We start from the raw sequence: 110725 nt of genomic DNA, 5'->3' as shown, positions 1-110725 counted from the left end.
GGCGGTCAAGGAGCTCGACGGCCGGGTCACGTGACGGCGAGCCGCCTGGCGTACTTCTCGTCCCGCCACAGCTCCTTGTCCAGCACCTCCAGCAGGGTCCGCGCCGCGTCGTACACGTCCACGTAGCGGAGGTAGAGCGGCGCCAGCCCGAACCGCAGGATGTCGGGCGCCCGGAAGTCGCCGTGCACGCCCCGGTCGATGAGCGCCCGCATCACCGGATAGCCGTCGGGGTGACGGAAGGCGACGTGGCTGCCGCGCCGCTCGGGGTCGGCGGGCGAGGCCAGCTCCAGCGCGTCGCCGACCAGCCCGGCGAAGAGCTCGCCGAGCGCCACGCTCTTGGCGCGCAGCAGGTGCAGCGGCACCCGCTCCCACACGTCCAGCGCCGCGTCCAGGGCGGCGAACGACAGCACGTGCGGGGTGCTCACCGCGAACCGTCTGATCCCCTGCGCCGGCCGGTAGCCGGCCTCGAACGCGAACGGGTCGGCGTGGCCGTACCAGCCCGACAGCACGTTCACGGCATCGGCCTGGTGGCGCGGGTTCACGTACAGGAACGCGGGCGACCCCGGCCCGCCGTTGAGGTACTTGTACGTGCACCCGACCGCGAAGTCGGCGGCCGACACGTCCACGGGCATGGCGCCGACGCTGTGGCAGACGTCCCAGATCATCAGCGCCCCGGCGGCCTGCACGCGGGCGGTCACCTCGGGCACGTCGTGGCGCTCACTGGTGCGGTAGTCGACCTCCGACAGCAGCACCGCCGCCACGTCGTCGAACCGGCCCTCGGACACGTCGCGCACCTCGTACCCGAGCGACTCCGCCAGCCCCTGGACCATGTAGTGGTCGGTCGGGAAGTTGCGCGCGTCGGAGACGATGACCTTCCTGCCGGGGCGCAGCCGCGCCGCCGCCGAGACCGCCTGGTGGATCGCGATCGAGGTGGTGTTGCCCACCACGACCTGGCCGGGCCCGGCCCCGATGAGGGGCGCGATCCGGTCGCCCAGGGTCAGCGGCTGGTCGTACCAGCCCGCGCTGTTCCAGCCGCCGACGAGCTGACCGCCCCACTCGTCCTCCACCGCCGCGCGGAGCCGTTCGGGGGCGTGGCGCGGCAGCGCGCCGAGCGAGTTGCCCACGAGGTAGATGACGCCTTCGGGGAGCACGAACTCTTCCCTGAACTCCCGCAGCGGGTCCTCGGCGTCCAGGGCGAGGCAGCGGTCGCGATCCAGCAACTGGTCACTCCTTCGGGGGAACGGTAGCGATAACCCGATTTGTACCATTTTGGTACTGCCGGGCATACCAGTTCTGCACCGGGTCGTGTGTTGCCGGGTCCAGCCGCAGCGGCCCGCGCGGGCTGGGTAACTCGCCGACCCCGCCCAGCTCGGCCGTCAGGTCACCGCCCCGGGCCGCGGCCCGGTCGACCAGCGACATGGCGTCCCAGCTCTGCACCGCCACCACCGAGGGGTTCCGGCCGGTCCGCGTCTGCCACTTCGCCACGAACGCGGTGTTCTCCGGGTTCTCCAGCCCCGGCGCGTACAGCCCGACGCTGACGATGCCCTCCGCGTCCGCCCCGACGGCCGCCAGCACGTCCTCGTCCGTGAGGTTCTGGCAGGTCAGCAGGTCGATCCTGGCGTCGTAGCCGAGCTGCCTGAACGCCTTGGCGAAGGCGACCGCCTCGCCCCCCGCGTAGAACGCGTACAGCAGCTCCGCCTCCGCCGGGATCCGCGCCAGGTAGGGCGCCAGGTCCGGCGTTCTGCCGTACGGGGTGAGAACGCGTTCCAGCTTGCCGGCTCCGTACCCCTCCTCGAAGCCGTCCAGGGTCTCGACGCCGGCCGAGTAGTCGGAGGCCATCAGCACGGCGGGGCGGCGGCCGTGGGCCTGGGCGGCGTAGCGGCCCGCGGCGTGCCCGTGGGCGTGGTTGGTGAACGACACCCGGAACACGCCGGGCCCGCCCAGGTCGTCGGCCCCCGCGTTGGCCACCACGACGGGAGTCCGCCCGGCCTCGGCCACCACGGCCTCGGCCACCGGCGAGGCCAGCAGGCCGGTGATCACGTCCACCCGGTCGCGCTCGATGAGCTCCCTGGCGGCCCGCCTGCCCTGCTCGGCGGTGCCGCCGTCGTCGGCGACGACCAGCCTGGCGGGCCTGCCGCCCAGCTCGCCGCCGTGCTCCTCCAGGTAGAGGCGCATGGCGCGTTCCATCTCGTCCCCGAGCGGGGCGTAGACGCCGGTCTGGGAGATGATCGCCCCCACCCGGACCTCGCCGTCCTCGTGCCGCGGCGGCTGCGGCGCGGCGCCGCCGCCGCAGCCTGCCGCCATCAGCACCATCAGCCCGACGACGGGCGGTAACCGCATGGTGAGCTCCCCTCAGCAGCCCAGGAACACCTCGGCGTTGCGGCGCATCAGCTTGGCCCGCGCCCCGTGGGTGAGGAACCCGGCGGTCCTGACCAGCTCGCCCGCGGGCGACTCGCCCAGCGGGTACGGGTAGTCGGAGCCGAGCATGACGTGGTCCTCGCCGAAGGTGTCGACCAGCAGGCGCAGCGCCCGCTCGTCGAAGACGACCGAATCGACGCCGAACCGGCCGAGATAGGCGGACGGCGGCCTTTCCGAGACGCCGACCACGTCCTTCCTGCGGTGCCAGGCGTTCTCCAACCGGCCGAGCCAGAAGGCGAACGACCCGCCGCCGTGGGCGAAGCAGATGCGCAGGGTGTCGGGGACGCGGTCGAACACGCCGCCGAGGATCATCGCCAGGATCGACAGATGGGTCTCGGCAGGCATGCCCACCAGCCACCGCGCCATCCACCGGTCGAGCCGGGGCCCCGACGGCATGTCCCACGGGTGCACGAACACCGGGACGCCCCGGTCGGCGCAGTGGGCCAGGAACCGTACGATCCCGTCGTCGTCCAGGTCGCGGTCGCCGGCGTGGTTGCCGATCTCGACCCCCCGGTGCCCGTTGGCGAGACACCGGTCCAGCTCTTCGCAGGCCAGGTCGGGATCCTGCAGCGGCACCTGGCAGAACGGGATCAGCCGGTCGCCGTCGCAGATCTCCAGCGCCAGGTCGTTGAAGATCCTGGCGATCCGCACGCCCTCGGCGGGCGGCCGGTCGTAACCGAAGAACACCGGCGTCGGCGAGACCACCTGCCGGTCCACCCCGTCGGCGTCCATCGACTCCAGGCGCACCCGGGGGTCCCAGCACTCGTGGCGGATCCGGCGGAACTCCGCGCCGCCGACGAGGATGACCGCCTCGCGCTCGGACTCCACCCGCAGGCTGGGCGCCCCCGGCCAGCCCAGGTCGGGCCAGCCCCTGGGCACGTAGTGGGTGTGGACGTCAGTGACCATTCAGCCCTTGCCCGGATGGAGCGCGCCGCAGCCCGCGCAGGTGCGCGCCTTCTCGTCGGCGTAGAACGCGTTGAACACCGGCGGCAGGTCGGCGACGATGTCGCGTACCTGCAGCTCGACCTCGTGGACCAGCGAGCCGCACTGCTCGCAGTACCACTGGAACCTCTCCAGCGTGCCCTCCGGCCGGATCCTCTCCACCACCAGCCCGACCGACCCCTCCTCGGGCCGCTGCGGGGAGTGCGGCATGGACGGGGGCAGCAGCCACATCTGCCCCTCCCTGATGTGCACGGTCTCCGGCCCCCTGTCGGTGATCACGTTGACGTGCATGTTGCCGCGGACCTGGTAGAAGAGCTCCTCGTACGGGTCGACGTGGTAGTCGGTGCGGGAGTTGGGCCCGCCGACCACCATGACGATGAAGTCCTCGGCGCCCTCGAAGACCACCTTGTTGCCGACCGGGGGCTTGAGCAGGTGGGCGTGCTCGTCGATCCACTTCGTGAAGTCGATCGGAGGGATCATGATCTCTCCAGGGGGTGATAGGCGACGGCCTGCATCTCGATCAGCAGGTGCGGGTGCGGGAGCTGGTGGACGGCCACGGTGGTGCGGGTGGGCCCCTCCTCGTCGAAGAACTCGGCGTAGACCTCGTTGTAGCCCTTGTAGTCGTTCATGTTCACCAGGTAGGCGGTGATCTGGACGAGGTCGGCCAGCGAGCCGCCCGCGGCTTTGAGTATGTCGCCGACGTTCTCGATGACGGCTCTGGTCTGGGCGCGGATGTCGAGGTCGGTGACGCCCAGCTCGTCGGCCTCGGCGCCGACGAAGGTGTTGTCCGGCCTTCTGGAGCTGGTGCCCGAGACGTACAGGAAGTCGCCGGCCCGGCGCACGTGCGGGAACCGGCCGCGCGGCGTCGCCTTGCCCTCGACCCGCAGCGCCCGGCCGCGATCGCGTGTCACGGGGAGAACACCGCCCGGACGGAGCCCAGCCCGTCGACGTGGGCCTCGAACGCGTCGCCCGGCTCGGCCGGGACCACCGGCCCGAGCGCCCCGGTCAGCACCACGTCACCGGCGCGGAGCGGGAAGGCGGTGCGGCCCAGCGCGCCGGCGAGCCACACGGCGGCGTTGAGCGGGTGGCCCATGCAGGCCTCGCCCGAGCCGGTGGAGACCTCCGCGTCCGCGCGGGTCATCCGCATCCCGGCCGACCGCAGGTCGGAGCCCATCAGCGAGGTGGGCGTGTTGCCGAGCACGAAGGCGCCGGCGGAGGCGTTGTCGGCGATGGTGTCAGGGAGCGTGATGTCCCAGTCGGCGATGCGGGAGTCGGCGATCTCGATGGCCGGCAGCACGAAGTCGACCGCCCTGATCACCTCGGCCACCGTGAACGGCCCGCCCACCAGGTCGGCGCCCATCACGAAGGCGATCTCCGCCTCGACCTTGGGCTGCAGGAAACGCGTGATGGGGATAGGCAGCCCATCGGAATACGACATATCCGCAAAAAGCATGCCGTAGTCCGGCTGGTCGATGCCGAGCTTCTCCCGCAACGGCACGTTCGTCATGCCGATCTTGCGGCCGACCAGCCGTCGCCCCTCGTCCAGGGCCCGCCGGGTGTTGATCTCCTGGACGGCGTACGCCTCCTGCGCGGTGCCGACCAGGTCGCGCACCGGCTCGCACGATTTACCCGACCGCGCGGCCTCCGCCAACCGGTCGGCCGCGTGGCTTCGCCCGTCGACCGCCTGCGACCATTCATCGTGCATCGGGTCACTCCCGCTCGATCGTGATCGTGTCTCTTAGCATCGTCTCTCGCCGCGCCGACGCGCGCCATGCCGCTCACGCTTCCCCGGCCGGGACCTGTCCTGAGGGTCATCTTCCCGTAGCCGTCGCCTGCGGACATCATGGTCCGGTGGCGCGCACGTGGGAATTATGGGGAAACGTCATTATTGCTGGTACTTTTGCCCTTCCCCTCGCCGCTCTGGCCGTCGTGCTGCTGTCGCGCCGCCGGGCCCGCCGCGGGCACCCCGCGCCCCTGCGCACCGCCCTCGCCGACGTCGGGATCGCGGCCGGCACCGCGCCCTGGATCTGGATGATCCTCACCCCGGGAACCGGCCAGGAGGGCGTCAACCTGATCCCGTTCGCCGACCTCGCCGCGGTGGTCCGATCGCCGTGGGAGACGGCGTTCGTGCAGGTCGGAGGCAACCTGCTGGTGTTCGCCGCGCTCGGCGCGCTGCTCCCGGTGCGCACCGCCAGGATGGCCTCGCCGGCCCGCGTGGCGGCCGTCGCGGGGGCCGCCTCGCTGCTCGTGGAGACCCTGCAGTACGTCCTGCGGCTCGGCCGGTTCTCGTCCGTGGACGACGTGCTGATCAACACGGCCGGTGCGGTGGCGGCGGCGCTGATTACTCGCCGCTGGTGGGCGAGAGCGGTAACGGGCGAACCGGTTCGGGGATAACGGCTGCACAAAAACCGGCCGATGTCACCACACAGGCACACACCGCGCAAAAAGAGACTCGCGACCAACCTCCGTATCTGTGCGATCGTGGACAAGACGGGGCAAGTTCTCTGGAGACGCCAAACCCGGTTGGTGACAGAGGGTGATCTAACTGTGTCTGAATCCCCGGTACCCCAAGAACCTCCTATCTATCGCCAGATCGCCGACGCACTCCGCGACCGGATCCACTCCGGCGACCTGCGCGACGGGGACCGGCTACCAGGCGAGAACACGCTCATGACCGAGTACGCGATCGCCCGGGCCACGGCCAGGCAGGCGCTCGCGGTTCTGATCAACGAAGGTCTGGCGGTGCCGAAGCGAGGCTCGGGGGTCTACGTGCGACTGTTCAAACCCATACGCAGGCACGGATCCCGCCGCCTGGCGCGCGAACAATGGGGGCAGGGACGATCGATCTGGGACGCCGACACCCGCGGCCGCCCCTTCACCGTCGACCAGGTCGAGGTGGCCCGCGAACAGGCCCCCGACGAGGTGGCGAACGTGCTCGGCGGCCCCGACGTCTGGGTCCGCAGGCGCCGCTACCTGGTCGACGCCAGGCCCGTGCAGCTGGCCACCTCCTACTTCCCCGCGCGGCTCGTGGAGGGCAGCCCGATCACCGAGGCCGACACCGGGCCAGGAGGCGTCTACGCCAGGCTGCGCGACCTCGAACTCCCCCCGGCCCACTTCACCGAGGAGGTCCGCGCCCGCATGCCCAGCCCTCGCGAGAGCGCCCTGCTCGGCCTGCCGGCCGGCACCCCCGTCATCGTCGTCGACCGCACCGCCTACGCCGCCGCCGGAATGCCCGTGGAGGTCAACGAGATGGTCCTGGACGCCGCGGCATACGTACTCCAGTACGACTTCGACGCCTGAATCAAGGGCGGATGTCAAGCGATAGGTTGACCTGTCCCCCACGATCATTGCGTTCTCTAGAGAAGTGGCGCACGCTCGAAGCGGATGGAACCTCGGCCAGGGGCTCTTGGAAGGGCGGTGTGGATGACCTTTGATCGGCATCTCGCCGAAATCGCCCGGGAGTACCCGCAGTGGACCATCTGGCGAAGCGATGCCGGCCGCTGGTGGGCCACGCGCCACCACCCGATCAGCGCCGAGCAGCGCGACGCCGGCTGTGCGATGACCATCGACGCGGACGACCCGGAAGACCTGCGCGAGCAGCTCCGGGACCAGGAGAGACGAGCCGGCGAGCCCGAGCGGCGCGCCGGCCCGGCACCTCCGTGAGCGGCGGGCGCCTCACCCGCCGCCACCACGATCCGCCCGGTGCCGGGTCCTGCGTCTCGGCGGCCCCGGCACCGGGCCACCAAGAGGGGGCACGCGTGGAAGCCTCCGACCCGATCGGGGGCGGAGGCTTCCACCCGCTACTTGCGCAGCTCCAGACGTCCCAGGTTGACGTCCGTGTCGTCCACCGACCGCTCCTCCCGCGGCTCCTCGTCCTCGACGATGACCCGCACGTCGTCCTGCTCCTGCCCGCTCGGGAGCTCCTGCTGCGCGGCCGGCGGCGCGATCGCCTCCGGCACCAGCGGGCCCGCCCCCGCCTCCTTGCGCATCAGGTCGCTGAGCACCGAGTTGACCTCGTTCAGCCTGCGGACCACCTCGTTGTGGGTGTTGCTCAGGTACTCCACGCGGCGGCCGGCGTGCTCGTCGAGCGAGGCCACCCGCTGCTGCGCCGCCGCCAGTGACGCCTCGGCCTCCGCGCGGGCGGCCTCCACCGTCCGCTCCGCCTCGGCCCGCGCCCCTGCCATGGTCTGCTCCGCCTCGGCCGTCGCGGACGCGACCATCCGCTCGGACTCCTCCCGGGCCGCGGTGACCGTGCGCTCGGCCTCGGCCTGCGCCTCGCGCACCCGGGTCTCCGCCTCGGCGCGCGCCGACGAGCGGGCCTCCTCGGCGTCGGCCCCGGCCTGTGCCAGCATGCGCTCGGCCGCCTCGGTGGCCTCGGCGACCCGCCGCTCCGCCTCCGCCTGCGCGGAGGTGAGCATCTTGTCGGCGGTCTCACGGGCCGAGGTCAGCAGCCGGTCGGACTCGGTCTTCGCGGACTCGCGCAGGGCGCTGCTCTCGGCCTCGGCCTCCTCCCGCATGGCCGTGGCCTCTTCGTGGCCGAGCTTGAGAATCTGCTCCAGCCGGGTGCTCGGGTTGAAGTTCTGGGGCACCTCGGCGATCTGCCGCCTGGCCTCCGCGAGCTCGACCCGGCTCTGCTCGGCCTGGTCGATCGCCCGTGCCAGCCGCTCCTCCAGGTCCCTGATCTGGTTGCCGGTCCTGGCCATGTAGTCGTGCACCTGGCGGCGGTTGTAGCCGCGCATGGCCACTTCGAAGGTGTCGTCCTGCATGAGGTCGGGGATGCTGTCGTGCCGTTGTGTCATGGGGATTACCTAATTCGCGTGAGGCGGGGGATAACTGCGGATTGTGAGGGTGTGACGACGAGACGTCAGTAATCGACTTTCCTGCCAACTGCCCATACCCGCAACCGGAATGCCAGAGCCGGGCAGGAAACGGCGGGAATTACGATGGGTCAGATGTACATCGCTGCATTGGACGACGGGGCGGCCCCGGAGATCCACCCGGACGCGTACGTCGCCCCTGGCGCCGTCGTGGTCGGCAGGGTCTCGATCGGCCGGGCGTCGAGCATCTGGTACGGCTCCGTTCTCAGGGCGGACAGTGAGCGCATCGAGATCGGTGAGGAGTGCAACGTCCAGGACCTGTGCTGCCTGCACGCCGACCCCGGCGAGCCGGCCATCCTGGAGCCCCGGGTGAGCCTGGGGCACAAGGCCATGGTCCACGGCGCCCACGTCGAGTCCGGCGCGCTGATCGGCATCGGCGCGATCGTGCTGGGAGGGGCCCACGTGGGAGCCGGCACGCTCGTCGCGGCGGGCGCGCTGATCGGGCCCGGCAAGAAGATCCCGGCCGGCGTGCTGGTGGCGGGGGTGCCGGGGAAGATCGTACGCGAGCTGACCGACGACGACCGGGCGTCCTTCGCCCGCACGCCCGACACCTACATGGCGGCGGCGCTCAGGCATCGGCGGGCGTCACCACTTTGATCAGCACCTCGTCCGAGACCGACGCGGTGTTCAGCGGGTCGGCGTAATCGGGCAGCTCCGGCCGGAGGAACCGCACGTAGTCGACGGTCATCTTCAGGTCGGGCTGCCCCTTCACCTGCTTGGCGTTGCCCTTGACGTGGTCCTTCTTGAGCGCGTAGTAGCTGTCCCAGTCGGTGTACGCGACCATGCCCCACTGCAGCACCTCGGGGAACTCGGTCGGCCAGCGGTCGGCCACCTTCCACTCGCCGCCCTCCTCCTTGTAGAGCGCGGCGCACACCCTGCCCACCCGGGCCAGCACTAACTCCGTCCAGCCGCTCTTGACGGCTGTCTCCTTGGGCTTGGAGCTGCCGTCCCTGGTGTACTTCGACTCCAGCCGGCCGGTCCTGTCGGTCGTGCCTGTGGTGATCGACACCCAGTTGGCGTTGTCGTACGAGTCCGGCACCCGGGCCATCAGGCCGCCGAGCGAGAACTTGCGCCTGGGCTTGCCGCCGCTCTTGCCCTCGACCTTCACCCTGGCGTGCATGACGATGTCGCCGGCCAGGTCCTGGTAGACGAACGGGCCGCGGAAGCCGTCGAACCAGGCGGAGGTCTTGGGCTCCAGGTACATGGCGCCCTTGGCGGTCTTGCCGACGTCCATCTTGGCGAGCCGGTCGACGTCCTTCTCCTTCTCGCTGAGCTTGAGCCACATCGACAGGTCCTTGGCGGACGCGAACTCGGTGGAGGCGCCGCCCACCTCGCCGCCCGGCGTGGGGGGCTGGGCCTTCTCCAGCGTGAGCACGCCTGGCCCCTCCAGCGGCGGCTGGGCCGCCGTGATCGTCCCGCACCCGCTCACCACACCCACGACCGCCATCATGCCCGCCAGTCTCGCCCTCATAGCGGACATTCTGCCGTGTACTGCCAACCTTCGGTTACGGACGGACTACTACGATGGCCGCCGTGCGCCCCTGGAATGCGTTCACCGCCGCGGAGGCGGAGATCCGCGCGATGGTCGACGACCCGCGCTGGCAGGGGCTGCCCGGCGACACCCGCGCGCACGCGATCGCCGCCAGGACGCTGGTGACCCGCGACGGCGACCGGTGGCTGTTCGGCGCGCACGCGCGCTGGCACCTGCACGACCCGGCCGACGGCCGCTGGCACCCCGCGCCGCCGCCCCGGCGCATCCGCGCCCGGCAGGTGGGCCACTCCCCGGCCGCGCTGCCTACGAAGATCATCCCCGGCGGTCCCGACTTCGCCGCAGAGCCGGGCTCCACGCAGGCCTTCGTCGGCCCCGACGTGCCGCCGAAGCTGTGCGAGCGCGTCAACGACCTGCTGCGGGCCAACTGCCGCAGGAGCGAGCTCGACTATCCTCTCGCCGCCTTCGACGACGTCTTCGCCTCCGACGTGCCCAGCACGGTGGCGGCCATCTGGGGCACGATCATGTGGTGCGCGTACGCGCCGGCCTTCGACGGCAACGAACGGCTGATCACCATGTTCGGCCAGTTCCTGCGCCGGTCGCTGCCGGGCGACGAGTGGGTGCGCTGGCTGCCGGCGCCGCCGCTGGCGGGCCTGGTCGCGTTGGTGGGCGAGCGGCTGCGGGCCGGCCACCCGCGCACCGCGCTGCGCCTGGCCGCGCTGATCGCCGACACGGCTCACATCCTGCTGTCCGACACCCGGTTCAGGCCGCGCGCGCTGGCGCTGCTCACGATGGTGGAGCCCGAGCTGCGGAAGCCGGGCCTGGACGACGACGCGGCCGCGCGCGGCGACCAGGAGCTGCGCCGGGCCTGGCTGCGCCGCTGCCCGCCGCGGCTGGCCCGGGCGGTGATGGTGGAGACCGACCCGGAGGCCCACCTGTCCCACACGGTCTACGACCTCGTCGAGGCGCTGGCCTTCACGACCGACCCGCCGCGGGCCGCCGCCGCCTATCTGGCGGACCTGTCCGACTCCAAGGGGCTGCTGCCGCCCCGGCTCGACCACCGGCTCCGTCACGCGTACGAGGAGCTGCTGCGGGCGGGCCTGACGAGCACGTCGGCGGGCGAGCGGACCGAGCCGGAGGGTTTTCCCGTGCGGCCCGCCGGAGGCTTTTCCGGTCAATACCGGAACCCCGATAAGGAGTCGTTCACCGGCCCGATGACCGGCTCCGGCCCGCTTCCCGGGCGGGGCGGTTCCGTTACGGGAACGGGGGGCGTTCCGGGGCCCAATAAGCCGAGTACAGGTCACATTTCGGAAACGGCTCCGGAGAACACCGGCACGCGGCGGCTCCGGCTGCCGGGAGCCGGTCCGCCCGACCTGCGGGGCGGGTTCACGCACGTGCGCGACGAGGCCGGCACCGGCATGATGCCGCCCGACCGTGCCAGTACGGCCGCGGTGCTGGGAGCCGCGTACGCGGTGGGGCTGGCCTGGCATCGGGTGTCCGGGGCGCGGGTGCCGGAGCGGGGGTTCGCGGGGTCGGCCGCGCTGGTGCGCCGCCTGGTCCTGGAGCGCGACGACCCCATGAGTCACACGTAAACCACTAATGCCGCTATTTCACCCTAACTCCGCCTATATCGTTCTAACACTTAAGATCACGCGTTATTAGCTGAATTGTGATCTCTACCCGGGGAAATGATCCCCTTGGGGCCTCATCGGCGACGAAAGGAATGACTCCGATGGGCCATGTCGCCGGAAGGGCCCGCGCCGTAACCTCGGAGAGGGTGTGGGCTGCGGAAGGAAGGACGACGCGGTGGGGCACGAAAACTTGGACACTCGGGTCCATGACCGTGTCGCGTTGGACGAGATTGCGCTCTACGCCGAGGTGCTCACCGCCGTCGCTGTCAGCGAGCGGCGGCTGACCTTGGACGAGCTCGACGACGCGCTCGGATTGCGGACTTCGGCGAGTCGCTGAAGACGATCACATGACTTGGTCCCGGACTCCCCCAGGGGTCCGGGACATGTCATGTACGGGGTGGCTCACGATGACTAGTCCTCCCGAGGGGCGGCCCTCCTACGAACGGACGAGTCGCGCGATCGCGGCCGAGGCCTCCTTGACCTTCGCGTCGGCCTCCGGGCCACCGGTGGCGATGGCGTCGGCGACGCAGTGGGAGATGTGCTCCTCCAGCAGCCCCAGCGCCACCGCCTGCAACGCCCGCGTCGCGGCCGAGACCTGGGTGAGGACGTCGATGCAGTAGGCGTCGTCGTCGACCATGCGCTGCAGGCCCCTGATCTGCCCTTCGATGCGCCTGAGCCGCGTCAGATAGGCCTGCTTGTCTCCGCTGTACCCATGCATACATCTAAGGTACCCGCTCCGGGTATCACTCAGCGGAGCCCTGCGAACAGCTTCTCCCACTGCTCGCCCACCTCGTCGGCGGCGTGGCGGATGGCCGTGTCGAGCGCCCCGGCGGCCAGCGAGCGCCGCCTGCGCTCGTCGCCGATGAGCGCCAGCATCGCCCCGGCGAACGCCTGCTCGTCGGCCTCAGGCACCAGCACGCCGTTGTAACCGGTGGCCACGAACTCGGCGGGCCCGTGGCTGCCCTCGAACGCCACCACGGGCACCCCGCACCCCATCGCCTCCAGCACGGTCATGCCGAGGTCGGCGGTGTGGGAGGTGTTGGCCACGATCGACGCCTTGGCGAACTCGCCGGTCAGGTCGGGGGTGGTGCCCATGAAGTAGACGTGGTTGTGCAGGCCCAGCTCGTCGACCAGCGCGCGCAGCCGCCGCTCCTCGGGGCCGCTCCCGTACAGCCTGAGCCGCCAGTCGGGACGCTCGGCGGAGACGACGGCGAAGGCGCGGATCAGCCTGTCGTACGACTTGGCGGCCACCCAGCGCCCGCCCGCCGCCACGATGCGGTTGTCCATCCGCGAGCGGGGCCACGGCGAGCCGGGCAGCGCGTCGGGGATGGCGTGCACGTGCGGCCCGGAGTCGAGCAGCCTGGCCCACTCCTCGCGGGCCGGCTCGGTGGCCGCGACGACGGCGTCCAGGCGCGGGTAGAGCTTCTTGACCGGGCCGGGCACCGCCGGCCTGCCCCACTCGCGGGCGATGCGCAGGATCTCGCGCGGGGCGTGCCGCGCGGCCTGGACACTCAGCCCCGGCCTGGCGGTGACGAGAACGTCACTTCTGAGTGAGCGCAGCATCCGCCACAGCGCCACCTCCGTGCGCACCTGCCCCTGCGGGAACAGGCGCCGGACGCCTGGCCTGACGTCGATCACCGAGCGCATGGTCACGCCCGCGGCGACCGGGAAGAACGGCTTCTCCTTCTGCCTCCTGAGGCTGATCACCTCGACCTCGTGCCGCTGGGCCAGCGCGCCCGCGAGGTTGAGCGCCGAGCGCACGTCTCCTCGCATCGCGTACGCGGAGGAGAGCAGGAAGGTGACCTTCACCCGCCCACCTCGATGCGCAGCTCGTCGTCGGCGGTGTAGGAGGGCTTGATGGGCACGCCGTCGATGCGGGCCGAGGGGTAGTGCAGGCGGCGCCGCTTGCCGTCGACGTCGTCGAGCCAGCCGCCCAGCCGCAACGGCTCGCCGACCCCGTCCACCTCCAGCGACGGCTCCCACGTACCCGAGGCCTCGGGGTCGGCGGCGAGCACGTCGACCAGCGAGACCGCAGCGTGGAAGCGCACGCCCTGGACGGTGGCGTTGGCCGACACGCGCGCGCCCGTCTGCCTGCGCTGCAGCGCCAGCATGGCCTCGTGACGGGAGTCGTCGTCCTCCAGGCCGGTGTAGGCGAGCAGGCCGGTCACCTCGAAGCGGCCCTCCCTGAACCAGACCGCCCGCACCTCCGCCACGGGCGCGGCGTCGTCGATCTTCAGCGCCAGATAGCCGTTGCGGGTGCGGTAGGAGCGGTAGGCGAGCGTGCGCTTGCACAGCGCGTACGCGTCGAGATGGTCGAGCGAGAAGCCTGGGTCGATGCTGCGCAGCCTGTTGCGTTTGCCCTGGTGGCGCAGGTAGGCGTCCCAGCGCCCGGCGGTGAGCAGCAGCGGGGCCAGCGACACGGCGACGGTGGCCTCACGCGCGACGGCGCCGGGCGTGCCGAGCGTCACCTCCCGCTCCACGCCGCTGGTGCGGTGGCGCAGCACCAGCTCGGTGCCGCTCTTCAGCGGCTCCTCCATGGCGAGCCGGAGGGAGAGGACGTCGGCAAGGGTGACTTCGGAGTCTGTCACGACAACGCTCATCACGAGCCCCCCTCCCCGTCGAATAGAGCCATGCGACGTTGAGGTTACCGTGATTTACCCGTTATGTGGATGCCGGATTTCCGGCGATCACCCCCTTTGACCGGCGAAACTCCTCCACAGACACCTGTGGAGGAGTTTCACTTTCCGGGTCAGACAGGGGTCTTCACGGATTTGATCAGGAGCTGCGCGACGTCCACGACCTCCAGCGACTCCTTGGCCTCGCCGCTGTTCTTCTTCTCATTGATCGCATCGCCCAGCATCACCATGCAGAACGGGCACGCGGTGGAAACCGTGTCCGGATCCGTGGTCAGCGCCTCGTCCACCCGTTCGGTGTTGATGCGCTTGCCGATCCGCTCCTCCATCCACATCCGCGCCCCGCCCGCGCCGCAGCAGAAACCGCGGTCCTTGTGCCGGTGCATCTCCTGCGTCTGCACCCCCGGCACCTTGGACATGATGTCGCGGGGCTGGGAGTAGACCTTGTTGTGCCGGCCCAGGAAGCACGGGTCGTGGTAGGTGATCTTCTCCTCGATCGGCGTGATCGGGGTCAGCCTGCCCTCGTCGACCAGCTTGGCCAGCAGCTGGGTGTGGTGCACGACCTCGAACATGCCGCCCAGCTGCGGATACTCATTCGCCAGCGTGTTGAAGCAGTGCGGGCAGGTGGCCACGATCTTCTTGACCCCGGCCTCGTTCAGCGTCTCGATGTTCTGCTGGGCGAGCATGTTGAACAGGTACTCCATGCCCAGCCGGCGGGCCGGGTCACCGGTGCACGCCTCCATCGGGCCGAGCACCGCGAACTTCACCCCGGCGATGTGCAGCAGCTCCGCCACCGCCTTGGTGGTCTTCTTCGCCCGGTCCTCCAGCGCGCCGGCGCAGCCCACCCAGAACAGGTACTCGGCGTCCTCGGGCATCTTCTCGTCGACCAGCTCGACCTCGAAGTCCAGCTCGGCGATCCAGTCGGCCCGCTTCATCTCCGACATGCCCCACGGGTTGCCCTTGTTCTCCAGGTTCTTCACCATCACCCCCGCCTCCGACGGGAACGACGACTCCACCATCACCTGGTAACGACGCATGTCGATGATGTGGTCGATGTGCTCGATGTCGACCGGGCACTGCTCCACACACGCGCCGCAGTTCGTGCACGACCACAGCACGTCCGGGTGGATCACCCCGTCCTCACCCACCAGCGGCTTGTTCAGCAGCGCCAGCACGTCGGTGTCCTCGTGTCCGTTGCCCCCGTTGGCCGCCGCCATCAGGTACGGGGCGACCGCGAAGGCGTGGTCACGCTGGTCCAGGATGAGCATCTTCGGCGACAGCGGCTTGTCGGTGTTCCACGCCGGGCACTGCGACTGGCAACGGCCGCACTCGGTGCAGGAGTAGAAGTCCAGGAACCCCTTCCACGTGGTGTCACCGATCTTGCCCCGGCCCAGCCGCTCCGGATCCAGGTCCTCGTCCTCGAAGTCGACCGGCTTGCCGTCCACGCGCATCTCCGGCACCGCGCCCATGCCATCGGGGCGGCGCGAGAACAACACGTTCAGCGGCGCGGTGAAGATGTGCAGGTGCTTGGAGTGCACCACGATGATCAGGAACACCAGCATGAAGCCGATGTGCAGGAGCAGCGCGATCTCCTCCAGCAGCCCACTGGCCGGCAGCACCTGGCCCAGCGGGATCGACACGAACGCGCCCGAGGAGTACGGCAGGTTGCCGTTGGCCGCGGCCGCGCCCCTGGCCAGGAACAGCGTCCAGATGATGTTGAAGATCATGAATAGCACCAGCCACGCGCCGCCCAGGTGCGAGCCGGAGAAACGCGACTTGCGGCCCAGCGTCTTCGGCGAGTTCTTCACCCGGATGACCGCGAAGGCGACCAGGCCCAGCAGACATGCCACCGCGATGAAGTCCTGCAAGAACCCCAGCACCGGCCACTGCCCGATCAACGGGATGTGGAAGTTCGGCCGGCCGGTGACCGCCCCCTGGATGATCGCGCCGTACGCCTCGATGTAGACGGTCAGCAAGATGAAGAACGCCCACATGACGAAGAAGTGCGCCACACCCGACGGCGTCCATTTGAGCAGCTTCTTCTGGCCGAGCACCTCCACCAGCTGCGTCTTGATCTCCGCGCCGGCGTTGTCCTTGGCGTACTGGATGCGCTCGGGGGCCGGCGGGCCCACCGTGGCGAGCTTGAACAGGAACAGAGCCCTGCGGCCCGCGACGGCCACCGCCACGACGGTCATCACGAGCCCGATGATGGCTACCCAGAGCACGGGTCCTCCCACAACGACGTTGTTTGTCAGCGTACGGTCACCCCGCTGACCTGGCCCCGCCGGGATCCTACCCGCGAGTAACTTCCTGGAGGTAACCGGGTTTCACCTTATGGTGAGGATCAGCTCCAGAACAATGCTCTACAGTGTGAGATAGCGCTGAATCGTCGGCGCCAGCAGCTCCACCAGCTCCTCGGGCTCGGCGCTCGCCATGGGCTCCAGCCGCAGCACGTGGCGGGCCACGATCACCCCGAACATCTGCGAGAAGGCGGCCTCGATCCGGAGATGGGGGATCCCGAGGTGGTCGGCCACCCGGTAGAGCAGGGCGTTGGTGATGAACTCGCGGAACAGCACGCGCGACTGCTCGTGGGTCATGGCCGAACGGACCAGCGCGATCATCGGCTCACGGGTCTCGGGATCGCCGGTCACCGTGAGCATCATGGTAACCAGCCGCCTCCCGAGCTCTTCACGGGGGCCGTCGAGCAGCACCGAGACCACCAGGTCAGGCGTGATCGGCAGCCGCATGGCCGCCGCGAACATGCCTTCCTTGGTGTCGAAGTAGTGGTGGACCAGCGCCGGGTCGACCTTCGCCTCCCTGGCGATGCCGCGCACCGTGGCCTTGTCGAAGCCCTTCTCGGCGAACACCTTCCGGGCCGCCGCGAGGATCTCCCCGCGCGTGTCGGCCGAGCCGGGACGCCGCCCCGGACGTCTCTTGATGGTGCTCACCGGCCAACCGCCAGGTAGACCCGCATCGGCACCGACACCACGTTCTCCGGGAACTCACGGCGCAACTCCGCCCGCTGCAGCTCCACCAGCGCGTCGGCCTCGGCTTCCGGCATCGCCGCCATGTACGAGTGAGAACGCAGGTCGAGCAGGAAGTCTTCGATCGCGACCAGGCGGGTCCACGGGATCCAGCGCTCCTCCACCACCTCGAACGCGGCCGCGATCGGCGGCACCGACCACTCCTCCGCGGCCGGCCCCCAGTAGGTGGGGCACGCCCCGGCCAGCCGCTCCTCGTGGGCGGCCAGCCACTCGGCCTGGGCCGCGTGCGCGAAGTTCCAGCAGGCGGCGATGGCCCCGCCCGGCCGCAACACCCGCCTGGCCTCCTCGATCGAGGTCGCGGGGTCGAGCCAGTGCCAGGACTGGCCGTACGTCACCAGATCGGCGGAGCGCCCGGTCAGCGGCAGCGCGTTGCCGTCGGCCCGCACCGCGGCCACCCCCGCCGTGCCCTTGGCCCGCAGCCGGGCGAGCATCTCCGCGCCCGGATCGACCGCGGCGACCCGGGCGCCGCGGGCGCGCAGGGCGTGCGCGAGCTTCCCGGTGCCGGCCCCCACGTCGACCACCGTGGCGCCGTCGAGCGGCACGCCGGACACCTCCGCCAGCGCGTCGTAGAGCTCGTCGGGATAGCCGGGCCGGCCGGCGTCGTAGGCGTCGGCCACCCGCTCGAACGCCAGGCCGAGCTCGCGGCTCGGCCCCGTGCGCAGGCGCTCATGGGTCATCGCGAGGCTGCCAGGTAGAGCCGGGCGAAGGCGAGCGCCTCGGCCAGGTCGTCGATGCGCTCGGAGCGGCTGGCCGCCTTGCGGGTGTTGATCTCCAGGACGACCAGGCCGTCGTAGCCGTTGCGGGCCAGGCGCTCCAGCATGGGCGCGCACGGCTGGTTGCCCCTGCCCGGCACCAGGTGCTCGTCCTTGTTGGTGACCCCCATGCCGTCGGCCAGGTGGAGGTGCGCCAGCCGGTCGCCGAGCTTGGTGGCCATGTCCATGGCGTCGGAGCCGGACACGGCGGTGTGCGACAGGTCGAGCGTGACGTGCGGGAAGTCGTAGTCGGTCGGGTTCCAGTCGGGAGAGTAGGGCACCACGTCGTTGCCGCGGGCCCTGAGCGGGAACATGTTCTCAACCGCGAAGATCACGTCGGTCTCGTCGCGCATGCGGGCCAGCCCGACCTCGAACTCGCGGGCGTAGTCGCGCTGCCAGCGGAACGGAGGATGCACGACGACGGCCGAGGCGCCGAGCCGCTCGGCCGCCTTCTGCGCGCGGACCAGCTTGGCCCACGGGTCGCGCCCCCACACCCGCTGGGTGACGAGCAGGCAGGGCGCGTGGATGGCGAGGACGGGCACCTCGTAATGGTCGGAGAGCCGCTCGATCACGTCGATGTCCTGGCTCACCGGGTCGGCGCCGACCATGATCTCGACACCGTCGTAGCCCAGCCGGGCAGCCAGCTCGAACGCATCAGGCGTGCGTTCCGGATATACCGAAGCGGTGGACAATGCGATCTTCGCATTGGGCACGCGGATGACATCAGCCACGTTGCCAGCCTAAGCCGGATGTCCCGTGCTGGCGCGCCACCCCGTACGGTTGTCGCATGCCCAGGACGGTCCGAGGCGCGATCCCGAGCCCCAACATCTGGAACACACCGCAGGTGTACGAGCTGGAGAACCGCGCGGTCGACCCCGACGACACCGCCGGCGCGGCGATGCGGAAACTGCGGCCGTGGCAGGGCGCGACCGTGCTCGACATCGGCTGCGGCACCGGCTACCACCTGCCGGGCTACGCCGCCGAGGCGGCCCGGGTGATCGGCGTCGAGCCGCACCGCGACCTGGCCGCCGCGGCCCGCCGCCGGTGCGCCGCGCTCCCGTCCGTCGAGGTGCGCGAAGCCGCCGCCCAGGACCTGCCGCTGCCGGACGCCTCGGTCGACGTCGCGATCGCGCGCTGGGCGTACTTCTTCGGGCCCGGCTGCGAGCCGGGCCTGCGCGAGCTGTCCCGGGTCGTACGGCGCGGCGGCGCGGCCTTCGTCCTCGACCTCGACGCCACCGGGGGCGCGTTCGGCCGGTGGTTCCAGCGCACGGTCCCCGCCTACTCCGCGCCGAAGGTGGAGGCGTTCTGGGACCGCCAGGGCTGGCAGCGGCGGCGGCTCGACCTGCGCATGGTCTTCGAGCGGCGGGCCGATCTGGAGGCGGTGCTGCGCATCGAGTTCGCCCCCGAGGTGGCCGAGCAGGCCATCGCCGAGACGCCTGGCCTGGAGCTGGCCTATCCCAACGTGCTCCGCTGGCGCTACTTCTGAGCGCTTGACCTTGACGCCGGTGTCAACGTTTACCTTGAGCGCATGCGCATCGGAGAGCTGGCCCGGCGGACCGGGGTGAGCACCCGCTCGCTCCGCTACTACGAGCAGCACGGGCTGTTGCGCGCCCACAGGAGCGCCAACGGCTACCGCCACTACGCGGAGGCGGACGTCCGGCTCGTGTCGGAGATCCGCGCACTGCTGTCGGTGGGGTTCACGCTGGAGGACACCCGCCCGTTCGTCGACTGCCTGCGCTCGGGCCACGACAGCGGCGGGTCCTGCCCCGAGTCGATGGCCGTCTACCAGCGCAAGCTCGCCGAGATCGACGACGAGATCCGGCTGCTGCTGACCCGCCGCGCGGAGGTCGCCGCGCAACTCGCCGGATCGTGCGAAGGCTGCTTCTTCAGAGGAGACACATGATCACGCTCACCACGGACAACTTCGACGAGCAGGTGCTCGGCGCGGGCAAGCCGGTGCTCGTCGACTTCTGGGCCGAATGGTGCCCGCCCTGCAAGATGATCGCCCCCGTGCTGGAGGAGATCGAGGCCGAGCACGGGCTGACCATCGGCAAGCTCGACACCGACCACCACCCCGAGATCCAGGCCCGCTACGGCGTCATGAGCCTGCCCACGCTGCTGCTGTTCGAGGACGGCCGGCCGGTCAGGCAGATCGTCGGCGCCCGGCCCAAGCGCATGCTCGTCAAGGAGCTGGGCCTGGCGTAGCACCGGCTTGTCGGTCCGGCCCGCTAGCCTGCTCGCCATGGCCAAGACTGCGCAGAAGCCCGGATACCGCTGCGCCGAGTGCGGCTGGCGCACCCCCAAGTGGGTCGGCCGGTGCGGCGAGTGCCAGGCGTGGGGCACCGTCGACGAGGAGGGCGGCCGCGCCGGCGCGCACGTCGTCCAGGCCGGCGCCACCACCGCCCCGGCGATGCCGATCGGCCAGGTCAAGGCCGAGATCGCCGCCGCCCGCACCACCGGCGTCGGCGAGCTCGACCGGGTGCTCGGCGGCGGCCTGGTGCCGGGCGCGGTCGTGCTGCTTGCCGGCGAGCCCGGCATCGGCAAGTCGACGCTGCTGCTGGAGGCCGCCGCCCGCATCGCCGAGCGCGAGACCGTCCTCTACGTCACCGGCGAGGAGTCGGCCGCCCAGGTCCGGCTCCGCGCCGACCGCATCGGCGCCATCCGCGACCGCCTCTACCTGGCGGCCGAGACCGAGCTGTCGGCGCTGGTCGCCCACGTGGAGAAGATCCAGCCCCGCATGCTCGTGGTCGACTCGGTGCAGACCGTCGGCTCCGCCCAGGCCACCGGCGTCCCCGGCGGCGTCACCCAGGTCCGCGAGGTCGCGGCCAACCTCGTGCGGCTGGCCAAGGAGCGCGACATGTCGACCGTCCTGGTCGGCCACGTCACCAAGGAAGGCTCCATCGCCGGCCCGCGCACCCTCGAACACCTCGTCGACGTGGTGCTCAACTTCGAGGGCGACCGCCACTCCCGGCTCCGCATGGTCCGCGCGATCAAGAACAGGTTCGGCCCCACCGACGAGGTCGGCTGCTTCGACCTCCACGAGCGCGGCATCGAGGGCATCACCGACCCCAGCGGCCTGTTCGTCTCCCGCCGCTCCGACCCCGTCCCCGGCACCTGCGTGACCGTCACGGTCGAGGGCACCCGCCCCCTGCCCGCCGAGGTCCAGGCCCTGGTGGCGCGCACCGAGGCCCAGCAGCCGCGGCGCACCTCCTCCGGCCTCGACACCTACCGCGTCCAGATGGTCCTCGCCGTGCTGGAGCGCCGGCTCAACGCCCGGCTGGGCGGCTGCGACGTCTTCACCGCGACCGTGGGCGGCATCAAGCTCAGCGACCCGGCCGTCGACCTGTCGGTCATGCTCGCCGTCGCCAGCGCCGCGGGCGACAAGCCCCTCCCGGCGGGCCTGGTCGCGCTCGGCGAGGTCGGCCTCGCGGGCGAGCTCCGCCCCGTCAAGGACGTCCGCCGCCGCCTCACCGAAGCCGCCCGCCTCGGCTTCAAACGCGGCCTGGTCCCCGTCGGCTCCCTCGACGAGGGCACCCGCAAGCCCAACGGCCAGCGTTCCCTCGTCCCGGTCGGCCCGGTCGCCTTCGCCCCCGGCTTCGAGGTCGTCGAGGCGGAGAACGTCTGGGACGCCCTCACCCACGTGACCTGACCCGTACCTCTGAGGACCTGAGGGGGCGCTAGCCTCCCAGGGCCGACTTGACCGCCGCCGTGACCAGGTCGCGCACCGGCCGCGGCGCGTCCAGGAGCGCCGTCAGGTCACCGCCGCGGCCCTCCAGCAGCCCCGCGCCGATGTTGGAGAACGTCGACATCGTGTGCCCCACCTGATACGGCTCCAGCCCGGCCAGCGACGCCCGCGTCTCGCCCAGCGGAGCCGGCCGGTACTCGACGGGCCGGCCGAGCGTCTCGGCCAGCGCCTCGGCGAGCTCCCGCCCGCCGACCGCCTCCACGCCCTCCAGCTCGTACGTGCGGCCCGCGTGCCGCCGCGGCGTCCCCGACGCCCCCGACGTCAGGTCCGCCTGCGCCTCGGCCGCCACCCGCACGGCCACGGCGGCCAGGTCGTCGCGTGCGACGGCCGACAGCCGCCCGTCGCCGAGCGGCGCGGCGAACACCCCGCTCGCCGCCGCCGCGGCGGCCCCGGCCACGGCCAGCCCGGCCGGGATCTCGGCGTACAGGCCGTTGCGCAGGACGGTGACGTCGAAGGGCGCCTCGGCCAGCCGCGCCTCGGTCCAGCGGTGCGCGAGCGCGATCGTGAGCCGCTCCCCCGAGCCGGCCAGGCTGGTGTAGATCACGTGCCGGACTCCGGCGGCGGTGGCCGCCCGCACCACGGCGCCGTGGCGGGCCAGCACGACGTCGTCCTCGGCGTACCCCGCCGAGACGAACACCAGCACGTCCACGCCCGCGAAGGCCGGCTCCAGCGTTTCCGGCCGGTCGAAGTCGGCGAGCCGGACCACCGCGCCGTCGCCGGAACTGCTGGCCCCGACTGTCACCGGCCCGTCCACGGCCCGCAGCCCGGCGAGGATCGCACCGCCGAGTTTCCCCGACACGCCGGTGACGAGAATCATGAGACCACTCCTGTTGTTGAGGTGCGCGAAAAGGTGAATGACGCCCAGCATGGGGCGTCCGGGCGCCGACTTTAAGGAGGCACTTTCATGTCAGCCGCGAACACGGAGGTAACCCCCCAGGCCCCCGGGCCGTGCGGGGATGACGACTGCGGCATCCGGGATGTGCTCGACCGTCTCGGCGACAAATGGACGGTGCTGGTGATAGTGGAGCTGGCCAAAGGCGTGCGGCGGTTCAGGGAGCTGCAACGGGCGATCCCCGGCATCTCGCAGCGGATGCTGACGTTGACGACACGGCGGCTGTGCCGGGACGGGCTGGTGGAGCGGACGGCGTACCCCACGATCCCGCCGCAGGTCGAGTACCGGCTGACGCCGGTCGGCCGGAGCCTGGCCGAGACGGTCGAGCGGCTGGCCGACTGGTCGAGGGAGCACAGGGACACCATGGCGGCGGCCCGGGAGCGGTGGGATGCCGCCGGCCGTTGAACCCGGACCCGGGTGACTCGCTACCGTGGTATGACCCGCCCAAAGGCGGAGGAGAGAGTGAGACGGCGCGGCTAAGCTGGGCTTGACTATTTCGACACGGGGGTCAGGTGCCAAACGACAGGAGTCTTGACGACCGCCGTCGCGAAGCCCTGGCCGCGGTGGCCCCGGGCACACCACTGCGCGACGGTCTGGAGCGGATCCTGCGCGGGCAGACCGGCGGCCTGCTCGTGCTCGGCTACAACAAGATGGTCGAGCGCCTCTGCAGCGGCGGCTTCCATCTCGACGTCGACTTCTCCGCCACCAGGCTGCGCGAGCTGGCCAAGATGGACGGGGCGATCGTCATCAGCGACGACCACAAGATCGTGCGCGCCGCCGTCCACCTGGTTCCCGACCCCACCATCCCCACCGACGAGTCCGGCACCCGCCACCGCACCGCCCAGCGCGTGGCCAAGGAGACGGGCCTGCCGATCATCGCTATCAGCAAGTCCATGCGGATCATCGCCCTCTACCTCGACGGCATCCGCTACGTGCTCGAAGAGTCGGCCGCGATCATGTCCAAGGCCAACCAGGCCCTGGCCACCCTGGAGCGCTACAAGCACCGCCTCGACGAGGTCTCCGGCACGCTCTCCGCCCTGGAGATCGAGGATCTGGTCACCGTGCGCGACGTGGCGGCCGTGGCGCAGCGGCTGGAGATGGTCCGGCGCATCTCCGACGAGATCAAGGGATACGTGGTCGAGCTCGGCACCGACGGCAGGCTGCTGTCCCTGCAGCTCGACGAGCTGGTCTCCGGCGTCGACTCCGAGCGGGAGCTGGTGGTGCGCGACTACCTGCCGGCCCCGTCGAGCCGCCGCCAGCGCCGCCTGTCCGACGCCCTGCACGATCTCGACGCGCTGTCCGGCAACGAGCTGCTCGACCTGACGGTGGTCGCCGGCCTGCTGGGCCACAACGGCGGCGACAAGCTCGACAGCCCGGTCAGCCCGCGCGGGTTCCGCCTGCTGGCCAAGGTGCCCCGGCTGCCCGCCACCGTGGTCGACCGCCTGGTCAACCACTTCGGCAGCCTGCAGAAGCTCCTGGCGGCCAGCATCGACGACCTCCAGGCCGTGGGCGGCGTCGGCGAGTCCAGGGCCCGCAGTGTCCGCGAGGGGCTCTCCCGCCTCGCGGAGTCCTCGATCCTGGAGCGCTACGTCTGACCAGACGCCCCCGTACGCCTCTGAGACGCCCTGTGAGCGGCGACGGGCTCAGCGGAGATGGAAGACGCCCTTCGGGCTCTTGTGCTCGCCCAGGCGCGCCACCACCACGTACGTGCCGGGAAGGGCGGCGGGCGGGTCGGCGCGGCAGCTCCCGCTGGAGCGGCGGCGGTTCCAGTCGAGGGTGCGGACGTAGGGCACGCCGCGCTGCAGCTCGCGCGTCTCCGTCCCCGGGCCGCTGACGCAGTCGGCGGTGGACCAGATGCGGTCCTCGCCCGAGGTGATGCGGATCTCCAGCGCCCGCGGGCCGACGTCGGCTTTGCACATCACCGGCCCGGTGTTGACCACGGTGACGATGAAGTGCGGGCGCGCGCCGCTCGCGTAGATCTCCTGCTTGCCCTGGAGGTGGAGCACGAGGTCCTTGTCGTCGCAGGGCTCGCCCGCGCGCCTGGCGCGCGGGGTCTTGCTCGGGCTGGGCGTCGGTGACGGGCTGGCGGTGCCCATGGCCAGCGTGCGCAGCCCCGCCAGCAGCGGGTCCGTGACCGGGGCGGGGCTGGGGGAGACCTGGGCGTCGGACCGCTTCTCCGGGCCGCCCGAACTGGAGCAGGCCCACGCCACCACGGCAACGACCACGAGCACTCCGATGAGCAGGCTCATGCGCCGCCGCCAGTAGACGTCGCCCCCGATTCCCGAGTCTCCGCGCATGGTTTCCGGATCCATGCCGCCAGGATGGGTAACCATCCGGTGACGCGTCGTGACGACACGCCGGACCTTGCCATCTCGTCATACGCTGGACTGCGTGATCGAGCCGAAACTCCTACACCTTCCCATTCTGGAGTGGTACGAAAACAACGCCCGGGACCTCCCCTGGCGCACCCCTGACCGGACCCCGTGGGGAGTGCTCGTCAGCGAGATCATGCTGCAGCAGACGCCGGTGGCCCGGGTGCTGCCCGTCTGGCACGAGTGGATGGCCCGCTGGCCCACTCCCAAGGCGCTGGCCGCGGAGCCCTCCGGCGAGGCCGTGCGCGCCTGGGGGCGGCTCGGCTACCCGCGCCGGGCGCTGCGCCTGCACGCGTGCGCCACGGCCATCACCGAGCGGCACGGCGGCGAGGTCCCTTCCGACCACGCGACGCTGCTCGCCCTGCCGGGGATCGGCGAGTACACCGCCGCCGCGGTCGCCGGCTTCGCGTTCGGCGGCCGGCACGCGATCCTGGACACCAACGTGCGACGGGTGTTCGCGCGGGCGGTACGGGCCGAGGAGTATCCCCCGACGGCCACCTCCGCCGCCGAACGCCGCCTCGCGGAGGCGCTCCTGCCCGAGCTGGGCGCGCCCCGCTGGGGAGTGGCGGTGATGGAGCTGGGGGCGCTCGTCTGCACCGCCCGCGCCCCCCGGTGCGAGGGCTGCCCGATCGCGCGGGTGTGCGCGTGGCGGCTGGCCGGCAAGCCGCCGCACGCGGGTCCCGCCCGCAAGGGTCAGACGTACGCGGGCACCGACCGCCAGTGCCGCGGGCGCCTGCTCGCGGTCCTGCGCGCCGCCCACGGGCCGGTGCCGAAGGCGGCGCTGGACGCGGTCTGGGAGGACGCCGTGCAGCGCGAGCGGGCGCTCGACGGCCTCGTCGCGGACGGCCTGGCCCAGGTCCTGGAGGACGGCACGTACTGCCTCTAGCCAGGAACGACGATCTGCCTCTGGGCAGGAACGACGATCGCGTATGAATCCGCGACAGCTGAGCATGGGCCGTCGCGGGCCTTCCTCCTACGGTTGACGATCAGTGAGTCCTTCGGGGAGGGAAAGAAGTGTCACAACGGATTCTGGTGACGGCGGCGACCGGCACGGTCGGGCGCCACATGACGGCGCGGCTGGCGGAGGACGGGGCCGAGGTGCGGGCACTGTCCCGGACCCCGGCGGGCTTTCCGCCGGGCGTCCAGCCCCTGCGCGGCGACCTGTCGGCGCCCGGTTCGCTGGCCCCGGCGGTCGACGGCGTCGACGCCGTGTTCCTGATCTGGCCGTTCGCCTCGGTGGACGGGCTGGAGGCGGTGCTGGCGCTGATGGCGGGGCACGCCCGCAAGCTGGTCTACCTGTCCTCGGCCACGGTGCGCGAGCACGAGCGGCAGGCCGAGGGCCTGATCGAACGGTCCGGTCTGGAGTGGACGGTCCTGCGCCCGCACGCCTTCGCGGCGAACGCGTCGCGCTGGGCCGGGCAGATCCGCGCCGGGGACGTGGTGCGCGAGCCGTACGGCCGGGCCGCCATGTCGCTCGTCCACGAACAGGACATCGCCGCGGTCGCGGTCGCGGCGCTGCTCCAGGAGGGGCATGAGGGCGCCGTCCACGAGCTGACCGGGCCGGAGTCGCTGCCCCAGGCCGAGCAGGTGCGCGTCATCGGCGAGGCGGTCGGCCGGCCCGTGCGGTGGGAGGAGGCGCCGCCCGAGGAGGCCCGGCAGCGGATGCTCGCCCGCGGCTGGCCGCCCCACGTGGCCGACGACGTCCTGCGCGCCCAGGCCGCGATGACCGCCGGCCCTGCGCCGGTCACCACCACGGTCGAAAAGGTCACCGGCACTCCGGCCCGCACCTTCCGCTCCTGGGCCGAGGCCCACACCCACCTGTTCCGACCCACGCCCTGAGGCTGGCCACCGGGCCCAGGGCACCCACACCTTCCACTCCTAGGCCGAGGCCCACACGCACCTGCCGTGAGGCGGGCCACCGGCCCCAGGGCACCCTCCTGGGCCGACGCCCACACGCACCTGCCGTGTAGCCGGCCACCGGGCCCAGGGCGCCCTCCTGGGCTGACGCCCACGCGCACCCGTACTGAGGGCGGTCACCGGGCCCAGGGCAGGGGCATGCTGCGGGTGCCTTCCGGTACGAGGTCGCAGGCGTCCGGGGTGTCGAGCCCGTCCGGGTTGTAGACCTGGACGCCCGCGGGGGCGGCCACGATCGCCGCGAAGCCGTGCCGCTCGTCGGCGAACAACCGGCGCAGCGCGCCGGCGGGCAGCACCATGGTGTCGCCCGCCGCGACCTCGACCCGTTCGCCGCCGAGCTGGACGGTGCAGCGGCCCGCCAGCCAGGTCCACACCGACTCGGTGTCGAAGGCGTGCAGCGGGCCCGCCGTGCCGGGCTTGGCGTCCACGCGCCACACGGCCTGGCGGGACTCGCCCTGGGTGGGTGAGGCGAGCGTGGTCATGGTCCCGTTGGGCGTCTCGATCCTGCGTGCCCGCGCGTCGCGGATGACGGTCATGGCAGGTGCTCCTCTAAGATAGACAACGTCATTGTCTAGATAGTGAACCAGGTTGTCTATCGTGTCAAGCACACCCCCGGGGTTCGAACTCCCGCTCCGCCTCTTCCTGGCCTTCCGGGTGCTCATCGACGAGCTCCACGCCGAGCTGGGCCGTCAGGGGCATCCGGACATCCGGCCCATGCACGGCTTCGTCATGCAGGCCATCGGGCCCGACGGCACGACCGCGGTCGACCTGGGCCGCACGCTCGGCGTCACCAAGCAGGCCGCGGGCAAGACCGTCGAGGCACTGGAACGCATCGGCTACGTCGAACGCACCCGCGACCCCGCCGACACCCGGCGCAAGATCGTCCGTCTGACCCCGTACGGCATGGACGCCCTCGCCCGCTCGGCCGCGATCTTCGACGACCTGCGCGCCCGCTGGGCCGCCGAGCTGGGCGAGGACCGGCTGCGGGCGCTGGAGGCCGACCTCCGCAAAGTGACCCCCGCCAACCTGTGGCGCCTCGACATCCCGGGCTGGTTCGGCGCCCCGTGAGGCGCCGAACCAGTCCCCCGGGTCAGGCGGCGAGCTGGAGACCCAGGCTGGTGAGGCTGGTGCGGGCCCAGTCGAGCTCCTGGGCCAGGAGCGAGACCAGGGCGCCGGGGCCCTTGGCGCGGCCCGGGACCACCAGGTTGTGGGTCTCGACCTCGATGTGGGCGCTGCCGCTCACCGCGCCGGAGAGCATCGCCGTCAGGGTGTCGTGCAGGACGCCGCCGGTGTTGGGCGACCCGCCGGTGTGGTGGTGCACGTGGCCGAGCTTGACCACGGGGGCGCCGGTCTTGGCCAGGCCGCGCAGCGCCTCACCGGTCTCCTCGGCGCCGCGGGCCAGGTGGCACGCGTCGAGGCAGACGCCCAGGTGGTCGGAGTCGATGCCGCGCACCCGCTCCAGCGCCTGCTCCGTGGTCTCCAGCACGCAGCCGGGCCACGGCTCGAAACCGACCCTGACCGTCTTGCCGGTGATGCTGTGGAGGCCGCGCAGCTCGCGGGCGAGCCGCTCCAGCCGCCGGGTGGCGATCGCCTGCAGGTCGGCCGGCCAGTCGCGGCGCCAGCCGATCGGGATGGTGGAGATGCTGCCCGACTGGATGTCGTCCGGCAGCAGGAACGCGAGGATCTTGGCCAGCGCCATCGTGTAGCGGTAGCGCTCGGGCTTGGCCCAGTCGGGGCCGGGCGCCTCCTGGTTGCGACCGCCGGTGCCGTTGAGGCTGACGACCTCCAGGCCGCGCTCTTCGAGGGAGCGGCGCAGGCGGACGAGCTCTATGCGGTCGGCGGTCAGATGGTCGGCGACGGCGGGCGAGAGCCACAGGCCGACCCCCATCCGCTCCACGCCGAGCCGCTTGCGCACCGGCACGGCGTAGCGGGTGAGATGGGCGATCAGGTTCTCCAGATCCTCCGCGGGGTGCACGCCTGCGTTGTAGGCGAGGTGAACGAGCGTTCCGTCATCGTGACGCAGGCGCATCGGTTTCCTCCACGACTCTCACTGGTTTCCCCCTCGCCCGCTGGTGCCACTCCGAGCATGTCGGCCCGCGGCGGCGTGCGCGTCAGCCCTGGGTTGATCTCTTGCTACTCCCAGGGGAGCAGTCCCGACCGTAGAGACACGCTCTTGCGGATCACTTGGACAGGACTTGGCGAAGCTCTACACAGAGTAGTACTACTTGTCGTGGCGGGGCCACTCGGCCTTCAACGATTCGGCAACGTTTCCCGTCACCACATGCGAAAACCCCCGTGCGCCGGAGCGCACGGGGGTTTTCGTGAACTGGGTCAGCTCTGGATGGAACCGGCGATCGCCGCCGCGGAGTCGGGCACCTGAGTGGCGTCCTCTCCCGCGAACAGGAACCTGGCGTCGTCGCCCTCACCCTCGATGGTCACCTTCACGACCTGCCCCGGACGGAGCTCGCCGTAGAGGATCTTCTCCGACAGCGAGTCTTCCAGCTCGCGCTGGATCGTACGGCGCAGCGGCCGGGCGCCCATGACCGGGTCGTAGCCGCGGTCGGCCAGCAGCTGCCTGGCCTCGGGCGAGACGTCGAGCCCCATGTCGCGGTCCTTCAGCCGCTCGGCCACCTGCGCGAGCATCAGATCGACGATCTTGATGATCTCGTTGGGCGTGAGCTGGTGGAAGACCACGATGTCGTCGACACGGTTGAGGAACTCGGGCCGGAAGTGCTGCTTGAGCTCTTCCTGGACCTTGGCCTTCATCCGGTCGTAGTTGGAGTCGGCGTCGTTGGACTTCGCGAACCCGACCCCGATGCCCTTGGAGATGTCGCGGGTGCCGAGGTTGGTGGTCATGATGATGACCGTGTTCTTGAAGTCGACCACCCGGCCCTGGGCGTCGGTCAGGCGACCGTCTTCCAGGATCTGCAGCAGCGAGTTGAAGATGTCGGGGTGGGCCTTCTCGATCTCGTCGAACAGGACCACGGAGAACGGCTTGCGCCGCACCTTCTCGGTGAGCTGGCCGCCCTCCTCGTAGCCGACGTAGCCGGGAGGCGAGCCGAACAGCCGCGAGACGGTGTGCTTCTCCATGAACTCCGACATGTCCAGGCTGATCAGCGCGTCCTCGTCGCCGAAGAGGAACTCCGCCAGAGCCTTGGACAGCTCGGTCTTACCGACACCGGACGGACCCGCGAAGATGAACGAGCCGCCGGGACGCCGCGGGTCCTTCAGACCGGCGCGGGTGCGCCGGATGGACCGCGACAGGCCCTTGATGGCGTCGTCCTGCCCGATGATCCGCTTGTGGAGCTCGTCCTCCATGCGGAGCAGGCGCTGCGACTCCTCCTCGGTCAGCTTGAAGACCGGGATGCCGGTGGCGGTGGCCAGGACCTCGGCGATGAGCTCCTCGGTGACCTCGGCCACGACGTCCATGTCGCCGGCCTTCCACTCCTTCTCGCGCCGCTCGCGCTTGAGCTGGAGCTGCTTCTCCTGGTCGCGGAGGGCAGCCGCCTTCTCGAAGTCCTGCGCGTCGATCGCGGACTCCTTGTCGCGGCGGACGTTGGCGATCTTCTCGTCGTACTCGCGCAGGTCCGGCGGCGCGGTCATGCGGCGGATGCGCATGCGCGAGCCGGCCTCGTCGATGAGGTCGATCGCCTTGTCGGGAAGGTAGCGGTCGCTGATGTAGCGGTCGGCCAGCTGCGCGGCGGCCACCAGCGCGCCGTCGGTGATCGACACGCGGTGGTGGGCCTCGTAGCGGTCGCGCAGACCCTTGAGGATCTCGATCGTGTGGCTGAGCGAGGGCTCGGCCACCTGGATCGGCTGGAACCGGCGCTCCAGCGCGGCGTCCTTCTCGAGGTACTTGCGGTACTCGTCGAGAGTCGTGGCACCGATGGTCTGCAGCTCGCCGCGGGCCAGCATCGGCTTGAGGATGCTGGCGGCGTCGATCGCGCCCTCGGCGGCGCCCGCACCCACGAGCGTGTGGAGCTCGTCGATGAACAGGATGATGTCGCCGCGCGTGCGGATTTCCTTGAGCACCTTCTTCAGGCGCTCTTCGAAGTCGCCGCGGTAGCGGGAGCCGGCGACCAGGGCGCCGAGGTCAAGCGTGTAGAGCTGCTTGTCCTTCAGCGTCTCGGGCACCTCGCCCCTGACGATCTTCTGCGACAGGCCCTCGACGACGGCGGTCTTGCCGACGCCGGGCTCGCCGATGAGAACGGGGTTGTTCTTGGTCCTCCGGGAGAGGACCTGCATGACCCGCTCGATCTCCTTCTCACGGCCGATGACCGGATCCAGCTTGCCCTCGCGGGCGGCCTGGGTCAGGTTGCGGCCGAACTGGTCGAGCACCAGGGACGTCGACGGGGCCGACTCCTGGGGGCCGCCGGCGGCGGCCGGCTCCTTGCCCTGGTAACCGTGGAGCAGCTGGATCACCTGCTGCCGCACCCGGTTGAGATCAGCTCCAAGCTTGACCAGCACCTGGGCGGCCACACCCTCACCCTCGCGGATGAGACCGAGCAGGATGTGCTCGGTGCCGATGTAGTTGTGACCCAGCTGCAAAGCCTCACGGAGCGACAGCTCGAGGACCTTCTTGGCCCGCGGGGTGAAGGGAATGTGCCCCGACGGAGCCGACTGGCCCTGGCCGATGATCTCCTCGACCTGCTGACGCACGCCCTCAAGGCTGATGCCGAGGCTCTCCAGAGCCTTGGCGGCCACGCCCTCACCTTCGTGGATCAAACCAAGAAGAATGTGCTCAGTGCCGATGTAGTTGTGGTTGAGCATCCTGGCCTCTTCTTGGGCCAGGACGACAACACGCCTTGCTCGGTCGGTGAACCTCTCGAACATCTCGTCGCTCCTCACAGAGCGGTCAGTCAGGCCGGTAAATCCGGTCCCGTCATCCCGCATGCTAGCCCTGGCTCGGCGAACCGTGCCCTCTGCCGCTGACGCGCTCTATAGCAGAGAGCGTTCCCCGAGAGCAGGGCGTTCACCCTCCATCCAACTATGGTTCGGGGGTGACGTGTTCCCGATACGCCGCAAGCGAACGATGTTTGGGACGCATGGGTACTGCGGCTCTTATTCGCCGCCGGCGGCGGTGGCAGATCACACGGATCGGCGATGGGGACGCCTGACGGGCCGGCCCTTGGGTCGGGTCGTCGCCCGTCATCATGCCCATGCATCCTGAGACGCCGGGTCCGTATCTCTTACACCCTGCCATCGTATGTGGCGATGCAAACGCGGGCCAAGCGGATGTGCATCGCATCACCCAGAGCGAAATCCGCCGCCTGATCAGTCTGGTCAGCGACGTTACCAGTCCGGCGTGATCGCCAAGGCCCGGAGGGACGGAACGGTAGGTGGCCTACCCGACGCGGGAAGTGCGCGCAATGCGCGGCAGCGGCCCCTTCAGAGAAGCCGTACAACAGAGATGGGGCCCCAGATCGCCCGAAAGCGCTGGAGCCCCGTCATCCCCGACAAAACCGCCAAAACACGCGCCCGGCGGTTCGATGCGAAGACCCAAATGCCCATATTTCGGGCGAATCGAAGATCGACAGAACAGAAAGTGTCCACGATCTGAGATTCGCCCTGAACGATCATGCGCTTATGGCGACCGCCGGGGTCCTTAGGCGAGCGGCATAAGCGCATGGTCAGCCGACGGCTCCCTTAGTGGGCCGCCTCGTACTTCTCGACGACGGTGGAGGCGATCCGGCCTCGCTCACTGACGGGCAGACCGTGGGCCTTGGCCCACTGCCTGATCTCGGCGCTCTTCTCGCGGCTCATCGCCCGCTGACCGCCGCGGCCTCGACGGCGCGTGGTGACCGCCCCTGCCCTGCGAGCGTGCTGCACGAAAGGCGTGAGAGCGTCCCTCAGCTTCTTGGCGTTAACGTCGCTGAGGTCAATCTCATAGGAAGCGCCGTCAATAGCGAAGCTGACCGTCTCATTGGCCTCGCCCCCATCGAGGTCATCGATGAGAATCTCCTGGATCTGCTTGGCCATCTACGCAATCCTTTCCGGAGCATTGTTTCATTCGCTCGACCAAACATATACCCGGAAAGACGTTAAGACAATTCAGCTCAGCGACGATTCCGCTGAGTCGCTGATCAGTTGCTCTTCTCGGCCTGATCCTGCCGGTTTGGCCGCCTCCCAGGGCCCTCGGCGCGCACCAACTTCACCACCCCAAAGATGAAGGCGCCCCCCACGACGAGCGGCGGGATGAGCGCCGACAAAACCTCTGTCACAACTTCCATTCGTCCTCGCCTCCACAGCGGACGGGGGGTTTCCTGGCCTTTTATGCACGGGCGGTGCGGCGGGCACGGGCTTGACCGCCCCGGGTGTCGCCCTGTCGACGACCTTCGCACCGCAGACCATAGCGGCACACAGATGCCCATAGCCTGGCAGGGGCATCAACATCCGGCAACCCGGACGTCTCATAGCCTAATGCCAGTCTCTCCAGGTGCCTTACCGGATCTACCCCAAGTTTCCTGAAAAGCGGCGCCCAGGCTTCCCAGCTCAGGAATGATCTTTAACGACGAGGGTTCCGGCCAGCTTGTCATGGGGCCCACGCTGCAGCGGCTTGTCGATCAGGATGAGCAGGCCCACCGCGAACACGTACATTCCGGCCAGCAGATTGAGCACCGGAATGCCCATCACGATGGCCGGGGCCGGATAGCCGAGGACCCGTTTCAACCGGTCACGCGCCCCCAGCCGGGCCGGCTCCACCCGAATGCGCATGATCGCCTTGCCGAACGTGCGCCCGCCTCGTGAAAGCGTGACCCAGTCGTAGACCGTATAACCCAGCCCGGCCAACACCCATGCGAACACGCCCGGCAAACGGCCCCCGAAGAGCTCCAGCACCCCGACAGTCCGGAAGATACCCCACAGCGCGATGAACAGAATGTAATAGAACACCCCGAAGACGAGCGCTTCAATGAGCCGGGCGGCCAGCCGTTCCCACCATTCCGCGGGCACCGGATCGGCCCGCGGCGTCGTGGCCATAACCCTCACCTCGCCCCATCGGTGTCCCGACCGTTCCCATTCTGGTACGGAGCACACACGCGAAAACAGGGACCGGTGGATCACCGATCCCTGTTTTCCGAGCCGTACAGGCTACTTGATCTTCACCACGACGGTGCCGGCGAACTTGTCGGCGAACGTCTGCTGCAGAGGCTTGTCCCACAGCTGCGAGGCGGCGTTGAGCATGACCGCGATCGCGCCGAGGAAGGCACCGACGAGCGGGAGGATCCCGAGCGCATAGCCGCCCCACGTGCCGCCGGCCCGCTTCAGGGCCATGTTGCCCGGCAGGCCGCCGGGCGGCATGGCGCCGCCCACGGGGACGACCTTGATCCCCATCACCATCTTGCCGACCGTCTGACCGTTCATCTTGGTCATGAAGTAGTCGTAGGCGACGTAGAGGCCGACCAGCAGGATCCACTGGATGAGACCGATCAGGAACGAGCTGAAGAAGCCCGTCGTGACACCCGTCACCGAGTTGTAGCTGGCCACGAAGAAGATGCCCAGCACCAGCGAGATGAGGAAATAGACGACGCCGAAGATGCAGCCGTCGATGAGACGGGCCACCAGCCGCTGCCACCACTCCGCCAGCGGCGCGGGGGCACCCGGAGGCTGCACGCCGACCGGCTGGCCGTAGCCCGGCTGCCCGTAGGCGGGCTGACCGTACTGCTGGCCGTACTGGGGCTGCTGACCGTAGCCGGGCTGGCCGTACTGCTGCTGGCCATACTGCGCCTGCTGACCGTAGCCGGGCTGGCCGTACTGCTGCCCTGACTGCGGCTGCTGACCGTAACCCTGCTGGCCGTAGGCCTGCTGACCGTAGCCGGACTGGGAATCGGGCTGCTGGCCGTAACCGGACTGGGAGGGGGCCTGCTGACCGTAGCCCTGCTGACCGTAGCCCTGCTGACCGTAAGCCTGCTGACCCGAGGAGGGCTGCTGGCCGTAGCCCTGCTGACCCGAGGAGGGCTGCTGGCCGTAGCCCTGCTGACCCGAGGAGGGCTGCTGGCCGTACTGGGGCTGACCGTACTGGGGCTGCTGGCCGTAGTCGGGTTGCGAGGGAGCCTGCTGGCCGTACTGGGGCTGCTGGCCGTAGTCAGGCTGGGAAGGGGCCTGCTGGCCGTACTGGGGCTGGCCGTAGTCGGGTTGCGAGGGAGCCTGCTGACCGTACTGAGGCTGCTGACCGTAACCCTGCTGGCCGTAGTCGGGCTGCTGGCCGTACTGGGGCTGGCCGTAGCCCGGCTGGGACGCGCCCTGCTGGCCGTAGCCCTGCTGACCCGGCTGACCGTACTGCTGCTGCTGCCCGTACGGGGGCTGCTGGCCGTACTGGCCCTGGCCGTAGGGGTCGTCGGCCCTGTAGCCCACGACCGTCGCGTCGGGATCCTCCCCATGGGGGTGTCCCGGGTTGTGCCCGTATCCCGGATGATTCTCGCTGGATTCATCCTGCGGATACGGCGGCTGTCCGGTGCTCACCGTGTCACCTCGCTTCGCGTGCGCATGTGGCACGTGTCAGGGCACATGCCTGTCCTGGACAACGTATCGACATGGGTATCAACAATCACCTTTTCTGTCAGTCAAGATCCGCATCACCCGAGGTCAGGTGGAGCAACATCCGTGTGTTCCCCAGGGTGTTGGGCTTGACGTGTTCCAGGTCCAGGAACTCGGCCACGCCCTCGTCGTACGAGGCCAGGAGTTCGGCGTAGACCTCGGGCGAGACCGGGGTGCCTTTGATCACCCGGAATCCGTGTCTCGCGAAGAAGTCGACCTCGAAAGTGAGGCAGAAAACACGCTGCAGGCCGAGTTCTTTGGCCGTGTCGATGAGGGCCGTGACGATGCGGTGGCCGATGGCCAGCCCGCGCGCCTCCGGGTGGACCGCCACGGTGCGGATCTCCGCCAGGTCCTCCCAGAGGACGTGCAGCGCCCCGCAGCCGACGACCTTGCCGTCGCGCTCGGCGACCCAGAACTCCTGCACGTCCTCGTACAGGGTGACCGTGGCCTTCTCCAGCAGCCGGGGGCCGGGGCCTCCATAGGTGTCGACCAGGAATTTGATGGCCTTGACGTCCGGCGTCCGGGCACGCCGGACCAGGACCTGCGTGTCGGGAAGGGGACGTTCGGCGACCTGCTCCATGACCCTCCAGCCTACAGTTTGTGATTACGGCTCACCCCTAACCCCGGACTTGCGCCCATCTTGTAACGTCTCGTGGCTGTACGAGCACCTGTGGCGTTGGAGGTTTCCTACCGTTCCATGCCTGGTCCAAGCAGGCACAAAGAGGACATGAAGTCTTTGCCGTACCGTGCTTTACGAGACCACCTTGTGACCCCCCGGTTGTGAAATCTCTACAGAGTCTGTAGTTCCGGTTGAGCAGGAACCCTCGGTGCATTAGTGTCCAGCGTCGATGTCCCCGCGCATGTGGCGCGGAGACGCGCCCAATCCCCGCAAGGGGAGCCGGGGACCCGCCGGCGGCGTTCGAGCGGCGCCGCCAGGGGTGAGTCCGAGCACCTCGCTCGGTAGGGCCGGTCCGAGCCCGAACCCGTCAGCTAACCCGGTCGGCGCGCTACGGAAGGAGCTCGATTGGTGAAGCGCACGCGCGACCGCAGGGGGAGTTCCGCGGGCGAGCGCGCCCGCCCTCCGGAACGGGCCGGCTACGGCCGCAGGCTGGGCATCGTGGCCGCCACCCTCGCCGCGCTGCTCGTCGCCGCTCCCGCGGGGACCGTCGCCGCCGACCCCAAGCCCTCGCTCAAGGAGCTCTCCGAGCAGGTCGAGGAGATGCACCTGGAGATCGAGACCCTCACCGAGCAGTACAACGGGCAGCGCGAGAAGCTCAAGACGGCCAAGAAGGCCGTGGAGAACGCCAAGAAGAGGCTCGCCGCCAGCGAGGCCGACCTGGCCACGAAGAAGACCAGGGCGTCGCAGCTGGTCGAGGCCGAATACATGTCGGGCGGCCTCAGCCGGGTGCTCGCCTTCACCACCGGCGGCGACCCCGAGAGCTACCTCGACCGCGCGGCCACCACCTACGCCCTGCGGCAGCAGCAGAGCGAGGAGGTCCTCAAGCTGACCAAGGCGATGGACGCGGCCGAGCGGGCCAGGACCGGCGCCCAGACCCGCATCGACGAGGTCAACAAGATCGTCAAGGACCTCGGCGCCAAGCGCGACCGGATCTCCAAGCTCGTCACCAAGGTCGAGAGCCGGTTGTTCCAGCGCGCGCTCGGCGAGGCCGGCCGCCCCGGCACCAGGGCCGTCAAGGTGACCCTGCCCATCCCCGGCGACGGCAAGGCGGCCCAGGCCGCCCGCTGGGCCCTCACCCAGCAGCTCAAGCCGTACGTCTGGGGCGCGGAAGGCCCCAACGGCTACGACTGCTCGGGGCTGGTCATGGCCGCCTACCAGCGCGTCGGCATCTCGCTGCCGCACTACACCGGCGACCAGTGGACCGCGGGCAGGCACATCGCGCGCGAGGAGCTGCGCCCCGGCGACCTGGTCTTCTTCTACAGCGACCTGCACCACGTGGGCATCTACCTCGGCGGCGGCATGATGGTGCACGCGCCGCGCACGGGCGACGTCGTACGCATCGCCTCACTCGACCGGCGCCCCTACGCCGGAGCGGTGCGCATCGCCGACTGACGGCTAGATCAGCTGGCGGCGCGCGGCCCAGGCCACGGCTTCGATGGCCGTGGCCACCCCGATCCGGTCGCAGATGCCCCTCAGTCTTCGGCGCACCGTGCGGCCGCTGCAATCAAGGCGCCTCCCCACTCGGTCTACTGTGACGCCCTTGGCCAGCTCCGCCAGCAACGCCAGATCTGCATGGCTCAGTTCAACATTTTCACTGAGCACATCCATCGGGAGCCCTCCCCCCCAACAGCACTACTCGGTGACGTCCTGGCACGAGCGAAAGGCTGCTCGCCCCGACTACGTAAACGCATCCGGCAAAGGCCGTCAAGCGTAAGATCTGCCCTACTTGACCATAGCCATTGACATGATCCGTCCTACGTGAAGTACTCGGCGTATGTCGGCACATTTCCAAGCGCAATGATCGATCACAAGGACTCTGACAGCGCGCCGCCGTCCACGCTGAGCCCCAGCGACATGCTGGGTTTCGATCCGTACGATTATGCGTTCCTGCGCGAGCCGTATTCCCGATACCGGAAGCTGCGCGAGAGCGGGCCGCTCTTCCGGACGCGCGGCGGGCTGCTCGTCGCCACCTCCCACGAGCTCTGCTCGGCCCTGTTGCGCGACCCTCGTTTCGGTCACGGCCCCACCCCCGCGCCCGCCGGGCCGGACGAACCGGTCCGTTCGTTCCTCATGATGGACCCGCCGGACCACACCCGGATGCGCGGACTCGTCAGCAAGGCCTTCACGCCCGGCATGGTGCGGCGGCTGCGCCCGCGCATCGAGACGATCACCGCCGACCTGATCGCCGCGCTGCCCGACGAGGCCGACCTGGTCCGCGACTTCGCCTACCCGCTGCCCGTCATGGTGATCAGCGAGATGCTGGGCGTGCCGGCGGAGGACCACGAGCGCTTCCGCGGCTGGAGCGAGACCCTGGCGCGCAGCCTCGACCCGATCGTCACCGACGAGCTGACCGAGCGCTCACAACGCCACCGGCGCGAGTTCCACGACTACTTCCAGGGTCTCATCGCGCTGCGGCGGGAACGGCCGGCCGACGACCTGCTCAGCGCGCTCGTCCAGGTCGAGGAGCTGACCGAGCGCGAGCTGCTGGCCACGTGCGTGCTGCTGCTGGTGGCCGGTCACGAGACGACCGTCAACCTCATCGCCAACGGCGTGCTCAACCTGGTCAGGCACGGCGTGCTGGGGCGGGCGGCCGAGCGGCCCAGGGAGGTCGTGGAGGAGGTCCTCAGGTATGACCCGCCGGTCCAGCTCACGGCCCGTGTCGCGCTGGAGGACGCCGAGCTGGGCGGCGTCCGGGTGCCGGCGGGCACGTCGACGCTGGCGCTGGTCGGCGCGGCCAACCGCGACCCGGCGGCCTTCCCCGACCCGGACCGGTTCGACGTGGGGCGGGCGCCTGGCAGGCATCTGGCGTTCGGTCTGGGGGTGCACTTCTGCCTGGGTGCGCCGCTGGCCCGGCTGGAAGGCGAGGTGGCGCTGGCCGCGCTGGCCGGGGCCGCGCCGGGGCTGGAGCTGGCCGACGCGGATCCGCCGTACAAGGAGAACCTGGTGCTGCGCGGCCTGGCCCGGCTGCCCGTCAGGCTCAACCGCCCGCGCCTGTAGCGCGGGCGGGCTGGCTCGGCGCGGTCAGCGGGTGGGCTTGACCAGGGGGAAGAGAATGGTCTCGCGGATGTTGCGGCCCGTGAAGGCCATGATCATCCGGTCGATGCCGGCGCCCATGCCGCCCGTCGGGGGCATGCCGTACTCCAGGGCCTGCAGGAAGTCCTCGTCGAGCTGCATGGCCTCCAGGTCGCCGCCGGCGGCGAGCAGGGACTGCTCCTCCAGGCGGCGGCGCTGGTCGATCGGGTCGATGAGCTCGGAGTAGGCGGTGCCGAGCTCGGTGCCGAACCCGATGAGGTCCCACTTCTCGGTCAGCAGCGGGTTGTCGCGGTGGACGCGGGCCAGCGGGGACGTCTCCAGCGGATAGTCCATGACGAACGTGGGCTGGACGAGGGTGTGTTCGACCAGCTCCTCGAACAGCTCCTGGACCAGTTTGCCCTGGCCCCACTTCGGGTCCCAGTGCACGTCGTGCTTGTCGGCCAGGCCGCGGACGCGCTCCAGCGGGGTCTCGGTGGTGACCTCCTCGCCCACCGCGGCGGACACCAGGTCGTAGAGCTTGGCCCGCGGCCACTCGGGCAGCCCGAGGTCGACCTCGACGCCGTCGTGGACGACCACGGTGGTGTCGAGCGCGGCGACCACGGCCTTCTGGTACATGCGCTGGGTGAGGTCGGCCATGTCGTGGTAGTCGAGGTAGGTGCCGTAGGCCTCGACCATGGTGAACTCGGGGTTGTGGGTGGAGTCGGCGCCTTCGTTGCGGAAGTTGCGGTTGACCTCGAAGACCTTCTCGACGCCGCCCACCACGAGCCGCTTGAGGTAGAGCTCGATCGCGATGCGGAGGTAGAGCTCCATGTCGTAGGCGTTGATGTGGGTCGCGAAGGGCCGGGCCGCCGCGCCGCCGTGGATCGGCTGCAGCATCGGCGTCTCGACCTCGAGGTAGCCCTCCTCGTGCCAGAAGTCGCGCACCGCGCGCACGGTCGCGCTGCGGACGCGGGCCATCTTGCGCGCCTCGTCGTTGACGATGAGGTCGACGTAGCGCTGGCGGACCCGGGCCTCGGGGTCGGTCAGGCCGAGGTGCTTCTCGGGCAGCGGGCGCAGGCACTTGGACGTGATCTGCCAGCGGTCGGCGAGGATGGACAGCTCGCCGCGCCGCGAGGTGATCACCTCGCCCTCGACGCCGACGTGGTCGCCCAGGTCGACGTCGTGCTTCCAGGACGCGAGCGACTCCTCCCCCACCTTGTCGAGCGAGATCATGACCTGGAGGTCGCCGCTGCCGTCGCGCAGGGTGGCGAAGCAGAGCTTGCCGCCGACGCGGTTGAGCATGACGCGCCCGGCCACGCCGACCCGGTCGCCGGTGGCGGTGTCGGGCTCCAGGCCCTGGTATTTCGCCCTGACCTCCGCGTTGGTGGTCGTGCGGGGGAAACTCACCGGGTAAGGGTCGACGCCTTCGGCGCGAAGGCGGTCGAGCTTCTCCCTCCGGATGCGCATCTGCTCGGGAAGTTCGTCGCTCACATCACCAAAGGGTAGGGGATACGGCCACGTGCAAGGTCTCGTCGGTCCCCTGCAGGGGGCCTGCAAGCACGCTCGGTTACCCATGTGTCACGGGCTCGAAGGGGGGATCCGGCAGCGGGCCGGTCCAAGGGAGGGCTCGGGGAGAGACCATGTTCAGGAAGATCGCCACCGGCCTGCTCGCCGTCGCCGCCACCGGAGCCGTCGCCCTGTCGATGCCCGCCGCCGCGAGCGCCGCCACCGCCGACGGGCACTCCTGGGGCCCGGTCTACGCCAAGCACCACCTCGCCAAGGCCCAGGGCTGGATCGGCGTGGAGTGGGACGAGCACCAGACGTCCAACACGGTCCACCTCCGCGGCCGGCTCCACGACCTCGACCAGCGCACCTACGGGCAGGGCGGCAAGTGCGCCTACGTGAAGTTCCAGGCGGCCGGCTTCGACCACGGGTGGGACGCGGTCCACGCCAGGAAGTTCTGCGGCTACCCGGGCTCCAAGAAGTTCCGGTTCGACGTGGACGACGTCGCGGCGGTGCGGGTGAAGGTCTGCCAGATCCACCCGCACCAGCAGTGGGTCAGCAAGTGCGGCCACTGGGAGTACCTGTACGCCGCCGAGTCCGAGTGAGTTTCCTCCAGCCGCAAGCGGCCCCCTACCCGAGCGGGGGGCCGCTTGCTCATGTGTCAGCTGGTGTTGCGGTGGTAGATGAGCCGCAGGCCGATCAGCGTGAGCCACGGCTCGTGCACGTCGATGGAGCGCGACTCGCCGACGACCAGGCCGGCGTGGCTGCCGGTGGCGACCACGGTCACGTCGTCGGGGTCGTCGGCCAGCTCGGCGGCCATCCGCTCGACGATGCCGTCGACCTGGCCGGCGAAGCCGTAGATGATGCCCGCCTGAAGCGCTTCGACGGTGTTCTTGGCGATGACGGAGCGGGGCCTGATCAGCTCCACCTTGTGGAGCTGGGCGCCGGCGGCGGCCAGGGCGTCGACGGAGATCTCGATGCCGGGAGCGGTGACGGCGCCGATGTACTCGCCCTTGGCCGACACCGCGTCGAACGAGGTGGCGGTGCCGAAGTCGACGATGACGCACGGGCCGCCGTACTGGTCGATGGCGGCCAGCGCGTTGACGATGCGGTCGCTGCCGACCTCCTTGGGGTTGTCCATCCGTACGGGCACGCCGGTGCGGACGCCGGGCTCGACCACGACGGCGGTGACGTCGCCGTAGTAGCGGCGGCACATCTCGCGCATCTCGTTGAGCACGCTGGGCACGGTCGAGCAGATCGCGATGCCGCCGATGTCGGCGCCCTTCAGCAGGGGTGACTGGCCGAGCAGGCCCTGCAGGACGACCGCGATCTCGTCGGCGGTGCGGCGGGCGTCGGTGGCCAGCCGCCAGTGCTCGATGACGTCCTCGCCCTCGAAGAGCCCGAGCACCGTGTGCGTGTTGCCGACGTCGATCGTGAGCAGCATGTGTTACCCCCGTAGATCCAGTGCGACGTCCAGGGCCGGCGCCGAGTGGGTAAGGGCGCCTACCGCAAGGTAGTCCACGCCAGTCTCCGCCACGTCACGGGCCGATTCCAAGGTCAATCCCCCGCTGGCTTCGAGGGCAACCGCCTTGTTGGCGCGATTTTTCACAATTTGGACGGCCTGGGTGGTTTGTTCCACGGTGAAGTTGTCCAGCAGGATCAGGTCCGCCCCCTCGGCCAGCGCCTCCTCCAGCTCCGCGAGGCTGTCGACCTCGACCTCGATCGGCAGGTCCGGATACCGTTCGCGCACCGCGCGGAACGCCGGCGCCACCCCTCCGGCGGCCACCACGTGGTTGTCCTTGATCAGGGCCGCGTCGGACAGCGACATCCGGTGGTTGACGCCGCCGCCGCAGCGCACCGCGTACTTCTCCAGCGCCCGCAGCCCCGGCAGCGTCTTGCGGCTGTCGCGCACCCGCGCCCGGGTGCCGCCGATCGCCTCGGCCCACCGGCCGGTCAGCGTGGCGATGCCGGACAGGTGCGTGACCAGGTTCAGCGCCGTGCGCTCGGCCGTCAGCAGGGCCCTGGTCGGGCCCTCCACCGTCATCAGCACCTCGCCGCGGCGGACGCGCTCGCCGTCCTCGGTCTTCCTCTCGGTACGGGTCGCGCCCAGCCGCAGGAACACCGCCTCGGCCAGGGCGAGGCCGGCCACGACGCCGTCGGCGCGGGCCACCATGTCGCCGGACGAGAGCTGGCCGGCCGGGATCGTGGCGATGCTGGTGACGTCGCCGGCCGCCGACAGGTCCTCGGCCAGCGCCCGGTCGATCACCGCGTCGGCGTCGGCGGGGTCGAGCCCGGCGTCGGCCAGCTCCCGGGCCAGCCTCGGCGGCATCGCGTCGCCGTGCGGGGTGTAGGTCATCTGCAGGCCCTCCTCGGTCAGGGTCACGTCCAGGTGGCCGAGCCACTCGTGGTCGTCGCGCTCGGGGCGGTCCTCCCGCCAGTGGGAGCCGCGCGTCTCCAGCCGCGCCGCGGCCGTGCCCGCGAGCACGGTGGCGACGGTGAGCAGGTTGGTGGTCTCCCACGACTCGGTGCACGGCGGCACCTCGACGGGCGTCCAGCGGGCGTCGCGCAGCGCCCTGGCCGTGGCCGTCAGGGATCCGCGGTTGCGCAGCACCCCGGCGCCGGCGCTCATGTGGTGCTGGATCCGGCCGCGCGCCCGCGGGTCGATCAGCCCGGCCGGGGCGGCGGACTGCTCCGGCCCGCCCGGCCGGGGCCTGGCGCGGTGCACGTCCTCGGCGATCCGCTCGGCGAACACCAGCCCTTCGAGCAGCGAGTTGGAGGCCAGCCGGTTGGCGCCGTGCACGCCGGTGCAGGCGACCTCGCCGCACGCGTACAGGCCCTCGATGGACGTGCGGCCGTACAGGTCCGTACGGACGCCGCCGCTGGCGTAGTGGGCGGCCGGGGAGACCGGGATGAGCTGGGTGACCGGGTCGATGCCGTGGGCGCGGCAGACGGCCTCGATGGTGGGGAACCTGGTCCGCCACTTGTCCGGCCCGAAGTGGCGGCCGTCGAGGAAGACGTGGTCGCGCCCGGTCTCCCGCATCACCCGCATGATCGCCTTGGCCACCACGTCGCGCGGCGCCAGATCGGCCAGCTCGTGCACGCCGGTCATGAACCTGTCGCCCTCGTGGTCGACCAGGAACGCGCCCTCTCCCCTGACCGCCTCGGAGATCAGCGGCTGCTGCCCGGTCGAGTCCTCGCCCAGCCACAGCACGGTCGGGTGGAACTGGACGAACTCCAGGTCGCGCACCACCGCGCCGGCCCGCAGCGCCAGCGCCACCCCGTCGCCCGTGGACACGACCGGGTTGGTGGTGGCCGCGTAGACCTGGCCCATCCCACCGGTGGCGAGCACGACCGCGCGGGCCCGCACCGCGCCCACGCCGTCGCGCGCGCCCTCGCCCATGACGTGCAGGGTGACGCCGGTGGCCCGGCCCGCGGCGTCCTTCAGCAGATCGAGGACGAGCGCGTGCTCGATCACCTCGATGCCGCTCGCGCGTACCGCCTCGACCAGCGCCCGCTGCACCTCCGCGCCGGTGGCGTCGCCGCCCGCGTGCACGATGCGGTCGCGCCGGTGACCGCCCTCGCGGGTGAGCTGGAGCCGGCCGTCGGGGGTGCGGTCGAAGCGGGCGCCGCGGTCCATCAGCCGCCGCAGCGCCCCCGGCCCCTCGGTGACCAGCGTGCGCACGGCCCGCGTGTCGCACAGCCCGACCCCGGCCAGCAGCGTGTCGTTGAGATGCTCGTCCGGGCTGTCGCCGGGGTCGAGGACGGCGGCTATGCCGCCCTGCGCCCATCGGGTGGAGCCGGAGGAGAGCACGTCCTTGGTGACGACCAGGACCCGCTCGGCCGGGGCCAGCTCGGCGTGGCGCAGCGCCACGGTGAGCCCGGCGATCCCGGATCCGACGACGACCAGGTCCGCCTCGGCGGTCCAGCCCGGATCGGGCGCCGCCAGCCGCAGGGGGATCGCCGGTGCACTCATGGGCCCTCCTCAATCGGGGCTATTTCGTCAATATGACGATAACGCCTGACCGAGTATGCGCGCGCCCCGGGGGCCGCTACCGGCCCAGCCGCACCACCATGTTGTCGATCAGCCTGGTCGCGCCGACCTTCGCGGCCACCGCGAGAACCGCTTCTCCCTCGTACGGGTCGGAGACCTCCGTGAACGTGGCCGGATCCACCAGCACCAGGTAGTCGAGCTCCAGCTCCGGCGGGGCCTCGGCGAGCACCTTCGAGGCCGCGGCGCGGACCCGGGCCGGGGTCGGCTCCCCCGCTCCGGCGCGCAGGGCGCGCGACAGCGCCAGCGCCACCCGGCGCTCGCCGGCCGACAGGTAGCGGTTGCGGCTCGACAGGGCCAGGCCGTCGGGCTCCCTGACGGTCGGCGCGCCGACGACCTCCACGGGCACGTCCAGGTCGGCGACCATGCGGCGGATCATGGACAGCTGCTGGGCGTCCTTCTGCCCGAACACCGCGACGTCCGGCCGCACCAGGTTGAACAGCTTGAGCACCACGGTCAGCATGCCGTCGAAGTGGCCCGGCCTGGAGGCGCCCTCGACGATCCGCCCCATCTCGCCCGCGCACACGCTCACCTGGCGGTCGGGGAGGTACATGTCGCCCGCCGCCGGGGCGAACACCACGTCCACGCCCTCCTCGCGGCACGCCGCCAGGTCGGCGTCGAAGGTGCGCGGGTAGCGGGAGTAGTCCTCCCCGGGCCCGAACTGCAGCGGGTTGACGAAGACGCTGACGACGACCTGGTCGGCGCGGTCGCGGGCCAGCCTGATGAGCGAGCGGTGCCCTTCGTGCAGGGCTCCCATGGTGGGGACGAGGGCGAGGGTGCCGCCACCGCGAGCCTTGATCAGATCGGTGCGGTTCCTGGCGAGGATGAAGTCCATGCGCTGCCTCCGAGAACGGATCCATGCCCGTGGGTCACGGTCAGGTCCATATGTTGCCACCCAGCGCGTCGAGGAGCCGCTCCGCCTCCTCCGGTTTCAGCAGCCCGGCCGCCAGCGCCCGGTCGGCCGTGAGCCTGGCCAGCGCCACGTAGGCGTCGGCCGCCTCGGGGGCGGCCAGGATCAGCGCGTCGACGTGCTTGCGCACGGTGCCGGCGTCGCCGCGCACGACCGGCCCGGTCAGGGCCGACAGGCCGAGCCTGAGCACGTTGTCGAGCGCGGCGCCGAGCAGCGGCCCGAGCATCCGGCCCGGGTGGTCGACGCCGATGCGGCCGAGCAGTTCCTCCGACTCGGCGATGAGCGTCACCATGTGGTTGGAGGCGTTGGCCAGGGCCGCGTGGTAGAGCGGGCGGTCGGCGTCGGCGATCCACACCGGCTCCCCGCCCATCTCGATGACCAGGGCCTCGGCGATCGGCCGCAGCGGCTCGGGGGCGGTGACGCCGAAGGAGCAGCCGGTGATGCGGTTGAGGTCGTCGTCGCGGCCGGTGAAGGTCATCACCGGGTGCAGCGCCAGCGGCAGCGCGCCCTTGCGGGCGGCCGGGTCGAGCACGGACAGGCCGTACGCGCCGCTGCAGTGGACGAGGATCTTGCCGTGCAGGTCGGCGCCGGTGGCGGCCAGGCCGCCCACGAGGTCTGGCAGCGCGTCGTCGGGCACGGTGAGCAGGATGAGCTGGGCCGCCGCCACCACCTGGTCGGGCCGCACCGGCTCGACCCCGAGCCTGGCCGCGGCCCAACGCTGGGAGGCGTCGGAGACGCCGCTCGCGGCGACGACGCGATGGCCGGCCTGCGCCAGCGCGGAGCCGAGCGCGGAGCCGACCTTGCCCGCTCCCAGCACGCCGACGGCCAGGCGGGCCGGGCGATCGGCTGCCTCCATGACGTACACCCCCGGTCGACCTGATGGCACTGCCGACCAGGGTAACCGGCGCACCGGCAAGAAGAGATGACCGGGGTTTTGCTGCATGTTGCGTTACCGACAAAAGGGACAAGGGCAGGTGAACCGGTGCACCCCCTGTCGGATGAGATGAGGAGAGGGGTTCACCGCTGGGAGCGGGCGCCGAGTCCAACGAGACCCGACGCCCGCACTGTGTCAGGGGCCTCTTGGGCGGTGCGCATGGCCGCCACGCCGACTGGCGGTCATGGCGGGGCCCGGATCCGGTCCGGGCCCCGTGTCCATCGTGAGATAGTCCAGACATGTGGCTCACCTGGCGCGCCGCCACTCAGCGCGCGCTGTACGGCGAGGGCGGCTTCTACCTTCGCGAACGCCCGTCCGGCCACTTCCGCACCTCGGTCGTCGCGTCACCGGCGTTCGCCGAGGCGGTGCTGACCCTGCTGCGCGAGGTCGACGCCGAGCTCGGCGCCCCCGCCGGGATCGACCTCGTCGACGTCGGCGCGGGCGAAGGCGTGCTGGTCCGCCACGTGCTCGCCATGGCCGGCCGCGGGCTGCGGGCCAGGCTGCGGGTCACGGCCGTCGACCTGTCCCCCCGGCCGGACGATCTTCCCGAGGAGATCGGGTGGTCCGCCCGGATCCCGTCCGGCGTGCGCGGCCTGGTGATCGCGAACGAGTGGCTCGACAACGTCCCGCTGGACGTCGCCGAGCAGACCGCAGACGGGCCGCGGCTGGTCCTGGTCGACACCGAGACCGGCGAGGAGCGGCTGGGCGGCGAGCCGCCGGCGGCCGATCTGGAGTGGCTGAAACGGTGGTGGCCGCTGTCGTGCGTCGGCACGAGAGCCGAGATCGGCCGCACCCGCGACGCGGCCTGGGCGGCGGTCCTGGCGCGGCTCGACCAGGGGCGGGCCGTCGCCGTCGATTATGCACACCCTGTGGATAACCGGCCGCGCTGCGGCACGCTCACCGGATATCGCGACGGCGCGGTCGTATCCCCGATCCCCGACGGGACCTGCGACATCACCGCGCACGTCGCGCTCGACGCGTGCGCCGAGGCCGGGCGGCGGGCGGGCGCGATATCCACAGCCTTGTCCACACAGCGTGCCGCGCTGCGCGAGCTGGGCGTCACCGGCGCCCGCCCCTCCCTCGACCTGGCCCGCACCGACCCTCCGGGCTATCTCCGGGCGCTCGCCCGGGCCTCCGAGGAGGCCGAGCTGATCGATCCGGCGGGCCTGGGCGGGTTCGGCTGGCTCTGCCAGCGCCGGTGACCCGGCGTCAGCGCGTGCTCAGCTCCAGGCCCTGCAGCCCTCGGATGATGTAGCCCGGCTTCCACTCCGGCTCTCTGACGAGCTCCAGCGCCGGCGCCCGGTCGAGCAGCGCGCCGAACGACTCGACCATCTCGATCCTGGCCAGCGGCGCGCCCAGGCAGTAGTGGATGCCCAGGCCGAACGAGATGTGCGGGTTGTCCTTGCGGCCCGCGTCGAACCGGTCGGGGTCGTCGAACACCTCGGGGTCGCGGTTGGCCGAGCCGAACAGCAGCGCCACCTCGGCCCCGCGCGGGATCCGCACGCCGCCGACCTCGATGTCCTCCAGGACCCAGCGCTCGAACATCTGCGCCGGGGTGTCCCAGCGCAGCACCTCCTCGATCGCCGTGGGCAGCAGCGAGCGGTCCGCGCGGAGCCGGGCCAGCTCGTCCGGGTTCCTGAACAGCGCCCACCAGCCGTTGCCGGTGGCGTTCACGGTGGCCTCGTGACCGGCGTTGAGCAGCAGCACGCAGGTGCCGATCAGCTCGTCCTCGGTCAGCTCGGGGATCCCCGCCAGCGCGCTGATCAGGTCGTCGCCCGGCTTCCCCGCCCGCTCGCGGGCCAGCCCTCTCAGGTACTCGGCGAACTCGTCCGCCGCCCTGACCGCGGTGTGCTGCATCTCCTCACTCGGGTTGAGCTCGTACATCAGGCAGATGTCCGAGGACCAGGGCCGCAGCAGGTGACGGTCCCGCTCGGGGATGCCCAGCATCTCCGCGATGACCGTCACCGGCAGCGGCTCGGCGACCTCCGCGATCAGATCTCCGCCGCCCTTCTCCACGTACGCGTCCACGAGCCCCTCGGCGATGGCCCGCACGCGCGGCCGCAGCGACTCGACCATGCGCGGGGTGAACGCCTTGGACACCAGGCGGCGCAGCCGGGTGTGCACCGGCGGCTCGACGTCGAGCATGCCGGCGCGGACCACCCGCCAGAACGGCTCCTGGAACTCCGGCTCCGGTGGCCTGCCGAACTCCTCGTCCGTGGCCACGTGCAGATAGGAACGGCCGAGCCTGCGGTCACGCAGCAGCTCGTCCACATCCGCGTGGCGGGCGATCAGCCACTGGTCGGCGGGTTCGAAGTAGCTGACCGGGGCCTCCCGCCTCAGCTCGGCGTAGACGTCGTAGGGATGGGCCACGAAATCCGGATTCCAGGGATCAAAGCGCACTATTGCATAGTAGGAGCTTCCTCCACCTGCTTGTTCTTCCTGCTCCGCACCCGGATGTTGAGCAGCTCGACGACGACCGAGAACGCCATCGCGAAGTAGATGTAGCCCTTCGGGATGTGCTGGTCGAGACCCTCGGCCACGAGCATCACCCCGATCAGCACCAGGAACGCCAGCGCCAGCATCTTGATGCTCGGATGCGCGTCGACGAACCGGCTGATCGGCCCGGAGGCGAACAGCATCACCGCAACCGCCACGACCACGGCCGCGATCATCACGCCGAGCTCATTGACCATGCCCACGGCGGTGATCACCGAGTCGAGCGAGAACACGATGTCGAGCAGCATGATCTGCACGATGACCGACGTGAACGAGACGACGGCCGCCGACTTGCCGTCCTTGCTGGGCCCGTCCATCGTGTGGCTGATCTCGGTGACGCTCTTGGCCAGCAGGAACAGCCCGCCCAGCAGCAGGATGAGATCTCGTCCCGATATCTCATGACCGAGCACCTCGAACAGCGGCGCGGTGAGCCGGACCACCCACGACAGCGCCAGCAGCAGGAGCAGCCGCATCACCAGCGCCGCGGCCAGGCCCAGCACCCGCGCCCGGTCGCGCTGCTCGGGGGGCAGCTTCCCTGCCAGGATGGAGATGAAGATGATGTTGTCGATGCCCAGGACGATCTCCAGGGTCACCAGGGTGAGGAACCCTATCCAGATCTCCGGGTTGGACACCCAGTCAAGCATCGCCGCCTACTTTCGGTGGGGGAACGTACCACCGCCCAACGAGCAGAACTCCGGAGAAGTTCGCGATCCGGATGAATCATCGGTTATAGTCCGGCACGTAGGTCATGAGTGCCAGCGCCAAGCCCCGGCTCGCTGGCCGGCAACCCTCGCGTCCGCGGCGGGGTGCCCCGGGTGAAGACCTGGTCCGCCACGAAGGGTGGCGGGCAAGCGCGGGCTCCGTGGCTGCTCCTGGGGTCCGATGACGCCCGAGGAGGCATGCCGTGTCCACTTTGACGATCTTCGACGCCGCCCGCACCGCTCCCGAGAAGCACCCGGAGCCCTGTCCGACGCGCGCGATCCCCGCCGTGCTCGGCGCCGACCTGCGGGTCCCGGTCAAGGGCGGCAGGCTCGCCGGGTACGCCAACCTCGACTACGCCGCCAGCGCCCCCTGTCTGGAGCAGGTCAGCGCCGCCGTCGCCGCCGCGCTCCCGGCCTACTCCAGCGTGCACCGCGGCGCCGGGTACGCCTCCCAGCTCACCACCGCCCGCTACGAGCAGGCCCGCCACACCGTACGGGCCTTCGTCGGCGCCCGCACGGACGACGCGGTGGTCTTCACCCGCAACACCACCGACGCCACCAACCTGCTCGCCCGCTGCCTGCCAGAAGGCACCACCGTGGTCGTCTTCGACACCGAGCACCACGCCTCACTGCTGCCGTGGCAGCGGGTGGTCCGGCTGGCGCCGCCGGCCTTCCCCGGCGAGGCCGTGCGCGCCGCCGACGACACCCTGGCCGGGATCGACGGCCCCAAGCTCCTGGTCGTGACGGCCGCCTCGAACGTCACCGGCGAGCTCTGGCCCGTCGCCGCGCTGGCCCACATCGCGCACCGGCACGGCGCGCGCATCCTGGTGGACGCCGCCCAGCTCGTCCCCCACCGGCCGCTCAACCTGACCGCGCTCGACCTGGACTACGTGGCCTTCTCCGGGCACAAGCTGTACGCGCCGTTCGGGGCGGGGGCGCTGGTCGGCCGCGGTGACTGGCTGGCCGCCGGCGACCCGTACCTGAAGGGCGGCGGCGCGGTGCGCGCCGTCGGCGAGGACGGGGCCGACTGGCACGACGACCCCGAGCCGCGGCACGAGGCGGGCACCCCGAACGTGCTGGGCGCCATCGCGCTGGCCGCCGCCTGCGACGCGCTCACCGCCACCGGCTGGACCCCGCTCGTCCGCGAGGAGGAGCGGCTGCTCGCGCGGCTGCGTGCCGGCCTCGCCGCCATCGACGGGGTACGGGAACTCTCGCTGTGGGGGCCCGGCCACCCGCGCGTCGGCATCGTGTCCTTCACCGTCGACGGCCACCCGGCGCGCGAGGTCGCCGAGACGCTGTCGGCCGAGCACGGGATCGGGGTGCGGGACGGCAAGTTCTGCGCCCACCCGTTCGTCCGGCACCTGCTCGGCACGCAGGACGGCGGCTGCGCGGACGGCACCGCCTCGGCCGTGCGCGCCTCGATCGGCATCGGCACGACCGAAGAGCATGTCGACCGTCTTCTCGCCGCGCTGCGCGACCTGGCCGGTCGCTGAGCGGCCCGCTCAGCGACCGTAACTCCTACGGCTTGCGTGGGTTGGGCCGGGTCGGCTCGTCGCCGAGCAGGCGGTCGACGTCACGCATGTCGCGGTCGTCCAAGCCGCTCGCGCCGCTCCCCTGCGGGGGCACGTCGCGCTGCGGTTCCTCCATCACCGTGGGCCGGGTGGGCGCGTTGTCGAGCCCGCCCGGCACCGGCTCGTAGGCGGGCTCGGTCGCGGCGGCCCGCCGGGAGCGACGCCTGTGCACCGCGTGGATGATCCCGTCGAGGCCGACGCGCCCACCGCCCAGCGCGATCAGCAGCAGGCAGGCCACGCCCAGGGCCGCCACCAGCTCCCAGCCGCCCTCCGTGACGAACACCCCGCCGGCCGCGTGCACGAAGACCAGCGCCCCGATCATGTCGATCAGCAGCAGCGCCGCCGAGATCCGGACCGCCAGCCCCAGGATCAGCAGCACCCCGCAGACCACCTCGACGATCGTCGCGAAGGCGGCCGACGCCTGAGGCAGCGGCACGCCCATCTCGGTGAACCCGGCGCTGATGGCCCCCAGACCCGCTGTCCATTTCTGCAGCCCGTGCGCCACGAAGATGACGCCGATCACCACCCTGGCGATCAGGGCAGCCACATCAAAGATGACCCTCTTCATCGTCTTGTTCCCCCGTTCCAGACAATCCTCCCCCGCCATGGCCTGGTGATGCGCGTGCTTGCCGTACCTTGACCTCGGACGACGGACCCCGGCACACCCGTTCCTTGACCTGGTATCCGGTGAGAGCATGGGCCGTATGACGGAACGCGTGGTGGGAATCGGCGCAGGGGCGAAGGAACTGGCCACCGAGGACATGATCCTCAACATCGGCCCCCAGCACCCCTCGACGCACGGCGTGCTCCGCCTCCGCCTGACGCTCGACGGCGAACGCATCGCCACCGCCGAGCCGATCGTCGGCTACATGCACCGGGGCGCGGAGAAGCTGTTCGAGGTGCGCGACTACCGGCAGATCATCATGCTGGCCAACCGCCACGACTGGCTGTCGGCGTTCGCCAACGAGCTCGGCGTGGTGCTCGCCGCCGAACGCATGCTCGGCATGGAGCCGCCCGTCCGCGCCGTGTGGGCCCGCACGCTGCTGGCCGAGCTCAACCGGGTGCTCAACCACCTGATGTTCCTCGGCTCCTACCCCCTGGAGATGGGCGCCATGACGCCCATCTTCTACGCCTTCGACGAGCGCGAGCGCATCCAGGCCGTCATGGAGGAGATCTCCGGCGGGCGGATGCACTACATGTTCAACCGCGTCGGCGGCCTGAAGGAGGATCTCCCGTACGGGTGGCTCGACCGGGTCTCACAGACCGTCGCCGAGGTCCGCGCGAAGATCCCCGACATCGAGAACCTCATACTCAACAACGAGATCTTCCTCGCCCGCACCAGAGGCGTCGGCGTGCTCACCCGCGAGCAGATCATGCAGTACGGGGTCAGCGGCCCCATCGCCAGGGCCTCCGGCGTCGACGTCGACCTGCGCCGCGACCAGCCCTACCTCGCCTACCCCGAGCTGCCCGTCAGGGTCGTCACCCGCACCGCCGGCGACTGCCACGCACGCTTCGAGGTGCTGCTGGAGCAAGTCAAGGTCTCGCTCGACCTCGCCGACGCGTGCGTCGACCGGCTCCGCTCACTGCCGCGGGGGCCGATCAACCAGCGGCTGCCCAAGGTGCTCAAGGTGCCGGAGGGCCACACCTACGCCTGGACGGAGAACCCTCTCGGCATCAACGGCTACTACCTGGTCTCCAAGGGCGACAAGACCCCGTGGCGGCTCAAGCTCCGCTCCGCCTCCTACGGCAACATCCAGGTGCTGCGCGAGATGCTGCCCGGCCACCTGGTCTCTGACATGGTGGCCATCCTCGGCTCGATGTTCTTCGTAGTGGGCGACATCGACAAGTGACCGGCTCCTACTCGGGCCGGTCACCCTCGTGGTCCTCGGGGATGCGGCAGGCGTGCTCGAGGAAGAGGGCGGCGCAGACGAGGACCACGCAGGCCAGCAGCGAGCCGCCGGACACGAAGAACTCGCTCCGCGGCGTCACCTTCTCCAGCTCCGTCGCCGTGTGCAGGACGAAGCCGCCGAACAGGCCCGCGAACCCCGCCCCGCCGTATGCGGACGCCTTGGCCAGCGCGACCAGCCGGGCCACCGCGAGCGGCTCCACCGGTTTGGTGCCGGGCCGGCGGGCGATCCTGGCCCGGGTCATCCACCCGGCGTAGGCCTCGCCGATGGCCAGCAGCAGCACCGTCGGGATCGCGGTCCACGGCACCAGCGGCATTTGGGAGTAGAACTGCTGGACGGTCAGCCATGTCAGCAGCGCGACGACGACGAAGACGACGGCCAGCAGGCCGGGACGGGTCGGTCTCAATCGGGCCTCTGCAGCTTCAGGTCCTCACGGAGTCGCGCGCCCCGCTGGTCGAGGCCCGCCAGCAGGTCGGCGACCCGGCCCTTGCCCGGCAGCTCCGCGTCGGGGTCGGCCTGCGCCCACGGCAGCAGCACGAACGCCCGCTCGTGCGCCATGGGGTGCGGCAGCGTCAGCTCCGGGTCGTCGCTGACGATGTCGCCCACCACGATCAGGTCGATGTCGAGCGTGCGCGGCCCCCACCGCTCCTGGCGGACGCGGCCGAAGGCGTCTTCGGTGCTCTGCGCCCGCTCCAGCAGGGTGTGCGGTTCGAGAGTCGTCTCCGCCACCACCACCGCGTTCAGGTAGGGCCGCTGGCCCCCTGGGCCGCCCACCGGATCGGTCTCGTAGACCGGCGAGGCCGCCACGAACTCCAGACCCGGCGCGTCGAACAGCGCGTCCACGGCGCCCTGCAGCGTCTGGAAACGTCTGCCCAGGTTGCTCCCGAGCGCTAGCACGGTCTTCATCGGCGCCTCCGTTGGATCGTCACCACCACGTCGCCGAACGGCAGGGGGATCGGCGCGGCGGGTTTGTGCACGCTCACCTCCACGGACTCGACGAGCTCCCTATCCAGGCAGACCTCCGCCAGCCGCTGGGCGAGCGTCTCGATCAGCGCGACCGGCTCGCCCTCGACCACCTTCACCAGCGCCTGCGCCAGCTCACCGTAGTCGACGGTCAGGGCCAGGTCGTCGCCCGCGGCCGCGGGCGCGGTGTCGAGGAAGAGCGTGACGTCCACGACGAACTCCTGGCCGAGCTCCCGCTCGGCCGCCAGCACGCCGTGTCTCCCGCGGGCCCGCAGGCCCTTCAGCGCGATCCGGTCAGTGCTCAAGCTCGCCTTCCTCCTCCTCGTCGTCGTCGCTCTGCAGCACCGGCGACCCGTGGTGCATCCACAGCCGCCAGCCCTGAGGGGTGCGGATGTAGACGTTGCTGGCCACCACCTTGCCGGCCGCGAAGCTGGACTCGCCCTCCTCGCCCGCCGTGAGGATGTTCTCCACGCAGGTCAGCACCGCCACGTCGTCGCGGAGCACGGTGGTGTTGACGTCGGTGAGCACGAACTGGATGTAGGTCGTGTTGGCCATGATCAACGCCCACGACCGCAGCACCTCCGACCGGCCCGCCAGGAGGGTCCAGCCCGGGTGGACGCAGCTGACCTTGCCGTCGACGCCGTCCTCGGCCCAGATCTCGGTCATCCGATCGAGGTCGGCGTCTTCTATCGCGGTATAGAACTCCTGGTTGATGGTCTCGATCGCGGCGGTGTCGACGCTCATGTGTCAGCTCCGGCTCTCTTCCATGCTGCTGCCACGCGCACGGCATCGGCATTCGGACCTACGGTGTGCACCCGGACGCACCAGGCGCCGTCACGGGCGGCGAGCGCCGTCACCGCCAGCGTGGCGTCGTCGTTGCGGTCGAACGGGCGCGGCGTGCCGTCGGCGTCGGCGAGCAACCGCCCCAGGAACCTCTTGCGGGACGCCCCGATCAGCAGCGGGTAGCCCAGCTCGGTCAGGCGCGGGATCGCCGCCAGCAGCGCCCAGTTGTGGGTGGCGTTCTTGGCGAAGCCGAGCCCGGGGTCGAGCACGATCTGCTCGCGGGAGACCCCCTCGGCGAGCACCAGCTCCACCCGTTTGGCCAGCTCCTCGCAGACCTCGGTCACGACGTCCTCGTAGACCGCGCGGCTCTGCATGTCTTCGCTGTGGCCGCGCCAGTGCATCACCACGTAGGGCACACCGGCGGCGGCCACCACGCGCGGCATCTGCGGGTCGGCCAGGCCGCCGCTCACGTCGTTGACCAGGACCGCCCCGGCCTCGACCGCGGCCTTGGCCACCTCGGCCCGCATCGTGTCGACGCTGACCTGGACGCCCTCCGCGGCCAGCGCGCCGATCACGGGCACCACCCGGGCGAGCTCCTCGTCGAGCGATACCCTGGAGGCGCCCGGCCGGGTGGACTCGCCACCCACGTCGACGATGTCGGCGCCCTGGGCGACCAGCTCGAACCCGTGGCGGATGGCCGCCGCCTCGTCGAACCACAGGCCGCCGTCGGAGAACGAGTCAGGGGTCACGTTGACCACGCCCATGACCAGGCACCGGTCGGCGTCGTCAAGCCCCGGCACTCTCGTCATGTGCCCAAGCCTAGGCGCTCGCTCATACCCGGCGATATCGCGGGTGCCCCGTTGTGGATAACGATCCCTTCGCGCTTGGAACGCGCGCGGATCTCACGCGGCGCCGCCAGCCGTCAGCGCCCCAGGATCAGCGCCATCGCCTCGGCGCGCGTCTTGTCACTGGTACGGAAATCGCCGCGGACGGCCGAGGTGACCGTCTTCGCGCCGGGCTTGCGTACACCACGCATCGTCATGCACAGGTGTTCGGCCTCGACCACCACGATCACGCCGCGCGGCTCCAGCACCCGCATGATGCCGTCGGCGATCTGCGAGGTCATCCGCTCCTGCACCTGCGGCCGGCGCGCGTAGACGTCGACCAGCCTGGCCAGTTTGGACAGGCCGGTCACCTGGCCGTGCTCGTTGGGGATGTAGCCGACGTGCGCCAGGCCGTAGAACGGGACGAGGTGGTGCTCGCAGGTCGAGTAGACCTCGATGTCCTTGACCAGGATCATCTCGTCGTGGTCGACGTCGAAGACCTTGTTGAGCACGTCCTCGGGGGTCAGCCCGAGGCCCGAGAACTGCTCCGCGTAGGCGCGGGCCACCCGGGCGGGCGTCTCGAGAAGGCCGTCGCGGTCGGGATCCTCGCCGATGGCGTAGAGGATCTCGCGGACGGCCTTCTCAATCCGTCCGAAATCTACTTCGTGCGCTTTCACGCAGTGTCTCCGGAAGGCAGTGCGCCCTGATGGCCCTGTCCGAGCGAGCCGTTGCCGTACTGCTCCTTGGGGGTCAGGATGGGCGGCCGGTCGGACGGGAGCCGCTTGCCGTAGCCCGCGTAGGACGGACGGTGCTCTTTGACGACCACCGGAGAGAAGATCTCCAGCACCATGTCGCGGGAGAGGGTCTCCTTCTCCATGAGTTCGAGCACCAGGTTGTCGAGCACGTCGCGGTACTCGACCAGAATGTCCCACGCCTGGTCATGAGCCGTCTCGATCATCCGGCGGACCTCTTCGTCGATCGTGGAGGCGATCTTCTCGGAGTAGTCGCGCTCGTGGCCCATCTCACGGCCGAGGAACACCTCGGCCTGGCCGCTGCCGAACTTGCGGGCGCCCAGGGCCTCGCTCATGCCGTACTCGGTCACCATGCGGCGGGCGACGGCGGTGGCCTTCTCGATGTCGTTGGAGGCGCCGGTGGTGGGCTCGTGGAAGACGAGCTCCTCCGCCGCGCGGCCGCCCAGCAGCATCGCGAGCTGGTCCATCATCTCCGACCGGGTGGCCAGGAACTTGTCTTCCATCGGCAGCGTCATCGTGTAGCCCAGCGCCCGGCCCCGGGACAAAATCGTGATCTTGTGGACCGGGTCGGAGTTCGGCAGCGCGTGCGCCACCAGCGCGTGACCGCCCTCGTGGTAGGCGATCATCTTCTTTTCCTTGTCGGACATGACGCGGGTCTTGCGCTCGGGCCCGGCCATGACCCGGTCGATCGACTCCTCCAGCATGTCCATCGTGATCAGCTTCTCGTCGGCGCGCGCGGTGAGCAGCGCGGCCTCGTTGATCACGTTGGCCAGGTCGGCGCCGGTGAACCCGGGGGTCCGGCGCGCGATGACGTCGAGGTCGACGTCGGGCGCGAACGGCTTGCCGCGGCCGTGGACCTTGAGGATGCCCTTGCGGCCCTCCAGGTCGGGACGGTCGACGGTGACCTGACGGTCGAAGCGGCCGGGACGCAGCAGGGCCGGGTCGAGGATGTCGGGCCGGTTGGTCGCGGCGATGAGGATCACGCCGCCCTTGACGTCGAAGCCGTCCATCTCGACGAGCAGCTGGTTGAGCGTCTGCTCGCGCTCGTCGTGACCGCCGCCCAGGCCGGCGCCGCGGTGGCGGCCGACGGCGTCGATCTCGTCGATGAAGATGATCGCCGGGGCGTTGGCCTTGGCCTGCTCGAACAGGTCGCGCACCCGGGAGGCGCCGACGCCGACGAACATCTCGACGAAGTCGGAACCGGAGATCGAGTAGAACGGCACGCCCGCCTCACCCGCGACCGCGCGGGCGAGCAGGGTCTTGCCGGTGCCGGGCGGGCCGTAGAGCAGGACGCCCTTGGGGATCTTCGCGCCGATCGCCTGGAACTTGGCCGGGGCCTGGAGGAAGTCCTTGATCTCGTGGAGTTCCTCGATGGCCTCGTCGGCGCCCGCGACGTCGGCGAAGGTGGTCTTGGGAGTGTCTTTGGTGATCAGCTTGGCCTTGGACTTGCCGAAGTTCATCACCCGGCTGCCGCCGCCCTGCATCTGGTTCATGATGAACAGGAAGAGCAGCACGATGATGACGATCGGCAGGAAGCTCACCAGGATGCTGAGCAGGATGTTCTCCTGCGGCACCTCGGTGGTGAAGCTGTCGGTCTTGCCGGCCTGCACCTGCGCCTGCAGGTCGTCGGTCAGCTTGGCGCCGTAGCCGGTGACCCAGTCGGACTGGATCATCTTGGTGGGCTGGTCGCCGGGCCTGACCGTGATGCCGTTCTTGAGCGTCAGCTCGATCCGCTGGTCCTTGTCAATGATCTTCGCGTTGCTGACGTTGCCGGTGCGAATCTGCTCGAGGACCGTGGACGTGTCGGCCTGCTTGAAGTTGCCCCCGCCGCTCCACAATTGGGTGACGAGCAGGAGCAGCACGACGATGCCCAGGATCCACAGCAGTGGCCCACGTGTAAATCGCTTGAGATCCATCCGATGCGGAACCCCTGGCGGGCCCGTCCCTTCCCTGACCATGGCCTGGAACCCCGGGCAGGACCCGGGGCCGCGGCATCCCGACGCCGCGACTTCTGACTACCCGGAGGGGACGCTCGGTCACCCTCCCGTCGTCAGAAGGTACACCGGACAAGCGCGCGGAGGGACCGCCCGCTACAACCGGCCTTGCCCTACCAACGTACGTCACGGCCCGCTGTGTTCCCGGCGGTTCACGGCCATCCAAGCGATCTCTAGGTGTAGACGTGAGGGGCGAGGGTGCCGATGAAGGGGAGGTTGCGGTAACGCTCGGCGTAGTCGAGCCCGTAGCCGATGACGAACTCGTTGGGGATGTCGAAGCCGACGTACTTGACATCGATGGGCACCTTGACGGCGTCGGGCTTGCGCAGCGCGGCGCAGATCTCCAGCGAGGCCGGGTTGCGCGACTTGAGGTTCTCCAGCAGCCAGTGGAGGGTCAGGCCGGAGTCGATGATGTCCTCCACGATCAGCACGTGGCGGTTCATGATGTCGGTGTCGAGGTCCTTGAGCACCCGCACGACACCGGACGACCTAGTGCCGGCGCCGTAGGACGACACCGCCATCCAGTCCATCTGCACCGGCACGTGCAGGGCCCTGGCCAGGTCGGCCATCACCATGACGGCGCCCTTGAGCACGCCCACGAGGAGCAGCTCCTTGCCCGCGTAGTCTTCGTCGATCCGACCGGCCAGCTCCCTGATCTTGCCCTGGAGCTCGTCCTCGGCGATGAGGACCTTCTCGAGGTCCTCGCCCATGTCGGCTGCGTCCACCTGTGGTTCCTTACGGGATGGGGCTGATGGCGAGTATCAGGGTGCCATACCGCCGGACGGCCGACACTCGCCCGGGTAGGTCCACGGCCTTCTGCCCGCGCCAGGACGTGACGAGGCGTTCCACGGCGTGCACGTGGGTCGCCGAGAGCGCCCCGGACGGCGCCCCGGCGGCGATGGCGGCGCGACGCAGCACCCGCCGCCGCACGGCCGCGGGAACCCGCTCCAGCGCCTCGACGGAGAGCGTGAGCCTTCCCGAAATATCGCTTAGAGCGCAATCGTGATACACCGTGTCAGCCCACTCGTCGAGCGCGTCGGCGTCGTCCCTGGCGAGCCCGGCCGTCCGCGCGAGCGCCTCGGCCACCCCGGGCCCGAGCTCCTTCTCCAGTACGGGAAGGACCCGCGAGCGCACCCGGACCCGGGTGTAGCGGGGGTCGTCGTTGTGCGGGTCGTCCCACGGGCTCAGGCCGAGCGCCGCGCAGGCGGCGACGGTGACGCGGCGCGGGAGGTCGAGCAGGGGACGGCGGTAGAGCCCGCTCCGCGGCGCCATCCCGGCCAGCGACCGTGGGCCGCTCCCCCTGGCCAGCCCGAGCAGCACGGTCTCGGCCTGGTCGTCGCGGGTGTGGCCGAGCAGCACGGCGGCGGCGCCGGCCCGCTCCGCGGCCTCGCCGAGCGCCTGATATCTGGCCTCCCGCGCCGCGGCCTCCGGCCCTCCGGCCGTGCCCACCGTGACGGTCAGCACCTCGCCGGACTCCAGCCCCAGCTCTCCGGCCAGCTCCGCGACCCGCCTCGCCCGTACGTCCGAGCCTTCCTGCAACTGGTGGTCCACCGTGACCAGCCCTGCGCGCAGCCCGGCGCGCGGCGCGACGAACCCGAGCGCGGCGGCCAGCGCGAGCGAGTCGGCGCCCCCGCTGCACGCGGCCAGCACCGTGGACCCTCCGTCCAGCCCGGCCAACGCCTCACGCACAGCCCGGCGGACATCAGCTACAGCAGGGTGCGGTCCCACACCACCATTGTCCAGCCACGGCGACGAGCCCCGTCCGGCGTCCACAGAGGTGAGGGGTGTACGGCGTCCAGCCACGTGGGCGAGCGTCCGTGGACAATGGCCGGGTTCAGTGGTGCTCGCCCCGGACGGCCGGGGCGAGCGTTGGACGGGGGTCAGCCGGGGAGGGCCGGGGTGCCGATCACGCGGCGCACCCAGGCGTCCGGGTCGGAGATCTCCGCCGGGGTCGGCAGCGTGTTGGGCGAGGTCCAGACGCGGTTGAAGCCGTCCATGCCGGCCTTCTCCACCACCCGGCGGACGAAGGCGGAACCCTCGGCGTACTGCTTCATCTTCAGGTCGATGCCCAGCAGGCGGCGGATCGTCTTGTCGAGCTTGGAGCCGCCCTCGCGGCGCTGGGCGAACTTGGCCCGGATGTCGGCCACCGACGGCACCACCGAGGGCCCCACCGCGTCCATCACGTAGTCGCCATGGCCCTCCACGAGCGTCATGACGGCGGTGAGCCGGTCGAGGATCTCCTTCTGCTGCGGCGACTGGATGACGTCGATGAGGTTGCCCTCGCCGCCCCTGACCACGTCCTGGATGGTGTCGGCCGCGTTGCGCAGGCGCTCGACGAGCGTCGGCAGGTCGAGGTCGGAGGCCAGCAGGAACTCGGTCATCTGCGAGCGCACGTACTCGCGCAGCCAGGACACCCCGGTGAACTGCACCCGGTGGGTCTCCTCGTGCAGGCACACCCAGAGCCGGAAGTCGTGCGGGTTGACGTTCATCTCGCGCTCGGCGTGCACGATGTTGGGCGCGACGAGCGTGAGCCGGCCGGTGGCCTCGCGGCCGGTCGGGTCGGGCGGGAGGAACAGCTCGTACTGGCCGAGCACCCGCGTCGCCAGGAAGGCGAGCACGGCGCCGACCTCGACGCCGGTGATCCGGGAGCCCACGGCGCTGACGATCGCGGGCGGCCGGTTGGCGCCGCTGGTCATCCGCTGGGTGAGCGGCTCCAGCACCACGCGGAAGCCCTCGACGTTGGCCCTGATCCAACCGGGCCGGTCGACGACGGTCGCCGCCTGCGGCGCGGTCTCAGCATCGATCTTGGTGAACTCGCGCACGTGCCCTTCGGCCTCGCGCGACAGCGTACGGAGCTCGGCGACGGCCTGCCTGGCCTCCTCGCGGGTTACTTGAGGACCGGGGCGCACCAGACGCGTGCCGGTCGAGACGGCCAGATCCCAGTCGATCACCTGCATACCCACCACCGTACGTGCTTCCGCCCAACCCCGCGAAGAAGCCCCGAACCCAGCTCCCCCCAACCAAGGAAAGAACCCCAGGTGCCTGCCCTGAGGAGGCAGGGAACCCACGAGAACCCCCGTCACCTGCACGGAGGGGGAAGAGAGCCCACGAAGAAGCCCCAGTTGCCTGGACTGAAGAAGCAGGGAGCCCACGAAAAGCCCTGAACCCTCCGGGTATCCCGACCAAGGAGCAGTCCCGGCATCGGAGCTGTCCCGACATCGCAGCGGTCCCGACATCGGAGCGGTCCCGGTATCCGCAGGAAGAACATCCAAGGTTTTGCGAGGAGCGCCGGTGCCTGGACTGAGGAGGGAGGGAGCCCCGCGAGGAGCGCCGGTGTCTGGACTGAGGAGGGAGGGAGCGAAGCGACCGAGCGACAAGGGAAGACGCCGGGTCTGAGCGACGAGCCGCGATCCGCAGGATCGCCATAAGCACAGCGACCGAGCGACGAGGGAAGACGCCGGGTCTGAGCGACGAGCTGCGATCCGCAGGATCGCCATAAGCACAGCGACCGAGCGACGAGGGAAGGCACCGGATCTGAGCGACGAGCCCGCGATCCGAAGGATCGCCAATAAACACAGCGCCGCGATCCGAAGGATCGCAAATAAACACAACCGCGATCCTGGCGGATCGCAATCAGGCACGCGCCACGATCGCCGCCAGCCGGTCGAGGACCGGTTCGGCGTAGACCGGGACCTTGTCTGCCATGAAGGCGAAGGCGAGGACCCGGCCGTCCTTGCTGGTGGTGAGCCCCGCCAGCGTGCTGACGTTGTTGAGGGTGCCCGTCTTGGCGCGCACCAGCCCGACCTGCCCCTTGCTGTCGGCCCCGGTGAAGCGGCGGCCGTTGCCGAGCGTGCCGGTGAACCCGGCGATGGGCATGCCGGAGGCGACCGCGTGCAGGCCGGGCCGGTCGGGCGAGACGGCGAGGGCGATGAGGCCGGCCATGGCGCCGGCGCTGATGCGGTTGCGGGTCGACAGGCCGCTCCCGTCGTACACCTGGATGCCGCCGCCGGCGCCGACCCGCTGGAGCACCTGGGGGACGGCCTTGGCGACGCCCGCGAACGACCCCGGCTGGCCCTCCTTGATCGCCACGTGCCGCGCCAGCGCCTCCGACAGGTCGTTGTCACTGTAGGTGAGCGCGTGCTCGACGAGGGCGTAGACCGGGGCCGACTCGACCTTGGCCAGCTCGGCGGCGCCGGCCGGGGCGCGGGCGGGTTCGACCGTCTTGGCGACGGTGATCCCCTTCTTCTTCAGCAGCCCCGCGAAGGCGTCGGCGGCGTGGCGGGAGGGGTCGGCGACGCGCGGGCTGTTCTGGCCGGGGTTCTGCCGCCCTTCGTCGATCGCCAGCGCGTGCACCCGCGCGACGTGCCCGTCGGGGATGTAGCCGGGCTTCCAGCCCGGCCCGACGTCCGGGCCGGTGAAGAGCGAGGCGTCGTACGAGAGCGTGACCTTGGCGACTCCCCGCTGCTTGAGCGCGGCGGCGGTACGGGCGGCGAGCGTGGTCATCGACGCCTGGTCGGTGAAGCCGCCCGGCTTGGCCCGGGGACCGGCGAGCAGCGGGTCGCCGCCGCCGACCAGGACGATCGCGCCGGGGGCGCCGCCCTGCACGACGCGGGTGGCCAGGCGGGTGTCGGGGCCGAGCGAGGCGAGCGCCGCGACGCTGGTGACGACCTTGGTGGTGGAGGCGGGGACGATGCCGGCGTCGGGGTTGGCGGCGAAGACACGCTCGCCCGTGGAGGCGTCGACGACGACCGCGCCGACCCGGTCACCCAGCGCTCGGTCACCCAGCGCATCCGTGAGCCTGCGGGTCAAAGTACCCTTGGTCGGGAGAGGTCCGTCTCCTGGCCTCGCCGCCAGGCCGGCCAGCACCGGCCCCGCGGTGACCACGGGGACTTCGGGAGGCGCGGTCGGCTCTGCCGGTGGCGGCTGCCTCGTCAGGGCGCTCAGGGTGAGGTCGTTGTCAACCGCGTAGACGCCGGTGACGATGGTCACGACCTGCAGCAGGACGAGTGTGGTCAGCATCACCCACCGCTCGTGCCGTGCCACGTCGCCCTGACCTCTCATCCTGGTGTTCGCCTACGAGACATTAACGCCCAGCCGGGGATCCCGGGGGGCGCGAGCGGAGGAACCGCGGTGGAGTTCGACGTTGTCGTTGAGATTCCCAAGGGGCAACGGAACAAGTATGAAGTGGACCACGAAACCGGCAAGATCAGACTGGACCGGCTGTTGTTCACCTCCACGCAGTACCCCGCCGACTACGGCTTCATCGAGAACACCCTCGGTGAGGACGGCGACCCCCTCGACGCGCTGGTGCTGCTGCAGGAGCCGACGTTCCCTGGCTGCTACATCACCTGCCGGGCGGTGGGCATGTTCCGCATGACCGACGAGAAGGGCGGCGACGACAAGGTCCTCTGCGTCCCGTCGACCGACCCGCGCATGGCGCACATCCAGGACATCCACCACGTGGCGGAGTTCGACCGGCTGGAGATCCAGCACTTCTTCGAGGTCTACAAGGACCTGGAGCCCGGCAAGTCGGTCGAGGGCGCCAACTGGGTGGGCCGCATGGAGGCCGAGGCCGAGATCGAGCGCTCCTTCCAGCGCGCCAAGGACGGCGGCCACTGATTCATCCCACTCTCTGGAGGGGTCTGGTGGCGCCCACCAGGTCCCGCCTCCAGATCGGGGCGACGCGTACGACGTCGCCGGTCTGCGGCGCGTGCACCATCAGCCCGCGCCCGACATACATGCCCACGTGGTGGATGGTGCGCGGGTCGTTCCTGTCGTGGCCGAAGAACAGCAGGTCGCCCCGGCGCAGGAGGTGCAGCGGCACGTGCGGGCCCGACGTCCACTGGGTTCCGGTCCAGTGGTCGAGCCGCACGCCGGCCCGTTCCCACGCCCGCATGGTCAGACCTGAGCAGTCGTAGCTCCCCGGGCCGGCGGCGGCCCACAGGTAGGGCTTGCCGAGCTGGGTGAGCGCCCAGTTGGCGGCCCGGTCACCGAGCCCGGACCCGCGGCTCAGCGGGATCCGGAACCGGCCGGCCCGCATCCTGGCCAGCAGGTCGGCCCGGTCGCGGGCGGCGTCCACCCGCCGCTGCAGCGTGTCGCGCTCGGCCGTCAGCGTCCTGGTCTCGCGTCTCTGCCTGGCCACGGCCTTCTGGGCATCGGCCTTGGCCTGCGCGGCGGCGTCGGCCGCGGCCTGCCGGGCGGCGTGCGCGCGGGCCGCCTGGGTGCGCAGGATCGCGGCCACCGTCTGGGCGTCGCGCATCCGGGAGAGCACCGCGGCCCGCTCGCCGCCGAGCTGCCGCAGCGTGCCGACGCGGTGCAGGTAGCCGTCGTGGTCTCCGCCGTCCATGACGGGGAACGCGTGGGACCGCCACATCCCGCCGTACGCCTGCGCGGCCAGCGCCGCCACGGGCTGCCGGGCGCGCTCCACCTCGGCGTCCGCCGACGCGAGCCTGGCCAGCGCCTGGTCGTGCGCCTCCTGGGCCCGCCGCAGCCGGACCAGCTCGCCGTTGTAGGCCTCCACCCGGCGTCCGGCCTCGGCGGCCAGCTCCTCCAGGCGCGCCTGCGCCTCGGCCAGCGCGACGCCGGCCCTGGCCAGCTCCTGCGTTCGTGCCCGTACGTCCTGCCGCGCCCTGGCGATGTCACGGGACGGGGGAGCCGGCTCGGCGCGTGCCGGCGGGCTGAGGGTGACGGCCAGACAGGCGAGCAGGATCCCGGCTCGGACGTGCATAGAATCCCCCCGCTGTCACTCTATGCACACACTTCCCTACCGTTGACCCACGTACACCCCTTGCTCAGGGTCAGGACGCCGGGGTGGTGGGCGGCGGGGCGGGGGACACGGTCGGGGTCGGCTGCGGCACCGGCGTGGGCACCGGGTCCTCGGTGGGCGACGGAGCCGGCGTGTGCCGGGTGGGGTGCACGGTCGGCCTGGTCGGCCGCACGGTGGGGCGCACGGTCGGCCGCACAGTGGGCCGCACCGTCGGCCGCACCGTGGGCTGGGTCGGCTGCGCCGTCGGGCCGGGCGTGGGCGGGTGGGAGCCGGGGTCGCCGGGCCCCTGCGTGGGTTCGCCCGGCGGCGGCGACGGCACGGGGTCGTGGGTGCTCCACGTGGGCTCGACGTCGGGCCACGTGGTCGGCAGGCCGCCGATGGTGGGGAGCAGGCGGGTGGTCTCCGTGGCCGGCGAGATCAGCCGGGCCCGCGGGGTGACGCGGGCGACGTCCAGCGGCAGGCCGGCGGTGCGGCCGAGCTCCGGTCCGGCGGTGGCGTTCGCCTCGGCCCGCCGCCACGGGAGGACGGGCGGCTTGCCTTCCGGCGGGAACGCCGCGGTGGCGACGCCGGGCAGGCCGCCGACCTCCTTCCCGAAGTACTCGAAGATGCCCGCTATCGCCACCAGGGTCGTGACCGCCGCCACCGTGCACGCCACCGCCCGAGGCCATACGCGCGGCTTCCGGTCGCCGGGCAGGGGAAACCCGGCGCCGTCCAGCGCCTGCGAGCGCCTGGCGACGTAGCGGCGGTAGAGGAACAGCTCCGGGTCGACGAAGCAGCTCAGCACCCGCACCCTGAGCGACTCCGGGAGCGTGACCTGCGGCAGCAGCTCGAACACCTTCGCCGCCGACACTTGCCGGCTGCGGTGCGGCGCGCAGGTCTCGCACCGGGCGAGGTGGCGCACCAGGTGCTCGCGCATGTCGGGTGTCAGCTCACCGGCGAACCCGGTGAGGATGCGGGCCCGGCGCGGGCAGTCGTACGGGCCCTTCATGGCGAGGATCTCGGCGGTGACCGCGTCGCGCAGCCGGTCGCGGGCCTGCTCGCGGACGGCGTCGAGCCGGCGCGCGGGGATGCACAGCACGGCGGCGAGCCCGGCGGCGGACAGCCCGTGGCGGGTGTCCAGCTCCAGCACCTCGCGGTCGGCGGCGGGCAGGCTCTGGACCGCGTTCCAGGCCATGATCCGCAGGTCGGCGTCGGCTGGATCGGCCGGCTCCGGCGCGCCGGCGAGCGCTTCGCCGGCGGGCTGCGGCCCGGCGATCCGGCGGCGCCGGCACTCGCTCCTGGCCAGCGCGTACAGCCAGGGACGGAGCATGCCGGGGTCGGCCAGCAAGCCGGCGTGCGCCTCCGCCGCGATCAGCGCGTCGCGCAGGGCGACCTGGGCGCTGTCGGCGTCGCGGAGAAGGCATCGGCAGTAGCGGTAGACGCTCTCGGCATGCGCGTCGTAGAGCGCGGCGAGTGCGCCGGGGTCGCCGGCGCGCAGGGCTTCGACCAGGACGCGGTCATTCATATCACCGAATGTAATGGAGTCGTAACTTGTAGTTCTACCGATTCCGCGCGATACACATCTCTTGTCATGGGCAAGCCAGAAAAATGTAACGAGATTCGCCGGGAATAACCCCTTTTGCTTACTCCGAGCCCGACGTCACCTCGCTCCCGCGGTCCGTCTGGAACGGCGCGGTCTTCGGCTTGACGGTGTGCAGCGGCATCACGCCGCCCATCGCCAGTTCCTCGTACGGGCGCGCGGTCGACCCCCAGGTACGGGCGACCACCTCGGTCCTGCCCACCTTCGTCCCCGGCGGGAGCCCGGCCACGGTCAGGATGAACCGCGGCGGCCGGCCCGCCTGCACGTCGTCCACGAACGTGCTGCCGCCGCCGAGCAGCTTGCCGGCGCCGTCGCGCAGCAGCGCGCTCACCACCAGGCTGCTGGCGGGCAACTGGTACGGGTTCGCGACGTAGCCCGTGATGAGGTACGAGCCGTCCTTCTGGCGCATCGTCTGCACCCGCGACGCCGGGAACGGCCGGAAGGCCGAGGGCACCCGGGCCGCCTGCCGCCACTGGGCGGGCCGGTAGTCGACGCTGACCTTGGCCGGCTTCGCGGTGGCGGTGCCCTGGCCGGTGAAGGTCAGGGAGCCGCCCGGCGGCACGGCGTCCAGCGGCTGGTCCATCCTGAAGACCTCGCGGCCTCCGGCGTCCTTGCCGACGACACTGGCCACGACGTGCTCGCCGAAGTGCCACGGGTTGCCGTTGGCCAGGACGGCGGCCCAGGTCACGGCGTACCCGTCGCCCGACTTGACGACGTTCGACGCCTGTTCCATGAGGGTGAGCGGTTTGAGCTGCTGCTGTGTCGGCTCCTCGGACGAGCATCCGGCGAGGCAGATCGCCCCGAGTGCGAGGAGGCTGACGGTTCGGCTACGCTGGATCACTTTGCCGTGATAACCCGCTCATGGGCACGTCCGGCCTCTGACACGCGCCGGGCGTACCAACTCTTTGACTTCCTATCGCGCTCTTTGTTTTCCTATCGGGCGCGAACGACCCGCTTTTCATCCCAGACCGGCTCCGGCGCCTCATAAACCGCGCCATCCGCGCCGAATACCAAATAGCGATCGAAATCCGCCGCGAACCACCGGTCGTGGGTGACCGCGACCACCGTGCCGTCGAACGCGTCCAGCCCTTCCTGCAACGCCTCGGCGCTGGCCAGGTCGAGGTTGTCGGTCGGCTCGTCGAGCAGCAGCAGCGTGGACCCGGACAGCTCCAGCAGCAGGATCTGCAGCCTGGCCTGCTGGCCGCCTGACAGCGTGTCGAACCGCTGGTCGGCGATCAGACCGGCCAGCTCGTAGCGGGCCAGCGCCTTCATCGCCTCGTTCTTGAGCCGGGCGTGCTCGGACATCACGATCTCGACCGGGGTGCGGCCCATCAGGTCGGGCCGGGCGTGCGTCTGGGCGAAGTGACCGGGCACCACGCGGGCGCCGAGCCGGGCCGCGCCGCTGTGGCGGACCTGCTCACCGGCCAGCAGCCGCAGGAAGTGGGACTTGCCCGAGCCGTTGGAGCCGAGCACCGCCACCCGCTCGCCGTACCAGACCTCCAGGTCGAACGGCTTCATCAGGCCGGTCAGCTCCAGCCCCTCGCAGATGACCGCGCGCTTGCCGGTGCGGCCGCCGCGCAGGCGCATGCTGATGTTCTGGTCGGCCGGCGGCGTCTCGGGCGGCCCCGCCTCCTCGAACTTGCGCAGCCGCGTCTGCGCCGCGTGGTAGGCGGCGGCCATGCCGTCGTTGTAGCGCGCCTTGTTCTTCAGCATGTTGACCAGGGCCTTGAGCTTGGCGTGCTCCTCGTCCCAGCGCCGCCGCAGCTCGTCGAGGCGGGCGTTCCTGGCCCTGCGCGCCTCCGCGTACGTGCCGAAGCCGCCGCCGTGGATCCAGATGTTGCCCGACTCGACGGTGACGATCCGGTCGGCGGCGTTGGCCAGGAGCTGCCGGTCGTGGCTGACCAGCAGCACGGTCTTGGACGTCTCGCGGAGCTGCTGCTCCAGCCACTCCTTGCCGGGCACGTCGAGGTAGTTGTCGGGCTCGTCGAGCAGCAGGGTCTGGTCGGGGCCGCGCAGCAGCGCCTCCAGCACCAGCCGTTTCTGCTCGCCGCCGGACAACGTGGCCACATCCCGATATTTCACGCGATCGTACGGAACGCCCAGTGCGGCGACCGTGCACGTGTCCCACAGGACCTCGATCTCGTACCCGCCCGCGTCGGTGTAGTCGCTGATGGCCTGGGCGTAGCGGAGCTGCGTCTTCTCGTCGTCGCGCTCCATCATGACGAGCTCGGCCTGTTCGAGCCGCTCGGCGGCCTGCCGCACGGCGGGCGGCGCCACGCTCAGCAGCAGGTCGTGCACGTTGCTGCCGTCGCGCACGCTCCCGATGAACTGCCGCATCACGCCCAGCCCGCCTGAGGACACCACGCCTCCCTCGACCGGCCGCAGATCGCCCGCGATCAACCGCATGAGCGTGGTCTTCCCGGCCCCGTTGGGCCCCACCAGCGCGGCCTTGACGCCCTCGCCGATCCGGAACGACACGTCGTCGAGCAACGGCCGCCCGTCGGGCAGCACGTACGTCAGGTGAGCGACCTCGACGTGTCCCACGACAATTCCCCTCCTAGGTCCTTGTGGAGGGTACCTGCCGGTATGACGGCCCAGCACCCCGTTTTCACCGGGTCCTCCTGGCGGCGTGAGGTCTAGACAGTAAGTGATCTGATGACTAGAACTGTAGGGAACCCCCACCCCTAGGACGTGTCATGGCGCGACTCAGAGCAGCACTCCTTTCCTTGGTACTCGCCCTGTCCACCCTCACCGCCCTCCCCCAGCCCGTCGCCGCGGCCGCATCCGACTGCGCCCCCGCCTTCCAGGGCTCCTCGGTCAACCAGCGGCTGACCACGCTCTTCACCACCTACGGCGACGACAACAGCCGGCTCGACGACTGGACCGGCGCCGACGGCACCTACTCGGTCCGCCTGCCCAACGGGCGCGAGCTGTGGGTGTTCTCCGACACCTTCCTGGGCCAGGTCAACCCCGACGGCTCCCGCCCCCCGGTGGTCGAGGAGGGCGGCACGACCGTCTTCCTGAACAACTCCTTCGCCGTCGAGCGCGACGGCCGGCTGCGCACCATCACCGGCGGCACGAGCCAGGCCCCGAAGGCCGTGATGCCGCCCCGCGACCAGAACCACTGGTACTGGGCCGGCGACGTGACGCTGGCCGGCGGCATCGTCGAGGTGACCTACCAGGAGTACGAGCGCTTCGGCCCGGGTGCGTGGGACTGGCGCTGGCACCGCAACGTGGTGGCCAGGTTCCCCCAGGGCAGGCTCGACCGGCCGCTCAGCGTGCACGACCTGCCGTCGGGCAACGGCGTCGCCTGGGCCTCCGGCATACTCAAGGACGGCCGTCACACGTACGTCTACGGGGTGGAGGACCACGGCTCGCCCAAGTACATGCACGTCGCCAGGGTCAAGGGCGACAGCCTGCTCGGCGCCTGGGAGTTCCTGACCGCCGACGGCACGTGGTCGCCCGACGAGGCGGACTCGGCCCGCGTCATGGACGGCGTGGCCAACGAGTACAGCGTGACCAAGATCGGCGACGGCTACGTGCTCATCACGCACGACACCACCGAGGTGCTCAGCGCGCGGATCGTGGCGTACTCGTCGTGCTCCCCCACCGGCCCGTTCACCGGCAAGCAGCTCCTCTACACCACCCCCGAGACGGGCGGGAACATCTTCACCTACAACGCCCACGCCCACCCCGCCGTCGACGGCGACGGGCTGGTCGTCTCGTACAACGTCAACAGCTTCGTCAACACCGACCACTACCGGGACGTGTCGATCTACCGGCCCAGGTTCATCGACGTGAGATTCGGATGACGATCAACCGCAACTGGGGAGCCCGCCTGCGCCACGGCAGCGTGGGCGGGCTCCGCGCGGTCACGCTGGAGAACGAGCTGCTCCGCGTGACCGTGCTGCCCGGCAAGGGCGGCGACGTGGTCGAGTTCCTGCACAAGCCCACCGACACCGACTTCGTCTGGCTCTCCCCGCAGGGCCTGCGCGACCCGCGCGAGTACCTGCACGGCGCGGCCGACGACGTGGCCCAGTTCGTCGACCACTACGAGGGCGGCTGGCAGGAGGTCTTCCCCAACGGCGGCGCGCCCAGCGAGTACCGGGGCGCCCGGCTGGCGCAGCACGGCGAGGTGTCCGGCCTGCCGTGGGAGTACGAGGTCGTGGCCGACTCCGAGCGCGAGGTCGCGATCCGGCTCTCGGTACGGACCAGGCGGCTGCCGTACCGGCTGCAACGGACGCTCCGCCTGCGGTCGGGCATCGCCGCGCTGGAGATCGACGGGCGGGCCGCCAACGAGTCCGGCCTCACCCTGCACGCCATGTGGGGGCAGCACCTGGTGTACGGGATGCCGTTCCTGCGGCCGGGAGCCAGGATCAGGCTGCCCGACGGCGTGCGGGTGATCCCGCACGCGAGCGCCATCAACCCGGAGGGGCGCAGGGTGAAGGCGGGCGGGCCGTGGGACTGGCCGGTCGTGCCCGCCGACGGCGGCGGCGAGGTCGACCTGAGCGTGATCCCCGAACGGGGCGCGCCCAGCGACATCGTCTACCTGACCGGCTTCGAGACCGGCTGGTACGAGATCATGGCGGACATCGGGCTGCGGGTGGAGTGGGACGCCGAGGTGCTGCCCTATCTGTGGCTGTGGCAGGAGCTCGGCGCCACCACCGGATATCCCTGGTGGGGCCGGGCGTACACGGTCGGGCTGGAGCCGTTCTCCAGCATGCCGACCGACGGGCTGGCGGCGGCGGTCGCCAACGGGACCGCCCTCGCCCTGGGGCCGGGCGGGACCAGGGCCCTGTCGATGCGTGCGGAGGTGCTGGCGTGAGTGAGTTCGACGGCAAGGTGGCGCTGGTCACCGGCGGGTCCATGGGCATCGGCCGGGCGGTCGTGGACCGGCTGGCCGCGGGCGGCGCGTCGGTGGTGTTCTGCGGCGCCGACGAGGGGGCGGCGGTCGAGGGCGAGCGGGTCACCGGCGTGGTCGCCGACGTGCGCAGCGCCGCCGGCATGCGCGACCTGGTGGAGCTGGCCGTGAGCCGCCACGGCGGCCTGGACGTGGTGGTGACCTGCGCGGGCGTGCAGCGCTACGGCACCGTGGTCGACACCCCCGAGGAGGTCTGGGACGAGGTCCTGGACGTCAACCTCAAGGGCGTCTACCTGACCTGCAAGGCGGCCGTGCCCCGGCTCGCCGAGCGCGGCGGCGGCTCGATCGTGGTGGTCTCGTCGGTGCAGGCGTTCGCCTCCCAGACCCAGGTGGCCGCCTACACGGCCAGCAAGTCGGCGCTGAACGGGCTGGTCAGGGCGATGGCGCTGGACCACGCCGGTCAGGGCGTCCGGGTGAACGCGGTCTGCCCCGGCTCGGTCGACACCCCGATGCTGCGCTGGGCGGCCGACCTGTGGCGCGGCGAGCTGTCGCAGGACGAGCAGGTGGCGCGGTGGGGCGCCGCGCACCCGCTCGGCCGGGTGGCCCGGCCGGAGGAGGTGGCGGAGCTGGTCGCGTTCCTGGCGGGCCCGCGCTCGTCGTTCATCACCGGGGCGGAGCACCGCGTGGACGGCGGCCTGCTGGCCAGGAACCCTGCGGCGCTACCGGAGTAGGGCCGCCGCGCGCTCGCGCAACGCGTCGGAGGCCTTCCCGATCGCCCCGGCGTCGAACGGCGGGTCCGGGTCGTACTCGATGACGAGCTGCACGGCCTCGGCGGTCTCGGTGTCGGCGGCCTGGCCGAGCAGGGTGAGCGCCATGTCGATCCCGGCCGACACCCCGGCGGCGGTGACGATCTTGCCGTCGACCACCACCCGCTCGGTGACCGCCCGCGCGCCCGTGTCGGCCAGGAAGCCGGTGACCGCCCAGTGGCTGGTCGCCCGGCGCCCGCGCAGCAGCCCCGCCGCGCCCAGCAGGAGCGAGCCGCTGCACACCGAGGTGGTCCAGCGGGTGTGCGCGTCGGCCTCGCGGATCCAGCCGACCAGGGCCTCGTCGGCGAGCGCTTCGAAGGTGCCGATGCCGCCCGGCACCACGATCACGTCGGGCCTCGGCACCTCCTCGTAGCCGGCGGTGGCGGCGATGCTCAGCTGACCCCGGTCGTCGGTCACCGGTCCCGGCTCGGCCGCGACGAAGGTGACGGTCCAGCCGGGCGCGAACGCCAGCACGGTGTACGGTCCGACGGCGTCCAGCGCGGTGAACCGGTCGTAGAGGGGGATGGCGACGTGCATCAACTCTCCTTGGTGTGGAACCGGCGGCGGTAGTCGCCGGGCGAGACGCGCAGGTGGCGGCGGAAGACGCGGTAGAGCGTCTCGGGCCGGCCCAGCCCCGACTCCCGGGCCACCCGGTCCAGCGGATGGTCGGTGATCTCCAGCAGCCGCCGGGCGGTGTCGGCGCGGCTGCGCTCGACGTACCTGCCCGGAGACGTCCCGGTCTGCTCGGTGAAGACGCGGGAGAAGTGGCGCTCGCTCATCCCGGCGCGCCTGGCCAGCGCGGGCACGCTCAGGTCGGCGGCCGGGTTCGCGTCGATGAACGCCTGCAGTTCGCGCAGCGACTCGTCGCGCGGGGCGGGGAGGCTCATCGGCATGCTGAACTGGCTCTGCCCGCCGGGCCTGTGCAGGTAGACGACCAGCCCGCAGGCCACCCGCCGGGCCAGCTCGTGACCGTGGTCGTCGGCCACCAGCGCGAGCGCCAGGTCCACGCCGGCGCTGACCCCGGCCGAGGTCCAGAGGTGGCCGTCGCGGATGTAGATCGCGTCCGGCTCGACCGTGACCCCGGGGTACCACGCGCCGAGCTTGTCGGCGACCAGCCAGTGGGTGGTGGCCCGCCGGCCGTCGAGCAGCCCCGCCGCGGCCAGCAGGAACGCGCCGCTGCACACGGACGCGGTGCGGCGGGCCGCCCGTGACAGCCTGACGATCTCCTCCAGCGTCTCCGGGTCGCGGGCGTGCGTCATCGTGGTCATGCCCCCGGCGACGACGAGCGTGTCGATCGGCCCGCCGACCTCGCGCAGGGGCGTCCGCACGGCGACCTCGACGCCGTGCTGCGCGGCCACCGGGCCCGCCCTCGGCGCCGTCACCTCGACCTGGTAGCCGCCCCTCGTCACCAGGTCCGCCGCCGCGAACACGTCGGCGGGGCCCGCCAGGTCGAGCAGTTGGAAGCCCTCGTAGACCACCAGGACGATCCGCCTCTTCATGGCTTCCATGCTTGGGCCGGGCCTTCGGGGCGTCAATGACACGACCATTGCGGATTACGCCACCGGCTTTACCGGAAGACACGCGCCATGACCTGGAGTATGCGTACGCGCACGCTAGGTTAGCGACATCCCCGGGAACGCACTGACCAAGGAGGTCCTCTTGAGGCTGTCCACCGTCGTGGCCGCCGTCCTGCTCGCCCTGATCGTCCCCGGCGTGGCGGAGGCGAGCCCGGGCGGGGCCTGCTTCCAGGGCCGGGTCTGCCTGTACGCGGGCTTCGCGTTCAACCGCAGCCAGGTCGACCTCTGGCGCGACTTCGTCCACGACGACACCAACTTGGCCGACGACACGTGGTTGAAATGGGACTACACCGACTCCTGGCACACCATGGACAACGCGACCAGCTCGGCGAGAAACCGGCTCGGCTGCCCGGTGACGCTCTGGCAGAACCCCCACTTCACCGGCGCCCACAGCACGCTGGACCACGCCACGGGCGACGGTTTCCTGGCCAACAACGCCATCGGCAACAACCGCGTCAGCTCGCTCGACATCTGGTGCCGGTGAACCGGCTCCTCGCCCTGGGTCTGGCGCTGTCGCTGGCGGCCGGGTGTACGCACGCGCCGCTTCCTGAGGAGCCCGCCGTCGCCTCGGCCGAGGACCTGTTGCTGCCGTTCGACGCCTACAAGCCCACGCCGGGCCAGCGGGCGCTGCTCGACACCGCCCACCGTTCGCTGGTCTCCCGCTGCCTCAAGCGCCGCGGCATCTCCCGCCGGCTCCTGCCGGCCCCGCCCGACCCGCGCAACTCCCGCCGCTACGGCGTCGTGGACCACGACCAGGCCCACCGCTTCGGCTACCACCTCCCCACCACCGACGAACCGGCCGAGCCTGGGAAGACCGACGGCGCGGGAAGAACCCGCCGGACCGACCGCTCCGAAACGACCAGCAGCTCCAGGAAGACCCGTACCACCGAAACCACCGACCGCTCAGGTACGGTCCGCCAGGTCGGCTCGGGAAAGACCCGTACGGCCGAAACGACCAACCGCGCGGGGAAGATCCGTCGGAGCGAGACGACCAGCCGCTCCGGTGCGGCCCGTCGGAGTGAGGCGACCGGCCGCTCCGGTGCCGCCCGCCAGGCCGAGACGACCGGCCGCTCGGGTGCGGCCCGCCAGGCCGAGACGACCGGGCGCTCGGGTGCCGCCCGCCAGGCCGAGACGACCGGCCGCTCGGGTGCGGCGCGGAGGGACGGCCGTTCGGGGGAGGCTCGGCGGGGCGGCCGTTCGGGGGAGGCTCGGCGGGGCGAGAAGGCTCGCCGTCATCTGTACGTGCTGCCCTGGTGCGAGGGGCGGGCGGCGGAGCGGCTCGCGCCTTCGGAGCGGGCTCCGTGGGACTGGCTGGCCCAGCGGGACACGCGTACTCTCGAACGCTCCTCGACACGGCCCGAGGTCCGTGAGGCGATCACGGGATGGGTGGCCTGCATGCGGGACGCGGGCCACCCGTACCCGTCACCGGAGGCGGCGATCGGCGATCCCCGGTGGGACCTCGACAAGCGCGCGATCAGCGCCGACGAGAAGCGCACGGCCGTGGCCGACGTCGTGTGCAAGTGGTCGTCGGGGCTGGTGGCCCGCTGGTTCGCGGCCGACGCCGCGCTCCAGCGGGCGCTCGTCCACAAGCACGCGGGCCGCTTCGCCCTCCTGCGCGCCGACCTGAACGAGCGCGTCCAGCGAGCCACCACCCTCCTGCAACGTCACACGGCCAAACCGGTAAGGCGCCACGGCTCCGCAAAGACGGCGAAGCCCAAACGTCATCACCCCAACTCGGCCAGAACGAGGTAGACGCCGGGAAACACCGGCGGAGCGGCCGGACCGGTGTATGGCAGGGCCGACGTATGGCAGGGCCGACGTATGGCAGGGCCGACGTATGAGGGGTTCGGCTCCGCCGGGACGGCGAAGCTCAGAGTTCCGCCGGGACGGTCGGGTCGGCGAAGTGCTGGTTCGGCACCCGAGCGAACCAGCCGGGCCGCCCCGGGTCGCGGTCGTAGGGGTAGCCGCCCTCGCGTTTGTAGAGCTCGGCGTAGCGGGCCACCCGGTCGCGGTCGAGCCGCACGCCGAGCCCCGGCCCCGACGGCACCGGGATGGCGCCTCCGGAGTAGGCCAGCTTGCCGCCCTCGATCACGTCGTCGCGGAGCTGGTGATAGTGGGCGTCGGCGGCGTACGTGAGGTTCGGCAGCACCGCGCCGAGGTGCAGCATGGTCGCGAGCTGGATGCCCAGCTCGCCGGACGAGTGCACGGCCACGTCCACCTGGAACGTCTCGCACACCCCGGCCGCCTTCACGCACGCCCGGACGCCGCCCCAGAAGGTGGTGTCGAGCAGCACCACGTCCGCCCCGCGGCGCAGCACGTTCGCGGCGAGCTGCTCGAAGTTGACCACCACGGTGTTGGTCGCGATCGGCACCCGGACCCGCTCGCGCACCAGCCGGAGCCCTTCCAGTCCGAGGACAGGGTCCTCCAGGTAGTCGTTGTCCAATGGCTCGATGGCCTGCCCGAACCGCAGGGCCTCGGCCATCGACAGCACCGCGTTCGGGTCGTACCGGAGCCTGTCGCCGGGGAAGGCGGCGGCCAGCGCGCGGTAGCACTCCAGCTCGTAGTCCGGCGGGAACACGCCGCCCTTCAGCTTGTGGACGGTGAACCCGTGCGCCGCCTTCAGCGCCCGCGTGTGCTCGACGAGCTGCTCGGGCGTGCGCACCTCGGCGAAGCCGTCGGCGGCGTAGCGGAAGAACAGGTACGAGGCGAACGGCACCTCGTCGCGGATCCGCCCGCCCAGCAGGTCGCAGACCGCGACCCCGAGCTGCTGCCCGATGAGGTCGAGGCAGGCGAACTCGATGGCGGCCAGCAACTGGGTCCGGTTGTTGTAGAGCGACGCCGTCGGGTTGGCGATCTTGAAGCGGAGCGTCTCCAGCTGGAACGGGTCGTGGTCGCGCAGGTACGGCAGCAGGCCGCGGAACGCCGCTTCCGCGCTCTCACCGCCGCCGCCCATCTCGCCCAGCCCGACCAGCCCGTTGTCGGCCTCGACCTCGACGATCGTGCGCACGAAGCGGCCCCAGTGTGCGCCGTTGCTGTGCCGCAGCGGGGCCTCCAGCGGCACGGCGACCGTGGTGGCCCGGATGTCAACGATCTTCACAAGTCCCCCAAACCGCGGCGACCCCGCAGGCGGGGATCCGCACCTTGACCGATTCGCCCGTCACCTGGAGCGGCTCCGCCGCGCGGTCCAGCCCCGCGCTCACCCGGGCGGCACGCAGTCCGGGCAGCTCGACGGTCACCTCGACCGGCTCGGCGGCCAGCGACCGCAGCCGCACGACCCGCTCGCCGCCCGCCTGACCGAGCGAGGTGACCAGCACGTCCGGATGGTCCACCGACACGTACACGCGCGCCGGCTCGGCCGACGGGGAGGGCAGCAGCGCGCCGGTGAACGGCTCGGTCAGCCCCGCCGCGGTCAGCGCCCCCAGCCGCCTGCCCGGCACGCCCGCCGCCGAACGGACCGCGTACCGGAAGGTGGTCTCGCCCTGCTGCTGCGCGGGGAAGTTGGTGTCCCAGATGTTGTTGAGCGCCCACGAGTAGACCGTGCCCGGCTCCTCGTCCAGCGTCGGCGGGAACGGCGCGTACGGCATGTGGATGGTGCCGAGCTGCACCAGCGGCGCTTCCAGCGTCGCCCAGGCGACGGTCAGCTCGGGGTCGTCGAACGCGATCCAGTGCCGCATGGGCAGCATGTACGCGGCCGAGCCCGGCACGCTCGGCACGTCGGGGCCGCCCACGCCGCCCGTGAGCTCCCACGCGGTCGCCTCGCCGGTGGCGAACGGGAAGGCCAGGAAGACCGCCTCCTTGGCCGGGGTGCCCTGCTTGGCCAGCTGGTAGGTGAGGTCCAGCCGGGGCACGCCGTGGTGCAGTTCGACCGTGGTGCGCAGCCAGTCGACGCCCTTGCCCCGCAGCTCGACGACCAGCTTCTCGCCGACGGCGGTCCGCTGGGCCCTGACGATCGTGGCGTTGCCGGCGATGGCGCGGTCGCCGAGGAGGGTGCGGTCGTGCGCGCCGACGTGCCCGGACAGGTGGTTGAAGTGCGGCGCGGTGGCGTAGCGGTCGTAGACGTACTGGCCGAAACCGGCGGCGGCTTCCTGGTTGACCAGCTCCCGGCCGGCCTTCTTGTCGAAGACCGAGGAGATGTAGCCCTCGCGGACGTCGTAGGTCACCCGGTAGAACTCGTTCTCGATCACTCCGCCGAGGTCCGGTTCGACCGGTTCCGGCGCCTGGGTCTCGCCTCTGACGACATCCAGCCGTACGTACCCGTACCCGGGCAGGTCGGGCACCACGGCGTGGATGTGCCGCCCGATCGGCCGGGTCGGCCAGTCGTCGGGGTCCACGTACTCCTCGTGGTGCGGCAACCGCTCCCCGGTGCGCGCGTCCACCAGCGCGATCGGCACGTCCACCGCCACCACGTCCCTGGGCAGGAACGTCCGCACCACGTCGGTCCGCCGCGCGGTGCCCGGGTTGAACACCGCGAAGGCCGCGAGCGCGCCCTCTCCGGGAGCGGCGCCGTCCCCTGACGCGACGCCGATCCCGGCGAGGGCCGGCCCTCCGGTGCCGCCGTCCAGCACGGCGGCCGGCTCTTCCGCGCCGGTCAGCGCGGCGGCGAAGTGGCGGGTGGCGGCCTGGAGCAGGTCCGCCGCGTCGTCCTGGGCGTCGTAGGCGCCGGACGACTTGCGCGTCCACTGCAGCCCGCCCGAGTCGCCCGCCTCCTCGGCGTCCTCCCACGGGTTGGCCGCGCCCCAGGTGTGCTCGTTGAACAGCGCCACCTTGTCGTAGGCCGCGTCCACCTGCTCGGTGGCGTCCGCCCCGGCCAGCGTGTGCAGCGTCTCGGCGGTGCGCAGCGCGGCCTGGGCCCGCCGCACGTACCCGAGCGGACGCGCCCCCGACCCGAGCCCGTCGGCCCACCAGTCGGTCCAGTCGCCCTCGTGCACGGCCAGCCTGTCGTGGTGGTGCTCGGCCACGTGGTCGAAGAAGTCGCTGTTGACCGCCGACCGCAGCCGCGGCCACGCCCACTGCTCGCGCCACCGGCGGGCGATCGACGCCGGCACGATCGACGGCCCGGCGTTGTCGGCGTGCGCGCCCTGCACCCGCAGGTGCAGCACGTCCAGCTCGTACGGTTCGCGCGGCGCGTCCGGCCCCTGCCACCCGAACGTGCCGGGCCCGTACGGGTAGCCGCGCGAGGCCAGCGCGGCCAGGTAGCGCGGCAGCAGGTCGTCGGCCAGCTCGTAGGAGTCGGTCAGCCCGACCGTGTTGCCCTCCATGTACGCCATGCCGTGCGGGGTGTCGGTGAACCACACGAGCAGTTCGTTCCCGCTCGGCGCCCGCCAGCGGAACGGCCGGGTCAGCTTCTCCCCGCCGTGCAGGTACGGCACGGACCGGCCGGCCCAGTTGTGCGCGGCGGCCAGGTAGCGCACCCCGGCCGACGACAGCGCGTCGATCAGGCCGACGACCGCGCCCGGCACGTCGGTGTGCATGGCCGACCGGGTGGCGAACCCGTACGCGCGCTCCAGCCTGGTGGTGAAGCGGAGCTGGCGGTACAGCTCCTCGGTGGAGCAGGCCTCGGTGTGCAGCTGGAACGGCAGCGCGGTGACCTCGATGACGCCCTCGCGGGCCAGCTCGGCGAACCGGTCGACCTGCTCGGGCGGGCGCGCGTCCAGCCACTTCAGCGCGGGCATCGACGACTCGACCGTCCACCGGAACTTCGCGTCGTCCGGCCAGGAGGCGGTCTCGTCGGCCAGCCGCACGGCCGCGTCCAGGTAGTCGAGATGGTGGCGGAGCACGGTGCCCTGCGGGTCGGTGTAGCCGATGTCGAGGTGCGAGTGGTGCACCACGAACACGGTCCACTTGCGCTGCGGCGTGACCGTCACCTGGGCGGTGCCGACCACCCCGGCGGCGTCGCGGCACTCCAGCGTCAGCGTGCGCGGCCCGTCCACCTCCGGCACCAGCAGCGTCACGTCCGTGCCTGAGGCGCTGTCGACGCCGACCAGCACGTGCGTCAGCGGCACCGTGCTGGACACCCGGACCGCCTGGCGGCCGTCGTGGGTGAACAGCGGCAGCACCGCCACCCGCACCTCCAGCCCGCGCAGGCTGATCACCGGCGTCGAGGTGTCGGTGCGCAGCGCCTGGCGGATCCCGTCGTAGTCCGGGGAACCGAGGCTCCGCTGCAGCAACCGGCTCGTCATCACACACTCCCTAGAGAAAGGCCACGGGCGAACAGCCGCTGGGTGGCGAGGAACAGCACGACCGTGGGCAGCGAGACCACCAGGCCCGCCGCCAGGCCGACCGGGACCGGCGTCCCGGCGTACACGTCGGTCATCAGCCCGGCCAGGGCGGTCATGACCGGACGCACCTCGGCCGTCTGGGTGAGCGTCAGGCCGAAGATCAGGTCGTTCCAGATGAAGGTGAACTCCAGGATGAACACGGCCGCCAGCGCGCTGGTCGACAGCGGCAGGTAGATCCGCCAGAAGATGCGGAACGTGGACGCGCCGTCCATGCGGGCCGCCTCGAAGATCGAGAACGCCACCCCGGTGTAGAAGTTGCGCAGCACGAACGCGGCCAGCGGCACGTTGATCGCCGTGTAGATCAGGATCATCCCGAGGCGGCTGTCGTACAGTCCGGCGTCGCTGTAGCCGACGAAGAGCGGCACGAGCAGCATCTGCGCGGGGAAGACGGTGCCGCCGAAGATCAGCAGGAACCACCAGAACCCGTGCCGCAGCCGCAGCACCACGATCGTGTAGCCGGCCAGCGCGCCGACGAGCACGCCCAGCGCGGGCGAGACGACGCTGTAGAGCGCGGTGCTGGCCAGGCTGGCGCCCAGGTCGGCGCTGTCCAGCGCGCGCAGGAAGTTGGTCACCAGCGAGAAGTCCTCCGGCGGCGCCCACGCCCGCGACGGGTCGTAGGAGTCCGCCGGCCGGGAGGCGTTCACCAGCAGCAGGTAGGTCGGCCCGAGCCAGATCAGGCCGAGCACGATCAGCACGGCACGCCGGATCATCGCACCTGCCTCCTGAGGTAGAGGTAGGACGCCAGCCCGGTCACCACGGTGAGCACGACCGCCACCGCCGAGCCGTAGCCGTAGTCGCTGGCCACGAACGTCTCCTTGTACATGGTCACCGCGAGCGTCTCGGAGTTGCGGCCCGGCCCGCCCTGCGTCAGCACCCAGACGATGTCGAACGTCTTCAGGCTCGCCACCAGCGCCAGCCCGACCACGACCGCCGTCAGCGGGCGCATCAGCGGCCAGATGATGTGCCGGAACAGCTGCCACCCGGACGCCCCGTCCAGCCTGGCCGCCTCGATCGGCTCCTTCGGGATCGACTGCAGCCCGACGACGAACAGCAGCGTGTTCACGCCGAGCTGCTGCCACGTCCAGACCAGCAGCATCGCGATCGTGTTGTGCGGCGCCTCCTGCAAGAAGGCGGTGTCGACGCCGAGCAGGTTGTTGGCCACCCCGTCGTGCGACAGGATCGGGCTCCACACCAGGGCCAGCCCGGCGCCGCTGAGCGCGTACGGCAGCATGAACGGCAGCCGGTACCACCCGCCGCCCTTGATGTCGTACGAGAGCACGGCGACGAGCAGGCCCAGCCCGACCGGCAGCACCATCGTGCCGATCACCCAGATCAGCGTGTTGCGCACCGAGGTGAGCAGGACGGGGTCGTCGAGCAGCTTGACGAAGTTGGCCGGGCCGACCCACTCCGCCGGCGCGAGCCCGTCGTACCGGGTCAGGCTCAGGTACGCCGTCCACACGAACGGCGCATAGAGTAACCCGGCGACGAGCAACGCGGCCGGCGCGACGTACCCGTACCTGAACCGCCCGAGCATCACTGGTGCGTGCTCCAGTACTCGTCGGCCTCCTTCTGGATGGTTTCCAGCACTTCCTGGAGCGTGCTCGTGTCGGTGACGAACTTGGAGAAACCGTCCAGGGCAGCGGTCAGGATGGGCGGCGGGGTGGCCTCGAAGTAGCGGTTGACCAGGCGGTACTCGCCGCTGCCCGCGTCCTTGGTGACCTGGCCGAGCGCCTCGTCGGCGATCTCCACCTTGGGGTTGGCGCTCACGTCGCCGCGGGCGGTGGCCCACTTCTCCTGCGCCTCGGCGGTGGTCCACCACTTGAGGTACTTGGCGCTGGCCGCCGGGTCGGGCGCCTCGGCGAGGGAGCAGAGGGGGCCGCTCTCGAAGATCATGGACGTCTTGGGGAGCGAGGCGTCGACGTTGGGGATGACGAAGAAGCCGTAGTCCTCGCCCGCCTTCATCTCGCGCTGGGTCATGCTCGTGTTGAACCAGGTGCCGAACGACACCATCGCCGCCTTGCCGTTCTTCAGCACGTCACCGGGGTCGGTCTTGTCGCCCGGGTTGATGAAGTAGCCGGCGTCGATGAGCTCCTTCCACTTCCGCATCACGGCGACCACACCCGGGTCGGTGTACTTGGCCTGGCCGGTGGACAGCCGGTCGTACAGGTCGGGGTCCATCCCGGCCATGAGCTGCTCGAACCAGACGAACGAGAACAGCACGCTGGTGTGGTAGAACGCCTTGACGTCCTTCTGCTTCAGGGTGTCGGCGATCTTGACCAGGTCGTCCCAGGTCTCGGGCGGCCGCAGCCCGTGCTCGTCGAAGATCTTCTTGTTGTAGAACATGCCCCAGTACGCGACGTTCAGCGGCACGCAGTACTGCTTGCCGTCGACGGTGAAGTAGGGGGCCAGGTCCTGCGGCAGGTCGCCGTTCGCGACGGCCTCCTGCCAGATCGCGGTGGTGTCGGCGACCTGCTTCTGCTTGACGATCTCCGCCAGCATCCCCCCGGTCTGCCAGGTGAAGAGGTCGGGCTTGACGTTGGTGCGGAAGGAGGCCTTGATGAACGCCTGATACTGCGCGGAGTCGGTGTAGCCCGTCGGTTTCATGCTCAGGCCGACGGACTGCTTGGACAGGGCCCCCATCTGCTCGAAGTACTCGCTCCAGGCGCCCTTGTCGTTGTAGAGGGTCAGCTCGGTCTTCTGCTTCGGCGCCTCGGCGCCGTTCCCGCCGCAGGCGGCGAGAAGGACGGCTGCCATGCCGATCGTGGCCACTCGTGACCGGACCATGTTCCCGGCCTCCTTGATCATTCGGGGGGGTGGTGCAACCTCTGCTCGATGACCGTCTTCACGTCCACCAGGTGGGCCCGCATGCGCTCCTCGGCCGCCGCGGCGTCGCGCGCCTCGATCGCCTGGAGGATCGCCAGGTGCTCCTCGTAGTCGCGCCGGCGGTCGTCGAAGATCTGCAGGATCGCCTGCTGCTCGGCCGCGTGGACGGTGAGCAGCGAGTCGACGACCTCGTGCAGGACGGTGTTGCCCGCCATCCGGGCGGTGGCCCGGTGGAAGGTCATGTTGGCGTCGTGCAACTCGGCGTCCTGGCCGCGCAGGTGGGCCTCCGCGTCCGCGAGGACCCGCTTGAGCGCCGTGAGCTCCGCCTCGGTGCCGTGCCCGGCGGCCATCGCGGCCAGCGGCGGCTCGATGACGATGCGCGCGCCCAGCAGGTCGAGCAGCTTGGGCGCGTGCATCGCGCGCATGTTGGGGTTGGGCAGCACGAGCCGCTCGATGGCGGCGCCGACGTAGATGCCGGACCCGTGCCGCAGCTCGATCGCGCCCGTCGCCTCCAGCCTGCGCAGCGCCTCGCGCAGCGTCGGCGTGGTGACGGCGAACCGCTGGGACAGCTCTCGGGTGGAAGGCAGCCGGTCACCGGGCCGGTGCCCGCCCTCGCGGATGAGCTCCAGCATGCGCTCGGTGAGCGCGTCGGAGAGGGTGGGCCGTGCTACCTCTGACATATCAAGTGATCTAATCACTTATCCGCATACGTGTCCATGGCGGAAGCTGTTTCCTAGCCGGCGACCTTGATGAGCAGCTGCCGCATCTGCTCGATCTGCGCCTTGCGCGACTCCTGCACCTGAGCCGCCCAGCGGGTCGCCTCGTGGTTCACGCCATCGCGGACCTCCTGAGCGGCCATCTGGACCGCCCCGTCCTGATGGGCCAGGAGCAGCCTCAGCAGCTCCGGCTCGAACGGCTTCGCCGACCTGAGCGCGGCGATCTTCTTCCGGTCGGTCTCGGGCAGCCCGCCGTGGTGGTCGTGCGCCCCGTCGGGCGGCGTGATCGGCTGCCCCCACGCGTGCAGCCAGCGCAGCATCATCTCGACCTCGCTCTGCTGCGTGCTCACGATGGCCGCCGCCAGCGTCTTCAGCTCCTCCGTGGTCGCCCGCTCGGCGCCCACCCCGGCCATCTCGATCCCCTGCCGGTGGTGTTGCACCATCATCTGGACGAACATCACGTCGTCGGCGTTCACCGGCGGCTCACCGGCGTCGCCGGACCCGCAGGCGGCCACCAGCAGGAGCGCCAGGGCGGCGAGCCAGCGCGCCACCCCGCGGTCCCGGATCGTGCTCTCGCCCACCGGCGCTCCCCTGGCTAGGAGAAGAAACCTCCCCAGGTTTGGGCATACCAACCCGGTGCGTCAAGGGACGCGCCCCGCCGCCCTCACCAGCGCAGGCCCGAGCTCAGCACGTGCCCGCCGAACGGGCCGTCACCGGTCTCACGCCACCCGGCCCGCGCCGCGTACTCCGGCCCGTACGGCGGCCTGATCTCGTGCCAGCCGCACGTCTGGATCTGGCCCTCCGACGTGAGGTGCATCCGGTGACACTTCAGCTCCTTGGTGACCGGCTTCTCCAGGAACGTGTCGTACGCCTGCACCACCATGTCCGCGCGGGTACCGACCGGGCCGCGCAGCCGGCTCCTGATCAGCATGCGGCCGTCGCGGATCCTTACACACGCCTCCAGCTGGACGCCGTCGCCCGCGTCGGCCCACGTGCTGCAGCGGTCCCCGGCGCCCTGCCCGGCCGTCACGGTGGCGGCGACGGACGGCGGCGGCTCGGTGCCCCAGCTCCGGCCCGCGAGCACCCCGCCCAGGAAGGAGATCACCGCCGCCGTCGCGGTGGCGACGGCGGCGGTCAGGAGCGGCACCGACCGGCGGGGGGACGGGGCGGGCTGGAGAGCGGCCTCGCGGCCGCGGTGCTCGGCGGCCCTGGCCCGCCAGCCGCGTTCCTCGCCCTCCAGCCGCTTGCGCAGCTCGTCGATGCCGCGGCCGAGCGCGATCAGCGTCCGGGCCCGCTCCGGGGGCAGCTCCAGCGCGGTGGCGATCTGCCGCATCGCCTCCTCGCCGGGCAGGCGGTTGCGGTCGGCGAGCTGGCGGGCTCCCGACAGCCAGCGGGAGATGAGCGAAGGGCTGGCGTCGGCGACCCGGTTCGCCAGGTACTTCTGCGGGCGTCCCCGCGAGCGCAGCGCCTCCCTGATGCCCTCCGCCGCCTCGTCCAGCGCCGCGGCGAGCCGGTCCACGAGCTCCTCGAACGTCCCCATCCCGGCGCGCACCCCCTCCCGCAATTGTTCGCCGGACCGTGGAACCGCAGGTGAAGCCAGGGGTGCAAGGCCGCGCACGATTGCACGCCATGCACCCTCTGGCCCCGCCAGCGGCCCGGGGTCAACCTGCGTCTTGCGAACCACTCATGCTCGCACAGCAGTGCGAGCCGAAGCCTTGAGGAGACATCATGCGATCCCTGATCGTCGGGCTCGTCGCCGCCGCCGCGCTGACCGGTCTGCCCGCCGCCGCGTCCGCCCAGTCGTCCGCCCAGTCGTCCACTCAGTTGCCGACCTGCTCCGGGAAGCGGGTGATGCGCGAGGCGGTCCACACGCGGGAGATGCTGAAGGCGGCGTACATCCACGTGTTCTACGACTCCCGCACCTCGACCGCCTGCGCGTACCTCAACTCCACGAACGCCACCTGGGGCACCAGGAAGCACATGACGATCATGCTGAAGCACTGTGCCCGCCCCAGCAGCGCTTTCGGCCGGTGTGACGGCCAGCTGCAGTCGACGGCCAGGCGCGGCTGGTACACCGGCCGCACCGACACCGCCCGGCTGAAGATCTCGCGCGGCTGCGTCATGGCGACGGGCCGCATTTACTGGGGCAAGCACTACGGCCTCTTCCACACCCGGTCCACCGTGTGCGCGAGCGGCGCCGGGGGCGCGGGCCGCGGCTAGCCGTCAGTGCAGGGGGACCGTGTTCCACGGGCTGTCGGGGGCGGCCAGGAGGGCCCGGTGGGCGTCCAGGACCGTGGTGTACCAGTCGCCGAACGTCTCCTCGTCGAAGTGCAGGCAGCGGCCGAGGATGTAGCCGGCCGAGAACTCCGGCCACGAACCGTACGCGGCCTGCACCGCCTTGCCCGCCCGCTCGACCGCGGCGTGCACCTCCTGCTCGCCGGCGTACCGGGCGCCGCGGCCCCACCGGGCCACCATGGTGGCGCGGCCCAGGTCCCAGGCGGCGACGGTGCGCACGTACCCGTCGGGCGGGAGGAGGCCGTCGGCCCGGAAGCGCGACTCGTACCGCATGATCTTGCCCGCGAGCCCGCGCAGGCTCGCCGCCAGGTCGTCCAGCTCCTCGCCGGAGACCTCGTCCTGGAGCTGCGAGCGGATGCTCTGCTCGACGCAGTCGCGCCACACCACCGGGTCGACGCGCCGCTCGCCCGTCTCCTGGGCCAGCCAGAGGCGGGCGCCGAGCACGTAGTCCCACACCCACGGGCTGAGCTCGGCGGCGAGCAGCAGCTCCGTGGTGTCCAGCCAGCTGTCGTGGCCGTCGATCCCCCAGCTTCCGGCCAGCCGCTCGACCTCGCTGCTGTAGCCGGCGCCGTGCCAGTCCAGCGTGTTCCAGGCGTCGCCGTTGCCGTAACACAGGTGGGCCCCGCAGGCGAGGCCGCGCAGCAGGCCCTCGTCGTGCGGCATGCCGGTGCGGCGGGTCTCGATGCGGTCGCAGGTGCCGTCGGGCTCGAACAGCTCGTCGTGCAGCCCGAGCCAGGTCTCCCGCTCGTCCTCCCCGGCCAGGAACGCCCGCGCGCACGGCGTCGCCCCGTTGACCAGGAGGACGCGTACGTCCCGCGGCCAGAGCGAGATCAGGCCCCGCAGCGTGATGAACTCGTACACCACGTCGGGATGCGGCCGGGGCAGCACGCCCACCGTGTATACCTGCACGAGCCGGCGTCCGTCCGGCAGCGTGGTCACGTGCAGCGGCGCGGCGCCGTCGCTGCCCACGGCCTGCCCGAGAGCCACCGGCCGGTAGAGCCCCTCCGCCGCGACGATCCTCAGGTAGGCCAGGTGCGCCTCGTCGCCGCCCTCGCGGCACAGCTCGTACAGCCGCTGCTCCCTGAGCGCGGGCGCGAGCCACCGTTCCCCTGCCGGTGGGTCGTCCATGCTCGGGAGCACCTCGTCGTGCGTCTCGTCCTGGGGAGGCATGGGCGAAATATAGCGACTTAATGGATCATGTGACGAAGCCCGGCGCGGGAGTTCTCGTGCCGGGCTCCGGGTTCTCTACTTGGAGACGGTCTCGCAGGACACCGGGGCGTCCGCCTGGTCGGCGAACGCCTGGTCGGTGCCGGTGCCGCAGTCGACCAGGGTGTCCTTGGTGCCCTGGACGTCGCGGGCGTCGATCACGTCGTCGCCGCCCTTGCCGTCGAGGGTGTCCGCGCCCTGGTCGCCGATCAGCGTGTCGGCGCCCGAGTGCCCGATCAGCGTGTCGGCGCCGACGGTGCCGCGGACGGTCTCCACGTCGGAGGCGACGTTGTCGAGGTCGACGCCGGGCCGGCCGTCGTCCGCGGCGCCGTTCTTGCTCACCTTCACGGGGGTGCCGCTGGAGCCGTAGTCGACGGTGTCGGCGCCGCCGCCGCCCACGTAGGTCAGACCGGTGCCGCGGAAGCCGCGCCCGGCCAGGAAGACGTCGCCGCCCGTGCCGCCGTCCACGGTCCCCCGCACGCCGACCAGCGACGAGAAGCGGTCGTTGCCCGCGCCCAGGGCGGCGTTGACCGTGGTGACTCCGGAGCCGCAGTTCACCTCGTTGGCGGAGACCGTGGTGCAGCCCGTCCCGGCGACGACCGCGCCGAACACGTGCAGCCGGCCGCTCACCTCCTGGACGGTCACGTTGTCGGCCCTGGCGATGTTCGGCGCCGTGATGGTCACGGTGCCGCCGCTCCTGGTGACTGTCGGCTCACCGGCCACGGCGTTGCCCGCGGCGGGCATCGCGGCCAGCACGCCGGCCGCCAGGCCGCCGAGCAGGGCCACCCGAGCCACGCCACGCTTGATGCTGTTCATGGATTTCACCCCGTATGAGATCTCCGGCGGCGATCGGTCGAGCGCCGCTCATGTTCGTCCCCTACGGTGCGGCAGCGGCCTGCTCATTACCGTGCATAACTCCACGTATCAGGCGCAATCGCGAAAAATACACACTCGTCCAATTGACAGAAAAAACTGTCCAATGGTTTCATCGCCGTATGGCAGCCACCGAGATGTCGCTCATGGACGAGCCCGAGCGCCTGCGCGTCGCCCTGACGCCCATCCGCAGGCAGCTCCTCGCCCGCCTGCGCGAGCCCGCGTCGGCGGTGCAGCTCGCGGCCGAGCTCGACATGCCGCGCCAGCGGGTCGGCTACCACCTGAAGGTGCTGGAGCAGGAGGAGCTGGTCGAGCTCGTCGAGGAGCGCCGCCGCCGCGGCTGCGTCGAGCGGGTCATGCGCGCCACGGCCAAGGCCTTCCTCGTCGACCCCGGCGTGCTCGGCTCCCCCGCCGAGCCGTCCGAGGTCGACGCCGGTTTCGCCCGCATCGCCGACCGGCACGCCGCCGAGCACCTGGTCGAGGTCGCCGCGGGCACCGTACGCGACGTCACCCGGATGGCCGCCGAGGCCGACCGGCAGGGCGTCCGCCTGCTGACCTTCACGCTGGAGGCCGAGGTGCGCTTCGCCGAGCCCGGCGACGTGCACCGCTTCACCGACGAGCTGGCGGAGGCCGTCTCCCGCGTCGCGGCCCGCTACGACACCGCCGGCGGCAGGCCCTACCGCCTCACCGCCGGCGGCCATCCCACCCCACACAAGGAGCCAGGCAAATGACGGAAGAGCGGTTCACCGTCGAGGTCACCATCTCCGCGCCGGTCGCGGAGGTGTGGCGGGCGTTGCGCGACCCGGAGCAGATCCGGCGCTGGCACGGCTGGCACTTCGACGGCCTCGACAAGGAGATCGACTTCATCTACGCCGAGCACGTCACCGAGTCGCCGCAGGAGCACTGGATGGAGGTCCAGGGCGGCGACAGGTTCGAGCTGACCGACGCCGGCGAGGGCCGCACCCACCTGCGCATGACCCGCGCCCCGCTCAGCGGCGACACCGAGTGGGACGCCTACTACGACGACGTCAACGAGGGCTGGGTCACCTTCATCCACCAGCTCAAGTTCGCCCTGGAGCGCCACCCCGGCGCCGACCGGCGCACCGTCTTCCTCTCGGGCAACGGCACCACCCCGCCGCTGGCCGCCGCCGGCCTCGACGCGCTCGCGGGCCTCGCTCCCGGCGCCCCGTACGAGCACGCCGCCCCCACCGGCGAGCCGCTCGCGGGCACGGTCTGGTTCCGCTCCGACCACCAGCTCGGCCTCACCGTGGACGGCTGGGGCGACGGTCTCCTCGTGGTCGCCCACACCCCGCCGGTCCCGGTCCACCCCGAGGGCGTCGCCATGATGATCCTGACCACGTACAGGCGGACCGACGAGGAGTTCGCGGATCTGGAGGCGCGCTGGAACACCTGGTGGAGCCAGGCCGTCCCGGCCGCCTGAACGCCGCGCGGAAACTGTCGGCGCCCGCTGCGAGACTGCGCGGGTGCCGACACCCGATCTCGCTCCCATCTCGACTTACTGGGACTCATCAGCCGACGCCTTCGACCAGGAGCCCGACCACGGTCTCCGCAGCCCGCACGTCCGCGCGGCCTGGTGGCTGAGGCTCACCCAGTGGCTGCCCAGCGCGGCCTCCGACATCCTCGACCTGGGCTGCGGCACGGGCTCGCTGACCCTCCTCCTGGCCCGGCAGGGCCACCGCCCTACGGGCGTCGACCTCTCCCCGCGCATGATCGACCAGGCCCGCCTGAAGCTGGAGCAGGCGGGTTTCGGCGTACCCCTGCACGTCGGCGACGCCGCCGACCCGCCCGTCGAGGCCGGCGCGCGTTACGACGCGATCCTCGTACGCCATCTGATGTGGACCCTGCCCGCGCCCGAGGACGCGCTGCGCCGCTGGCTGGGGCTGCTCCGGCCGGGCGGCCGGCTGGTGCTGGTCGAAGGCCGCTGGGACGCCCCCGGGCAGACCCCGTACGCGTCGCCGTCGCCCCCGCTGCCCTGGCTCGGCGGCGTCCCCGCCGAGCGGCTCGCCCAGGCGCTCGCCCCGATCGCCCGGGTGGTCCATCACGAACAACTCACCGATCCGGCCCTGTGGGGCCGCCCGATCAGCGACGAACGCTACGTGCTGATCGCCCACCCCTCACAGGGCGGGGCCGAGCCGATGACCACCGGACACCCTTCACAAGCCGGGACGGCACCGGTCAGCGCGTCGGACCCCGCCGGGCGGTCATGAGGCGGGGCGGAGCAGCCGCCTGGCCTCGTCGTGATGCCCGGCGATCTCCCGCAGCGTCTCGGCCGTCGCCTTCAGCACGGCCAGGCGGGAGCGCGGGTTGTCGCGCAGCGCGCGCGCGACCGCCTTGATCATGCCGCCCATGGCCAGCGTCTCGCGCGGGTCGCGGATCCTGGAGTAGACCTCCAGGATCCGCCGGACCCCGCCGGGCCCCTCGGTCAGCCCTCGCAACAGCTCTATCTGCACGTACGCGAGCCCGTCGCCGCGCCCGAGCAGGTTCGTCCAGTGATACATGATCAGGCACTGCGCGTCACGCGACCGTTCCCAGGCCCGGGTCGCCTCGTCGACGGCCGCCGCGTCGTCCACCACGCCCGCGACCCGCTCGCCCAGCAGCCTCCCGAACCTGAGGGCGTCGCGGATGCCCTGGGCCGTCACCGGGTCCTTGAAGTGCCCGGCGTCGCCGACCAGCGCCCAGCCGGGCCCCGCCGAGGTCCGGAAGTACGACGGATGCGCCGCCGAACTGACGATCTTCGTCGCCTTCGTACACCCCTCAAGGCGCTTGGCCAGCCCCGGCACCAGCCCGACGGTACGGGCGAACTCCGCCTCCAGGTCGCCCCTGAAGTCGGCGGCCCGCTCGGCCGGCGGCATCAGCAGCACCATCGTCAGCCCGCCGTCGCAGGGGAAGGCGTTGCCCAGCTCCCGCCCGGTCAGCCACATCGCCGCGGTCGTGCGCCACTCCTCCCGCGGGTCCTCGTAGTACGCGTAGTAGCAGGCCCGGCCGTTGGCGTGGAACGCGCGCGGCCGCTCGGCGCCCGCCAGCCGGGCGACGGTGGAGCGGCGCCCGTCGGCGCCGACGACCAGGTTGGCGCGCACCTCGTACTCCCGGCCGCCGCGCTCGCTGACCTTGACGCCCACGGCCCGGCCGCCCTCCCACAGGAGGTCGACGACGCGGTGGCCTTCCCTGACCTCGGCGCCGGCCTCGCGGGCCGTCTCGACCAGGGCCGCGTCCAGCGCGGTCCGCCGCACGCACAGGCCGTAGTCGATGCCGTCGATCGGGGTGTAGCGGCCGGAGGCGGCGTGGCCCGGGCCGCCGACGAAGGCGCGGGAGAGCTTGGGCGCGCCGATCTTCTCCACCCGTTCCAGGGCGCCGACCCTGGACAACTCGGCGACCCCCGACGCGAAGAGCAGATGGGTGGAGACCGTGGTGGAGGGGAACCGCGCCGGGTCCACGACGATCACCTTGCATCCGCGCCGCGCCAGGGCCGCCGCGGTGGACGAACCCGCGCAGCGTGCTCCGGCGATGACGACGTCCGCATGCTCTGGCATCGGGCCTCCTGGCGCGCTAACCGACTCTAGTGTCGGTTTTATGCCCGCAGCGGCGCGGCGTCAACGGGTCGGGGGTAGGCTGCCGGGCATGGCGATCCAGGAGCCGAAGAAACGCATGCGGGGCTCGGCCCGTCGGGCCCGCATCACCGAGGCGGCTCTGGAGGTCTTCGCCGCCCGCGGCTACCACGCCACCGCCATGGAAGAGATCGCGGCCGCGGCCGGGGTGACCCGCTCGGTCCTCTACGACCACTTCCCGTCCAAGCGCGTGCTGCTCATCACGGTCCTGCAGGAACAGAACGCGCGCCTGGTCGAACACATCGGCGCCCGCATCACCGGCACCGGCTCGCCCGGCCGCCGCCTGCGCGCCACGCTCGACGCCTACTTCAGCTTCTCCGAGGACTGGCCGGCCGCGCGCCGCCTGCTGTTCGACCACACCGACGAGGACGACCCGGAGATCAAGGCCGTGCGCTGGGGCATCCGCGAGGCCCGCACCCGCTCGGTCGCCGTCATGCTCGGCCGCGACCTGCGCAACCTCGGCCTCGACCCCGACACCGACGCGGCCCACGCCGTGGTCGAGCTGCTCATCTCCGGCACCGACGGCCTCGCCCAGTGGTGGGCGAGAAACCCGCAGATGCCGCGCGAGCAACTCGTCGACGCCGCCATGCTCGTGCTGTGGAACGGTCTTTCCCACACACCCGGGCGCACATCCGCGTCTTGACAAGAGTGATCCACGCGTTCATCGTCTCGCCTAGCTGAACCAACAGCTGTGTCGGTTAGCTAAACGGTGAGCGGAGGCCGCACCATGGCAGAGCAGGAGACCCGGGACAACGGTCAGGGCGGGATCAACCGGCGGAGGTTCGTCACCGGCGCGCTGGCCGCGACAGCAGGAGCGGCGGCCGGGCCGTTATGGGGCGCCGAAGGCGCCAGAGCGGCCGCCCCCGCCCTGCTCAAGAGCAGTGTCACCGGCCGCAACGTGGCGATCTTCGGCGCCGGCATGGGCGGCCTGAGCACCGCCCATGAGCTGGCCGAGCGCGGCTTCCAGGTCACGGTGTACGAGCGCAAGGTCCTCGGCGGCAAGTCCAGGAGCATCCCGGTGCCGGGCACCGCCACCGGCGGGCGCAAGGACCTGCCGGGCGAGCACGGCTTCCGCTTCTTCCCCGGCTTCTACCAGAACCTGCCGGACACGATGAGCCGCATCCCGTTCGGCTCGGGCACCGTGCGCGACAACCTGGTGGCCGCCAGCCTCACGGCCATCGCCTACCGGAAGAAGTTCCTGCGCGTCCCCATCCCCAGCGAACTGAGCAACGGCCTCACCCCGGAGGTCATCCAGGACTTCTTACGGAGCGCGATCATCGCGGGCACCACCATCCCGCTCACGCAGATCAACTTCTTCCTGTCGAAGATGATCACGTTCATCACCAGCGGCCCCCGCCGGAAGCTCGGCCAGTGGGAGAACATGAGCTTCTCCGACTTCACCAAGTCCGACATCATGTCGGTCGAGTACCGCGAGCTGCTGACCAGGATGTTCACCGCCTCCCTGGTGGCCGCCCAGCCCGACAGGGCCAACACCCGCACGATCGCGATGATGTTCGAGGCGCTCCTCTACAGCGGCCTCGGGCTCGGCCCGTACGGCCCGCCCGACCAGGTGCTCAACGGCCCGTCCAACGACGTGTGGATCAACCCCTGGATCGACTACCTGACCGGGCTCGGCGTCCAGTTCAAGGTCGGCTGGTCCGCCACCGGCTTCGACCACTCCGGCGGGCGGATCACCGGCGCGCGGGTGACCGACCCCACCGGCGCCGCCGGCACCGTCACCGCCGACCACTACGTGGCCGCGATGCCGATCGAGCGGGTCATGCCGCTCCTGTCGTCCTCCATGAAGTCCGCCGACCCCCAGCTGGCCCGCCTGAGCCACCTGGAGACGGACTGGATGAACGGCGTCATGATCTACCTCAAGCAGCCCACGCCGATCGTCGAGGGCCACCTGGTCTACGCCGGCACCCCGTGGGCGCTCACCTCGATCAGCCAGGCGCAGTTCTGGACGACCGACTTCCCCGCCGCCTACGGCGACGGCGTGGCCAAGGACTGCCTGTCCATCGACCTGTCCGACTGGAACAGTCCGGGCATCCTGTTCGGGAAGACCGCCAAGCAGTGCACCCGCCCGGAGATCGTCCAGGAGGTGCTGGCCCAGATCCGCGCCGTCACCCCCAACGGCAACCAGTTGCTGCCGGACTCGCTCGTACACAGCTGGTTCGTCGACCCCGCGATCACCGGCGAGGGCACCCCCGCGGTGGCCAACGACGAGCCGCTGCTCATCAACTCCCCGAGCTCCTGGGCGAACCGTCCCGAGGCCACCACCCGGATCCCGAACTTCTACCTGGCCGCCGACTACGTCCGCAACAACATCAACCTGGCGACCATGGAGGGCGGCAACGAGGCCGGCCGCAAGACCGCCAACGCCATCCTCGACGCCGCCGGCTCCTCGGCGACCAAGGCCAGGCTGTACGACCTCTACCTGCCGAAGGAGTTCAAGTCCCTCTACGACCTGGACGACATCCGCTACCAGCTGGGCCTGCCGAACAAGTTCGACATCCTCGCCCCGTACTGGCCGTGAGACCTTCGGATCATGCCCCGAGCTTCCGTACGGATGCCGCGTACGGAAGCTTGGCCGACCGGTAGAGCATCACGAGCAACGCGGCGAGACACGCGAACCAGCCGACCGCCACGACGGGCCCCAGCGCGGTGTAACCGAGACCGGCCGGCGTGCCGAGCGCGCCCAGCCCGACCACGACCCAGCGCAGCACGTCGAGGACCGCCACCCCGGAGGCGATCCCGTACGACCGGATCCTCCTGATGACGGCGTCGGTGATCAGCCAGACGGCGACCAGCCCGCCCACTCCCTCGGCGACGCCGATCAGTTCGACGACGGGAGAGGGCGTGGACCCGAGGCTCGGCCCCACCCAGCCGGCGAACACGGCGACCGCCGACAGGCAGACCATGGCCAGGACCGAGGTCCTGGCCAGGTCGAAGGGGTCCCCGGCCGATCGCCGCAGCAGGAGCAGCGGGGCCGCGCACATCGCCCAGCCGAGAGGGTTCAGCAGCAGGTCGAAGTCGTTGACGCGAAGGGCGCAGTACACGATGACGAGACCGGCGACGATCCGCTTGAGCGGGCGGAGACCCGCGGGACCTTCCTCGTACGGGAGCGTCAGAACCATTCCCCGCTCACCGCCTTGCTGCAGGCGTCTACAGCGAGTGCTCGCTGCCAGGCGACAGGCACTCCTCCGGCGGTGTTCGACATCCACCAGGGGCCCCACATCGCCTCCGCCGAACCAGAGCCCATCCAGGTGCTATAGGTGAAGCTGACCGGCCGAGGCTCGTGCGGCACCGCCGCGCAGTCGGTGATGGCGATCTGCCTGGTCAGCCACTCCCGGCCTCCGGCGTCCACTTCGATCTCTTCCGTCTCTTCCGCGGGAAGAAGGCGCAGGCCGGGAATGTTCATCGACAAACCTGTGAGGACGAAGGGGGTTATTCCCTCGTTTTCCATTGCGATTTCGAGCCTGACGCTCAGGATGCCGCTCTCGTCCACGTGAGCCCTGGCGAAAAACGGCTCAGGTTCCCAGGTGATGCGCGGCGTCATCGCCCCCGACCACCAGAAGGCCGCGGCGAAAACGGTGAGCGAAAGTCCTGCGGCGACGACGAGTCGTAATCGCGCCAGATGGGCACGCCACGAGGCGATACCGAATCGCTCCCATATTTCATCCGAACCCACGAGAAAGAACCTTATATGGTGGCAAGTCGTGACGACACCGCCGATGATCACCTGGATAGTCACGACGATCGCCATCCTGGTGGCGCTCGCGCCGGTCACCCGGGAGCGGCTCAGCAGGTTCGCCGAACTGACCGGCCTGACCGTCACATCAGCCGACGCCCGCCGGATCATCGACCATTTCGCCGAGCGGCGGCGGTGGCGGCTGATCACTCTCGTTCCCGCCGTCCCACTGGTCCTCCTCACCGATGACCCGTTCTATCTGGTGCTGGGCTGGTGTGCGGTCAGCGTTCTGTGCCACGCGCGACAACCCGCGCTCCAGACGGAGATCTATCGGACGACCTGGCAGCTCAGCCTGGCGGGCTAGCTCGCGGTATGCGCCTATTTCGTGGTGGACCGGGAGTTCACGGCGGAAGTCCTGGCCCGCACGACCGCCGTCCTCGCCGTCGCGCTGGCCGTGCGGCACCTCACCCGTGAACCCGCCCCTCGCCCACCGGCCGGGGCGTCCCCCGCCGAACTGGCCATCGGCCACTGGTCGACCCGCTCTCTTTACCTCGCGGGAACCGCGATCGTCCTGTCGGGCGCGCTGCTCACCCCCGGCCAGGCACCGGAACGGATTCTGCCCGAATACACATTGCCGAAATCGGTTCCCGACGGGACGGCCGCATTCACGACAGCACGGAAATTGACCGCTCCCACCTGCGCGCTGAACGACCTGCTGGACGACCCCTGCCAGTCATGGCAAGTCAACGGTGAGCCATTTCCCCAGGCTGCCCCGTACATCAACAGGAAAGGCAAGGCGCCCACGAAGCCGCCTTTCGCCCGCAGCCAGAACAGAAAGGCCGTCGTCTACCTGGGCAGGCGCGATCGCCGCATGGTCTACCAGGACGCCGAGAACATCCGCCCTCTCACCGGCCCTCTCGCCGACGCCGCGGTGCCCACGGCCACATTCGCCCGCCAGAACAGATATGTCGCCCTGGTCAAGGAAGGCGCACGCATCATCGACACCCAGACCTGGACCACGGTGTCGATCCCCGGAGTTCGGCGGGTGCACGACCTCAGCCTGGGCGGCATCGTCGCCACGACACCGGCCGGAGTGCTCGTCCTCGACCACCGGGGCAGGACGCGGATGCGCCTCCCTGCCCGGAAGCTCGGCAAGAACTTCGTCGGGGACACGTACCACCTCTCTCCGGACGGCCGCCGCCTCGTGATCGTCCGGGGCCTGATACGCGTCGAGACCTACGACTCGAACACCGGCACGCGGGTGTCCAGCGTCGAGCCGGAATTCGGCGACGAGTACCTCGCCGCCGGTCTCGGCTGGACCGAGAAGGGGCGGTTCCTCGTCCGCGACACCAGTGATCGCGTCCACGCCCTGGACCTGACGACCGGACGCCTCCGGAAGCGCTCATGACCGGAAGTTCACCAAACTTGGGTCCTTCATTAACTTGTATCGTTCAGGTTTAGTCAGTAGGTTGACCACCATGACCGCACCCAAGACCACCGCCGAGGAGCTGCGCGGGGCCGGCCTGAGGGTCACGGCCGCCCGGGTCGCACTGCTCGAGACCGTCCGGGACGGTGACCATCTCGATGTCGAGACCATCGCCTCGGGGGTGCGCGATCGTGTAGGCCACATCTCTCTCCAGGCTGTCTACGAGGCCCTCCACGCACTCACCGCCGCCGGGCTCGTACGGCGCATCGAACCGGCCGGCAGTGCGGCCCGGTTCGAGGGGCGCGTGGGGGACAACCACCACCACATCGTGTGCCGTTCGTGCGGCGCCGTCGCCGACGTCGACTGCACGGTCGGCCACGCGCCATGCCTGAGCGCGTCCGACGACCACGGCTTCTCGATCGACGAAGCCGAGGTCATCTTCTGGGGCCGGTGCCCCGACTGTTCCACCGCCTGATCCGAAGGACTCCCATGACCGAGAACCATGATGCGATCGTCACCGACCCCAAGACGGAGGGCGAAGGCGCCTGCCCGGTCGCACACCGCGCGCCGCACCCGACGCAGGGTGGCGGAAACCACCAGTGGTGGCCGGACCGCCTCAACCTGAAGATCCTTGCCAAGAACCCCGCCGTGGCCAACCCTCTCGGCGAGGACTTCGACTATGCCGAGGCGTTCAAGAGCCTCGACCTCCCGGCCGTCAAGCGCGACATCGCCGAGCTGCTGACGACCTCGCAGGACTGGTGGCCCGCCGACTTCGGCCACTACGGCCCGTTCATGGTCCGGATGGCCTGGCACGCCGCCGGCACCTACCGCATCAGTGACGGCCGCGGCGGCGCCGGAGCCGGCCAGCAGCGCTTCGCGCCGCTCAACAGCTGGCCTGACAACGCCAACCTCGACAAGGCCCGCCGCCTGCTGTGGCCGGTCAAGAAGAAGTACGGCAAGAACCTCTCGTGGGCCGACCTCCTGGTCCTGGCCGGCAACGTCGCCCTGGAGTCGATGGGCTTCAAGACGTTCGGCTACGCCGGCGGCCGTGCGGACGTCTGGGAGCCCGAGGACGACGTCTACTGGGGCCCCGAGTCCACCTGGCTGGGCGACGAGCGCTACACCGGCGACCGCGAGCTGGAGAACCCGCTCGGCGCCGTCCAGATGGGCCTCATCTACGTCAACCCCGAGGGCCCGAACGGCAACCCCGACCCGCTGGCCGCGGCCCGCGACATCCGGGAGACGTTCCGCCGGATGGCGATGAACGACGAGGAGACGGTCGCCCTGATCGCGGGCGGTCACACCTTCGGCAAGACCCACGGCGCCGGCCCCGCCGACCACGTCGGCCCCGACCCCGAGGCCGCCCCCATCGAGCAGATGGGCCTGGGCTGGAAGAGCACCTACGGCAGCGGCAAGGGCGGCGACACGATCACCAGCGGCCTGGAGGTCACCTGGACCTCGACGCCCACGCGGTGGTCGACCAACTTCTTCTGGAACCTGTTCGGCTACGAGTGGGAGCTGACCAAGAGCCCGGCCGGCGCCCACCAGTGGCGGCCGAAGCACGGCGCCGGCAAGGACTCGATCCCCGACGCCCACGACCCGTCGAAGCGCCACGCGCCGTCGATGCTGACCACCGACATCGCGCTCCGCGAGGACCCGATCTACGGCCCGATCTCGCGGCGCTTCTACGAGAACCCCGAGGAGTTCGCCGACGCCTTCGCCCGCGCCTGGTTCAAGCTGACCCACCGCGACATGGGCCCCGCCTCCCGCTACCTCGGCCCGGAGGTCCCGGCCGAGACGCTGCTGTGGCAGGACCCGGTGCCGGCGGTGACGCACGAGCTGGTCGGTGACGAGGACGTCGCCGCGCTCAAGGCGAAGGTCCTCGCCTCGGGCCTGTCGGTCTCCGAGCTGGTGTCCACCGCGTGGGCGTCGGCCTCGACCTTCCGCGGCAGCGACAAGCGCGGCGGCGCCAACGGCGCGCGCATCCGCCTGCAGCCGCAGATCGGGTGGGAGGTCAACGACCCCGACCGGCTCGCGAACGTGCTGGGCACCCTGGAGGGGATCCAGAAGGAGTTCAACGGCTCCCAGACCAGCGGCAAGCAGATCTCGCTCGCCGACCTGATCGTGCTCGCCGGAGCCGCCGCCGTCGAGAAGGCCGCCAAGGACGCCGGCTACGACGTCCAGGTGCCCTTCACGCCGGGCCGCACCGACGCGTCGCAGGAGCAGACCGACGTCGAGTCGTTCGCCGTGCTGGAGCCGTCCGCCGACGGTTTCCGCAACTACCTGGGCAAGGGCAACCGCCTGCCGGCCGAGTACCTCCTGCTCGACCGGGCCAACCTGCTCACCCTGAGCGCCCCCGAGATGACGGTCCTCGTCGGCGGCCTGCGCGTCCTGGGCGCCAACCAGGGGCAGTCGCAGCTCGGCGTCCTCACCGACACCCCGGGCCGGCTGACCAACGACTTCTTCGTCAACCTGCTCGACCTGGGCACGACGTGGAAGCCGGTCGCCGGCGACGCCAACGCGTTCGAGGGCAGCGACTCCGCGACGGGCGAGGTCAAGTGGACCGGTAGCCGCGCCGACCTGGTCTTCGGCTCGAACTCCGAGCTGCGCGCGCTCGCCGAGGTGTACGCGTGCGACGACGCGAAGGAGAAGTTCGTGAACGACTTCGTCGCGGCGTGGGACAAGGTCATGAACCTCGACCGGTTCGACCTGTCCTGATCCGACCGTCCAGGCCGGCCCGCGCGGCCGGCCTGGACGTTTTCATCCCGAGAGACCCGCGAAGAACGTGCGGATGTCGGCCGCCAGCGGGCCGGGCGCCGCCATCGCGAGCATGTGGCTGGGGTGCTCGTGGTCCTCCCAGTGCACGATGGCGTTCCCGCGCTCGGCGAGCCGGCGGAAGGCGTCGGGGCCGCCGTGGGAGACGCCCGTAGGCACCGCCTTCTGGTCGATCGGCATGCCGGCCGCCCCCTCGTAGTAGGTCCACGACGACGACCCGCCGGTGCCCGTCAGCCAGTAGAGGCTCGCGTTGCCGAGAACCAGGTCGCGGTCGACCGGCTCCCGCGGCGCCTCCCCCTCGGGCCAGCCGTCGAACTCCTTGAACCGCTCCACGAGGTAGGCCAGCTGGGCCACCGGCGAATCCGCCCACCCGTAGCTGAGCGTCTGCGGCCGCGCGGCCAGGTACGGCGCGTACCCGCTGCCGCCCTCACCGCTCAGCATCCCGGCCACGTGCTCGACCATCGCCCGGTCCTCCTGCGACAGCCCCTCCAGCTCGGCCGGGTCCCCGGTCGGCATGCCGACGCCGCCGGTGATGTGCACCCCGACCACCCGCTCCGGGGCCAGCGCGGCGAGCCGCGGCGAGACCAGCGCTCCCGCGTCGTTGCCGTGCACGCCATAGCGCTCGTAACCCAGCCTCGCCATCAGCTCCGCCCACGTCCGGGCCACCCGCTCGACGCTCCACGGCCGCTCGTCGGCGGGCTCGGGGAACGGGGAGAACCCGAACCCCGGCAGCGAGGGCGCGATCACGTGGAAGGTCTCCGACAGCGGGCCGAGGAACTCGGTGAACTCCACGATCGAGTTCGGCCAGCTGTGCGTGATGATCAGCGGGAGCGCGCCGGGGTCGGCGCACCGTACGTGGAAGAAATGCACGGTCTGCCCGTCGATCTCGGTCGTGAACTGCGGGAACCTGTTCAGCTTCGCTTCCTGCGCCCGCCAGTCGTACGCACCCGCCCAGTAGTCCACCAGCTCCTTGAGGTACGAGACGGGAACCCCCCGGCTCCACTCGGCTCCCGGCAGCCGGCTGGGCCAGCGGGTGCGGGCCAGGCGGTCGCGCAGGTCATCCAGGTCGGCCTGGGGGATCTCTATACGGAACGGGCGAACGTCATGTGTCATGCGGACCAAGCTAGAGACCATCCCGGAACATCCGGTTCCGCGATATCACGCTTGATCGCCGTACTGGCGAGGGTCGGAGACATGGCCGCGGGAGCGATCCGGGGTTTGATCGCCGTACGGGCCGGGGTTGGAGCGACGGCCGCGAGAGCGGTCCGGGTCACCCCTGATCGTCGTACGGGCCGGCGTCGGAGACATGGCCGCGGGAGCGATCCGGCTGTCGGGTAGTGGCCCGGCCCCGGCGGGCGATGTCGTCCAGGATGTGTTCGAACACCGCCTGCTCCTCGGCGGCCCTGGCGGCGGCGCGGTCCGGGAACATCCGCTCCCAGGCCCGGGTGACGTCAGCGGTCAGCCGCTTGTAGTCGGCGGCCAGCGAGGTGGCGCTGCCCGCCAGTTTCGCCCAGGCGTCCGGAGACGAGTCCCGTATCCGCTGGACGAGCCGGACGCGGCGCTCCTCCAGCCCGTCCCATCGGCTGCGGAGGGCGGCGACCGCCTCCGAAGAATCGCGTTCCGGCAGCAGCTCGTCGATATCCGGATGCGGCCCCGACGCGGCGGCCTCGCACTCCGACAGCGCCCTGGCCAGGTTGCCGAAGCTCTCGTAGTCACCGCCCAACCGGCTCGCGACGTCGCCCAGCCCCGGATCACCGGCCGCAAGCGCGCCGACCTCCGCCTCACGCCGGTCGAGCTCCTCCAGCTTGCCCGCCATCGCCGCGTCAAGCTCCGGCCTCCAGCGCCCGCGCTCACGGTCGAAGAAGTAACGCGCCGTCCCGGACCGCGACCGGAGCGCCGCTCGACGACTGCGTACCTCGGCCCGCAGCCGGGCCCTCGCCAGCCCGCGCCACCCCACGACCGCCACCACGACCACCGCCGACAACCCGGCGAGCACCATCTCGGACGCAGTCATCGCCATCCACCGCCATGTTCAGGCTGGAACTCCCATCGTCCCGCACCCCGCGATCCCGGGGAAGCCACCGCTTTCCTCATTAGGCTGGACCCTGTGCTGGAGACATCGATCCGCACGCTGGGAGCCTCCGCCGAGGTGATGGCCCTGAAGGGCGACCTCGACGGAGCCGCCGACACGATGGACCGCGCCCTGCGGATCGCCCAGGACGCGACCGGCCCGCAGGAGCGGATCCTGATCGCGGTAGCCGCAGGAATGACCGCGGTCTGCCCGCTCCAACAGGCACTGCGCGCGGCGAACGCCATCAAGCGGGTGGAAGACCGCATCGGCGCGCTCGGATCGGTGGCCGGCGCCCTGTCCCGGGCAGGCCGGACCACCGAAGCGCTCGCCCCCATCACCGAAGCCGAGCTCTCCCCCACAGGTTTGAGAGCTCTGGCCGAGGCACTGGTCATGGCCGGCGACATCGACCGCGCGGTGACAGTGGCCGGGCGGGATCCCGACCCCAGTTGGGGGTGGGACGCCTTCGCGCGGGCCCTCGTCCGGGCCGGCCGGCTCGATCAGGCCTACGCCACCGCGCTCTTCCTCGTCACCGACCGGCCGCGACGCGATATCGCACTGCTGGTGGTCGCCGAGGCGCTCGCCGCATCCCGGCGCGGCGACCAGGCCGTAGAGGTCGCCGAGCACATCGCTGACCCATCGTGCCGCACCCAGGCACTGCGCGCCGCCGCCCTGGCGATCGACGATCCAGACCGTACGGCGGAGCTGCTGCGCCGAGCCGAGACGGCGGCCAGAGCCATCCCCAGCCCCGGCACCCGTCAGACCGAACTGCGCGCCCTCGCCCTCGCCTGCGCCGAACGCGGAGATCTCACCCACGCCCTCACCACCCCCGACTGGGCCGGCCGCATCACCCTGGCCCGCCAACTCCTCAAGTCAGGAAGAAAAGCCCAGGCAGCCGCACTACTCGACCACGCCCAGCCCTTGGGCGCCGACGTCGCGGCGACGCTCCACAACGCCCAAACCCCGGACAACGACATGCACGCCGACAACGCGGGGACGCTCCACAACGCCCAAACCCCGGACGCTGACGTCGCGGCGGTGCTCGGGGACGTCCGTGCCCTGGACGGCGGCCTGCAGGTCGACGTCGCGGTCACGATGGCGCAGGCCGGTCGGATCGACCGCGCGGTGGCGCTCGCCCGCGCGATCACCGACCGTTTCCGGCGCGAGCAGGCCCTCGCGCGGATAGCCCGCTCGGCGATCGAGGCCGGCCGGCCCGAACGCGCCGGCGAGATCCTGGACGAGGCCTCCGCCGCTGCCCTGGCCATAGACGGCGCCGACGACATCCGCCACATCCGCGCTCTGGCGGAGCTGGCCGACGCCCTGGCCCACGCCGGCCGCCGGGAACAGGCGGACGAGCTGCTGCGCCGCGCCGAGCTCCTGGTCCACACCCTCTACGAGGAGCAGGAGCGGTTCGAGGCCTGGCGGCTGCTGGCGGCCACCCTGGGAAGGGCGGGCCTGCTCGACCGCGCCGACGCGATCGCCGCCGCCCGGTGGCCGTCGCCGTGGCCCGACCTCGTACGGGCACTGTGCGACATCGGCGCGTACGACCACGCGTACGAGAGAGCCCCGTCGATCCCCGACCCGGGCCAACGATCCTGGGCGCTGCGACACGTGGCCGCCGGGCACGCGCAGACCGGACGGCTCGACCAGGCCGAATCCATCGCGCTGGCCATAGAGGAGGCAGCGCCCCGGGCAGAGGCGCTCCTGTCGGTGGCCAAAGCCCGAACGCGGGCAGGCCAGCTCAACCACGCCGTCGCACTCCTGCGGGACGCCGAGACCGCCGCCCGATCCGTGACCTCCTCCCGCGACCACGACCGCCTGCTCCGCGAACTGGTCGACGCCCTGCTCGCGACCGGCCGACTCGACCAGGCGGCCGAGTTACTCGCCCAGGCCGAAGCCGCCGCGCACACTCCCGCGGCACTGGCCGCCGTCCTGATCGCGTCCGGGCAGCTCGACCGCGCCTTCCGGGCGGCGTTGGACGTCACAGACACGCTGGAACAGTGCGGCGCGCTGTCCTCGGTGGCAGAAGCGCTGGCAGCCACAGGCGCCCCGCCAGGCCGCGTCTCGCAGGTACTCCTCCACGCCGACGCGACAGCCGCCCAGGCCACCGATCCAGCCCTCCGCGTCCGGCTCCGGGCGCGCCTGGCGCGGGCCTGGGCCGCGACCGGCGACACCCACCGGGCCGAACGCACGAGCGACGAACTGCTCGCCGATAGCGCTGCCCTTCCCCCACAGGCGACGGCTGACCTGGCCCAAGCCCTGTCCACACTCGGCCAGTACGACCGCGCCCTCGCCACCGACCCGCAGACCGCAGCCACCGTCATCATCACCATGGCCCGAAAAGGCGAGTTCACCCGCGCGACCGACCTGGCCCACACCTTGCCCACCCCCCAACCGAGAGAGTGGGCACTGGCCGAGATAGCCCGCGCCATGACCGTCCCCGGACCCCCGGCCGGAAGAACGAGCCCCTCCTGACCACACGCACGTCCTATGTTCCGGGCCGGAGAACGGCCTCCACGTCCGCGAGGGCTTCCAGGGTCCCGGCGAGCCTGTCGCGATCGGCTTCGGAAAGGGCCAGCGCACGGGCCCGCCCGAGGGCGTCGCCGGCGGCCGCGGGATCCTCGGCGCGGAGCGCGAGCTCGGCGCGATAGGCCAGCGCTTCGAGCAGCTCGGCCGCCGTAGCGGTGTCCTTGTCCCGCTCCAGGGCCGCGTCCAGGATCTGCGCCGCCCGTACGTGCTTGCCGTGCGAGTCGCCCATCACCACGGCCTTGTGCAGCGTCGCGGTGAGCTTTCCGCCGGCCTCCTCCTCAGGCTCCGGCTGGGCGGCCGAGAACCTGATCCAGTTCCCGCCGGGGTCGATGACCGCGAATCCGGTGTGGTTCCCGTCGTTCTTGCGCTTGCGTGGACGGGTCATCCGAGGGATCCCGGAGACCAGGAGCTTGCCGTGAGTCCGGCGCATGCCCGCGGCGAACGCCTCGAAGAGCTCCCCGGTGTCGGACACGATGACGGAGCAGCTTCCGTAGGAGTCCTCCGGGTTGAAGCCCGGGATGCCGAAGAAGCCCAGCCGCAGGTCTTCGCGCTGGAGTGCCACGAACGGGTTCGGGCGCAGCTGGTAGTAGGTCCGGGTGAAGCCCAGCATGGTGTAGAAGTCGGCGATCTCGTCGATGGACGGGCAGGGCAGCAGCGGCACGGTGATCTCGTTGGCCATGGTCTCTCCGTCTCCAGCTAACCAAATTTGCCTAGCTGCTCAGAGCCTACCCCGGCCGACGGATCCGACCACGCCGATTTCAGCCGTTCATGCTGACGGTGACCAGGAACGCCAGGTAGACCAGCCCGGCGGCCATGCCCGTCCCCTTCGCGGCCGTCGACGCCACAGGCGCCAGGAACGCCGCGATCCCCAGCAGCAGCCACACCAGCGCATGACCCCAACGCAGGATCAGATAGGCCACCCCGTCGACCTCGCGCTGCGGCCACACGAACACCCACACCACGGCCAGGACTAACGCGATCGCGCCCCACACCTGTACGGGGACGCCGATGATCCTCATGGCCGGATCCTACGGGCCCCCGCCACCGGCGCGCTGATCCAGGGCATGACCTGACGCCGGACGACGGAGTGTCAGCGACTGGAATCGCCATCCATGAGTCCCCACGACGTGGAAGTCGACGATCTCGAAGAACTCGCGCGCGTACTCCTGAAGCCGCTCATCATCCCGGAAGGAGAAGAACCGAGGAGGATAATGATCATCCTGCTCGAAAGTGCTCTCCCCCGTCAGCCCGCCCCCACCGTACACACCGAGAAAGAACAGCCCACCGGGCCGCATCACCGTGTGGATCGCGCCCAGCACCGCCGGCAGATCACCGTCGGGCACATGCAGGAGGCAGTTCAGCGCGTACACCGCGTCGAACGAACCGGGCTCGAAGTCGAGACTGAGAAAGTCCATGGCATGGGCTTCGACGCCCTTCTCCCGGCAGAGGGCCACCATGGCAGGCGACAGATCGACGGCCACCACGTCCAGCCCGTTCTCCTGGAAGTACGCGCTGTCCTGACCCGTCCCAGCACCGACCTCCAGCAGTCGCCGGCAACCGTGCCCCTTCAACCGGTCCAGGAACGCCTCACGCTCCGCGAGCTTCCACGCGGACTTCGTGGCGGCATCCCGCCGCTCGGCACCGCCGTCGTACGCCTCCCGGAGGAGACCGATCACCTCGTCGTAGCGCACGCTCATCGCGTCATGATGCCGTACGGGAGAGCTCCGACAACAGGCGTGCCACCGCGACCCGGCGTTGAAAGAGGTCCCCTTCGAGCAGACGATCACAACGATCCGATCTCCGCGTACGGCCCGATCGGAGTAGGCCGGCGCCAGTGAGCCGATCTGGTGGCCCGCCCGCGCATCGGCGATGCTGTGACGCGTGGAGTACGTGTCCAGAGTCCCGCGACCGCCGCTGGACGGGCTGATCGACGACCTCTACTACCTGGAGGGCGCGCCGCCGTACCCCCGGCTGACGCTGCCGCCGGCGCCGTCGGCGTTGCTCATCGTCAACCTCGGGGCGCCGTTCCGCATCCGCGCCGGCGCCGGCACCGAGACGGCCGAGTACGCCGACGGCTGCGTGGTCACCATGCCCACCCGCGCGTGGGAGTTCGGCTACCCACTCCGGACCCGGTCCGTCGGCGTGCACGTCAAGCCGTGGGGGCTGGCGCCGTTCCTGCCGATGCCCGCGGCCGAGTTGTGTGATCGGCCGGTGACGGTGGAGCAGGTGTGGGGCCGGCCCGCCGTCGCCGAGCTGCGAGACCGGCTGGCCACGGCGGACGGACCGCACGCGATGCTGACGCTGCTCGAGGAGGAGCTGATGCGACGGCTGGGCGAGACCGCCGGCCTGGGGCTGGTCCGCCATACAAGCAGCGTCATCGCGGCGGCCGGCGGGGCGGTGGCGATCGGCGGCCTGAGCGTGGCGGCCGGTGTCAGCAGCACTCATCTGGCACAGCGGTTCAAGGAGCTCATCGGCGTCACGCCGAAGCGGCTGGCCCGCGCCTACCGCTTCACCGCCACCGTGTTCGCGATCAACCCCGCCGGACCGATCGACTGGGGCGACCTCGCCGGTGGCGCGGGCTACTTCGACCAGGCCCACTTCGGCCACGAGTTCCGGGCGTTCACCGGGCTCACGCCGACCCGGTACGTCGAGGTCCGGCGGCGGTTCCTGCGCGAACATCCCGGCCACGCGCTTGACGGCTGGCCGCTGCCGGCCGATTGATTTCTTACAAGAGCGGCAGCTCACGACACGCTAATTTGGGGCACCCCGAAGCAGAGGAGAGGCCCCGTGGGCAAGGTGGTCATGTACGGCTCGGTGTCGGTGGACGGCTTCGTCGCGGACGAGAATGACCAGCCCGGACCGCTGTTCGACTGGCTGACCAGCGGTGACGTCCCGCTGGACGAGACCGGCGAGCTGAGGGTGTCGCGGACGTCCTACGACTACACCCGGCCGTACTGGGACCAGATCGGAGTCACGATCGCCGGCCGCCACGTCTTCGACCTGACGGACGGCTGGGACGGGAAGCCTCCGAGCGGGGTCGACCACGTGGTCGTCGTGACGCACCGGCCGAAGCCCGAGGGCTGGGACCCCGAGGCGCCGTTCCACTTCGTCGACGGCGTGGAGGCAGCCGTGGCCAAGGCGCGGGAACTCGCGGGTGACCGCGTGGTCGAGGTCGCCGCCGGCGATGTCGGTGGCCAGGTGCTCGCCGCGGGCCTGATCGACGAGGTGCGCATGGACGTCGTACCCGTCGTGATCGGGTCCGGCAAGCGCTACTTCGGGTCGGTCGACGCACAGCACCTGCTGGAGGACCCGGACGTGGTGATCCAGGGCAACCGGGTGCTCCACCTGCGGTACCGAGTACGCCGATGACCGAGCGCCGAAGGCGTCCCAGGCGATCTGTCACTCCGCTTTGGTGGCCCGTGCCGAAGCATCCCGCCGCGAACTCCGCCGACCCGCAGTCGATCACCTGCTCCCCGGCCCTGGCCGCCTTGGCCGACTCGCCGTACTTCGCGATGACGTCGTCCGTGTCCATCAGACGCGGCCCGTACGCTCATTAATCGTCAATCGACGATGAACGATGAATGAGCGGACAACAAGAGACAGCGCCCCCGGCCGCGGTCCGCAGTAGTGTGGAGATCAGGTTTTCGGTCTCTTGTGTCGTGTGCGAAGTCGGAGGTGATCACGGTGCACCCGGTCTAGCGACGGCCCCAGTCAGGGGCGTCACGGAGCCGAAAGGTGACCGTATGAGCAGGACCGACAAGACCCGGCCCTGGTGGGTGCGGATGGCCGACGCGCCGCTGACCACCTGTGTGCCCGTGCATGACCACCGTTTCGGCCCGTGCACGCTGCCGGACGAGATCACCGCCGACAGCGCGAATTGGCGCCGAGGCGGCTGTTACTGGGGCGCCCCCGGCTTCCACGTGCTCGTTCACGAGACCAGAGGTGGGCACCGGGAGTGGCACCACTTCCGTCGCGAGGAGCGCCGCCGCAGCCGCCACCAGGCGCGCCGTAAGCTGCGCGCCTACCACGTCGAGCGCGACGAGGACTGAGACAAGGCGTCGTTGTCCCAGGCGCTGACCTATGCAGGCAGACCCGCCGCCTCCCGGATGGCGGTGACGGCCGCCGCCGGGTTGTAGTTCTCGGGCACGCCTTCGACCATGATGATGTCGCCCTCGATGTGCCGCGAGCGCAGCGGCGCGATCTCCCGGTACGCGGGCGAATCCCACCACGCCCGCGCCTCGGCGATCCCCGGGAACCCGATCATCACGACATGTCCGGGCCAGCTGCCTTCCTTCACCTCGTGCTGGGTGACGTGGACGAGGTAGCGACCGCCGTACGGCTCGAAGGTGCCGGGAAGCCGTTCGATGTACTCGGCGATCTCCGGGTGCGGAGCCGCCTCCTGCAGGTGGGCGATGACGTAGGCCGGCACGGTGTCCTCCCGATGAAGTCGTGTTCGGTGCGCTGCCGATCCTGACACGCCCTTCGTAAGCGGCGCGATTACCTGCCAGGTAGGTGAACTGGCATCGGAGGCCGCGTCCCGCGCTCCATGGACCGCGGAACCGCCGCCGACCTCGATGAGGAAAGGTCAGCGGCGGTCATCGCGACGCACTGCTCAGTTGGCCGGTCCGCCGGCGAGCTGCCGCCGCACCGTGTCGGCGTCCATCAGGTACCACATGGACCTGAACCGGCCGTCCTCGACCCGGTAGAAGGCGGTCTCGGCGAACGACACCGACGCCCCGGTGGGGGCCAGGCCGTTCCACTCCTTGACCGGCGTTCCCGTGTCGACCAGGCGGGCGGCCACCCGGTCACCGTCGACGACGAGCTCCTGGATCTCCCAATGGAAGTCCGGCACCGCTTCAACGTGCTTGTAGAACTCGGCCACCATGTCATCCCTCTTGACCGGGGTGCCGCCCATGATCACCTCGTCGTGAGCGAAATCGGCCATGCGGTGGAACTCGCGCTTGTTCGCCAGATCGACGTACCGCAGGTAGAAGTCCCGCAGTTCCTCGGTCGACATACCCGGACGCATCGCATCGGAGCTCATGATCTTTTCCATTCTGTAGGTGCCGGCCGGCTGACCCGGGATCGGCTGTTCGGCCGGAGCGGATGTTTTGTACCGCTCGGTTAAGCAGCAACCCTAGCACCTTTTGTACCGATCGGTTCGCAGCCGGGTCGTGATCTCTACCGATCGGTACGATGGGCTCATGAGCACCGAGACGCCGACCATTGGACGACCGCGGGCGTTCGACGAGGAGGCGGTCCTCGACCGGGCCGCCGAGGTCTTCTGGCGACACGGCTACGAGGGTGCGTCCATGACCACCCTCACCAGCGCGATGGGCATCAACCGACCGAGCCTGTACGCCACGTTCGGCAGCAAGGAGCAACTGTTCGAGCGCGCCTTCGCGCGCTACCGCGAGACCCAGCTGGCCCAGGTCCGCGCCGCACTCGACCAACCCACTGCCTACGCCGCCATCGAAGCGTTCCTGCGCTCCAGCGCCGACGGCCTCACCGCCGACGACCACCCCCTGGGCTGCCTCTCCATCCAGGGAGGCCTGGCCTGCTCGCCCGAGAACGCCCGCATCTCCGAGGTCCTGGCCGCCGGCCGGGCCGCCAACGAAGCCGCCGTCGCAGAACGGCTGTCTCGCGCGGCGAGAGAAGGAGACCTCCCGCCCGGCGTGGACCACCGGGCACTGGCACGATTCGTGATGGCGCTCAGCGAGGGATTCGCCGTCCACGCCGCGTCCGGCACCAGCCGTGAAGACCTCCAGGCCTCCGTCGACATCGCCCTGCGAGCCCTCCTCCCATCCCAGCCCTGACGGTCTTGCAGGGACAGCAGGGAGACCTACAGGGCGGACCCGATGACTCGTACGCCGTCATGCTGCCGGACGGCCGCTCTTCCGTCGCTCTGCATCGCATCCAGGACTCGGACAGCAAAGGCTTCGGGGCCTTAAGACTGACCGAGGAAATCCACGACGCTACAGACGAACAGGATCGTACCGATCGAGGTCAGAAGGCCCGCCGAGCCCTTCTCGACTTTGCCCGGGCAGCGGCAGCTGATGTCCAGCAGCTCCACGTGTAGTGATCTCTAACTGCCAACCGAACCGTTGCCGCCTCGAGAGCCTGCTCAGAAACAGGAGCCGGACACCACCTTGGAAGCTTCTTCACCTGCTCCGGCGTGAGGCGGTGGGTGTCGGAGTGAGGGGTTGTGCGGCTCTTGCTGTACTTCGCTGCTGTACGCCTTCCCGATGACGTGACACCCTGAGGCCAGATCGACCGCTGGAGCAGCCCATGCGCGTCACCGGATGGAACAACGGCAGCCATCACCCCAACGGCTCTGGGTACGGACTTCGGATCTCCACGGCGGACCGGGACCGATTTTTTGATCGGCACTGGCACAGCGTGCTGCTGGAACTAGCCTGCGGCTTTCACAGCGAATTTGAGCCGACCTGATAGTTCACATAAGAAAAGTGCCCTTGAGCTGGGAGGATCGGGCTTGTCTAAGGCCC

Annotated in this window: 114 protein-coding genes and 2 riboswitches (1 of these 116 cut by a window edge); of the genes, 44 read left to right on the top strand and 70 right to left on the bottom strand. The window is 70.8% G+C overall.

All coding sequences use genetic code 11. From position 1 onward, the window contains the following. A protein-coding gene (locus ACZ6YG_RS26210; RefSeq protein WP_466019449.1) for an MmcQ/YjbR family DNA-binding protein crosses the window boundary here: on the top strand, positions 1–34 show its end. Its footprint begins 344 nt before the window's first position; the window shows 34 of its 378 coding nt (coding positions 345–378); the start codon falls outside the window, past its left edge; its stop codon occupies positions 32–34. Here the strand turns inward: ACZ6YG_RS26210 and kynU are convergent. The 6 genes from kynU to ACZ6YG_RS26180 are packed head-to-tail and all read right to left on the bottom strand — an operon-like array spanning position 27 to position 5065. Continuing rightward, a complete protein-coding gene (gene kynU, locus ACZ6YG_RS26205) occupies positions 27–1268 on the bottom strand; it encodes a kynureninase (protein WP_466019448.1) in 1242 nt (413 codons plus the stop codon). The two genes, ACZ6YG_RS26210 and kynU, sit on opposite strands and share 8 nt — an antisense overlap. After that, positions 1225–2340 (bottom strand): ABC transporter substrate-binding protein, encoded by a 1116-nt coding sequence (locus tag ACZ6YG_RS26200; RefSeq protein ID WP_466019447.1) that lies wholly within the window; start codon positions 2338–2340, stop codon positions 1225–1227. The genes kynU and ACZ6YG_RS26200 overlap by 44 nt, the downstream gene beginning before the upstream one ends. A gap of 12 nt (positions 2341–2352) precedes the next feature. Then, positions 2353–3324: an amidohydrolase family protein gene (locus ACZ6YG_RS26195; RefSeq protein WP_466019446.1), complete on the bottom strand. Its 972-nt coding sequence runs from the start codon at positions 3322–3324 to the stop codon at positions 2353–2355. Continuing rightward, positions 3325–3840, bottom strand: coding sequence for a 3-hydroxyanthranilate 3,4-dioxygenase (locus ACZ6YG_RS26190; protein ID WP_148035580.1), 516 nt, complete (start codon positions 3838–3840; stop codon positions 3325–3327). Continuing rightward, positions 3837–4271, bottom strand: a complete 435-nt coding sequence (locus ACZ6YG_RS26185; RefSeq protein WP_148035581.1) for a RidA family protein — start codon at positions 4269–4271, stop codon at positions 3837–3839. The genes ACZ6YG_RS26190 and ACZ6YG_RS26185 overlap by 4 nt, the downstream gene beginning before the upstream one ends. Next, entirely contained in the window at positions 4268–5065 is a 798-nt protein-coding gene (locus ACZ6YG_RS26180) for a 2-keto-4-pentenoate hydratase (protein WP_397196184.1), read from the bottom strand. The genes ACZ6YG_RS26185 and ACZ6YG_RS26180 overlap by 4 nt, the downstream gene beginning before the upstream one ends. Positions 5066–5211: 146 nt before the next feature. On the opposite strand from ACZ6YG_RS26180, the gene ACZ6YG_RS26175 reads away from it, so the two are divergent. From ACZ6YG_RS26175 to ACZ6YG_RS26165, 3 genes are all read left to right on the top strand, one after another. Further along, a complete protein-coding gene (locus ACZ6YG_RS26175) occupies positions 5212–5754 on the top strand; it encodes a VanZ family protein (protein ID WP_148035583.1) in 543 nt (180 codons plus the stop codon). A 153-nt stretch (positions 5755–5907) separates the two neighbouring features. Continuing rightward, positions 5908–6660 (top strand): GntR family transcriptional regulator, encoded by a 753-nt coding sequence (locus tag ACZ6YG_RS26170; RefSeq protein ID WP_308248719.1) that lies wholly within the window; start codon positions 5908–5910, stop codon positions 6658–6660. 123 nt (positions 6661–6783) lie between these two features. Beyond that, entirely contained in the window at positions 6784–7023 is a 240-nt protein-coding gene (locus ACZ6YG_RS26165) for a hypothetical protein (protein WP_148035585.1), read from the top strand. A 137-nt stretch (positions 7024–7160) separates the two neighbouring features. Here ACZ6YG_RS26165 and ACZ6YG_RS26160 read toward each other — a convergent pair whose 3' ends face one another. Next, positions 7161–8159 carry a coiled-coil domain-containing protein gene (locus ACZ6YG_RS26160; RefSeq protein WP_219542762.1) on the bottom strand — a complete coding sequence of 333 codons (999 nt, stop codon included), beginning with the start codon at positions 8157–8159 and terminating at the stop codon, positions 7161–7163. Positions 8160–8312: 153 nt separating this feature from the next. On the opposite strand from ACZ6YG_RS26160, the gene ACZ6YG_RS26155 reads away from it, so the two are divergent. Continuing rightward, positions 8313–8834 carry a gamma carbonic anhydrase family protein gene (locus tag ACZ6YG_RS26155; protein WP_187281519.1) on the top strand — a complete coding sequence of 174 codons (522 nt, stop codon included), beginning with the start codon at positions 8313–8315 and terminating at the stop codon, positions 8832–8834. Here ACZ6YG_RS26155 and ACZ6YG_RS26150 read toward each other — a convergent pair. Then, complete coding sequence (locus ACZ6YG_RS26150) at positions 8806–9708, bottom strand: DUF1349 domain-containing protein (RefSeq protein ID WP_466019445.1); 903 nt, start codon at positions 9706–9708, stop codon at positions 8806–8808. The two genes, ACZ6YG_RS26155 and ACZ6YG_RS26150, sit on opposite strands and share 29 nt — an antisense overlap. Positions 9709–9770: 62 nt before the next feature. Here ACZ6YG_RS26150 and ACZ6YG_RS26145 point away from each other — a divergent pair, with 62 nt between their 5' ends. Continuing rightward, positions 9771–11318: a hypothetical protein gene (locus ACZ6YG_RS26145; protein WP_466019444.1), complete on the top strand. Its 1548-nt coding sequence runs from the start codon at positions 9771–9773 to the stop codon at positions 11316–11318. A gap of 475 nt (positions 11319–11793) precedes the next feature. On the opposite strand, the gene ACZ6YG_RS26140 is transcribed toward ACZ6YG_RS26145, so the two are convergent. From ACZ6YG_RS26140 to ACZ6YG_RS26110, 7 genes are all read right to left on the bottom strand, one after another. Continuing rightward, on the bottom strand, positions 11794–12075 hold the full coding sequence (locus tag ACZ6YG_RS26140) for a metal-sensitive transcriptional regulator (protein WP_049560737.1): 282 nt from the start codon (positions 12073–12075) through the stop codon (positions 11794–11796). A gap of 29 nt (positions 12076–12104) precedes the next feature. Beyond that, positions 12105–13166: a glycosyltransferase gene (locus ACZ6YG_RS26135; protein WP_466019443.1), complete on the bottom strand. Its 1062-nt coding sequence runs from the start codon at positions 13164–13166 to the stop codon at positions 12105–12107. Beyond that, complete coding sequence (locus ACZ6YG_RS26130; protein WP_271275972.1) at positions 13163–13945, bottom strand: hypothetical protein; 783 nt, start codon at positions 13943–13945, stop codon at positions 13163–13165. Before ACZ6YG_RS26130 ends, ACZ6YG_RS26135 begins: the two co-directional genes overlap by 4 nt. Before the next feature lie 161 nt (positions 13946–14106). Further along, on the bottom strand, positions 14107–16215 hold the full coding sequence (locus ACZ6YG_RS26125) for a (Fe-S)-binding protein (protein WP_466019442.1): 2109 nt from the start codon (positions 16213–16215) through the stop codon (positions 14107–14109). A gap of 138 nt (positions 16216–16353) precedes the next feature. Then, positions 16354–16938, bottom strand: a complete 585-nt coding sequence (locus ACZ6YG_RS26120) for a TetR/AcrR family transcriptional regulator (protein ID WP_148035593.1) — start codon at positions 16936–16938, stop codon at positions 16354–16356. Then, positions 16935–17711: a class I SAM-dependent methyltransferase gene (locus ACZ6YG_RS26115; protein ID WP_466019441.1), complete on the bottom strand. Its 777-nt coding sequence runs from the start codon at positions 17709–17711 to the stop codon at positions 16935–16937. Before ACZ6YG_RS26115 ends, ACZ6YG_RS26120 begins: the two co-directional genes overlap by 4 nt. After that, positions 17708–18517 carry a sugar phosphate isomerase/epimerase family protein gene (locus ACZ6YG_RS26110; RefSeq protein ID WP_466019440.1) on the bottom strand — a complete coding sequence of 270 codons (810 nt, stop codon included), beginning with the start codon at positions 18515–18517 and terminating at the stop codon, positions 17708–17710. Before ACZ6YG_RS26110 ends, ACZ6YG_RS26115 begins: the two co-directional genes overlap by 4 nt. A 56-nt stretch (positions 18518–18573) precedes the next feature. On the opposite strand from ACZ6YG_RS26110, the gene ACZ6YG_RS26105 reads away from it, so the two are divergent. The 4 genes from ACZ6YG_RS26105 to radA are packed head-to-tail and all read left to right on the top strand — an operon-like array spanning position 18574 to position 21435. Beyond that, positions 18574–19272, top strand: a complete 699-nt coding sequence (locus tag ACZ6YG_RS26105; protein ID WP_466019439.1) for a class I SAM-dependent methyltransferase — start codon at positions 18574–18576, stop codon at positions 19270–19272. A 42-nt stretch (positions 19273–19314) separates the two neighbouring features. Further along, positions 19315–19689: a MerR family transcriptional regulator gene (locus ACZ6YG_RS26100; RefSeq protein WP_148035597.1), complete on the top strand. Its 375-nt coding sequence runs from the start codon at positions 19315–19317 to the stop codon at positions 19687–19689. Beyond that, positions 19686–19991 (top strand): thioredoxin, encoded by a 306-nt coding sequence (gene trxA, locus ACZ6YG_RS26095; protein WP_148035598.1) that lies wholly within the window; start codon positions 19686–19688, stop codon positions 19989–19991. Before ACZ6YG_RS26100 ends, trxA begins: the two co-directional genes overlap by 4 nt. A 37-nt stretch (positions 19992–20028) precedes the next feature. Next, positions 20029–21435, top strand: a complete 1407-nt coding sequence (gene radA, locus ACZ6YG_RS26090; protein ID WP_219542755.1) for a DNA repair protein RadA — start codon at positions 20029–20031, stop codon at positions 21433–21435. A 28-nt stretch (positions 21436–21463) separates the two neighbouring features. Here radA and ACZ6YG_RS26085 read toward each other — a convergent pair whose 3' ends face one another. After that, on the bottom strand, positions 21464–22348 hold the full coding sequence (locus ACZ6YG_RS26085) for an NAD(P)H-binding protein (RefSeq protein WP_466019438.1): 885 nt from the start codon (positions 22346–22348) through the stop codon (positions 21464–21466). A gap of 87 nt (positions 22349–22435) precedes the next feature. Here ACZ6YG_RS26085 and ACZ6YG_RS26080 point away from each other — a divergent pair, with 87 nt between their 5' ends. Both ACZ6YG_RS26080 and disA read left to right on the top strand, forming a co-directional pair. Continuing rightward, positions 22436–22828, top strand: coding sequence for a winged helix-turn-helix transcriptional regulator (locus ACZ6YG_RS26080; RefSeq protein ID WP_219542753.1), 393 nt, complete (start codon positions 22436–22438; stop codon positions 22826–22828). Between the two features lie 107 nt (positions 22829–22935). Beyond that, on the top strand, positions 22936–24018 hold the full coding sequence (gene disA / locus ACZ6YG_RS26075) for a DNA integrity scanning diadenylate cyclase DisA (protein WP_397196192.1): 1083 nt from the start codon (positions 22936–22938) through the stop codon (positions 24016–24018). Between the two features lie 48 nt (positions 24019–24066). Here the strand turns inward: disA and ACZ6YG_RS26070 are convergent, their stop codons facing one another. Then, positions 24067–24735, bottom strand: coding sequence for a hypothetical protein (locus ACZ6YG_RS26070; RefSeq protein ID WP_187281520.1), 669 nt, complete (start codon positions 24733–24735; stop codon positions 24067–24069). Positions 24736–24814: 79 nt separating this feature from the next. Here ACZ6YG_RS26070 and ACZ6YG_RS26065 point away from each other — a divergent pair, with 79 nt between their 5' ends. Further along, positions 24815–25681, top strand: a complete 867-nt coding sequence (locus ACZ6YG_RS26065; protein WP_466019437.1) for an HhH-GPD family protein — start codon at positions 24815–24817, stop codon at positions 25679–25681. A gap of 128 nt (positions 25682–25809) precedes the next feature. Further along, positions 25810–26634: an NAD(P)H-binding protein gene (locus tag ACZ6YG_RS26060; protein WP_466019436.1), complete on the top strand. Its 825-nt coding sequence runs from the start codon at positions 25810–25812 to the stop codon at positions 26632–26634. 194 nt (positions 26635–26828) lie between these two features. Here ACZ6YG_RS26060 and ACZ6YG_RS26055 read toward each other — a convergent pair whose 3' ends face one another. Then, on the bottom strand, positions 26829–27245 hold the full coding sequence (locus ACZ6YG_RS26055; RefSeq protein WP_219542749.1) for a cupin domain-containing protein: 417 nt from the start codon (positions 27243–27245) through the stop codon (positions 26829–26831). A gap of 61 nt (positions 27246–27306) precedes the next feature. Between ACZ6YG_RS26055 and ACZ6YG_RS26050 the strand changes: the two genes are divergently transcribed. After that, entirely contained in the window at positions 27307–27777 is a 471-nt protein-coding gene (locus ACZ6YG_RS26050; RefSeq protein ID WP_466019435.1) for a MarR family winged helix-turn-helix transcriptional regulator, read from the top strand. Between the two features lie 22 nt (positions 27778–27799). Here ACZ6YG_RS26050 and ACZ6YG_RS26045 read toward each other — a convergent pair whose 3' ends face one another. The 6 genes from ACZ6YG_RS26045 to ACZ6YG_RS26020 all read right to left on the bottom strand — a co-directional run bounded on the left by ACZ6YG_RS26045 (position 27800) and on the right by ACZ6YG_RS26020 (position 35824). Next, positions 27800–28738: a TIM barrel protein gene (locus ACZ6YG_RS26045; protein ID WP_219542747.1), complete on the bottom strand. Its 939-nt coding sequence runs from the start codon at positions 28736–28738 to the stop codon at positions 27800–27802. A 302-nt stretch (positions 28739–29040) separates the two neighbouring features. After that, complete coding sequence (locus ACZ6YG_RS26040) at positions 29041–31542, bottom strand: ATP-dependent Clp protease ATP-binding subunit (RefSeq protein WP_148035607.1); 2502 nt, start codon at positions 31540–31542, stop codon at positions 29041–29043. An 813-nt stretch (positions 31543–32355) separates the two neighbouring features. Continuing rightward, on the bottom strand, positions 32356–32688 hold the full coding sequence (locus ACZ6YG_RS26035) for a histone-like nucleoid-structuring protein Lsr2 (protein ID WP_148035608.1): 333 nt from the start codon (positions 32686–32688) through the stop codon (positions 32356–32358). 513 nt (positions 32689–33201) lie between these two features. Further along, positions 33202–33687 (bottom strand): RDD family protein, encoded by a 486-nt coding sequence (locus tag ACZ6YG_RS26030; protein ID WP_148035609.1) that lies wholly within the window; start codon positions 33685–33687, stop codon positions 33202–33204. A gap of 111 nt (positions 33688–33798) precedes the next feature. Next, the gene (locus ACZ6YG_RS26025) at positions 33799–35169 is read right to left on the bottom strand and encodes an RDD family protein (RefSeq protein WP_466019434.1); all 1371 of its coding nucleotides are present in this window, start codon (positions 35167–35169) and stop codon (positions 33799–33801) included. A gap of 97 nt (positions 35170–35266) precedes the next feature. After that, on the bottom strand, positions 35267–35824 hold the full coding sequence (locus ACZ6YG_RS26020; protein ID WP_148035610.1) for an amino-acid N-acetyltransferase: 558 nt from the start codon (positions 35822–35824) through the stop codon (positions 35267–35269). Between the two features lie 286 nt (positions 35825–36110). Further along, positions 36111–36265, top strand: a riboswitch (cyclic di-AMP (ydaO/yuaA leader). A 6-nt stretch (positions 36266–36271) separates the two neighbouring features. Here ACZ6YG_RS26020 and ACZ6YG_RS26015 point away from each other — a divergent pair. Further along, positions 36272–37315 (top strand): C40 family peptidase, encoded by a 1044-nt coding sequence (locus ACZ6YG_RS26015; RefSeq protein WP_466019433.1) that lies wholly within the window; start codon positions 36272–36274, stop codon positions 37313–37315. Positions 37316–37318: 3 nt separating this feature from the next. Here the strand turns inward: ACZ6YG_RS26015 and ACZ6YG_RS26010 are convergent, their stop codons facing one another. Beyond that, a complete protein-coding gene (locus tag ACZ6YG_RS26010; protein ID WP_148035612.1) occupies positions 37319–37531 on the bottom strand; it encodes a LuxR C-terminal-related transcriptional regulator in 213 nt (70 codons plus the stop codon). Between the two features lie 189 nt (positions 37532–37720). On the opposite strand from ACZ6YG_RS26010, the gene ACZ6YG_RS26005 reads away from it, so the two are divergent. Further along, positions 37721–38920, top strand: a complete 1200-nt coding sequence (locus ACZ6YG_RS26005) for a cytochrome P450 (protein WP_466019432.1) — start codon at positions 37721–37723, stop codon at positions 38918–38920. A 24-nt stretch (positions 38921–38944) separates the two neighbouring features. Here ACZ6YG_RS26005 and lysX read toward each other — a convergent pair whose 3' ends face one another. Then, a complete protein-coding gene (gene lysX, locus ACZ6YG_RS26000; protein WP_148037153.1) occupies positions 38945–40402 on the bottom strand; it encodes a bifunctional lysylphosphatidylglycerol synthetase/lysine--tRNA ligase LysX in 1458 nt (485 codons plus the stop codon). 173 nt (positions 40403–40575) lie between these two features. On the opposite strand from lysX, the gene ACZ6YG_RS25995 reads away from it, so the two are divergent. Continuing rightward, positions 40576–41043 (top strand): hypothetical protein, encoded by a 468-nt coding sequence (locus ACZ6YG_RS25995; protein ID WP_466019431.1) that lies wholly within the window; start codon positions 40576–40578, stop codon positions 41041–41043. A 56-nt stretch (positions 41044–41099) separates the two neighbouring features. Here ACZ6YG_RS25995 and ACZ6YG_RS25990 read toward each other — a convergent pair whose 3' ends face one another. From ACZ6YG_RS25990 to ACZ6YG_RS25975, 4 genes are all read right to left on the bottom strand, one after another. Next, positions 41100–41882 carry a type III pantothenate kinase gene (locus ACZ6YG_RS25990; protein ID WP_148035614.1) on the bottom strand — a complete coding sequence of 261 codons (783 nt, stop codon included), beginning with the start codon at positions 41880–41882 and terminating at the stop codon, positions 41100–41102. A 3-nt stretch (positions 41883–41885) separates the two neighbouring features. Continuing rightward, complete coding sequence (locus tag ACZ6YG_RS25985; RefSeq protein ID WP_466019430.1) at positions 41886–44411, bottom strand: L-aspartate oxidase; 2526 nt, start codon at positions 44409–44411, stop codon at positions 41886–41888. Positions 44412–44487: 76 nt separating this feature from the next. After that, positions 44488–45321 carry a pantoate--beta-alanine ligase gene (gene panC / locus ACZ6YG_RS25980; protein WP_466019429.1) on the bottom strand — a complete coding sequence of 278 codons (834 nt, stop codon included), beginning with the start codon at positions 45319–45321 and terminating at the stop codon, positions 44488–44490. A gap of 40 nt (positions 45322–45361) precedes the next feature. After that, on the bottom strand, positions 45362–46252 hold the full coding sequence (locus ACZ6YG_RS25975) for a Rossmann-like and DUF2520 domain-containing protein (protein WP_148035617.1): 891 nt from the start codon (positions 46250–46252) through the stop codon (positions 45362–45364). A 317-nt stretch (positions 46253–46569) separates the two neighbouring features. Here ACZ6YG_RS25975 and ACZ6YG_RS25970 point away from each other — a divergent pair, with 317 nt between their 5' ends. After that, complete coding sequence (locus ACZ6YG_RS25970; protein ID WP_466019428.1) at positions 46570–47532, top strand: SAM-dependent methyltransferase; 963 nt, start codon at positions 46570–46572, stop codon at positions 47530–47532. Positions 47533–47539: 7 nt separating this feature from the next. Here the strand turns inward: ACZ6YG_RS25970 and ACZ6YG_RS25965 are convergent, their stop codons facing one another. Further along, a complete protein-coding gene (locus ACZ6YG_RS25965) occupies positions 47540–48730 on the bottom strand; it encodes a cytochrome P450 (RefSeq protein ID WP_364229141.1) in 1191 nt (396 codons plus the stop codon). After that, on the bottom strand, positions 48730–49470 hold the full coding sequence (locus tag ACZ6YG_RS25960; RefSeq protein ID WP_466019427.1) for a TerC family protein: 741 nt from the start codon (positions 49468–49470) through the stop codon (positions 48730–48732). Before ACZ6YG_RS25960 ends, ACZ6YG_RS25965 begins: the two co-directional genes overlap by 1 nt. Before the next feature lie 100 nt (positions 49471–49570). Further along, positions 49571–49686, top strand: a riboswitch (SAM riboswitch). Positions 49687–49730: 44 nt separating this feature from the next. Here ACZ6YG_RS25960 and ACZ6YG_RS25955 point away from each other — a divergent pair. Beyond that, complete coding sequence (locus ACZ6YG_RS25955; RefSeq protein WP_466019426.1) at positions 49731–51020, top strand: aminotransferase class V-fold PLP-dependent enzyme; 1290 nt, start codon at positions 49731–49733, stop codon at positions 51018–51020. 25 nt (positions 51021–51045) lie between these two features. On the opposite strand, the gene ACZ6YG_RS25950 is transcribed toward ACZ6YG_RS25955, so the two are convergent. Beyond that, positions 51046–51666, bottom strand: a complete 621-nt coding sequence (locus ACZ6YG_RS25950; RefSeq protein WP_466019425.1) for a DoxX family protein — start codon at positions 51664–51666, stop codon at positions 51046–51048. Between the two features lie 136 nt (positions 51667–51802). On the opposite strand from ACZ6YG_RS25950, the gene ACZ6YG_RS25945 reads away from it, so the two are divergent. Further along, positions 51803–52948, top strand: a complete 1146-nt coding sequence (locus ACZ6YG_RS25945) for an NADH-quinone oxidoreductase subunit D (protein ID WP_364229137.1) — start codon at positions 51803–51805, stop codon at positions 52946–52948. A 7-nt stretch (positions 52949–52955) separates the two neighbouring features. Here the strand turns inward: ACZ6YG_RS25945 and ACZ6YG_RS25940 are convergent, their stop codons facing one another. The 11 genes from ACZ6YG_RS25940 to dacB form a co-directional block, all read right to left on the bottom strand. Then, a complete protein-coding gene (locus tag ACZ6YG_RS25940; RefSeq protein WP_364229135.1) occupies positions 52956–53411 on the bottom strand; it encodes a DUF3180 domain-containing protein in 456 nt (151 codons plus the stop codon). Further along, positions 53408–53911 (bottom strand): 2-amino-4-hydroxy-6-hydroxymethyldihydropteridine diphosphokinase, encoded by a 504-nt coding sequence (gene folK, locus ACZ6YG_RS25935; protein ID WP_148035625.1) that lies wholly within the window; start codon positions 53909–53911, stop codon positions 53408–53410. Before folK ends, ACZ6YG_RS25940 begins: the two co-directional genes overlap by 4 nt. Next, positions 53908–54273, bottom strand: a complete 366-nt coding sequence (gene folB / locus ACZ6YG_RS25930; RefSeq protein ID WP_148035626.1) for a dihydroneopterin aldolase — start codon at positions 54271–54273, stop codon at positions 53908–53910. The genes folK and folB overlap by 4 nt, the downstream gene beginning before the upstream one ends. Beyond that, positions 54263–54712 carry a nuclear transport factor 2 family protein gene (locus tag ACZ6YG_RS25925; RefSeq protein WP_148035627.1) on the bottom strand — a complete coding sequence of 150 codons (450 nt, stop codon included), beginning with the start codon at positions 54710–54712 and terminating at the stop codon, positions 54263–54265. The genes folB and ACZ6YG_RS25925 overlap by 11 nt, the downstream gene beginning before the upstream one ends. Beyond that, positions 54709–55560: a dihydropteroate synthase gene (gene folP, locus ACZ6YG_RS25920; protein ID WP_364229129.1), complete on the bottom strand. Its 852-nt coding sequence runs from the start codon at positions 55558–55560 to the stop codon at positions 54709–54711. The genes ACZ6YG_RS25925 and folP overlap by 4 nt, the downstream gene beginning before the upstream one ends. 113 nt (positions 55561–55673) lie before the next feature. Continuing rightward, entirely contained in the window at positions 55674–56252 is a 579-nt protein-coding gene (folE, locus tag ACZ6YG_RS25915) for a GTP cyclohydrolase I FolE (protein ID WP_148035629.1), read from the bottom strand. Continuing rightward, entirely contained in the window at positions 56249–58243 is a 1995-nt protein-coding gene (ftsH, locus tag ACZ6YG_RS25910) for an ATP-dependent zinc metalloprotease FtsH (RefSeq protein ID WP_148035630.1), read from the bottom strand. The genes folE and ftsH overlap by 4 nt, the downstream gene beginning before the upstream one ends. Before the next feature lie 251 nt (positions 58244–58494). Further along, the gene (gene hpt / locus ACZ6YG_RS25905; RefSeq protein WP_271275951.1) at positions 58495–59046 is read right to left on the bottom strand and encodes a hypoxanthine phosphoribosyltransferase; all 552 of its coding nucleotides are present in this window, start codon (positions 59044–59046) and stop codon (positions 58495–58497) included. Between the two features lie 10 nt (positions 59047–59056). After that, positions 59057–60049 carry a tRNA lysidine(34) synthetase TilS gene (tilS, locus tag ACZ6YG_RS25900; RefSeq protein WP_466019424.1) on the bottom strand — a complete coding sequence of 331 codons (993 nt, stop codon included), beginning with the start codon at positions 60047–60049 and terminating at the stop codon, positions 59057–59059. A gap of 152 nt (positions 60050–60201) precedes the next feature. Further along, positions 60202–61278: a zinc-dependent metalloprotease gene (locus ACZ6YG_RS25895; RefSeq protein ID WP_187281524.1), complete on the bottom strand. Its 1077-nt coding sequence runs from the start codon at positions 61276–61278 to the stop codon at positions 60202–60204. A gap of 676 nt (positions 61279–61954) precedes the next feature. After that, positions 61955–63364 (bottom strand): D-alanyl-D-alanine carboxypeptidase/D-alanyl-D-alanine endopeptidase, encoded by a 1410-nt coding sequence (dacB, locus tag ACZ6YG_RS25890; protein WP_466019423.1) that lies wholly within the window; start codon positions 63362–63364, stop codon positions 61955–61957. Between the two features lie 87 nt (positions 63365–63451). Between dacB and ACZ6YG_RS25885 the strand changes: the two genes are divergently transcribed. Beyond that, complete coding sequence (locus ACZ6YG_RS25885; RefSeq protein WP_148035633.1) at positions 63452–63940, top strand: inorganic diphosphatase; 489 nt, start codon at positions 63452–63454, stop codon at positions 63938–63940. A 1-nt stretch (position 63941) separates the two neighbouring features. On the opposite strand, the gene ACZ6YG_RS25880 is transcribed toward ACZ6YG_RS25885, so the two are convergent. The 4 genes from ACZ6YG_RS25880 to ACZ6YG_RS25865 form a co-directional block, all read right to left on the bottom strand. Beyond that, positions 63942–65048, bottom strand: coding sequence for a C40 family peptidase (locus tag ACZ6YG_RS25880; RefSeq protein ID WP_466019422.1), 1107 nt, complete (start codon positions 65046–65048; stop codon positions 63942–63944). A gap of 70 nt (positions 65049–65118) precedes the next feature. Beyond that, a complete protein-coding gene (locus ACZ6YG_RS25875; RefSeq protein ID WP_466019421.1) occupies positions 65119–66591 on the bottom strand; it encodes a hypothetical protein in 1473 nt (490 codons plus the stop codon). Positions 66592–66709: 118 nt separating this feature from the next. Then, positions 66710–67507: a hypothetical protein gene (locus ACZ6YG_RS25870; RefSeq protein ID WP_148035636.1), complete on the bottom strand. Its 798-nt coding sequence runs from the start codon at positions 67505–67507 to the stop codon at positions 66710–66712. A gap of 92 nt (positions 67508–67599) precedes the next feature. Next, positions 67600–69210 (bottom strand): ABC-F family ATP-binding cassette domain-containing protein, encoded by a 1611-nt coding sequence (locus ACZ6YG_RS25865; RefSeq protein WP_397196203.1) that lies wholly within the window; start codon positions 69208–69210, stop codon positions 67600–67602. A gap of 152 nt (positions 69211–69362) precedes the next feature. Here ACZ6YG_RS25865 and ACZ6YG_RS25860 point away from each other — a divergent pair, with 152 nt between their 5' ends. Genes ACZ6YG_RS25860 through ACZ6YG_RS25850 form a run of 3 tightly spaced genes read left to right on the top strand, consistent with a single transcriptional unit; the run spans position 69363 to position 72258 of the window. Beyond that, on the top strand, positions 69363–70478 hold the full coding sequence (locus ACZ6YG_RS25860; RefSeq protein WP_219545064.1) for a DUF4185 domain-containing protein: 1116 nt from the start codon (positions 69363–69365) through the stop codon (positions 70476–70478). Next, positions 70475–71491 carry a DUF4432 family protein gene (locus ACZ6YG_RS25855; protein WP_466019420.1) on the top strand — a complete coding sequence of 339 codons (1017 nt, stop codon included), beginning with the start codon at positions 70475–70477 and terminating at the stop codon, positions 71489–71491. Before ACZ6YG_RS25860 ends, ACZ6YG_RS25855 begins: the two co-directional genes overlap by 4 nt. After that, on the top strand, positions 71488–72258 hold the full coding sequence (locus tag ACZ6YG_RS25850; RefSeq protein WP_148035639.1) for an SDR family NAD(P)-dependent oxidoreductase: 771 nt from the start codon (positions 71488–71490) through the stop codon (positions 72256–72258). Before ACZ6YG_RS25855 ends, ACZ6YG_RS25850 begins: the two co-directional genes overlap by 4 nt. Here the strand turns inward: ACZ6YG_RS25850 and ACZ6YG_RS25845 are convergent. Together ACZ6YG_RS25845 and ACZ6YG_RS25840 are read right to left on the bottom strand one after the other, a co-directional pair. Further along, positions 72247–72870 carry a DJ-1/PfpI family protein gene (locus ACZ6YG_RS25845; RefSeq protein WP_148035640.1) on the bottom strand — a complete coding sequence of 208 codons (624 nt, stop codon included), beginning with the start codon at positions 72868–72870 and terminating at the stop codon, positions 72247–72249. The genes ACZ6YG_RS25850 and ACZ6YG_RS25845 overlap by 12 nt on opposite strands. Then, positions 72870–73832, bottom strand: a complete 963-nt coding sequence (locus ACZ6YG_RS25840) for a GlxA family transcriptional regulator (protein WP_466019419.1) — start codon at positions 73830–73832, stop codon at positions 72870–72872. The genes ACZ6YG_RS25845 and ACZ6YG_RS25840 overlap by 1 nt, the downstream gene beginning before the upstream one ends. Positions 73833–73992: 160 nt before the next feature. Between ACZ6YG_RS25840 and ACZ6YG_RS25835 the strand changes: the two genes are divergently transcribed. Next, entirely contained in the window at positions 73993–74394 is a 402-nt protein-coding gene (locus ACZ6YG_RS25835) for a peptidase inhibitor family I36 protein (RefSeq protein WP_187281525.1), read from the top strand. Next, positions 74391–75662: a hypothetical protein gene (locus ACZ6YG_RS25830; RefSeq protein ID WP_466019418.1), complete on the top strand. Its 1272-nt coding sequence runs from the start codon at positions 74391–74393 to the stop codon at positions 75660–75662. Before ACZ6YG_RS25835 ends, ACZ6YG_RS25830 begins: the two co-directional genes overlap by 4 nt. 118 nt (positions 75663–75780) lie before the next feature. On the opposite strand, the gene ACZ6YG_RS25825 is transcribed toward ACZ6YG_RS25830, so the two are convergent. The 8 genes from ACZ6YG_RS25825 to ACZ6YG_RS25790 all read right to left on the bottom strand — a co-directional run bounded on the left by ACZ6YG_RS25825 (position 75781) and on the right by ACZ6YG_RS25790 (position 85267). Continuing rightward, positions 75781–77007, bottom strand: coding sequence for an enolase C-terminal domain-like protein (locus tag ACZ6YG_RS25825; protein ID WP_466019417.1), 1227 nt, complete (start codon positions 77005–77007; stop codon positions 75781–75783). Next, positions 76994–80089, bottom strand: coding sequence for a glycoside hydrolase family 38 N-terminal domain-containing protein (locus tag ACZ6YG_RS25820; protein ID WP_466019416.1), 3096 nt, complete (start codon positions 80087–80089; stop codon positions 76994–76996). The genes ACZ6YG_RS25825 and ACZ6YG_RS25820 overlap by 14 nt, the downstream gene beginning before the upstream one ends. Then, positions 80089–80898 (bottom strand): carbohydrate ABC transporter permease, encoded by an 810-nt coding sequence (locus tag ACZ6YG_RS25815; protein ID WP_364229106.1) that lies wholly within the window; start codon positions 80896–80898, stop codon positions 80089–80091. Before ACZ6YG_RS25815 ends, ACZ6YG_RS25820 begins: the two co-directional genes overlap by 1 nt. Next, a complete protein-coding gene (locus tag ACZ6YG_RS25810; protein ID WP_148035647.1) occupies positions 80895–81722 on the bottom strand; it encodes a carbohydrate ABC transporter permease in 828 nt (275 codons plus the stop codon). Before ACZ6YG_RS25810 ends, ACZ6YG_RS25815 begins: the two co-directional genes overlap by 4 nt. Next, positions 81722–82972, bottom strand: a complete 1251-nt coding sequence (locus ACZ6YG_RS25805) for an ABC transporter substrate-binding protein (protein ID WP_466019415.1) — start codon at positions 82970–82972, stop codon at positions 81722–81724. Before ACZ6YG_RS25805 ends, ACZ6YG_RS25810 begins: the two co-directional genes overlap by 1 nt. 17 nt (positions 82973–82989) lie before the next feature. Continuing rightward, positions 82990–83691 carry a FadR/GntR family transcriptional regulator gene (locus ACZ6YG_RS25800; RefSeq protein WP_219545052.1) on the bottom strand — a complete coding sequence of 234 codons (702 nt, stop codon included), beginning with the start codon at positions 83689–83691 and terminating at the stop codon, positions 82990–82992. 53 nt (positions 83692–83744) lie between these two features. After that, positions 83745–84308, bottom strand: a complete 564-nt coding sequence (locus tag ACZ6YG_RS25795; RefSeq protein ID WP_466019414.1) for a DUF305 domain-containing protein — start codon at positions 84306–84308, stop codon at positions 83745–83747. 83 nt (positions 84309–84391) lie between these two features. Further along, positions 84392–85267 carry a hypothetical protein gene (locus tag ACZ6YG_RS25790; protein ID WP_466019413.1) on the bottom strand — a complete coding sequence of 292 codons (876 nt, stop codon included), beginning with the start codon at positions 85265–85267 and terminating at the stop codon, positions 84392–84394. A 188-nt stretch (positions 85268–85455) separates the two neighbouring features. Between ACZ6YG_RS25790 and ACZ6YG_RS25785 the strand changes: the two genes are divergently transcribed. Then, a complete protein-coding gene (locus ACZ6YG_RS25785) occupies positions 85456–85947 on the top strand; it encodes a hypothetical protein (RefSeq protein ID WP_466019412.1) in 492 nt (163 codons plus the stop codon). A gap of 3 nt (positions 85948–85950) precedes the next feature. Here ACZ6YG_RS25785 and ACZ6YG_RS25780 read toward each other — a convergent pair whose 3' ends face one another. Both ACZ6YG_RS25780 and ACZ6YG_RS25775 read right to left on the bottom strand, forming a co-directional pair. Then, positions 85951–87192 carry a DUF1266 domain-containing protein gene (locus tag ACZ6YG_RS25780; RefSeq protein WP_466019411.1) on the bottom strand — a complete coding sequence of 414 codons (1242 nt, stop codon included), beginning with the start codon at positions 87190–87192 and terminating at the stop codon, positions 85951–85953. Between the two features lie 75 nt (positions 87193–87267). Continuing rightward, entirely contained in the window at positions 87268–88044 is a 777-nt protein-coding gene (locus tag ACZ6YG_RS25775) for a calcium-binding protein (RefSeq protein ID WP_466019410.1), read from the bottom strand. A gap of 179 nt (positions 88045–88223) precedes the next feature. Here ACZ6YG_RS25775 and ACZ6YG_RS25770 point away from each other — a divergent pair, with 179 nt between their 5' ends. Genes ACZ6YG_RS25770 through ACZ6YG_RS25760 form a run of 3 tightly spaced genes read left to right on the top strand, consistent with a single transcriptional unit; the run spans position 88224 to position 90329 of the window. Next, positions 88224–88832 carry a helix-turn-helix domain-containing protein gene (locus ACZ6YG_RS25770; RefSeq protein WP_466019409.1) on the top strand — a complete coding sequence of 203 codons (609 nt, stop codon included), beginning with the start codon at positions 88224–88226 and terminating at the stop codon, positions 88830–88832. Further along, positions 88829–89542, top strand: a complete 714-nt coding sequence (locus ACZ6YG_RS25765; protein ID WP_466019408.1) for an SRPBCC family protein — start codon at positions 88829–88831, stop codon at positions 89540–89542. The genes ACZ6YG_RS25770 and ACZ6YG_RS25765 overlap by 4 nt, the downstream gene beginning before the upstream one ends. A 43-nt stretch (positions 89543–89585) precedes the next feature. Further along, complete coding sequence (locus ACZ6YG_RS25760; protein ID WP_271275291.1) at positions 89586–90329, top strand: class I SAM-dependent methyltransferase; 744 nt, start codon at positions 89586–89588, stop codon at positions 90327–90329. On the opposite strand, the gene ACZ6YG_RS25755 is transcribed toward ACZ6YG_RS25760, so the two are convergent. Further along, the gene (locus ACZ6YG_RS25755) at positions 90324–91652 is read right to left on the bottom strand and encodes an NAD(P)/FAD-dependent oxidoreductase (RefSeq protein ID WP_148035656.1); all 1329 of its coding nucleotides are present in this window, start codon (positions 91650–91652) and stop codon (positions 90324–90326) included. The genes ACZ6YG_RS25760 and ACZ6YG_RS25755 overlap by 6 nt on opposite strands. 88 nt (positions 91653–91740) lie before the next feature. Between ACZ6YG_RS25755 and ACZ6YG_RS25750 the strand changes: the two genes are divergently transcribed. Continuing rightward, positions 91741–92370, top strand: a complete 630-nt coding sequence (locus ACZ6YG_RS25750; protein ID WP_246639889.1) for a TetR/AcrR family transcriptional regulator — start codon at positions 91741–91743, stop codon at positions 92368–92370. A gap of 84 nt (positions 92371–92454) precedes the next feature. Next, complete coding sequence (locus tag ACZ6YG_RS25745; protein WP_271275289.1) at positions 92455–94266, top strand: hydroxysqualene dehydroxylase; 1812 nt, start codon at positions 92455–92457, stop codon at positions 94264–94266. A 10-nt stretch (positions 94267–94276) separates the two neighbouring features. On the opposite strand, the gene ACZ6YG_RS25740 is transcribed toward ACZ6YG_RS25745, so the two are convergent. Together ACZ6YG_RS25740 and ACZ6YG_RS25735 are read right to left on the bottom strand one after the other, a co-directional pair. Further along, positions 94277–94867 carry a hypothetical protein gene (locus tag ACZ6YG_RS25740; protein WP_466019407.1) on the bottom strand — a complete coding sequence of 197 codons (591 nt, stop codon included), beginning with the start codon at positions 94865–94867 and terminating at the stop codon, positions 94277–94279. Beyond that, complete coding sequence (locus ACZ6YG_RS25735; RefSeq protein ID WP_466019406.1) at positions 94858–95496, bottom strand: hypothetical protein; 639 nt, start codon at positions 95494–95496, stop codon at positions 94858–94860. Before ACZ6YG_RS25735 ends, ACZ6YG_RS25740 begins: the two co-directional genes overlap by 10 nt. Between ACZ6YG_RS25735 and ACZ6YG_RS25730 the strand changes: the two genes are divergently transcribed. The 4 genes from ACZ6YG_RS25730 to katG all read left to right on the top strand — a co-directional run bounded on the left by ACZ6YG_RS25730 (position 95465) and on the right by katG (position 99565). Further along, positions 95465–95785, top strand: coding sequence for a hypothetical protein (locus ACZ6YG_RS25730; protein WP_466019405.1), 321 nt, complete (start codon positions 95465–95467; stop codon positions 95783–95785). The two genes, ACZ6YG_RS25735 and ACZ6YG_RS25730, sit on opposite strands and share 32 nt — an antisense overlap. Positions 95786–95806: 21 nt before the next feature. Then, positions 95807–96829 (top strand): hypothetical protein, encoded by a 1023-nt coding sequence (locus ACZ6YG_RS25725; protein WP_466019404.1) that lies wholly within the window; start codon positions 95807–95809, stop codon positions 96827–96829. A gap of 70 nt (positions 96830–96899) precedes the next feature. Further along, entirely contained in the window at positions 96900–97322 is a 423-nt protein-coding gene (locus ACZ6YG_RS25720) for a Fur family transcriptional regulator (RefSeq protein WP_148035661.1), read from the top strand. Between the two features lie 14 nt (positions 97323–97336). Beyond that, positions 97337–99565, top strand: a complete 2229-nt coding sequence (gene katG / locus ACZ6YG_RS25715; protein WP_364229082.1) for a catalase/peroxidase HPI — start codon at positions 97337–97339, stop codon at positions 99563–99565. A gap of 42 nt (positions 99566–99607) precedes the next feature. Here the strand turns inward: katG and ACZ6YG_RS25710 are convergent, their stop codons facing one another. Beyond that, positions 99608–100735, bottom strand: coding sequence for an epoxide hydrolase family protein (locus ACZ6YG_RS25710; RefSeq protein WP_466019403.1), 1128 nt, complete (start codon positions 100733–100735; stop codon positions 99608–99610). 157 nt (positions 100736–100892) lie between these two features. Then, positions 100893–101636, bottom strand: coding sequence for a hypothetical protein (locus ACZ6YG_RS25705; RefSeq protein WP_466019402.1), 744 nt, complete (start codon positions 101634–101636; stop codon positions 100893–100895). A 93-nt stretch (positions 101637–101729) separates the two neighbouring features. Between ACZ6YG_RS25705 and ACZ6YG_RS25700 the strand changes: the two genes are divergently transcribed. Then, complete coding sequence (locus ACZ6YG_RS25700) at positions 101730–104165, top strand: hypothetical protein (RefSeq protein ID WP_466019401.1); 2436 nt, start codon at positions 101730–101732, stop codon at positions 104163–104165. A 13-nt stretch (positions 104166–104178) separates the two neighbouring features. Here the strand turns inward: ACZ6YG_RS25700 and ACZ6YG_RS25695 are convergent, their stop codons facing one another. From ACZ6YG_RS25695 to ACZ6YG_RS25685, 3 genes are all read right to left on the bottom strand, one after another. Further along, positions 104179–104898 (bottom strand): VOC family protein, encoded by a 720-nt coding sequence (locus ACZ6YG_RS25695; RefSeq protein ID WP_466019400.1) that lies wholly within the window; start codon positions 104896–104898, stop codon positions 104179–104181. Between the two features lie 79 nt (positions 104899–104977). Beyond that, positions 104978–105238: a hypothetical protein gene (locus ACZ6YG_RS25690; protein ID WP_148035666.1), complete on the bottom strand. Its 261-nt coding sequence runs from the start codon at positions 105236–105238 to the stop codon at positions 104978–104980. 9 nt (positions 105239–105247) lie between these two features. Further along, positions 105248–105916, bottom strand: a complete 669-nt coding sequence (locus ACZ6YG_RS25685) for a class I SAM-dependent methyltransferase (RefSeq protein ID WP_466019399.1) — start codon at positions 105914–105916, stop codon at positions 105248–105250. A 184-nt stretch (positions 105917–106100) separates the two neighbouring features. Here ACZ6YG_RS25685 and ACZ6YG_RS25680 point away from each other — a divergent pair, with 184 nt between their 5' ends. The 4 genes from ACZ6YG_RS25680 (at position 106101) to ACZ6YG_RS25665 (ending at position 108268) form a co-directional block, all read left to right on the top strand. Beyond that, a complete protein-coding gene (locus ACZ6YG_RS25680) occupies positions 106101–106940 on the top strand; it encodes a helix-turn-helix domain-containing protein (protein ID WP_466019398.1) in 840 nt (279 codons plus the stop codon). A 66-nt stretch (positions 106941–107006) separates the two neighbouring features. Further along, positions 107007–107588, top strand: coding sequence for a dihydrofolate reductase family protein (locus tag ACZ6YG_RS25675; protein ID WP_466019397.1), 582 nt, complete (start codon positions 107007–107009; stop codon positions 107586–107588). A gap of 50 nt (positions 107589–107638) precedes the next feature. Further along, entirely contained in the window at positions 107639–107776 is a 138-nt protein-coding gene (locus ACZ6YG_RS25670; protein WP_466019396.1) for a hypothetical protein, read from the top strand. Between the two features lie 186 nt (positions 107777–107962). After that, on the top strand, positions 107963–108268 hold the full coding sequence (locus tag ACZ6YG_RS25665) for a hypothetical protein (RefSeq protein ID WP_148035670.1): 306 nt from the start codon (positions 107963–107965) through the stop codon (positions 108266–108268). Between the two features lie 29 nt (positions 108269–108297). Here ACZ6YG_RS25665 and ACZ6YG_RS25660 read toward each other — a convergent pair whose 3' ends face one another. Further along, positions 108298–108648, bottom strand: coding sequence for a DUF1330 domain-containing protein (locus ACZ6YG_RS25660; RefSeq protein WP_466019395.1), 351 nt, complete (start codon positions 108646–108648; stop codon positions 108298–108300). A 183-nt stretch (positions 108649–108831) separates the two neighbouring features. Next, a complete protein-coding gene (locus ACZ6YG_RS25655) occupies positions 108832–109263 on the bottom strand; it encodes an ester cyclase (protein ID WP_466019394.1) in 432 nt (143 codons plus the stop codon). Positions 109264–109423: 160 nt separating this feature from the next. Between ACZ6YG_RS25655 and ACZ6YG_RS25650 the strand changes: the two genes are divergently transcribed. Continuing rightward, entirely contained in the window at positions 109424–110035 is a 612-nt protein-coding gene (locus tag ACZ6YG_RS25650; protein ID WP_271275271.1) for a TetR/AcrR family transcriptional regulator, read from the top strand. Positions 110036–110507: 472 nt separating this feature from the next. Continuing rightward, positions 110508–110669: a hypothetical protein gene (locus tag ACZ6YG_RS25645; RefSeq protein ID WP_466019393.1), complete on the top strand. Its 162-nt coding sequence runs from the start codon at positions 110508–110510 to the stop codon at positions 110667–110669. Positions 110670–110725 lie beyond the last annotated feature (56 nt).

The organism is Nonomuraea sp. NPDC054003 (genome assembly GCF_055585125.1).
The sequence above is the reverse complement of the archived record's forward strand: the minus strand, read 5'-3'. Positions and strand labels throughout refer to the sequence as shown.

Bases quoted from the DNA above. Each gene is read 5' to 3' on its own strand.
- kynU (WP_466019448.1), bottom strand. From the start codon at position 1,268: ATGGTACAAATCGGGTTATCGCTACCGTTCCCCCGAAGGAGTGACCAG.
- ACZ6YG_RS26200 (WP_466019447.1), bottom strand. From the start codon at position 2,340: ATGCGGTTACCGCCCGTCGTCGGGCTGATGGTGCTGATGGCGGCAGGC.
- ACZ6YG_RS26195 (WP_466019446.1), bottom strand. From the start codon at position 3,324: ATGGTCACTGACGTCCACACCCACTACGTGCCCAGGGGCTGGCCCGAC.
- ACZ6YG_RS26190 (WP_148035580.1), bottom strand. From the start codon at position 3,840: ATGATCCCTCCGATCGACTTCACGAAGTGGATCGACGAGCACGCCCAC.
- ACZ6YG_RS26180 (WP_397196184.1), bottom strand. From the start codon at position 5,065: ATGCACGATGAATGGTCGCAGGCGGTCGACGGGCGAAGCCACGCGGCC.
- ACZ6YG_RS26165 (WP_148035585.1), top strand. From the start codon at position 6,784: ATGACCTTTGATCGGCATCTCGCCGAAATCGCCCGGGAGTACCCGCAG.
- ACZ6YG_RS26160 (WP_219542762.1), bottom strand. From the start codon at position 8,159: ATGACACAACGGCACGACAGCATCCCCGACCTCATGCAGGACGACACC.
- ACZ6YG_RS26155 (WP_187281519.1), top strand. From the start codon at position 8,313: ATGTACATCGCTGCATTGGACGACGGGGCGGCCCCGGAGATCCACCCG.
- ACZ6YG_RS26150 (WP_466019445.1), bottom strand. From the start codon at position 9,708: ATGAGGGCGAGACTGGCGGGCATGATGGCGGTCGTGGGTGTGGTGAGC.
- ACZ6YG_RS26140 (WP_049560737.1), bottom strand. From the start codon at position 12,075: ATGCATGGGTACAGCGGAGACAAGCAGGCCTATCTGACGCGGCTCAGG.
- ACZ6YG_RS26115 (WP_466019441.1), bottom strand. From the start codon at position 17,711: ATGACCCATGAGCGCCTGCGCACGGGGCCGAGCCGCGAGCTCGGCCTG.
- ACZ6YG_RS26105 (WP_466019439.1), top strand. From the start codon at position 18,574: ATGCCCAGGACGGTCCGAGGCGCGATCCCGAGCCCCAACATCTGGAAC.
- ACZ6YG_RS26100 (WP_148035597.1), top strand. From the start codon at position 19,315: ATGCGCATCGGAGAGCTGGCCCGGCGGACCGGGGTGAGCACCCGCTCG.
- trxA (WP_148035598.1), top strand. From the start codon at position 19,686: ATGATCACGCTCACCACGGACAACTTCGACGAGCAGGTGCTCGGCGCG.
- radA (WP_219542755.1), top strand. From the start codon at position 20,029: ATGGCCAAGACTGCGCAGAAGCCCGGATACCGCTGCGCCGAGTGCGGC.
- ACZ6YG_RS26085 (WP_466019438.1), bottom strand. From the start codon at position 22,348: ATGATTCTCGTCACCGGCGTGTCGGGGAAACTCGGCGGTGCGATCCTC.
- ACZ6YG_RS26080 (WP_219542753.1), top strand. From the start codon at position 22,436: ATGTCAGCCGCGAACACGGAGGTAACCCCCCAGGCCCCCGGGCCGTGC.
- ACZ6YG_RS26070 (WP_187281520.1), bottom strand. From the start codon at position 24,735: ATGGATCCGGAAACCATGCGCGGAGACTCGGGAATCGGGGGCGACGTC.
- ACZ6YG_RS26055 (WP_219542749.1), bottom strand. From the start codon at position 27,245: ATGACCGTCATCCGCGACGCGCGGGCACGCAGGATCGAGACGCCCAAC.
- ACZ6YG_RS26045 (WP_219542747.1), bottom strand. From the start codon at position 28,738: ATGCGCCTGCGTCACGATGACGGAACGCTCGTTCACCTCGCCTACAAC.
- ACZ6YG_RS26040 (WP_148035607.1), bottom strand. From the start codon at position 31,542: ATGTTCGAGAGGTTCACCGACCGAGCAAGGCGTGTTGTCGTCCTGGCC.
- ACZ6YG_RS26035 (WP_148035608.1), bottom strand. From the start codon at position 32,688: ATGGCCAAGCAGATCCAGGAGATTCTCATCGATGACCTCGATGGGGGC.
- ACZ6YG_RS26030 (WP_148035609.1), bottom strand. From the start codon at position 33,687: ATGGCCACGACGCCGCGGGCCGATCCGGTGCCCGCGGAATGGTGGGAA.
- ACZ6YG_RS26020 (WP_148035610.1), bottom strand. From the start codon at position 35,824: ATGGAGCAGGTCGCCGAACGTCCCCTTCCCGACACGCAGGTCCTGGTC.
- ACZ6YG_RS26010 (WP_148035612.1), bottom strand. From the start codon at position 37,531: ATGGATGTGCTCAGTGAAAATGTTGAACTGAGCCATGCAGATCTGGCG.
- ACZ6YG_RS26005 (WP_466019432.1), top strand. From the start codon at position 37,721: ATGATCGATCACAAGGACTCTGACAGCGCGCCGCCGTCCACGCTGAGC.
- lysX (WP_148037153.1), bottom strand. From the start codon at position 40,402: ATGCGCATCCGGAGGGAGAAGCTCGACCGCCTTCGCGCCGAAGGCGTC.
- ACZ6YG_RS25995 (WP_466019431.1), top strand. From the start codon at position 40,576: ATGTTCAGGAAGATCGCCACCGGCCTGCTCGCCGTCGCCGCCACCGGA.
- ACZ6YG_RS25990 (WP_148035614.1), bottom strand. From the start codon at position 41,882: ATGCTGCTCACGATCGACGTCGGCAACACGCACACGGTGCTCGGGCTC.
- ACZ6YG_RS25985 (WP_466019430.1), bottom strand. From the start codon at position 44,411: ATGAGTGCACCGGCGATCCCCCTGCGGCTGGCGGCGCCCGATCCGGGC.
- panC (WP_466019429.1), bottom strand. From the start codon at position 45,321: ATGGACTTCATCCTCGCCAGGAACCGCACCGATCTGATCAAGGCTCGC.
- ACZ6YG_RS25975 (WP_148035617.1), bottom strand. From the start codon at position 46,252: ATGGAGGCAGCCGATCGCCCGGCCCGCCTGGCCGTCGGCGTGCTGGGA.
- ACZ6YG_RS25970 (WP_466019428.1), top strand. From the start codon at position 46,570: ATGTGGCTCACCTGGCGCGCCGCCACTCAGCGCGCGCTGTACGGCGAG.
- ACZ6YG_RS25960 (WP_466019427.1), bottom strand. From the start codon at position 49,470: ATGCTTGACTGGGTGTCCAACCCGGAGATCTGGATAGGGTTCCTCACC.
- ACZ6YG_RS25950 (WP_466019425.1), bottom strand. From the start codon at position 51,666: ATGAAGAGGGTCATCTTTGATGTGGCTGCCCTGATCGCCAGGGTGGTG.
- ACZ6YG_RS25945 (WP_364229137.1), top strand. From the start codon at position 51,803: ATGACGGAACGCGTGGTGGGAATCGGCGCAGGGGCGAAGGAACTGGCC.
- folK (WP_148035625.1), bottom strand. From the start codon at position 53,911: ATGAAGACCGTGCTAGCGCTCGGGAGCAACCTGGGCAGACGTTTCCAG.
- ACZ6YG_RS25925 (WP_148035627.1), bottom strand. From the start codon at position 54,712: ATGAGCGTCGACACCGCCGCGATCGAGACCATCAACCAGGAGTTCTAT.
- folP (WP_364229129.1), bottom strand. From the start codon at position 55,560: ATGACGAGAGTGCCGGGGCTTGACGACGCCGACCGGTGCCTGGTCATG.
- ftsH (WP_148035630.1), bottom strand. From the start codon at position 58,243: ATGGATCTCAAGCGATTTACACGTGGGCCACTGCTGTGGATCCTGGGC.
- ACZ6YG_RS25895 (WP_187281524.1), bottom strand. From the start codon at position 61,278: ATGCAGGTGATCGACTGGGATCTGGCCGTCTCGACCGGCACGCGTCTG.
- ACZ6YG_RS25880 (WP_466019422.1), bottom strand. From the start codon at position 65,048: ATGCACGTCCGAGCCGGGATCCTGCTCGCCTGTCTGGCCGTCACCCTC.
- ACZ6YG_RS25875 (WP_466019421.1), bottom strand. From the start codon at position 66,591: ATGAATGACCGCGTCCTGGTCGAAGCCCTGCGCGCCGGCGACCCCGGC.
- ACZ6YG_RS25860 (WP_219545064.1), top strand. From the start codon at position 69,363: ATGGCGCGACTCAGAGCAGCACTCCTTTCCTTGGTACTCGCCCTGTCC.
- ACZ6YG_RS25855 (WP_466019420.1), top strand. From the start codon at position 70,475: ATGACGATCAACCGCAACTGGGGAGCCCGCCTGCGCCACGGCAGCGTG.
- ACZ6YG_RS25845 (WP_148035640.1), bottom strand. From the start codon at position 72,870: ATGCACGTCGCCATCCCCCTCTACGACCGGTTCACCGCGCTGGACGCC.
- ACZ6YG_RS25840 (WP_466019419.1), bottom strand. From the start codon at position 73,832: ATGAAGAGGCGGATCGTCCTGGTGGTCTACGAGGGCTTCCAACTGCTC.
- ACZ6YG_RS25820 (WP_466019416.1), bottom strand. From the start codon at position 80,089: ATGACGAGCCGGTTGCTGCAGCGGAGCCTCGGTTCCCCGGACTACGAC.
- ACZ6YG_RS25815 (WP_364229106.1), bottom strand. From the start codon at position 80,898: ATGATCCGGCGTGCCGTGCTGATCGTGCTCGGCCTGATCTGGCTCGGG.
- ACZ6YG_RS25810 (WP_148035647.1), bottom strand. From the start codon at position 81,722: ATGCTCGGGCGGTTCAGGTACGGGTACGTCGCGCCGGCCGCGTTGCTC.
- ACZ6YG_RS25805 (WP_466019415.1), bottom strand. From the start codon at position 82,972: ATGGTCCGGTCACGAGTGGCCACGATCGGCATGGCAGCCGTCCTTCTC.
- ACZ6YG_RS25800 (WP_219545052.1), bottom strand. From the start codon at position 83,691: ATGTCAGAGGTAGCACGGCCCACCCTCTCCGACGCGCTCACCGAGCGC.
- ACZ6YG_RS25790 (WP_466019413.1), bottom strand. From the start codon at position 85,267: ATGGGGACGTTCGAGGAGCTCGTGGACCGGCTCGCCGCGGCGCTGGAC.
- ACZ6YG_RS25785 (WP_466019412.1), top strand. From the start codon at position 85,456: ATGCGATCCCTGATCGTCGGGCTCGTCGCCGCCGCCGCGCTGACCGGT.
- ACZ6YG_RS25780 (WP_466019411.1), bottom strand. From the start codon at position 87,192: ATGCCTCCCCAGGACGAGACGCACGACGAGGTGCTCCCGAGCATGGAC.
- ACZ6YG_RS25775 (WP_466019410.1), bottom strand. From the start codon at position 88,044: ATGAACAGCATCAAGCGTGGCGTGGCTCGGGTGGCCCTGCTCGGCGGC.
- ACZ6YG_RS25770 (WP_466019409.1), top strand. From the start codon at position 88,224: ATGGCAGCCACCGAGATGTCGCTCATGGACGAGCCCGAGCGCCTGCGC.
- ACZ6YG_RS25765 (WP_466019408.1), top strand. From the start codon at position 88,829: ATGACGGAAGAGCGGTTCACCGTCGAGGTCACCATCTCCGCGCCGGTC.
- ACZ6YG_RS25755 (WP_148035656.1), bottom strand. From the start codon at position 91,652: ATGCCAGAGCATGCGGACGTCGTCATCGCCGGAGCACGCTGCGCGGGT.
- ACZ6YG_RS25750 (WP_246639889.1), top strand. From the start codon at position 91,741: ATGGCGATCCAGGAGCCGAAGAAACGCATGCGGGGCTCGGCCCGTCGG.
- ACZ6YG_RS25745 (WP_271275289.1), top strand. From the start codon at position 92,455: ATGGCAGAGCAGGAGACCCGGGACAACGGTCAGGGCGGGATCAACCGG.
- ACZ6YG_RS25740 (WP_466019407.1), bottom strand. From the start codon at position 94,867: ATGGTTCTGACGCTCCCGTACGAGGAAGGTCCCGCGGGTCTCCGCCCG.
- ACZ6YG_RS25730 (WP_466019405.1), top strand. From the start codon at position 95,465: ATGATCACCTGGATAGTCACGACGATCGCCATCCTGGTGGCGCTCGCG.
- ACZ6YG_RS25735 (WP_466019406.1), bottom strand. From the start codon at position 95,496: ATGGCGATCGTCGTGACTATCCAGGTGATCATCGGCGGTGTCGTCACG.
- ACZ6YG_RS25720 (WP_148035661.1), top strand. From the start codon at position 96,900: ATGACCGCACCCAAGACCACCGCCGAGGAGCTGCGCGGGGCCGGCCTG.
- katG (WP_364229082.1), top strand. From the start codon at position 97,337: ATGACCGAGAACCATGATGCGATCGTCACCGACCCCAAGACGGAGGGC.
- ACZ6YG_RS25710 (WP_466019403.1), bottom strand. From the start codon at position 100,735: ATGACACATGACGTTCGCCCGTTCCGTATAGAGATCCCCCAGGCCGAC.
- ACZ6YG_RS25705 (WP_466019402.1), bottom strand. From the start codon at position 101,636: ATGACTGCGTCCGAGATGGTGCTCGCCGGGTTGTCGGCGGTGGTCGTG.
- ACZ6YG_RS25695 (WP_466019400.1), bottom strand. From the start codon at position 104,898: ATGGCCAACGAGATCACCGTGCCGCTGCTGCCCTGCCCGTCCATCGAC.
- ACZ6YG_RS25690 (WP_148035666.1), bottom strand. From the start codon at position 105,238: ATGAGGATCATCGGCGTCCCCGTACAGGTGTGGGGCGCGATCGCGTTA.
- ACZ6YG_RS25685 (WP_466019399.1), bottom strand. From the start codon at position 105,916: ATGAGCGTGCGCTACGACGAGGTGATCGGTCTCCTCCGGGAGGCGTAC.
- ACZ6YG_RS25665 (WP_148035670.1), top strand. From the start codon at position 107,963: ATGAGCAGGACCGACAAGACCCGGCCCTGGTGGGTGCGGATGGCCGAC.
- ACZ6YG_RS25655 (WP_466019394.1), bottom strand. From the start codon at position 109,263: ATGAGCTCCGATGCGATGCGTCCGGGTATGTCGACCGAGGAACTGCGG.
- ACZ6YG_RS25650 (WP_271275271.1), top strand. From the start codon at position 109,424: ATGAGCACCGAGACGCCGACCATTGGACGACCGCGGGCGTTCGACGAG.
- ACZ6YG_RS25645 (WP_466019393.1), top strand. From the start codon at position 110,508: ATGCGCGTCACCGGATGGAACAACGGCAGCCATCACCCCAACGGCTCT.